Below are 114,891 nucleotides of genomic sequence, written 5' to 3' on the forward strand. Positions count from 1 at the left end.
ACGGCGCGTCTGCGCCGTGAGAAGATTCGGTTTGCGGTGTCGCGTTGAAAGGTTCTTTCGCGCTGCCGACGCGGCGCAGCTGGATCTCTGTGACAAGCACAGAGATGAGGAGCAGAGGGGAGGGCCATCGCCACCGGGTTGACCCCAGCCCCTTCATCGCCTCTCCCGCGTTCGGGAGAGGCAGTCTTGTCTCGTGGACCCGGTCTCGATCAGCCGATTGCCATCAGGCTGGCATTGCCGCCGGCAGCGGCCGTGTTGATCGAGGTGGAGACTTCTTCGAGCAGCCAGTTGAGGCAATAGGCGTCGGTGTTGCGACCGATCTCGTCGGTTGAGGCCGCCTGGACCAGGACCAGCGGACCCGGCAGGCCGGCAATCACCTTGCTGACCTGACGGACGCGCTCGCCGTCGCCTTCGACCAGTGCCCCGGCGAATGGACCATCGGCAGACCAGTCCTTCGACCAGGACAGCCGGGTGGAAACACTGGCCGGCAGGCCCTTCAGTGAAGACTGCAAGCCCGACGCCGCATCGATGACGACGGTGTTGCCGGTTGCAAGGGCTGCGCCGAGCTGGCGGTAGAGGCCGGTTTCGGTGGCCGGTACCAAAAGCACGCGACCGCGTGGATGAAGCGCATAGAGGTTGCGCTCGCCAACCGAGCCCGGAAGCTCGGAGATGAGGCCGAGCGCCGAGTTGCTGCCGGCGGTGCGGGCGGCTTCCGCTTCGTCCTTGGCACCCTTGCCGTCGAGCCACTTGGCAAAGTCGAGCAGCGCCGGATCGGTGTGCACGGAGCTGTGCTGCGGCGGCACCGGGGCGGTGGCGACGAGGCGGCCGAGATAGAGCGGGCCGCCGGCCTTCGGGCCGGTGCCGGAGAGGCCGCGGCCGCCGAAGGGCTGCACGCCGACGACAGCGCCGATGACGTTGCGGTTGACATAGAGATTGCCGGCCTTCACCCGCGACGTGACATGGGCAATCGTCTCGTCGAGGCGGGTATGCAGGCCGAAGGTCAGGCCGTAGCCCGTCGCGTTGATATCGTCGATCAACCGGTCGAGATCGTCGCGGCGGTAGCGGATGACGTGGAGAACCGGGCCGAAGACTTCGCGCTTGAGGTCGGAGAGCTTTTGAAGCTCGACGATCGTCGGCGGCACGAAGGTACCGAGTTCGGTACCGGACGCCAGGCCGATCTGCTCGACCTTGCGACCCATGCCGCGCATGGTCTCGATGTGTTTCTGGATGATCCCTTGCGCTTCCGCGGTGATGACAGGACCGACGTCGACGGAAAGCTTGTCCGTGCGGCCGATCTTCAGTTCGTGCAGCGCGCCCTTCAGCATCGCGAGAATACGGTCGGCGACATCTTCCTGCAGGCACAGCACCCGCAGGGCCGAGCAACGCTGGCCGGCACTGTCGAAGGCCGAGGCGATGACGTCGCCGACCACCTGTTCGGCGAGCGCCGAGCTGTCGACGATCATGGCGTTCTGGCCACCGGTTTCGGCGATCAGCGGGATCGGGCGGCCGGACGGCGACAGCCGGTCGGCAAGCTGCGCCTGGATCAGGCGTGCAACTTCGGTCGAGCCCGTGAACATGACGCCAGCGATTTCAGGGGCGGAAACCAGGGCTGCGCCGATGCGGCCGTCGCCGGGCAGGAGCTGGAGCGCATCGGCCGGAATGCCGGCTTCATGCAAGATGCGCACGCCTTCGGCGGCGATCAGCGGCGTTTCCTCGGCCGGCTTCGCCAGTACCGGGTTGCCGGCAACGAGGGCTGCCGCAACCTGGCCGGCAAAGATCGCCAGCGGGAAGTTCCAGGGGCTGATGCAGACGATCGGGCCGAGCGCCTTGTGGGCGGGGCCTAGCGTGCGGCGGGTCTGTTCGGCGTAGTAGCGCAGGAAGTCGATCGCTTCGCGCACTTCGGCAATAGCGTTCGGCAGCGACTTTCCGGCTTCGCGCACGATCAGGCCGAGCAGCGTCGGCATGCGGGCCTGCATGATGTCGGCAGCCCGCACGAGCATGGCCGCACGGTCTGCCGGCGAAACCGCCGACCAGCTGGAAGCGGCCTTCGCCGCAAGGCTTGCCGCCTGGCGGGCGTCGGCTTCCGACGTTTCGGTGACGGTGCCGACCACATCGCGGTGGTCGCCGGGGTTGAGGACCGGACGGCTCTCGCCTGCGGCAGGACCCGTCGCCAGCTGCGGCACGGCGCGCCATTCGATGGCGGCGCTTGCCTGCAGCGCCTCGGTCAGCGATGCGAGCGAGGTTTCGTTGGAAAGGTCGAGTCCGCTGGAGTTTGGACGGGCGTCGCCGAAGAGGCCGACGGGCAGGGCGATCTGCGCATGCGTCGCGCCGACGACCGGCATGGCGCGCACGATGTCGACGGGGTCAGTAACCAGCTCGTCGATGGAGACCTTGGGGTCGGCGATGCGGTTGACGAAGGAGGAGTTGGCGCCGTTTTCGAGCAGGCGGCGCACCAGATAGGCAAGCAGCGTCTCGTGCGTACCGACGGGCGCGTAGATGCGGCACGGCCGGTCGAGATTACCCTTGCCGACGACTTCGTCATAGAGCGGCTCGCCCATGCCGTGCAGGCACTGGAATTCATACTTGCCGACCTGGAAATCCTTGCCGGCCAGTTCGTAGATGGTGGCGAGCGACTGGGCGTTGTGGGTGGCGAACTGCGGGAAGATCACGTCGGTTGCCGCCAGCAGCTTGCGGGCGCAGGCGATGTAGGACACGTCGGTGTAGATCTTGCGGGTGTAGACTGGGAAGTCTTCCAGGCCGTCAAGCTGGGCGCGCTTGATCTCGGCGTCCCAATAGGCGCCCTTGACGAGGCGCACCATGACGCGGCGCTTGGCGCGGCGGGCGAGGTCGATGATGAACTCGAGCACGAAGGGGCAACGCTTGCCATAGGCCTGGACCACGAAGCCCATGCCGTCCCAGCCGCTAAGGTCCTTGTCGAGGCACAGCTCTTCCAAGAGGTCGAGCGAGAGCTCCAGCCGGTCTGCTTCCTCGGCGTCGATGTTGAGGCCGATGTCGTATTTCTTGGCGATGACGGCGAGCGCCTTCACCTTCGGCAACAGCTCGTCCATGACGCGGGCCGACTGCGCGCGCACGTAGCGCGGATGCAGCGCCGAAAGCTTGATCGAGATGCCGGGGCCTTCATAGATGCCGCGCCCGGCCGATGCCTTGCCTATGGCATGGATCGCCGTCTCGTAGTCCTTGTAGTAGCGCTCCGCGTCTTCGGCCGTGGTCGCGGCTTCGCCCAGCATGTCGTAGGAATAGCGGAAGCCCTTCTGCTCGAGCGCGCGCGAGCGGCGCAGCGCCTCGTCGATGGTTTCGCCGGTGACGAACTGCTCGCCCATCATGCGCATCGCCATGTCGACGCCGCGGCGGATCACCGGTTCGCCGCAACGGGCGATCAGGCGCGTCAGGGCTGCCGAAAGACTGCGGTCATTAACCGTCGACGTCAGCTTGCCGGTGACCACAAGACCCCAGGTCGCGGCGTTGACGAACAGCGAGCGGCCACCACCCAGGTGCGACTTCCAGTCGCCGTCGGCGATCTTGTCGCGGATCAGCGCGTCGCGCGTCGCCTTGTCGGGAATGCGCAGCAGCGCCTCGGCCAGGCACATCAGCGCCACGCCTTCCTGGCTCGACAGCGAGTATTCGTGCACCAGACCTTCGACGCCGGAACCCTTGTGCTTGGCGCGCAGCGCTTCGATCAGCTTGCGGGCCGTCCGTGCGGCCGCCTTCTGGGTCTCGACTGGCAGCGTCGCTGCCTCGACGAGCGCCGGCAGGGCTTCGGTTTCAGGACGGCGATAGGCGGCGGTGATCGCCTGGCGCAGCGTGCTCTGCGCGCGGATCGGCGGCGCGAAATCGGCAAAGGGTGCCGGGGCCTGATCGGCGGTTGGGCTGGATTTGTGAAGCTGGTTCTGGCTCATCGAACGCTGTCCTCTGGAAGGCGGTGACAAGGCGCAATGCGCCCTGGGTATCGTGGGCAGAAAATACGCGTCGTTTCGCCGAACATCCATCCGGCAAATTTCGTCATTCCCGGAATGTTTCACTATCGGCGCGTCCCCAAACCGATGGGAATACGGAATGTATGCTTGAGCGCCGGATGATCCGAAGTCTTATGCGGCCTTCCCGAAGTGCCGTTCACGCGCCATCAGACACTCGTCGTCACCGGGCATGCAGGTGCGACAGACGATCGGCCTGACAGCATAGACCTTGCAGGCGACATGCACGCCCAGCTTGCCGCCAAGAGCGGTGCACCGGTCGTCCTCGCAGCGCATGCCGCCGAGATCGGCCGCGACATACTCTTCCGGGATCAGGTCGAGTTCCTCGTCCGTCTCCATCGAAAACCGCGGCCAGTCGGAGGAGTAGGCGCAGCAGGCGCCGCAGCTCTGACAGTCGAGGATTTCGTCGGTGGCGTTGGTTTGGGTCATGGGCCAACCTAGCACGAAGGTCGGGCGGCCGGAATGCCTCTCACGCGAAGGCGGCGTCTCTGCGGGCGATTTCGTAGTCTTCCGTGTGAACGAGAACGCCATCCCTCGTCACCACGGCAATGCCGTAGGCGGCGGGTTCGTCGACCGAAAGCGAGGCATCGGGCGCATCGAACGGCATCGGTTGCTGATGCACAGGGCTCTTGAAAACGGAGAAGGGTATGCCGCGGCTTGAGCCACTGATCGTGCGATGCACGTGGCCGGCAAAGATATGGCGCACATTGCCGTGCTTCCTCGCCAGCGCATAGAATTCCACTTCGTTGACCAGGCGGATCATGTCCATGCCGGCAAAGCCGGTCGCATGTGGCGGATGATGCATGAAGATCAGCACCGGCCTGTCGCCGGCATTCGCCAATTGCCGGTCGAGCCAGGCAAGGCGCTTCTGGCATAGAAACCCAGCATGGCTTTTGGGGTAGTCGTAGGGCGGCGCAAACAGCGTGTCGAGCAAGATCGCCCGGCAGTCGCCAAAGTCGATCACCTGCTGCACGAAGCCATCGTCGTCCATCACAGCGTCGGTAAAGACATCCAGGAACACATCGCGCCGGTCGTGGTTGCCGACCATGATCGCCGCGGGCGGGCTCAATTGATCGACAAGGGTCTTCAATCGCTCGTAGGAAATGCGATCGGCGTGATGGGCGAGGTCGCCAGTGAAGATCACCCGATCGGCGTCGCCATGGTAGCGGTTCACATGTGCGATACCGTTGGCCAGTCGTTGATAGGGGTCGATACCGATGATGGTCGTGCCTTCTGGCACCATGTGCAGATCGGTAAAGATAATGAGCTTAGTCATCGCATTTCCAAGGGCGCGGGTGTCTTCCCGTCCAAGCTGTCGTGTGCCCGGTTGGCCGTCAAGCTGCATCTTTGGGCGGGATTTGCGGGTCGCTCGTCGGCGGCCGATGGCCGCGAGATGGAAAGCATGTGTTCGGCGTCTGGCCGAAGTATCGCGACGCGGACCCGCATTGTTCGCGCGTTTTCGTGGGCGAGGCAGGATTGCCGGGAGAGGCGCTCAAGAGCGCAGGGCCGATAGGTTTTGCAGGCCGACCCTTGCCGGTCGCCCCGCAAGGCATCACTTGATGCGGCTCGTCTTGTCGAGCATGGCCGTCTCGAAGTCGCTGGCGCCATCCAGTTCTGCGACCTTGCGCTCCGCATAGGCGTCCCCTTCGGCTGCGGCCTTGCGGAAGACGGCGCGGGCTGCGGGCAGATCCCTGGCAACACCTTCGCCGGTCTCCAGCATCAGGCCGAGGTTGACCATGGCGTCGACATTGCCGCGCTCGACGGCGAGACGATAGAAGCGCACGGCCTTGGCGTTGTCTTCCGGCACCAGCTTGCCTTCATCCAGAATGACGGCGAGGTTGAAGGCGGCGACGTCGTCACCGGCAAGTGTCGCCCGCTCGAACCATTCGATCGCAAGCCTGCCGTTTACCGCTGTGCCCATGCCGTCGCGATAGGCGACGCCGAGATTATAGGCGGCCAGGATGTTGCCGGCTGTAGCGGCTTTCTGGTTGAGGGCGAATTCGGTCCTGATGTCGCCCTGTTCGCCGACAAGCACCGCATAGTTGGTCATGGCCAGTGCATGGCCATGATCTGCCGCTTCGCCGAGAATATGTTGCGACTGGATCTTCTGCCCGGCCTTGTCGAGCACGCGCGCCAGCTGGAACTCGATGCGGGCACCGGCATGCTGGTTATAGGCCTCACGGCAGGCCGAAAGGGCGATGCCGATCTTCATATCTTCGGTGGCAACAGCCGGGTAGGCCTGATTGCGCTGCAGGTCGAAGATACTGCCCGCTTCACGGTCGCAGATGTCGGCGGCCGACAGATCGGCGGCACGCGCGGATGGCAGCGCGATCGCTGCCAATGCCACGAAGCTGACAATGGCGAGAAGCAATGCGTTGACGATGCGAATGCCTGTTTTGCGCTGGTTTTCCATGATGCTCTTCCGTCTCCTGATGCCAAGTTAGCGCGACGGGTTCCCACTGCCTGTTCCGGCGGGAACAGCCGGATTGTGGGGGCTCTGGCGAAATGACGGACACTGTCGAGCAGACCACAAGACGCCTGCGGCTTGTTTCCCCTGATATCGGGGATATCCTCTGGGAAAGTCTGACGTTCGAAGGCACGACCACGTCGAAAAGGAAGGTGGGCCATGAAGGACCGGGAGCCGATGCGGCAGGTGCTGGTGAAGAGACGCGTCGTGGTTGGCGGCCTGTTGCTGGCTGCCATGGGTGGCGGCGTCGCAACGACGATGGCGAGCCCCGTGATCGGCAAGGCGACGGAAATCCGCGGCGATGTTCGTCGCCGGCAGGCAGAGCAGGAAGACCCTCTGGCCGTCGGAGCGCAACTCTTCGACAACGACCATGTCCGCACCGAGGCCGAGAGTTTCGCCACTCTGGCGCTGGGCGCCGACACCCGCGTTCTGCTGGGCGCTGAGACCGATCTGCTGGTCGATCGTTTCATTGCCGGTCAAGGCGGGACACTGGAGCTTGGCACCGGGCGAATGGTGTTCGACCGCCCCGAGGGGCTGCCCAAGGTCGATGTTGCCGTCAGGACCGCCTTCGGCATGATCGGCGTGCGCGGCACCAAGTTCTTCTGCGGCCCGAGCAAGGTCGCCTTTGCCGTTTTCGTCGAGCATGGCAGCGTCGCGGTCGCGGCGGGTGGTGTCACGCAGATTGTCGCCGCCGGGCAGGGCGTCGAATTCAAACAGCGAGGAGACGCGCCGAGCGAGCCGGTCAATTGGGGACAGGCGCGCATCCGCGAAGCCTATGCCAGTGTCGGCCTCTAGGCGCGTCTCACATATCTCCGACGGAGCGCTTCACGGCGGCGCGCGGCGACACTGATCTCGCCCCGTCCTGAGACTGCTGCGGGGCTAAACCTGTTCAGGACCGGCCACCGTGAACAGCTCCATGGGGGCAAAGCCGCGGATCTCATGGCTGCCGAGTGAGCGAAGGTGCTGCTTGGTTTCGGCCGCGGCGGCGGGGCCGACGCAGATGGCCGTGCCCAGAAACTTGTTGGCCTCCTGCAGCCGCGCCGCCAGGTTGATTGCGTCGCCATGGGCGGTGTAGTCGAGCTTGCCGCCGGCGCCGACTTCGCCAACGACCGCCTGACCCGTCTCGATGCCGATGCGCGTGCGGCCGAAATCCCTCGTGGCAAACTGCGGTCGCCGGCGCATTTCCTCGGTCAGCGCATGGATCGCCTTGGCGCATTCGATCGCCTTGTCGACATGATCGTCGAGATCCTCCGGCGCGTTGAAGAAGGCGTGCACGGCATCGCCGACCACCTTGTCGACCATGCCGCCATACTGCGCCACCAGTCCGTTGACCTCGGTGAAATAGATGTCGAGCAAGGCGATGAGGTCGCGCGGCCCGAGCTTTTGCGACAGCGTCGAAAAGCTCTCGATGTCGGTGAAAAGCGCCGTCACCGCCCGTTCCTCGCCCGCAACGCGGGCAGCACCAGGATTGTCGATGTAGCGTGCGACGACGGATTGCGGCAGATATTGCGAGAATTTCTCCCGCGCTGTCGCCTCCGCCCGTCGGATATGGGCGAATTGCAGCGTGCTCGTCACCGCCAGCACCGCGGCAAGTGCTGCCGAAATGCTGACGGCATCCACCAGCCAACCGCTGGTTCGGTAGATGGCGGTCGTTGCCGCGACGACCACGGCAACCGCGATGATGCCGAGCGCTGCCGATGTCATCGGTCTGAGCCTTGCAGCGCCATAGGCGGCCGCAATTCCGGCGGCAAGCGAGAACAGGGCTTCGATCACGGGGAGCCGTGCGTCGCGCCGCGGAATGAAGCCGGTGGCGATGGCATTGGCGATATCGGCGTGGATCTGCACCGAGGGCTCAAGCGGCATCGAGGCGCTGGGCCTGAGGCCGCCGAGATTGGGCAGGCTGCTGCCGATGAAGACGAGTTTTCCCGAAAGCCGGTCTCTGCCTGCTTTCCTTGCCAGAATGTCGGCCGCGGAAATCGTCCGCGCGGCAATCCTCTCGGGATCGCTCGCCACGAAGCGCAGGCTACCGGTATCGTCCAGTGTCACCACTTGATGGTCGAGGCGTAGCCAGGCCGGGTCGCCGCCAAGGATCGGCGTTCCCACGCCGACCATCAGCCGGGTCGCTTCGATGCCGAGCGTTGGGTAGGCTTCCTCGCCAAGGACCGCGAACGCCTGCACTCTCCGGATGCGAGCGTCTTCGTCACCGACCAGAAACGATGCCGCGGCCGCCTTGGCATTGTCCATGAAGGCGGGACAAGAGGTCTCGGCGCCATCGAGGAACCAGAGTTCGGGTGCTGCGAAGGGACGGCTCAGCGCCAGTGGCGGAACGGGGCGAGGGCGCTCCTGCAGCGTGTCGGCGATGAGAAAACCGAGGACGACGGGGACCCTCGAAAGCGCTTGCGAAAGCGACGCGTTGCCCGGCAGGTCTGCCGCACAATCGGAACTGAAGACGAAGTCGACGGCGACGACACTGGCGCCGGCCTCGGTCAATGCGGACAGAAGCTCGGCCGTTGCCGCCCTGTCCCAATCCCCGCCCGGCCTGCTTTGATAGGCTGCGCGGTCGATGTCGACGACGACGATGTCAGGCGACTGCGGTGAGGGCACCCATTGGGTGAGGCTGTCGAAGAACAGTTCCCGCTGCGTTTCGAACACCGGTTCCGCGTAGAAATAGAGCGCCAGCGCGACGATCAGGCTCGTCAGGATCCCGCCGGCCAGCGGTGTGAAGCGAAAGTGCCGGCGAGATTGTATGGTCATGTCGCCTAATCCTCTTCTGGGTCGGCGATGCTCAAGAGCTTGCCGACCTTGCAGGCGATGATGCCATCCATCCGCTTGATCGCGCCGCTTTCCTCGAGCCACAGGATGGCGCGGTTGACCTTCGGGCGGCTGGCGCCGAGCACGCCGGCGATATCCGTCTGGCTCATGGTCAGCCTGAGGTTGGCGCTTTCGGGAAGTTCGTTGCCGTGGATCTGACGGAGCGTCGCCAGGAAGAACCGGGCAACACGGGCGTTCAGATCGTAGAGCGCGATGGTTTCCAGCCGCTCTGTGGTGTCGCGCAATTGCGCGCAGAGGAAGCGGATGACGGACTCGGCCGCCGCCGGCCGGGTGGTGACCATGTCGAGAAACGCCTTCTTGCCGATCACATAGCCTTCGGCAGCCGTCTGCGCCGTGGCATCGGCCGAGCGCGTCTGGCCGTCGAGCACCGCCATCTCGCCGAAGATCGCTCCGGCTTCGTGCTGGCGCAGCATCAGTTCGCGCCCCTGCGGCGTGATCAGCGAGAGCTTGATGCGGCCCGATACGACCACGATCATATAGTTGCCTTCGTCGCCGCGCTGGAAGATCACCGTGCCCGCCGGCCACTTGCGATAGGTGGCGATCTCGGCAAGATCCTCGATGGACTTCTTGTCGAACCCTTCGAAGATCGCGAATGAGCGCCAGAAGGCCGGGCTCCTGTTGATTTCGTTCATGAGATGCCCCCGAGCGGCGTCCCCTGCCGCGCCTGAAATTCTTCGCCCACACGACCCTTCCTTGCAACAGAAAAGAACGTTCCGGGCCTGACCAGTGTCCCTGGCGACGAAAAGGACTGCACAGATCGCCGTGCGACGCAAATGTCGGTTGACGATAATTCCCGGCTGTCTCTAGGTTGTGAACGATCTGTCGCCGGTCGCGCGGCTAGATGAATTTGAAAATGCTGATACTTCTGCTGCCAACACTCGTTTCTCACAGGAGCCTCGCATGTCTCAGAATGTCGTCGTCCTCATCGGGCGCATTCTTCTTTCGATCATGTTCATCACCGCCGGTTTCGGCAAACTGACAGATCCCGCCGGCACTGCCGGAATGATCGCGAATGCAGGCTGGCCTGCGCCGACAGTGCTCGCCTATCTCGCCGGTATCTTCGAATTGGTTGCGGGTCTCGCCGTTCTTGTCGGCTTCCAGACCAAAATCGCGGCTTACCTGCTGGCGGCGTTCACGCTTGTGACCGCATTCGTCTTCCACAGCGGCGCCATCAACATCCCGACCTTCTCGCCGGAAGCAAACGGCCTGCTGACCGTCTTCAATGGCCTGATGATGATGAAGAACATCTCGGTCGCCGGTGGCTTCCTGGTCCTTGCCGCCTTCGGCCCGGGCGCACTGTCGATCGACGCACGCCGCGCCTGAGACATTCAGGACTTCAAACGAAAAACCCGCCGGTTCCGCCGGCGGGTTTTTTCGTTCGTCTTGCGACGTCACGGATAGATCACGCCCTTGCGCAGGATGACATTGCCATAGAGCCGCGGCTCGCTGGTCTGCACCACCGTGTGGGCTGCCTGCACCCGCGGATAGAATTCAGGCCCCAGCAGGGGAACGACGGTTCGCCTGGGCTCATGCCTGCCGCAGCAATCGATGATCTCCTGGTGCACAGGGTCGAGCGCGTCCCGATCCTGTTTGACCGTAGCGCGGAAGATCGCTGCCGGTACGAAATCGTCGATCGGCATGACGCTCAAAATGGCGTCGAGCACCGGGATCAGCCCATGGCCGTCGAGCCGAACCAGCCGGCGGGCGTGTTCCTGGCCGGGATAGTTGCCGTCGACGAGCGCGATCTCGTCGCCGTGGCCCATGGCCCGGAGTGTCGCGAGCAATTCGGGGCTGAGGATCGGGTCTATGCCTTTCAGCATCAGCTGAGCTCCTTGAAGAGGACGTTGGTGTCGAGCAGGTAGCGGGAGAACAAGGGCAGGCTCGCGCCACCGATGGCGCGCGCGTGGCTGCCGACCACGCCTTCCACCAGTTCGGGAATTGTCACGCCCTGGAGATCGAGGTCGTAGAGTGCTTTGCGTGTCGCCGTCAGCAGCCGGGCGCGCACCCATGGGGGGAAACCGCCATCGATGACGACGGCGGAGAAGTCGATGATCGAGGCGGCGGAGACCACGGCCTGGGCAAGGGCGGCGGCACTGTCGTCGATCCAGATGTCGAGCGGCTCACCAAAGTCGATCCAGTCGTCGGCCGAATACCACAAGGGCTTGGGGTCGATGCCGCGCTCGCGCAAAAGGTTCTCGAGCACGAACACCGAGGCGATTTTCAGGAGCTGGATGGTCTTGCCGTCCTTGCCGGAGACCGGCAGCGGGCCGACCGCGCCGGCGGTGCCTGTCCGGCCGGAAAACAGCGCGGAATTGATGACGATACCGCCGCCGATGAACGAGCCGATGTAGAAATAGACGAAGTCGGGATAGCTGGCGCCGACGCCGAAGGCGAGTTCGGCGCCGCAGGCGCTGGTTCCGTCGTTCTGCAGAAACACCGGATGGCGGGTGCGCTGCGCCACGATCGCCTGCAGGTCGATATCGCGCCAACGGTTCATTTGTTCCCGCGGTGCGCCCACTTCCTCGGCCCAGTTCCAGAGCTCGAAAGGGGTGGCGATGCCGATGCCGGCGATACGCTTGCGCTCGGCAGGGCTCAGTTGCTGTTCGAGTTTTTCGATCCCGCTGATGATGAAGTCAACGAGATCGCCGGGCAGGGGATAGGCGTGGATCTGGTGTAGGTGCAGGCGGATGTTGCCGACGAAATCCATCAGCACCAGGTCCGCACTTCGCCGCCCGATCTTCACGCCGAAGGAAAACACCGCATCCGGGTTGAGCCGCATCGGCGTCGAAGGCTGGCCGACGCGCCCGCGCACCGGCTCGCCGCGCACGAGCAGGCCATCGCTTTCGAGCGCGCGCATGATGACGGAAACGGTCTGGGCCGAAAGGCCGGAGCGCCGGGCGATATCCGCCTTCGAGAGCCCGCCATGACGGCGCACCAGCGACATCACCAGCCGTTCGTTATAGGCGCGCACGCGTGTCTGGTTCGCCCCGCCGCTCGGGTCGATGACCTCAGGTTGCATCGCTCCCCTGTCGGGGCCGTCCGTCAATGACATGCCACCGTCTCCTCCCGTCGGCATCCGTGCCCGCTTGGTGCGGGTCTGTTGTTTCCCCTCCGGGCGACCCTGTCAATTTGCGAAATGCCCAGGATTGCGACGGAGTGCCGTTATCCAGAGAATGCCATATCGAAATAATAATTCAATTTGATTTATTTATTGACACCCCCGGAATTTAATGTTTGTTTTTGATCCGGAAGCGCGTGTTGCAGCGGAGGAGAATGCTGTGACGGCGAGGCCTGGGCCGGTACGCCGGCCGTGTTTTTCATCCTTGGGAGGATTGCATGAAGAAGACTGTTCTTTCCGCCGCGTTCGGCGTGCTGTCGCTCGGCGTCGTTTTCGCTGCCCCGGCACAGGCCGCCGATGTCAGTGCCTGCCTGATTACCAAGACCGACACCAATCCCTTCTTCGTCAAGATGAAGGAAGGCGCGACCGCCAAGGCCAAAGAACTCGGCGTGACGCTGAAGGCCTATGCCGGCAAGATCGACGGCGACCACGACAGCCAGGTGGCTGCGGTCGAATCCTGCATCGCCGATGGTGCCAAGGGCATCCTGATCGCCGCTTCCGACACCAAGGCGATCGTCGACCAGGTCAAGAAGGCCCAGGAAGCCGGTCTGCTCGTGATCGCACTCGACACGCCGCTTGATCCGGCAACCGCCGCCGACGCGACGTTTGCAACCGACAACCTGCTTGCCGGCAAGCTGATCGGCCAATGGGCCGCCGCTACGATGGGCGAGGGCGCAAAGACCGCAAAGATCGGCTTCCTCGACCTGACGCCGTCGCAGCCGACGGTCGACGTCCTGCGCGACCAGGGCTTCATGATCGGCTTCGGCATAGACCCGAAGGATCCGGCCAAGATCGGCGACGAGGATGACCCGCGCATCGTCGGCCACGACGTCACCAACGGCAATGAAGAAGGTGGCCGCAAGGCGATGGAAAACCTTCTGCAGAAGGATCCTGATATCAACGTGATCCACACCATCAACGAGCCGGCCGCTGTCGGCGCCTATCAGGCGCTGAAGGCCGTCGGCAAGGAGAAGGACGTGCTGATCGTCTCGGTCGACGGCGGTTGCCCCGGCGTCAAGTCGGTCGCCGAAGGCGTCATCGGCGCGACCTCGCAGCAGTATCCGCTGATGATGGCGGCCCTCGGCATCGAGGCAATCAAGAAGTTTGCCGACACTGGCGAAAAGCCGAAGCCGACCGAAGGCAAGGACTTCTTCGACACCGGCGTTTCGCTCGTTACCGACAAGCCGGCTGCCGGCGTCGAATCGATCGACACGAAGGTCGGCACGGACAAGTGCTGGGGCTGATTGCCTCCGCTCTTCGAGCGCATGACCGAACAATGGAAGGGCGGCCCCGGCCGCCCTTCGCGTAAGCGCCGATGTCTTTGACAAGGCGGAGAAAACCGCGCAGCTTCTAGAGTGCCGTGCGTTCCTGTGAATGCACAAAGGACGCTCTAGCACTTTAATTCTAGAGCACCTTTCTGCCCTCACGTGATTCCACTTGAAGACAGGGTGCTCTAGAGTGAGTGCTTATGCCCGCCACAGGTGGGCGGGCTGTGCACCAGATTGAATCGCAACCCCTTGGGAGTGGGGTTCACCGGAGGAAGGTCCATGGGCGAGCCCAACGCAGCCGCACAGCCATCCCAGGAATTCGAAAAGGTCCTGGTCAACAGTTCGACGCAGGTCGCGTCGTTCGATACGCATGACAAGACGCCGATCCAGAAGATCCAGCATTTCCTGCATTCGACGCCGGCGGCCGTGCCGTTCATCGTGCTCGTAGCCGCGATCCTGATCTTCGGCCTGACGATCGGCGGAAAGTTCTTCTCGTCCTATACGCTGACGCTGATCCTGCAGCAGATCGCCATCGTCGGCATTCTGGGGGCGGCACAGACCCTGGTCATCCTGACGGCCGGTATCGATCTTTCGATTGGCGTCATTATGGTGCTTTCCGCTGTCATCATGGGCAATAGCGCCGTGACCTACGGCCTTCCGGCGCCGATCGCGATCTTTCTCGGATTCCTCGTCGGCGGTGCCTGCGGCTTTCTCAACGGTTTCCTCGTTTCCCGGGTCAAGCTTCCGCCGTTCATCGTGACGCTCGGCACCTGGTACATCATCATGGCGACCAACTTCATCTACTCGGCCAACGCGACGATCCGCGAGGCTGACGTGACCGCCGTCACCCAGATGCTTCACGTCTTCGGCGTCAGCTTCAAGATCGGGTCGGCCGTCTTCACGCTCGGCGTGGTGATGATGGTCGTGCTGGTGCTCGGCCTCTGGTACGCGCTCAATCACACGGCCTGGGGTCGGCATCTCTATGCGGTCGGCGATGATCCGGAGGCTGCCAAGCTCTCCGGTATCCGCACCGGCCGGGTGCTGCTCAGCGCGTATACGCTCGCCGGCCTGATCGCGGCACTCGCCGCCTGGGTGTCGATCGGCCGCAACGGCTCGATCTCGCCCTCGGCAGCGGTCACCGACTACAATCTGCAGGCCATTACCGCAGCCGTGATCGGCGGCATCTCGCTCTTCGGCGGACGCGGGTCGATCCTTGGAACCCTGATCGGCGCGATGATCGTCGGCGTGGTCTCCATGGGCCTCAACATGCTGGGCGCCGATCCGCAGTGGAAAGTCTTCCTGACCGGCGTCTTGATCATCACCGCCGTCGCAATCGATCAGTGGATCAGAAAGGTAGCAGGCTGATGGCTCAGGAACCCATTCTCACCGCGCGCGGTCTGGTCAAGCGTTATGGTCGGGTCACCGCCCTCGACCATGCCGACTTCGATCTCTACCCGGGCGAAATCCTTGCCGTCATCGGCGACAACGGCGCCGGCAAGTCCTCGATGATCAAGGCGATTTCGGGCGCCATTACGCCTGATGAGGGCGAGATCCGGCTCGAAGGCCAAGTGATCAACTTCCGTTCGCCGATGGAGGCGCGCTCCGCCGGCATCGAGACCGTCTACCAGAACCTGGCGCTATCGCCGGCGCTTTCGATCGCCGACAACATGTTTCTCGGTCGCGAGATCCGCAAACCCGGCATCATGGGCAGCCTCTTCCGCAAGCTCGATCGCGCGGAGATGGAGAAGCGGGCGCGGGCAAAACTCTCCGAGCTCGGCCTGATGACCATCCAGAACATCAACCAGGCGGTGGAAACCCTTTCGGGCGGCCAGCGCCAGGGCGTGGCCGTGGCGCGGGCTGCGGCCTTCGGCTCCAAGGTGGTGATCATGGACGAGCCGACGGCAGCGCTCGGCGTCAAGGAAAGCCGGCGGGTGCTGGAGCTGATCCTGGACGTGCGTTCGCGCGGCCTGCCGATCGTGCTGATCTCGCACAACATGCCGCATGTGTTCGAGGTCGCCGACCGCATCCACATCCATAGGCTTGGCAAGCGCCTCTGCGTCATCAATCCGAAGGAGCATACGATGTCGGATGCCGTTGCCTTCATGACCGGGGCGAAGGAGCCGCCGCGCGAGGCGCTCGCCGCATGACAGTTGCGCCTTTGGTTGAAGAGATCCTGGAACGGGCGGCCGGAGCCGCCCGTTTCATCGTGGCGATCGCCGGCCCGCCCGGTGCCGGCAAATCGACCCTTTCCGACGCGCTTGCCGATGCGCTCGTCGCTGCGGGAGAAAAGGCAGCGGTGTTGCCGATGGACGGCTTTCACATGGACAACGCGGTGCTGGAAGAGAAGGGCCTGCTTGCGCGAAAGGGCGCGCCCGAAACCTTTGACGTCAGGTCGTTCCTGGCGACGATTGCCGCCGTCAGGGCCAATGACGGCGAGGTGCTGGTTCCTGTTTTCGACCGCTCGCGCGAACTGGCGATCGCCTCGGCGCGGGTGTTGGCGGCCGATACCCGTATCATCCTGGTCGAGGGCAACTACCTGCTGCTTGACGAGGCGCCATGGACGAAGCTCGATAGCGCCTTCGACGTCTCCATCTTCATCAATCCCGGCATCGAGGAGCTGGAGCGGCGCCTGCTGAAGCGCTGGCGTGATCATGGCTATGATGAGGAATCTGCCCGCCGGAAGGCGCTCGGCAACGATATTCCGAACGCGCATCGGGTCGTCGGTCATCAGCGGCCAGCCGATCTCGTGCTTGCGGATTTCTGAGCGATGGTCGGATTGCCGATTGTGTTCCCGGCTGCATTGGTGATATCGAGACGCGGTTTCACCACATGAGTAACCGCCCCCCACCCGCACCTGCCGGCTTGCAAAGCCGCGCGCGCGGATCGGGCGCGAGCACGGGGGCTTGATGAGGAAAAGCGCAAGCGGTTTCCGTCATCGGGCTCTGACCTAGGAGAACGCTGACCATGCAAGACCTCGTTATCCGCCGGCCGGATGATTGGCACCTTCACCTGCGCGACGGCGACATGCTGAGGGGCGTCATCGCCGATACCAGCCGCCATTTCGCCCGCGCGATCATCATGCCCAATCTCGTGCCGCCCGTCGTCACGTCAGCAGATGCGGCGGCCTATCGCGAGCGGATCGTCGCCGCCATTCCGGCCGGTGACCGCTTCGAGCCGCTGATGACGCTCTATCTCACGGCGGGTACCAGCCCCGACGACGTCGAGGCCGGCCACAAGAGCGGCCTCGTCAAGGCCGTCAAGCTTTACCCGGCTGGCGCGACGACCAATTCGCACAGCGGCGTGCGCAACATCGACGAGGCGATGCCGGTGCTGGAGCGCATGGCGAAGATCGGCCTGCCGCTCTGCGTTCACGGCGAGGTCACCAGCTCGGATGTCGACATCTTCGACCGCGAGGCGGTGTTCATCGAAACGGTACTCGATCCCCTGCGCAAGCGCCTGCCGGAACTGAAGCTGACGATGGAGCACGTTACCACCAAGGACGGCGTCGACTACATCAAGACGTCGAAGGCCAATCTCGCCGGTTCGATCACCACGCATCACCTGATCATCAACCGCAACGCCATCCTGGTCGGCGGTATCAAGCCGCATTACTACTGCCTGCCGGTCGCCAAGCGCGAGAACCACCGCCTGGCACTGCGCGCGGCGGCGACATCGGGCGATGCCCGCTTCTTCCTCGGTACCGACTCGGCGCCGCATGTCGATCCGCTGAAGGAATGCGCCTGCGGTTGCGCCGGCATCTACACCTCGATCAACACCATGAGCTGCCTTGCCCATGTGTTCGAAGAGGAAAATGCGCTCGACAAGCTCGAAGCCTTCGCGTCGCTGAACGGTCCGGCCTGGTACGGCGTGCCTGCGAACGACGAGACGATTACGCTGCGCAAGCAGGTGGATGCCGTCAGCTATCCCGCCAAGATCGATACGGGCGCCGGCCCTGTCACTGTTTTTGATCCGATGTTCCCGCTGCACTGGGCCGTCGTCTGATCGCTCGAAAAGATTGAAGAGATTAAGGAGAGTTTGATGTTCTCGAACGCGTTTACCGACAAGGCCGTGATGGCCGAGCTGGTCGCAAAGATGCTCTGGGAGATCAAGGCGGTGCACTTCAGCGCCGACAAGCCCTACAAGCTGTCGTCCGGCATGGCGAGCCCTGTCTATATCGACTGCCGCAAGCTGATTTCCTATCCGCGCATCCGCTCGGCGGTGATGGATTTTGCCGCAGCATCCATCCTGCGCGAGGCGGGCTTCGAGCAGTTCGACGTTGTGGCCGGCGGCGAGACGGCGGGCATTCCGTTTGCGGCCATGCTCGCCGAGCGCCTGGGCCTGCCGATGATCTACGTGCGCAAGGCGCCGAAGGGCCACGGCCGCAATGCCCAGATCGAAGGTCACATGCCGGAGGGCGCTCGTGTCCTCGTCATCGAGGACCTGACCACGGCCGGCGGCTCGATGTTCAAGTTCATCGACGCTATTCGCGCTGCCGGCGGCATCGTCGACCACGGCATTGCGCTCTTCTACTACGACATCTTCCCGGAAGCAGTCGGCGAGATGAAGGGCAAGGGTGTCGACCTGCACTGGATCGCCACCTGGCGCAACGTTCTGGCCGTTGCCCGCGAGCAGGCGCTGTTCGACGACAAGACGCTGGGCGAAGTCGAGGCCTTCCTCAATGACCCGCTGGCCTGGTCGGGCCGCAATGGCGGCGTCAGCGCTCTGGCATAAAGTCTGCTGAGGCCCTGGTCATGCCGGGGCCTCACAATTCCAGATCTTCATTTTTTAAATCGATTGAAATTCTACCGAGGAGGAAGAGCCGATGATCGTATGTTGTGGTGAAGCGCTGATCGACATGCTGCCGCGGGATACGACCGCGGGCGAGAGTGCTTTCGCACCCTATGCCGGCGGGGCGATCTTCAACACGGCGATCGCGCTCGGCCGGCTCGGCATTCCCACGGGCTTCTTCACCGGCCTTTCCGACGACATGTTCGGCGATATCCTGCGCGAAACGCTGAAGGCCGCGAATGTAGACTTCGCCCCCTCGGCCACCCTGTCGCTGCACACGACGCTCGCCTTCGTCAAGCTCGTCAACGGCCATGCCACCTACGCCTTCTTCGACGAGAACACGGCCGGGCGGATGATTGCGAAAGATCATTTGCCGGCACTCGGCGATTTCTGCGAGGCGCTGCATTTCGGTGCGATCAGCCTGATCCCGGAGCCCTGCGGCTCGACCTACGAGGCGCTGATGACCCGCGAACACGAAAAACGGGTCATTTCCTTCGATCCGAACATCCGGCCGGGCTTCATCAAGGACCGCGAAGCGCATCTCGCTCGCATGAACCGCATGGCGGCAATGTCGGATATCATCAAGTTCTCTGACGAGGATCTCGACTGGTTCGGCATGTCGGGCAGTCACGACGATCTTGCCGCCGAATGGCTGACGCGCGGGCCGAAGCTGGTGCTGATCACCAAAGGCGCCGACGGGGCCGTCGGTTATACCGCCCGCCACAAGGTGGAAGTCGCCGGCGAGCGTGTCACGGTCGTCGATACGGTCGGCGCCGGGGATACCTTCGATGCCGGCGTGCTGGCGTCGCTGAAACTGAGTGGTCTCCTGACGAAGGATGCCGTCGCGAACCTTTCTGAAAGTGCCGTCCGCGATGCCCTTGCGCTTGGCGCCAAGGCGGCCGCCGTCACCGTTTCGCGAGCCGGCGCCAATCCGCCATGGAAACACGAAATCGGGCTCTGAGAAGAGCCCGCGCTCGGTTCAATCCTTTTCCTCCGGACGGTATTCGAGAATGTCACCCGGCTGGCAATCGAGAACGGCGCAGATCTTTTCCAGCGTGTCGAAGCGCACGCCTTTGACCTTGCCGGATTTCAAGAGAGATATGTTCTGCTCGGTGATGCCGACCTGCTCGGCAAGGTCGCGTGAGCGTACCTTGCGTTTTGCCAGCATGACATCGAGGTTCACGACAATCGGCATCCGCTAGACGAAGCTCCTGTTCTCCGCTTCGATCCCCGATGCGATGACCATGACGTGGCCAAGCACAAGAAGCAGCCCGGCCATCAGCATGATGATCAGCGTTCCGCCATTGATGTCGATGAAGACGGAGTGCCCGGTCGCGGCCGGATTGTCGTAGGTGACGGCCATTATGCCGATCGCATTGCTGATGATCATGCATACGGATCCAATGATCGAGAGGATGCCGATCCGTTTCAAGAGCACGCCATTGCGGCTGGAGAGAATTTCTCCGCGCTCGAAGCCGTCGAACAGCTGCCAGGCAAAGGCGAGCCCGGCGATCACAAGCGCATTGTTCAAGGCGGTGAGAAAGACGACGGTTGCGATCGCGCGATAGGAGAGCGTGATGGCCGAGACCCTCGGGAAAACCACATCGCGGATGCCTTGTTCGAAGCCGGCCCTGTCGAAGAAGATCTGCCAGTGGCCATAGACGACGGCCGAGCAGAACAACGCGCCGCACAGGACGACCATCAGCTTCATGATGCGGCTCAGCTTTCGCAGCCGCTCCGGGGATCCAGTCATTAAAAAATTCCTTATCGGCTCACTTGTTTTTTTAATGTAAAACGATAATTAATTCGCGTCAATTGTGATTTTGGTGCTTTTCATGCCGTTCCGTATTTTGATGAATCCCTGCCTTTTCCTGTCGCTCAATGTGCTCGCTGCCTGCGCGGCGCTCAATGTCGGCTCGCTTGAAAAACTGTCTGGTATCGATCCGCTCAGGTCCGATCCGGCGGAGTTGCGCGTCGCGCTGTTGGTGCCGGAAGCGCTCTCGCTCAGGCGGGGCGATGCGACGCTCGGGATCTCCTGGAAGGCGGATGGTTCGCCCCTCGACACGCGCCGTTTCGCGCTTCAGGTCCAGTCCGGCAATGCCGGAGCGCCTGATCTGACAGAACGGATGCGGGATGGTCAGACGCTCTATGTCCTGACATTGACGCCTGCCGATGCAGAGCGCCTGCGCGATATGCAGGAGAAGATTGCGGCGACCAGGGGCATCGAAGCGAAAGGGCGCGGCAGTCTTTCGGTCGGTTTTTCAGGGGGCTGCTGGACGGGCGCGTTCCCTGCCAACCGGAAGATCACCGTCGATGCGTGGATCCGCACCCGCTCCGATGAAAGCTACTTCCAGATCCTGTCGGGACTGGATGTGATGGATCTGCTCCACCAGTCCGGCGTCAGGGCACTGCCGGCCTGCGCCGCGTGAGAGGGCAGGGCGCGCTGACCGCGCCCTGTCTCGGCATTTCTTAGCGGGCAGCCTTGAGCAGCACGGCCACAAGGCCTGCGGTCGACGAATCGTGACCGGCAGCACTTTCCTTGCCTTCGACAACCGGGAGAAGACCCGTTGCCAGCTCCTTGCCGAGCTCGACGCCCCATTGGTCGAAGGAGTTGATGTTGAACAGCGCGCCTTCGACGAAGACGCGATGCTCGTAGAGTGCGATCAGGCGGCCGAGCGCGAAAGGATCGAGCTGGTCGTAGACCAGCGTCAGCGACGGACGGTTGCCGGCAAAGACCCGGTGCGGCGCTATTCTGTCGGCCTTTTCGTCCGCCATGCCCTTGGAGGTCAGCTGCGCCTTCGCCTCGGCAAGCGTGCGGCCCTTCATCAGGGCTTCCGACTGGGCAAGGCAATTGGCAATCAGCAGCTCGTGCTGATGGCGAAGGTTCTTTTCATGGCCGTTGGCAGCGATCATGAACTCGGCCGGGATGACATCCGTGCCCTGGTGGATCAGCTGATAGAAGGCGTGCTGGCCGTTGGTGCCGGGCTCGCCCCAGACGACCGGGCCGGTCGAAAACTCGACAGGCTTGCTGTCGAGCGTGACGGCCTTGCCGTTCGATTCCATGTCGAGCTGCTGCAGGTAGGCCGGAAAGCGCGACAGGCGCTGATCGTAGGGAAGGATCGCCCGCGAAGGGTAACCGAGAACGTTGCGGTTGTAGAAGCCGAGGAGACCCAGCAGCATAGGCAGGTTCTGGCGGATCGGCGCGGTGCGGAAATGTTCGTCGATGGCGTGGCCGCCATCGAGGAAGCGGCCGAAATTTTCCTTGCCGATGGCGATCATCAACGGCAGGCCGATCGCCGACCAGATCGAGTAGCGGCCGCCGACCCAATCCCAGAAACCGAACACGCGCGCCTGGTCGATGCCGAAGGCGGCGACCTTGTCGAGCGCGGTCGAGACGGCGGCGAAGTGATGCCCGACGGCGGCCTCGCCCAGCTTTCCGGCGATGAAGGCGCGGGCCGTTGCCGCATTGGTCATCGTCTCGATGGTCGTAAACGTCTTGGAGGCGATGATGAACAGCGTCGTTTCCGGTTCGACGAGCTTCAGCGTATCGGCGATATGGGCGCCGTCGATGTTGGAAACGAAATGCAGGCGCGGGCCGTCATGGAAAGGTGCGAGCGCCAGCGTTGCCATCACGGGGCCGAGATCCGAGCCGCCGATGCCGATGTTGACGACGTCGGTGATCTTCTTGCCGGTTGCGCCCTTGAGCGCGCCGGAGCGGATGCCATCGGCAAAGTCGCCCATGGTTTCGAGCACGCCGTTGACGTCGGGCATCACGTCCCTGCCGTCGACCATGGCTGGACGATTGCCGCGGTTGCGCAGCGCCGTGTGCAGCACGGCGCGCTCTTCGGTGATGTTGATGATGTCGCCGCGGAACATCGCGTCGCGCTTTTCTTCGACCTTGGCGGCTTTCGCCAGCGCTTCGAGGCCGTCGAGCACCTGTTCGTTCACCGCGCATTTCGAATAGTCGAGCAGCAGATCGTCGAGTGAGGTGCTGAAGCGCGAGAAGCGTTCGGCATCGCTCGCGAAGGCGGCGCGGATATCGGTCGCATTGGTCTGCGCGGCGGTTGCTTTGAGTTGATCGACAAGCGCTTTCATCGCGGGGCTCCTTGTGTCGGACAGTCGCCTGCGTAGCTATTCGCTTTGCATTGTCCGAATCAAGCCCGCAAAACCGCCGGAGTGGCGGTTTTCAGGATTTTTTAAATCGTTTTAAGTCGAGGTGGCTTTTAGCCCCGGAGGTCCTTGCGCAGGATTTTGCCGACATTGGTTTTCGGCAACTCGGTGCGGAACTCGACGAAGCGCGGCCGCTTGTAGTTGGTGAGATTGGCCGCGCAGTGCTTCTTGACGTCCTCTTCCGTCAGAGCCGGGTCCTTGCGGACGACAAAGAGCTTGACCGCTTCGCCCGAATGCTCGTCGGGAATGCCGATCGCGGCGCATTCGAGAATGCCGGGGTGCGTCATCGCCACTTCCTCGATCTCGTTCGGGAAGACGTTGAAGCCCGAGACCAGGATCATGTCCTTCTTCCGGTCGACGATCTTGACGAGGCCGACGGCATTGATGAAGCCGATATCGCCGGATCGGAAGAAGCCGTCAGCGGAAATCGCCTTGGCGGTCTCGTCCGGGCGCTGCCAGTAACCGGCCATGACCTGCGGTCCGCGAATGCAGATTTCGCCGACCTCTCCGTTCGGCAAGGTGTTGCCCTGGTCGTCGCGGATCTCGATCTCGGTCGAGGGGATCGGATAGCCGATCGTGCCGGTGAATTCGGTCGAGTCGAGAAGGTTGGCGGTGGCGACCGGCGATGTCTCGGAAAGGCCGTAACCTTCGGCGATCGGGCATCCCGTCATCTTCTGCCAACGTTCGGCAACAGGTCTCTGGATCGCCATGCCGCCACCGAAGGTGAGCATCAGCGACGAGAAATCGAGCTTCTGGAATTCGGCGTTGTTCATCAGCGCGTTGAACAGCGTGTTGAGCCCCGGGAAGATGTTGGTCTTGTACTTGCCGAGTTCCGCGACGAAGCCTGGAATATCGCGCGGGTTGGGGATCAGGATGTTGTTGCCGCCGGTGGCAAGGCCCATCAGCGAATTCACTGTCAGCGCGAAGATATGATAGAGCGGCAGCGCGCACATGAAGACGAGATTGTCGGGACGCGGGCGCGAACGGAACGCCGTGTCGAACCAGATTTCCATCTGCGCCATGTTGGACAAGAGGTTGGAATGGGTGAGCGTCGCGCCCTTGGAAACGCCCGTGGTGCCGCCGGTGTATTGCAGGAAAGCGACGTCACCGGGGGCGACATTGGGCTTGGTCAGCTTCCGGCGACCACCTTCGGCGAGCACGGACTTGAAGGAGTGGTGGCCGGGGATCGACCAGGCGGGCACCAGCTTCTTCACCCGGCGCACGACCAGATTGACGATCACGCCCTTGAAACCGAGCATGTCGCCCATCGTGGCGACCACAACATGCTTGATGCTGGTCTTGGCCGCAACCTGCTGGACGGTATGGGCGAAGTTTTCGAGAACGAAGATCGCCTTGGCGCCGGAATCGACGAGCTGATGCTCCAGTTCGCGCGGCGTATAGAGCGGGTTGACGTTCACCACCGTGAAGCCTGCCCTGAGGATACCGTATACGATGACGGGGTTCTGCAGGATGTTGGGCATCATCACCGCGACGCGATCGCCCTTCGACAGCCCGCGGGCCTGCAGCCAGGCACCGATCTTGGCGGATTCGGCATTGAGTTCGGAGAAAGTCAGCGACTTGCCCATGCAGGTAAAGGCGAAGCGGCGGGAATAGCGTGCGACGGCATGGTCGAAGAAATCGCCGATCGACCTGTAGGGCAGCGGGCCGATCTCGGCGGCAATGCCCGGCGGATAGGACTTCAGCCAGATCTTCTCTGGGCTGGTGCCTGCTGGTTGCGTGTTGAGTTCCGCCATGACCTCTCTCCCTCTGGTCGCCACAGGCTGGCCTTGCTTGCGGCCAGAGAACGACCCCTCCCGGTCTTCTCTTGCCGATGAAGATGATGCTTTTGCGACACCTCTTCAAGCCGAGATTCGGAATTATATAACTTTGACGTAAACGTCAACTCAGCTAACGGTTAACCGGTCTGATTCACGCGCGCATGAAAAAGTATGATGAGTGCCGCAAAGCCTTTGCCAGCCGGGCTCAAAGCCTGTATTGCATTGCAGCATACCCCCATCGGATGCCATCCGATATCTGCTGCCAGCACCCACAGATTTGTTCCGCTCCTTGAGGGTGGACGACACAGGTATTGCTCATGTGTGACGAAGCCTATTCCTCCGCCGTCGATCCGCGCCGGAGCCGTATTTCCGTTGCCGAGGTTGCGCTCGCAGTCGGTGGGTTCGGGATCGGCACGGGAGAATTTGCCATCATGGGCCTGCTGCCGCAGGTTGCCGATGACGTCGGCGTTTCGGTGCCGAAGGCCGGCGCCGTGATCAGTGCCTATGCGCTCGGTGTTGTCGTCGGCGCGCCGCTGATTGCCGTGCTTGCGGCGCGGTTTTCGCGCTTCCGGGTGCTTCTCGTCCTGATGCTTCTGTTTGCAATCGGCAATTTCGCCAGCGCCATCGCGCCGGATTTCTACACGCTGGTTGGCGCGCGCTTCTTCGCCGGTCTTCCGCACGGCGCCTATTTCGGTGTGGCGGCGCTGGTCGCAGCCGGGCTTGCCGCACCCAACCAGCGGGCGAGGGCCGTCGGGCGGGTGATGATGGGCCTGACGATCGCGACCCTGTTTGGAACGCCGCTGGTCGCCTGGTTCGGTCAGGCGCTCGGCTGGCGTTCGGCCTTTGCCATCGTCGGCGCCATCAGCCTTCTGACCATTGCGCTCACCTGGTCCTACGTTCCGCGCGACAAGGGCAATCCGCAGGCGACGCCGCTGCGCGAGCTTGGTGCGCTGGGCAAGCTGCAGGTGTGGCTGATGCTGGGCATCTGCGCCATCGGCTGCGGCGGCATGTTCGCCGTCTTCAGCTACATCGCGCCGGCACTGACGGAGGTCGCTGGCGTTTCTGTCGCCAATGTGCCGATCATGCTGTCGGTGTTCGGCGCCGGCATGATCCTCGGCAACATTGTCGGTTCCAGGCTCGCCGACTGGGCGCTGTTGCCGGCGATCGGCATCGCGCTCGCCTTCAACATCTTCGCCTATGTGCTGTTCTATTTCACCATGGGCAATCCTTGGATCGCCATCGTCAACGTGCTCTTCATCGGCGGCGGCTTTGCCGTCGTGCCGGGTGTGCAGACCCGGCTGATGGACGTGTCGGGCGAAGCGCAGACGCTTGCCGCAGCGCTCAGCCATTCCGCCTTCAACCTTGCCAATGCGCTCGGCGCGTGGCTTGGCGGCTGGTCGATTGCCGCAGGTTACGGCTGGACCTCGACCGGCCTCGTCGGCGCCGTCATGGGTGTTGCCGGTTTCGGCATCTTCCTCGCCTCGGTTTTCGTCGACCGCGCCGAGACGACCAAGCGCGCCACGATGCGTGCGGCAGAATGACCTCTGCCATCAAATAAGGCCCTGGAGCTTGCGCGCCGCTAAATTTTTCTGTCATGTCCCGCCGCTAGCCTCGGGTGCGGCCCTGAAACTACCGTAAACCGGGGTCATTGGGGCGCCGAAGGCTGGCAAGGCCTCGGGTTTGTTGTAAAGTCGTCTGAAGACGGAGGAATGTTGGTGCAACTGGGCAATCGCGAACGAGAAAACCTTCCCGCAGAGCCGCGGCTCTTCGGGTATCCGGCGACGTCGCGCTCTGCTCTGGTCGGCCCTATCACCGCTGCGCGCTGGATGCTCGTCTTCGTGCTTCTTGCCGGCGTCTATTTCTTCAACGGTTTCGTCGTTCCGGTGCTGGCCGCCGTCGTCATCGGCTTTGCCAGCTGGCCTATCTATCGCCGCCTGCTGACGGCAGTCGGCGGCAACCGGACCCTTGCGGCGACCATCGCCATCATCTGTGTCGTCGCCTTCATCGTCGTGCCGATCTCGGTGGCTGCCGTCTATGCGGTCGACGAAGTGCGCGACTGGCTGGTCTGGGCTGTTGAAACCAATGCCAATGGCGCGGGCGTGCCCGTCTGGCTGACGACGATCCCGGTTGCCGGCGTCTGGCTCGGCGAGCAATGGGTGAAGTATGTCGGCCATCCCGGTGCGCTCGGCGAACTGGTCCAGCTCGTCAGCGGTTCCAACATCGGCAATATCTATCGTGGCGTTCTGGTCATCGGCGCGTCGGCGTTTCACGCCTTCCTGACGCTGCTCTTCATGCTGATCACGTTGTTTTTCGTCTATCGCGACGGACATTCCTTCTCCAAGCAGCTCGATCATCTGGGCGAGCGCATCTTCCCGATGCGCTGGGAGCGTCTGTCGCGCGTGGTGCCGCTGACGATCAGCTCGACGGTGACCGGTATGGGCATCATCGCCATCGGCGAGGGCATCGTGCTCGGTGTCGCCTATTGGCTGGCGGGCGTTCCCTCACCGGTTACGCTCGGCATCATCACCGGCCTGATGGCGCTGATCCCCGGCGGTGCGCCGCTCTGCTTCACGCTGGTTTCCGTCTATCTCGTTGCCAGCGGCTCGCCGGTTCACGGCATCGCGCTGTTTGCCTGGGGCACGACGGAACTCTTCATCGTCGACAAGACCTTGCGTCCGCGCCTCGTCGGCGGCCCGATCAAGCTGCCCTTCCTGCCGACCTTCTTCGGCCTTGTCGGCGGCGTGAAGACCATGGGCTTTCTCGGCCTGTTCGTCGGCCCGGTGCTGATGGCGCTGCTCGTTGCCATCTGGCGCGAGTGGATGCGCGAAGTGACAAGCGAAGCCGCAACGACGGTAAGCCCGATCATCAAGGGCTGATGGTGCCGATCTGCCGGCCGCCTTCGGGCGGCGGCAGTGTCCTTATCTTTTCCTTATGCGCACGCAAAGCCATCCCAATCGATAATTGACCCGCTAAGGGTGCATCATCCGGCCATAACCAGTCCCGGAGAATGCACATGCCCGATCTACTTTTTCTTGCCGCCGGCATCGGCGGCCTTGTCGTGTTTGCGCTCTATGCGCGCACGCTCAGCCGGCTCTAGGAGGCATCGATGTTCGAAGCCTTCGTCGGCATCTCCGTCGCCGCCGCACTGACGGTCTATCTCATCGTGACCCTCGTTCGACCGGAACGGTTCTGACCCAGGTCGAAACTCGTACCCGGGTCGACACCTCGTAGCCCGGTCGAGTTCTCGTGCCGTCTGGTCGTCTTTCGTGGAGAATTCCTCATGTCTATTATCGGGTGGCTGCAGATCGGCCTCCTCTTTCTCGCCGTCTTCCTCGCGATCAAGCCGCTTGGCCTCTACATGGCCCGGGTTTTCGCCGGCGAGCGCAACTTCCTCTCTCCGGTGCTCGGGCCCGTCGAGCGCGGCCTCTATCTGGCGGCCGGCGTTGATGCGAAGAAAGAGCAGGGCTGGCTCGCCTATACGCTGTCGATGCTTGCCTTCAGCGCGGCCGGCTTCGCGCTGTTCTACGCCATCCTGCGGTTCCAGGGTTCCCTGCCGGTGAACCCTCAAGGCTTTGCCGACGTGCCGGCGGATCTCGCCTTCAACACGGCGGTCAGCTTCCTTACCAACACCAACTGGCAGTCCTATGGCGGCGAGACCACCATGAGCCATTTCAGCCAGATGGCCGGCCTGACGGTGCAGAACTTCGTTTCGGCAGCGACCGGCATCGCCATCGCGCTTGCCGTTACCCGCGCGTTTGCCCGTTCCGGTGCCGCGACGCTCGGCAATTTCTGGGTCGATCTGACACGCGCGACCCTCTACGTGCTGCTGCCGCTGGCCGTCGTCGTTGCACTCGCCTTCGTGGCGATGGGCATGCCGCAAACCTTCAATGGTTCCGTCAGCGCCACCACGCTCGAAGGCGTACAGCAGACGATCGCGCTTGGCCCGGTCGCGAGCCAGGAGGCGATCAAGCAACTCGGCACCAATGGCGGCGGCTTCTTCAACGCCAACGCGGCGCACCCGTTCGAAAACCCGAGCGCGCTCAGCAACTACCTGTCGATCTTCGCGATGCTGTCGATCACCTCGGCACTGGTCTACACCTTCGGCCAGATGGTCGGTGACCGCCGCCAGGGCTGGGCCTTCATCGCTGCCATGGCGACCCTTCTGATCGCCGGCATCGGCGTCATCTATTGGGCGGAAAGCTACGGCAACCCGATCCTGCACGGCCTCGGCCTCGAAGCCTCGCTGGGCAACATGGAGGGCAAGGAAGTCCGCTTCGGCCAGGCGATGTCGGCGGCCTATGCCGGCGTAACCACAGGCATTTCCACCGGTGCGGTCAACGGCATGCACGGCTCCTTCACCGGTATCGGCGGTCTCGTTCCGATGCTTCTGATCCAGCTCGGTGAAGTGCTGCCCGGCGGTGTCGGCTCCGGTCTTTACGGCATGGTCGTCTTTGCGATCCTCGCCGTCTTCGTCGCCGGCCTGATGGTCGGGCGCACGCCCGAACTGCTCGGCAAGAAGATCGAGGGCCGCGAGATGAAATACGCCATGCTGGCGATCCTCATCCTGCCGGCCTCGATCCTCGGCTTCACCGCGATCTCGGCCGTAATGCCCTCGGCCGTCGCCAGCATCGGCACCGCGGGTCCGCATGGCCTGTCGGAGATCCTCTACGCCTACACCTCGGCGACCGGCAACAACGGCTCCGCCTTCGGCGGCCTCTCGGCCAACACACCCTGGTACAACACCACGCTCGGTTTCGCGATGCTGCTTGGCCGCTTCGCCTATGCGATCCCGGTTCTGGCGATTGCCGGCTCGATCGCCGCCAAGACCCGGGTTCCGGCTTCCACGGGAACCTTCCCGACGCATACGCCGCTCTTCGTCGGCCTGCTCATCGGCATCATCCTCATCCTCGGGGGCTTGCAATATTTCCCGGCCCTCGCGCTTGGTCCCATCGTCGAGCAATTCGCCATGCTCTCGGGCCAGACCTTCTGAAGGAACAGACCATGTCTTCGAAACCTGTCGCCCCTGGTCTTCTCGACCCGGCGATTCTCCTGCCGGCTTTCAAGGCCGCATTCATCAAGCTCGATCCGCGCCAGCTCATCCGCAACCCGGTGATCTTCGTCACCGAGGTGGTGGCAGCCATGGTCACGGTCTTTTTCATCCGCGATCTGGCCACCGGGACCGGTAGTCCGCTGTTTACGGGACAGATTGCCGCCTGGCTGTGGTTCACGGTTCTGTTTGCCACCTTCGCCGAAGCCGTCGCCGAAGGGCGCGGCAAGGCGCAGGCCGACAGCCTGCGCCGCACCAAGTCCGAACTGATGGCCCGCAAGCTGGTCTCGGCCGAAGGTCGCGAAACCCAGACGATCGCCGCCACGTCGCTGAAGGTCGGTGACCTTGTGCTGGTCGAGGCTGGCGAACTGATCCCCGGCGACGGCGACGTCGTCGAGGGTGTCGCCTCGGTCAATGAAAGTGCGATCACCGGGGAATCCGCACCTGTGATCCGCGAATCCGGCGGCGACCGTTCCGCCGTCACCGGCGGCACGCAGGTGCTGTCTGACTGGATCAAGGTGCGCATAGGTACGGCGCCTGGCGATACCTTCGTCGACCGCATGATCGCGCTCATCGAAGGCGCGCAGCGCCAGAAGACCCCGAACGAGATCGCGCTGTCGATCCTGCTGTCCGGCCTTACGCTGGTGTTCCTGGTTGCCGTCGTGACGCTCTGGGGTCTGGCCGGTTACTCCGGCACGGTGCTGTCGGTCACGGTTCTTTCAGCCCTGCTCGTCACCCTGATCCCGACCACCATCGGTGGTCTCCTGTCGGCCATCGGCATCGCGGGCATGGACCGGCTGGTACGCTTCAACGTCATTGCCACATCTGGCCGCGCCGTCGAGGCGGCAGGTGACGTCGATACGCTGCTGCTCGATAAGACCGGCACGATCACCTTCGGCAACCGCATGGCTGCCAACTTCATGCCGGTTCCCGGCGTGACAGATGCCGAACTGGCCGATGCCGCGCTGCTGGCAAGCCTTGCCGACGAGACGCCGGAAGGCCGCTCGATTGCCGCGTTGGCAACCGGCGAATTCGGTCGCCAGACGCCGGCCGTGTCCTTGCCCGTTTCCGGCAAGCAGTCGGGCCGTGAGGTCGTGGCCCTGACCGTCGGTGGCGGCGCGGTTCAGTCAGGCGCTTTGGCAATCGACGCCGTTGTGCCCTTTGCCGCCGAAACGCGCCTATCGGGCGTCGATTTCGCCGGTCGCCGGCTGCGCAAGGGTGCTGTCGATTCGATCCTGAAATTTACAGGCGTTCGCGACGAGAACGTGCCGGCCGAGTTCCGCCGTGCTGTCGACCAGGTCGCGCGCACCGGCGGCACACCGCTTGCCGTTGCCGATGGCAATCGCCTGCTCGGCGTCATCCATCTCAAGGACGTGGTCAAGCCCGGCATCAAGGAGCGCTTCGCAGCCCTTCGCGCCATGGGCATCCGCACCGTCATGGTGACCGGCGACAACCCGGTCACTGCAGCGGCGATCGCATCCGAAGCCGGCGTCGACGACTTTCTCGCCGAAGCGACGCCCGAAGACAAGCTCGGCTATATCCGCAAGGAGCAGCAGGGCGGCCGCCTGATCGCCATGTGCGGCGACGGCACCAACGACGCTCCGGCGCTTGCCCAGGCCGACGTCGGCGTGGCGATGCAGACCGGCACCCAGGCGGCGCGCGAGGCGGCCAACATGGTCGACCTCGATTCCAGCCCGACGAAGCTGATCGAGATCGTCGAGATCGGCAAGCAGCTTCTGATGACGCGCGGCTCGCTGACCACCTTCTCGATCGCCAACGACGTGGCGAAATACTTCGCCATCATCCCGGCGCTGTTCATCACCACCTATCCGGCGCTCGCCGCCCTCAACATCATGGGCCTGACATCGCCGCAATCGGCGATCCTGTCGGCGGTCATCTTCAACGCCTTGATCATCGTCGCGCTCATCCCGTTGGCGCTGAAGGGTGTCAAGTATCGCCCGGTCGGCGCCGCAGCACTTCTGCGCCGCAACCTGCTGGTCTACGGCCTCGGCGGCCTGATCCTGCCCTTTGCCGGGATCAAGCTCGTTGACGTCGTCGTCTCCGCTCTCAATCTGGTGTAATCATGTTGAACCAACTTCGTCCCGCAATCGTCATGGCCCTGCTTTTGACCGCGATCACCGGCCTCGCCTATCCCTTCGCCATTACCGGCGTTGCCCAGGCCCTGATGCCCGCGCAGGCCAACGGCAGCCTGATCCGGATCGACGACACCGTCGTCGGTTCCGATCTGATCGGGCAGAATTTCACCGCCGACAAATACTTCTGGCCGCGGCCGTCCGCGACCGGACCTGAGGCTTATAATGCCGGTGGTTCGACCGGCTCCAACCTCGGCCCGACCTCGGTCAAGCTGAAGGATCGGGTCGCCGCCGATGTGGAGAAGCTGCGCGCCAGCGGCATCACCGGCGAAATCGCCGCCGATGGCGGCACGGCGTCCGGCTCCGGCCTTGACCCGCACATCTCGCCGGCTTTCGCCCGCGAGCAGGTTTCCCGCGTGGCCAAGGCCCGCGGGATTGCCGAAGCCGACGTGGCATCGCTGGTCGAGCAAACAACGGAAGGTCGTCTGCTCGGGATCATAGGCGAGCCGCGCGTCAATGTGCTAGAACTCAACCTTGCTCTGGATGCCCGGAGAAGCTGAGTGCGAAGCCTGAGAATGCCACCAGAGATCTTGAATGCCTGAAACCGATCGCGAATCGAAAAGCCGTCCCGACCCGGATGCCCTGCTGGCGCTGGCCGGGCAGGGGCGAAGGGGAAAGCTGACGGTTTTTCTCGGCGCAGCTCCCGGCGTCGGCAAGACCTATACGATGCTGACGCGCGCGCGTCGGCTGAAGTCCGACGGCGTCGACATCGTCATCGGTCTGGTGGAGACCCACGGGCGCGGCGAGACCGCCGCGCTCGTCGAAGGGCTGGAGATACTGCCGCGCCGCGATGTGAACCATCGCGGCCGTGTGCTTTCCGAATTCGATCTCGACGCAGCACTCGCACGCCGCCCAAAGATCATCGTCGTCGACGAACTGGCGCATAGCAATCCGGAAGGCAGCCGCCATCCGAAGCGCTATCAGGACGTGGAAGAGCTGATTGCCGCCGGCATCGACGTCTGGACGGCGCTCAACATCCAGCATCTGGAAAGCCTGTCGGATGTCGTCGCCCAGATCACCGGTGTTGCGGTGCGCGAGCGCGTGCCCGACACGGTTCTCAGCCGCGCCGACGACGTGCTTTTGGTCGACCTGCCGCCGGCCGAACTGATCGAGCGGTTGAACCAGGGCAAGGTCTATCTGCCCGACAGCGCCAAGCGCGCCACCGAGCGCTTCTTCCGTCTCGGCAATCTGACGGCGCTGCGCGAGCTGGCGCTCAGGCGCACCGCCGACCGGGTCGATGACCAGATGGTCGACTATCTCAAGCAGAACGCCATCGAAGGACCCTGGGCCAGCGGCGAGCGCCTCCTGGTCTGCATCGGCCCCGATCCGCTGTCGGAAAAGGTGGTACGCACCGCCAGCCGCCTGGCGTCCGGGCTGAACGCACCCTGGATCGTCGTGTTCATCGAACGGGCCGACCGCGAAAGCGGCGATGGCGAGGCGGCGAAAAGGCTCGACGAGACCTTCCGTCTTGCCGAACAGCTCGGTGCAGAGACCCGCCGCATCGTCGGCAACGATTTCGTCGAGGAAATCCTCAAGCTTGCGCGCCGCGAGCATGCGACGCAGATCGTCATCGGCACCAGGCGCCAGCCTTTTCCGATGCGGCTCTTCCGGCAATCGCTTCCCGATGCGCTGGCCGAGCGCATCACCGGTGTCGGCATTCATCTCGTGACCGACAAGGAACAGCCGCGCCCCAAGCGAAACGTTACCGTCAAACGGAAGATGCCCGAGGGTTTCGGCCGGGCACTTGCCATTGCCGCCGCCACGGTGGCGGCAGCAACCGCGCTCGGCGTGTTCATCGAGCGCTTCATCATCCTGCCGAATATCTCGCTGCTGTTCCTCCTGGCGGTGCTGGCATCGGCAACCTATGCCGGTCACGTCTCGGCAATCGCGGCTGCCCTTCTTTCGGTGCTTGCCTACAATTTCTTCTTCATCAATCCCGTCGGAACCTTCACCGTCGCCGAGCCGCACGAAGTCTTCGCGCTGTTCATTTTTCTGGTCGCAGCGGCCCTTGCAGGCAGCCTTGCCTCCCGGGTGCGCGAACAGGCGAAATCAGCCCGGCGCCGCGCGGCGGCAACGCAGGCGCTCTATGATTTCTCCCGCAAGCTTTCTGGCACCGCCAATGTCGACGATGTGCTCTGGGCAGCCGTCACCCAGATGCAGACGACGCTGAAGCGCAATATCGCGCTGCTGTTGCCGGAGGAGGGCGACCTGCGCCTGAAGGCGGCCTGGCCGCCGGATACCGAACTCGATGTCACCGACACCATGGCCGCCCGCTGGGCGATGGACAAGAAGGAGACTGCGGGCAACGGCACCGGCACGCTGCCCAACAGCCCCTTCCATTTCCGGCCACTGACGAGCCCGCACGGGGTGGTCGGCGTCTGCGGTTTTACGCAGGCCGGCAAGCCGCTGGAGATCAACGAGGAGCGGGCGCTTTCCGCCATCCTCGACCAGACGGCGATCGCCATCGACCGGGCGCGCCTGTCGCGCGAGAGCCTGGATCACGCCGCCAAGCTGGAAGGCGAGCGGTTTCGCGCGGCCCTGCTGTCGTCGATCTCGCATGATCTGCGCACGCCGCTTGCCACCATCACCGGTGCCGTCACCAGCCTGCGCCAGCTCGGCGATCGCATGCCGCCGGAAAGCCGCGACGACCTCTTGCAATCGATCGAGGAAGAGGGGGGGCGGCTCACCCGTTTCGTCGCCAATCTCCTCGACATGACCCGCATCGAGGCGGGCACGGTCAATGCCAAGCGTGATTGGGTGGATGTCGCCGATGCCGTGCGCGCTGCCGTCGATCGGGCGCGCAAGTATTTTCCGGACCGTGAGATCGAAACCAGCATCGCGCCCGAACTGCCGCTGATGCGGGGCGACAGCGTGCTTTTGGGCCAGGTGCTCTTCAACCTGCTCGACAATGCCAACAAATACGGCGGCGACGAGCCGATCAGCATCTATGCCCGGCGCGACGGCAACGACATCGTTTTGTCGGTCACCGATCTCGGTAAAGGGATCGCGCAAGGTGATCTCGAACAGGTCTTCGAAAAATTCTTCCGCCGGGGCAAGGTGGACGGCCGCACGCCGGGCACCGGCCTCGGGCTTTCGATCGCCAAGGGCTTCGTCGAGGCCATGGGTGGCCGCATCAAGGCCGAAAGTCCGGCATTGAGACGTCGCGGTACCCGCATCTCCATGCGGTTCCCGGCCGCCGAAGCTGAAATATCCGAAAAGGACCGTGCATGAGCGTGGAGCGCATCCTCGTTGTCGACGACGAACCCCAGATCCAGCGCTTCCTGCGACCGGCGCTCAGCGCCGCCGGCTATGACGTGCTGGAGGCTTTGACCGGTGCGGAGGCATTGAAGGCGGCTGCGACGACCGCGCCCGACGTGGTCATCCTCGATCTCGGCCTGCCCGACATGGACGGCAAGGACGTCATCGCCAATATCCGCGCCTGGTCACAGGTGCCGATCATCATCCTGTCGGCGCGCGACCGGGAGAGCGAAAAGATCGCCGCCCTCGACCTTGGTGCCGACGATTACATCGAAAAGCCCTTCGGGATCGGCGAACTGACCGCGCGCATCCGCGCCGCCCTTCGCCACCGCATCCAGATGGAGGGTGGGCATACCCAGCTTTCGGCCGATGGCTTGGCGATCGATACCATCAAGCGGCTGGTGACGCGCGACGGCGAGCCCGTGCGTCTGACGCCGAAGGAATATGATCTGCTGGTCATGCTGGCGCACCATGCCGGACGCGTCGTCACCCACAAGACGCTGCTGACCTCGGTCTGGGGCGCGGCGCACGGCGAAGATCTGCATTATCTGCGCGTCTTTATCGGCCAGTTGCGCGGCAAGATCGAGCGCGACCCGGCCGATCCCAAGATCATCCGAACGGAACCGGGTGTCGGCTACCGCTTCGTCGGCGACGGCGACTGATACCATCCGAGACTTTGTAGGAGGGCGCCTGGTCCGTTCAGCGGTCAGGCGCCATGGCGATCAATTGACGGAAACCGGCTTCGGTTGCTCGCCGGCGAGCGTTTCGCCGACGACGATCTTTTTCTTCGTTGTCGGGCGCGGATTCTCGATGATGTTGACCGGTGCGGACAACGTCGTCGCCGCGACATTGCCGACGCCTCTCGCCGTACCTGCGACAACGGCGGCGATGCCTGTTCCCACCGAAATGTTCGAGTCGGTCAGTGTCTGGCCCTTGATCAGGCGTTGGCCGATCAACTGCACGATCTCCGGGCTCTCGGCAAACTTGCCATGGTGCAGCCCGTCGTCGGTCTCGACCTTGGTCAGATCGATGGCTGTGATGCCGGATTTTTCGAGGTCCGTACGATAGGGTTCCTTCGACGGGTCGATGGCGCCAAGCCGCGAAACGTCGCCGGAAATGAAGCTCGAAAGCGCCAACGCCCGATCGTCCTGAGAGACGAAGATCGTGAATTTCGGCTTCTTCTTGCCCATCTCCACCCATTGCTTGGCAAAGACGTCAAGGTCGATATCCGGCGAGGCCAGGATCACGTTCTGGATCTTTGACGGCACGTTGCCGTCGCGAATGCCCATCTGCCTGAGCGATTCCATCGTCAGCCAGGTGCCCATGGAGTGAGCAAGGATGGTGATGTCCTTGACGTTGGGCGCTTGCGAAAGGATGCGCAGCGTATCTTCGAGCGCGGTGCGCGAGTAGTTGGTGCTTTCCTTGTCGTAATTGTACTCGAACACATTGGCGCGCGACGGCCACGTAAACAGGATCGGCGTCGTCTGGGCGCCGGAATCATGGATGATCTGCGCCAACCGGAAGACGGAATCCTCGTAGCGGTTGTTGAAGCCATGGACGAAAACGAAGGCGTGGCCGCCGACATTGTGCTGCTTGAACCATTCCTTGCCGTCGGCGAGCGTGTCCAGTTCCCGCACGCGCGTCACGGCGAAATCGGTCGCCGGATCGGGCGGCAGCTTGCGCGGCCATTGCACCGTGCCGGGCTTGCGCACTGTCTCCGGCGGGATCGATACCGAAACATCGGTCATGAAGGTGTTGGCGTCCCGCTCGCCCGAAAACAGTGTCGCGGGGTCGCCGGAGGGTTGCCTTGTGGTCGCGACCAGCATGTCCACCTGCGCCGTTTTCGGTGTCTGTGCGGTCAGGGCAACCGGGGTCATGACGCCCTTGGGTTTTCCGGCGCAAGAGGAAAGCCCCAGCGACAGGGCAACAGGCACCGCTATTGCCATCATTCTCCGTGTCCGCGCCGACGAGATCGTAACACGCGCATTGTCAATCATCGGCGCCCCACGCAGAAACAAGAACGAGCCGCATCAGACTGTGTGTTCGCGACAGCGCGATGACATCACTCCATGCCGGTGGATGCAAGCGGGTATTTCGCCATGTCTCGCGCTATGGTTTTGCTGTGGGATTGCGCCGGCTCGGCCAGGTCTGCCTGCGTGACGGCTCGACCTGCCGAGCCAAGGCGTTTCTCGCTGGGACCGATCCGTGCGAACAGGGGTATCAATGGGATAGTCGAGGCACTGCCCCGAAACCCGGTGTGCGACCTGTCGCCATCGGCGGCAGGAGCAGTTTGGACGACGCCTTTCTTGCCGATCAGGACGCGGTGCCAGGCAGAGGCAGGTTGATCGCCGGGCCGGGGCCGACGCCGTGCTGTCGGCGGACCTGTCGCGACGCGCTGCCGTCGAACAGTGACATCGGCAACGTCCCGGTCAGGATCCAGCGATAGGGCGAGCGCGCATCCGGCTCGCGCGCCTGATACGGCATGGAATTGAGCGGCAACACGTATTCCGGCCGGCGCAGGCCAGCCTCCCTGTTGCCGAGCCATGTCAGCACGACCAGCACTTCGCCGCCGATCTCAAGCGCCGACAAGGAACAGGTCCGGCCGGCGACATTGGCCTGAACGGCATCCTCGTGAACTTGAAAACGGCTAACTTTCAGCGACATCGTTCGGCTTCCTTGAAATGGACCTCTTGCCAGCCGCTCGTTCGCAGCAAGGCGCGCTGGCGTTCGGCCAGCTTCAGACTTTCATCCCGCTACAGTGATCATTTCTTTGAAGGAAAATGGTGCCGCTTACGGGCATTGAAGTGTTCTATATCGCGAAATCACCGCATCTCGTCAAGCATGCGAGGCGTTGAAAGAAAAGGCACTTCTTGTCTTACGGGCTCTCACGCTCTATCGTCCGAACTTAGGCCATACCAAATCTAGGGGTGGATTAAAAGGTGGATGGGAAGTGATGCGCTCGCTCAACAAACTAACCGCTGTTGCCGTTAAGAACGCGCCGACGGGTAAGTATTCGGACGGCGGTGGACTTTGGTTGCACAAGCGTGAGGACGGCGGGGCGCAATGGATATTGCGCGTGAACGTCCATGGGCGACGACGCGAAATGGGGCTCGGCTCTGCCTTGGATGTCTCGTTGAAGGAGGCACGCGAAGCCGCTGAGCGTTGGCGGGCGCTGGTGAGAAGCGGTCTGGATCCGATCAAAGAGCGCCAACGCCAGCGACGAGAGGCGGCGCGTAATCTTCATTGTCTTGATGACATCGCGCGCGATGCTTTCGAGAGCCGAAAGGCCGAGCTGAAAGGCGATGGAATTCCTGGCCGCTGGTTCAGCCCACTGGAAATCCACGTTCTTCCTAGCCTCGGAAAAGTACCGGTTGTCGACATAGATCAGACTGACATCCGCGACGTGCTCGCGCCGATCTGGCATAGCAAAGCGGAGACCGCACGAAAGGCTCTAAATCGACTGGCCATCTGCTTGAAGCACGCTGCGGCTCTGGGGCTGAATGTTGACTTGCAGGCAACAGACAAGGCGCGCGCGCTCCTCGGCAAGCAAAGGCACAAAGCCGAGAACATCCCGGCGATGCCCTGGCGGGACGTCCCGGGCTACTATGCTTCCCTCTCGGATGGCACAGTTACCCACCTTGCACTGCGTCTACTCATTCTGACCGGCGTTCGGTCCGGCCCTCTTCGCTTCTTGCACGAAGAGCAGATCAACGGTGACGTTTGGACCATACCCGGTGAGGCCATGAAGGGCCGGAAGGGGGCAACAGCCGATTTCCGTGTTCCTCTGTCGGATGCTGCCCTTGCGGTGATAGAGCAGGCCCGTAGGCACGCGCGGGATGGATTCCTCTTCCCCAGTCTCCGGAAAGGCGTGATTTCGGACGCCACCATGTCGCGGCTAATGGAGCGTGCTGGCATGGAAGCTCGTCCTCATGGATTTCGATCGAGCCTACGCGATTGGATCGCCGAGGCCACGGAGACCCCCCATGACATAGCCGAGACCACGCTCGGCCATGTAGTCGGCGGCGCAGTGGAACGAGCCTATCGGCGCACAGACTTCCTTGAGCAGCGTCGCAAGCTGATGGAGCGATGGTCGCGGTATGTCACAGGCGAGAGCGGGACTGTCGTCAAGCTCGCGAGGGGGTGAGTTGTGGGCGATAGCAAGGGCGGGAGCAGGCGACCTTTAAATGATCGATTTCCCAGGACCGAAATTATCGGGCGTGATTTCTGGGAGATACCTCCAGACGACGCTCGCGAAATGTTCTCGCACCTGCGGCACTCATCGTCACAGGGCCAGACGGCGGTTCTGCTTCAGCGCCCATCATGGGAGTGCGACGATATGTTGGAGTTTCCTGAGCAGCCGGAGTTGGAAACGGTTTCATCCTATTTGCGTTCGGGAGTCGCCCTACACGAACTCGCCGACGTGGCACCAGGCGTTGAACCGGATCAAAAATCTAACGGAATATCGGCCCGACAGCTCAAAATTTTCGCATCCGACGAATTTCTCTCCGAGTGTATGCGGGTGCTCGAAGCGCACGGCTGGATGAAACCTGACTTTCGTTTGACTGATACACTGCTCGATCAACTTATCGAAGCGCTAGGCTCCGAAACTTTATCGGACGCGCATGCTCGGTATGGGGAAAACTGGGATGCATATCTTCTTGAGATTGCTGCAGTTCGCTTCGCAAGGCCATTTAGCCGACGGTGGTACGCGGCCAATATGTATTCGCTGTACTATGCCCATCAAGACGACTTTCGGCTGGGTTATCTCTGGAGCGAGTATCAAGCAAAAATGCGCCACGAGAGTTCTGCGTTGAAACACGAACAGTTTGTGCAGAAGAACAGGGAGAGCGGAAAAAAGGGAGGACAAGGTTGGAAAAAAGCGGAGCGGTATGCGGTACTGGATCGGCTTGCGGACGCTGAGTTTACGAAATTGCGCTACCCCGGCGACAAAGAACTGCGCAAGTGCGCACAGCGATTGGCGCGGCAACATGATGCCAAGGTCGAGGATAAGTTGTTCGTTCAGAATGGGATCGACCTGAGCCTCAAATGGTTCGACGAGTGGTTGGCCGATTATAGAACGAGAAAAAGGCTGGAAACACAGACGGTTAAGTGAGATCAAGCCAGGGCTTTGAGTTAAAAACGGGCAAGAACCGGCGGTTCCATTGCCTATGCCGCAATATCATTCATCTCGTCGCAACAAACATCGAGATGAAGCAATGGAAATCAAAGATCCACTTCTTACCGTGCGCGAAAGCGCGGAGGTCTTGCAAATCAGCGTCCCAACGTTTTGGCGCCGGGTCGCGGATGGGACAGTACCTCGACCCTTGAAAATTGGCTCTCTCTCTCGCTGGCCTCGCTCGGAAATCATGACCGTCATCGAGCACGCCAAAGCCTCGCGTTCCAATATGGCGTAGGGGGAAGCCATGTCATTACAAAAGAAAAACCCGGCTGCGCGGGCAGGCGCAGTCCGGGTCAACGTTCTCGCTAGTGTCAAAACCAGCTCCTCCAATCTTACCGAACAGCGTTCTTTCAGTCTATCCGTGTGTAACTGTTCGTTCGGAAGCGCGCCGCGCAACCGGACATGTGCGCGAGTTGCCCTCCTTTGGTTCAGGGGAGGCATATGAGCAAGATTTTCATAACAATACGGCTGCTTCCTGACGGGGCGTCTCACACACTGTTTGGTCGGGTCGCCTGGGCACTGGAGCAGTTAATAGACGCAGGAAGTGTGGGGTGCACTCCAGTTACGCATCCTGGGCCGCGCTGGAGCTCCTACGTGCATCTTCTCCGCATACGAGGCCTAGAAGTCGACACACTGAGGGAGAGCCACGGAGGGCAGTTCCCGGGCACACACGCACGTTATGTACTGTGCTCGCCGGTCGAGGTTCTCCAGAGCTGGAGGGATCGAAGGTGACCGATCCAAAGCGCATTGCCGAGAAGAAGGCGGTTGCAGTTTGGTTCTGGGATTGGCGGCCCGCTTCCATCGCCCCCTCGAACCGTTCCAGAGCGATGCAGGAACAAGGTGCTCCACAAAGTTGTGGGTCATCGCCATCGCATGTCGTGAACTTCCTCAAGGCGAAATACGACCTGAAGCCTTGGAGGCCTGCGAAGCCTGTAAACCAGCGCAAGAGTATAGCGGCGAGCGGGATGGCCGCTAACTGATGGGAGCGTTTGCAGAGTGGCAACCTCGATACGCTGAACATGGCATTGCTACGTTCCCCGTCGACATTCTTGATGACGGTCGGAAAAAGCCAGCCGTTGGCGGCTATCTCAAGCTGGGGGCTCAGTACAGCTCCCAGCTCACATTGAAATTCGGCGGACATAATGCTCTCGGGCTGGCATGCCGCAGAAACAAAATCACCGTGCTCGATGTGGATACCCCCGACGAACGCGTCTTGGCTGACGCAATCAGCAGGCACGGGGTCACGCCCTTCATCGTCCGCAGCGGGTCAGGCAACTGGCAGGCTTGGTACAAAAACAGCGGAGAGCGTCGCCGCATTCGCCCAGACGCGCACGTTCCAATTGATATCCTCGGCGACGGATATGTGGTGGCCCCGCCATCGCTTGCGCGCAAGGGTAGATACCAGCTCGTGCAAGGCAGCATGGACGACCTCGACCGCCTGCCGCCGATGAAACTTGTTATCGACACCATCGAAACGCCGAAACCGAAAGCGCTAGCCAGCACTCTCCGCGAAGGGGACGGCCGGAACAATTCGCTCTTTCATCGCGCGCTTCGATCCGCCCGCCATGCCAAATCCGAAGAGGAGCTTATTCAGATGATAGCTCATGCTAACCAGCAGTTCGCGGAGCCTCTGCTAATGGACGAGGTGCTAGGCGTTTCACACTCGGCGTGGGGATACAAGGAAAAGGGCCGCCTTATGGTTTCTGGCGGCGAGGCTACGGCCGTCATCTTCAAGAGTGACATGGATCACCTTTGGGACACGCCGAACGCAATGGCGCTCCTGATCCGGTTGCGTCTCGCGCACGGATACCGAAATGGCGGGACATTCGCACTTGCACAGGCCATAGCTGCATCCATGGGGCTGAGCGTCCCAACATATCGCGCGGCGCGTGATGTTCTTGTCGACCGCTGCTTTCTCGAAATCATCCACCCCGGCGGCAGAGGCAAGAATGATCCGCCTATCGCTCGACTTTTGTGAGGAGGTCTGGAAGGTGCAAAATTCTTGCAACTATATAACTAGACACCCCCCTCCTGTTCTCTCCCCATCTTGGGTCAGGAGCCCAGGCTCCCCTTTAAGTGCACGCCTCCGCACACGAGGCCAGAGAGAAGCGCATGGCTGGAAATGGTCTCACCATGAGACATTTTGCGCGGTGCAGGATAGCAAACTCTCGGGCGAGCAGCAGTTCTTGGCTCACATCATCATATGCAAATACAGCCGCGAGCATTCTTTCGCTAGCAGTGCAACTGGCCAGATCAGAGCGAGGGACACCGCCCAAGCTATGTATCGCCCAAGCCTGTTTCCGATTTTCTCCACTAGTTCGCGGCCTTGCCTGTGATTAAAATCGAGGTGACTTTCGTCTGGCCGCGGAACGAATTGCCAAGTTATCAAATCGTCGTTGTGTTTAATCCACCAATCACAAATGCGCGGTGGCAAGAAAACTAAACTCAAAATCAACACTGGGATGTAGAGAAGGAGATAAAACCCCTCGAACATGTCGTGCACAAAAGTTTCCCCATAGTGGTTGCGCTATCGCCAGCGGCTCAGAGACGCCCTCCGAACCTGGCGACTTATCTGCGGTGCCGGTTCTCTGCCGAAAATGTCTCGTCGTGAGACAGTTTTTCTCGGCGGCAGATTGGCACGTTCTACCGCGCAGGCATCAGCCTTGGTCCTCGGCCTTTCGCTCCTGTAGAGCGTCGTACGCCCTCTGTGTCGCGGCCTCAATCTCGTCCTCGCGCATAAGATACTTCCGCCCAAGAGCATTGCCTGCCTTGCTGATTTCCATTTCCAATTCCGCCTTAATACGGTGGAACTCCTTCGCCCTTTCGTGGATGTTCCTGATCCCTCGAACCCGCCACTTCGCTATGGCCTCCGGACTATCCCAGTCAGGGTCGTATTCAGGCTCCGTAGACATCTCAGCCTCCGATTTGCGTGGCGCACTCATTGGCGCGCTTTGTCGCCAAGGTCATCAACTCTGGAACGTCCTGAATTTTGTCAGTCAACGGCTTGAATGCTAGAAACGTTGTGCTGGTAGACCACACAAGCGCTGCATCCAAACTATCGGACATGCACCTGCAATACAGGGTTCGTTTTTCGGCCGTTAGCTGAGCAGTGTAGGTATTTTTTGTAAGGCATGATGTCTCCACACTGACATGCGCCTCGGTGATTTCGGAAGTAACCAATCCTGCAATCGCAAACAAAAAACCCATCAGGAATATCGAATAGCGCACCAGTAGACCCGACACGCTTCTTCCGCCTTTCACGACGAAGTAACCAATAGCAGTCGGAGGCAGGATGGCCCCCAAACCCTCGCCCCAGCTTTGCTGTACGCCAGCGCAGACCACTAAGCCGAAGATGCACGCCAAAGCAAAAACAAGCCAATGACGACCAACGCTCGCCCGTTGGCTTACTAACACGGCAGGCGCCAGCTTCTCGTTCATACCGCTCACAACTCCATCTGCCTTAGTGTCGTTGGCCCACGCTGTGGAGCATCGATTGGTTGTAAAGTACTGCCAAACTCCTAATCAGAGATCAACAGTCCGTCGATTACCGCGCCGTCAATAGTGCTTCGTCTTGCTATGGATGCACGGCAAATTATGGGCTGGAACCTTCGGTTGCTCAGGGTCGAGCGAGGCCTGTCTCAAGAGCGGCTTGCGTTTGAAGCTAGGATCGACCGCGCCTATGTGGGCCGCGTCGAGCGAGGGATGGAAAACGTCACGATTGCGACTATAGAAGCCTTGGCTCGCGCGCTTGACGTGCCCGTCGCGATGCTCTTTTCACAGCCCGACAGTAATGCTTCCCAACCGAAACCATTGAGGGCAGGCAGGAAACCAAAAGGGAGTGAACAGTAAGCGCCAGGGGACAACCTCGGAGAGGTCTAACCTTCTCGATTACTGCACTGCACATCGGCCCCAAGGGGGTGGTCGCCTAGTAAGAAATGTCTCGTCGCGAGACATTTTTCAGGGCTGCGTGGGCATCACAGCCGTATCCAGGCTTTCGCGGACATCGTTTTGTCCCTCAACAACCTATGCGCCGCCAACATCCCATTAATAGCTGGCTTGAGGCAGCGTTGCTGCCGCCGAGTTGCGTTGTTCCATCGGCCTTCGAGTATCACCTATTCGCCGCGGAGTTTATTCCCGGTTATCAGGGACAATGTGTTCGATGACCATGGTTTCAGAAATCTGCAACTCCAGTTTGCCTGCCCTTGGGACGTGTGGCATGGTCCGCTCGTGGGCGGTAAGAAGCATTGGGCGGGGCATTGTCGGTAAATTTCGACCATCTGAAATCGCTGAGTCCCGAACTCCAGCGTCTGGGCACGCTTGCTGAACGCTTCTTTGCAGATGACGCCAATACCTCGCTGATCAAAAGCCGTCAGTTCGGCGAATACATGGTCAAGGAGATCGCCGCGCTCTCCGGTGTCTATGATCCCGCAGCCCGTGAGACAACGCACGATCTGCTTCGGCGGCTCGCGACCCAGCAGATTCTGCCGCGCGAGGTGGCCGACATCTTCCACGCCGTGCGCAAGAGCGGCAACGAGGCGACCCACAATCTGGCAGGGTCACCGACCGAGGCGCTGGCCGCCCTCAAGTTCTGCCGGGCGCTGGGCGTCTGGTATCGCCGCACCTACGGACGCGATCCGAACTTTAGAGCCGGCCCCTTCGTCCCTCCCAAGGCTTCCGCCGATATCGATCAGGCAACTCAGGCAGAACTGGTCACGCTCCGTCGGCAGGTGAGGGAAGCCGAGGCGCAACTCGCGGCCGCCCATGCCTCGGCGGAAGAACTCGCAAAGGCCCGTGCCGCAGCCGATGAACTCGCCCGACAGGCTGCCGCTGACAACGCGGTCTGGGAACAAACGGCCGTCGAGATGGAGGCCGATCAGGCCGAGCTTTCCCGCAAGCTCGCGGAGCTGCAGAAGGCGGCGCAGGCCCAGCCGCAACAATTGCAGATGGAGTTCAAGCAGGCAGGCCTTCAGGCCGCGAGCCGGTTGGAACTCGACGAGCGGCAGACCCGCCGCCTGATCGACGTCCAACTGGTAGATGCAGGCTGGGAGGCCGACAGCGATCGTCTCAGGTATCAACTGGGCGCGAGCCCGGAAGAAGGCCGGAACCTTGCTATCGCCGAGTGGCCGGCAGCCGGTGGACGTGCTGACTATGCGATGTTCATTGGCTTGACGTGCGTCGGTATCATCGAGGCAAAGCGCGAGAGCGTTGACGTGCCTTCCACGCTCCAGCAGGCCGAGCGCTACGCACGCACCATTGCGCTGCCGCCGGAGAATAGCCATCCGGACGGCCCATGGAAACATGGTCTCGCCGACCCGCTCCTCGTCCCCTTCGTCTTCGCCACGAATGGCCGCCCTTTCGTCCGCCAGTGGCAGACCAAATCAGGCATCTGGTTCTGCGACCTGCGGCGCGACACGAACCATCCCCGACCACTGACCGCTTGGTTCTCCCCGAAGGATCTTCTCGACATCCTCGCGACCGATCTCGATGCGGCAGCCCAGGGCCTTGCCGAGGAGAGCTTTGGCAAGGGCAGGATGCGTCCCTACCAGGAGGACGCAATCGCTGCGATTGAGAACGCGGTCGTCGCTGGCCAACGCGATATCCTCGTGTCCATGGCAACAGGGACAGGCAAAACGCGCACCAGCATTGCCCTGATGTACCGCCTGCTGAAGCACAAGCGCTTCCGCCGCATCCTCTTCCTGGTTGATCGAAAGGCACTCGGTAAACAGACAAGCGACGCCTTGGAAACGACCGAGATCGAAGGCATGCTGAACTTCGCCCAGATCTACAAGGTTGCCGGGTTGGAGAAAAAGGTCCCGGAAGACGAGGATCAGGTGCAGGTTGCCACCGTCCAGTCCCTGATTGCCCGCATCCTCAACGAACCGGACCCGAGCAAGCGACCGACGCCTGGGACATTTGATTGCATTATCGTCGACGAAGCGCATCGCGGTTACACACTGGATGCAGAGCTGCGCGAAAGCGATATCGGCTTCCGCAATCTGGACGACTATCAGTCAGCCTATCGCCAAATCCTCGACTACTTCGATGCCGTGAAGATAGCGTTGACGGCAACACCTGCGCTTCATACCCGCGAAATCTTCGGTCATCCGGTCTTCCACTACGGATACCGTCAGGCTGTCGTGGAAGGCTACCTCAACGATCACCTCCCACCGAAGCGCATCACCACAGCGCTTTCGGAAGCCGGCATTCATTTTGAGGGTGGCGAAGAAGTCGAGATCATTGACCGCACGACCGGGCAGATCGACCTTTTCGAGCTCCCGGATGAAGTCTCGCTCGACTATGACGTCGCCGATTTCAACAAACGGGTTTACTCGGAGGCGTTCAATCGCATCGTCTGCCGGGCGATCGCCACAGAGATACTGCCGGGGAAACCGGGCAAGACGCTGATCTTCGCTGCCCGCGATGCCCATGCGGATGACATCGTCCGTCTCTTGGTCGGGGAGTTGCGAGAAGAATATGGCAACGACGCAGTGCCGCACGGCATGGTGATGAAGATCACCGGCAATGTCGACAAGGCCGACGACCTGATACTGAAATTCAAAAACGATCCCTACCCGAAGTACGTCGTCACCGTCGATTTGTTGACTACAGGCATCGACGTGCCGACCATCTGCAATCTAGTTTTCGTGCGCAGGGTCAAGAGCCGCATCCTCTACGACCAGATGATCGGCCGTGCCACGCGGTTGTGCCCTGAAATCGGCAAGGAACATTTCCGCATCTTCGATGCCGTGGACCTCTATGCCGAGTTGCAGGAGATGACGGACATGCGTCCCGTTGTCGTCAAGCCGGACGCCTCGCTCGGCCAGCTTGTCACTGACCTCGACAAGGCGGAAACAGACGAAGATAAAAGTTGGGTCGCGGGTCAGGTGATCGTCCGCATGCGCGCCATGGCAAAGCGCATGGATAACGAGACTCGTGATAGCTTTGAGCGGCACACGGGCGAGACGCCGGAAATGGCCGTGCAGCGCCTCGCCACCCATTCCGGCGCCGAGTTGAAGGATTGGCTGAAATCTCATCCACGCGTGGTCGAACTTCTGGAGCGCCGCCCGGTGCGGAACGGCAGCGACAATGATGGCGTGGTCATCTCCACCCATGAGGACGAGTTGCTCCGCATCGAGGAAATCTTCGGCAAGAACACCACGCCGGAGGATTACATCACCGGCTTCGAGCGCTTCGTGCGCGAAAACATGAACCAAGTCCCGGCTCTGATCGCCGTCACCCAAAGACCGCGCGACCTCACCCGCAAGGAGCTCTCAGAACTGGCAGGCCTGCTCGACGAGAAGAATTACTCCGAAGCCATGTTGCGCGCCGCTTACGGGAAGGCCCGCAATACCGATATCGCCGCCCATATCATAGGCTTCGTCCGCCAGGCGGCGATCGGCGATCCGCTCATTCCCTATGCCACGCGCGTCGAAAACGCGATTCTGAGGATTGAAGCTTCGCGTCCTTGGAGCCAGAAGCAGAAAGAATGGCTGCGCCGCATCGGTCGTGCGCTGAAGGACAAGCCGGTGGCCGATCCGACCCTACTCGATCAAGGCGTCTTTGCCGACAAGGGCGGCTTCAAGCGCATATCACAGGAATTCGATGGCGAATTGGAGGATGTCCTGCACTCCTTCAACGAAGCGATCTGGGCACCGTCCGCCGCCTGAGTTGACCCATTCCTCCCGCCCGCTAGAAACACTCTACCGATCCCGCGTCAGAAGAGAATGCTGCCATGAATGCCAATGCCATCGTCCAGAAACTCTGGCGGCTCTGCACCGTCCTCCGCAAGGACGGTATCACCTACCAGCAATATGTCACCGAGCTGACTTACCTGCTGTTCCTGAAGATGATGGCCGAGCGCAGCCGCGAGACGGGCAGCCTGCCGAAGTCCATGCGCTGGGAGGATCTCGTGCAGGCAAACGGCCTCGCCAAACTGGAGCTCTATCGGAAGACGCTGGTAACGCTCGGCACCGTCAGCACGCGTCTCGGCAAGGACGACGCCCTCGTTCTGCTGCCGGGCGACAATGCAACGCCCGAAGAGCGCAAGCGTTATGCCGATGCTCGCCCGCTGCCGGAGATGGTCCAGGAGATATTCGACAACGCCTCGACCTTCATTCGCGAACCGCAGAACCTGACAACGCTCGTCACGGCCATCGACGAACTCGACTGGTTCTCCGAGGAGCGCGATCAGTTCGGTGACCTCTATGAAGGCCTACTGCAGAAGAATGCGGAGGAAACCAAGCGCGGCGCCGGACAATATTTCACGCCCCGCGTGCTGATCGAGCTTCTGGTTCGCCTCATGCAGCCGCAACCCGGCGAGGTGATCCAGGATCCTGCATCCGGCACGGGTGGATTTCTCATCGCTGCCGATCGTTACATGCGCGCGCGCACCGACAACTACTTCGATCTCGGCGAGAAGGAGCAGGAGTTCCAGAAGCGCTATGCTTTTCACGGTATGGAGAACGTACCGGGCACGCTGCGCCTGCTCTTGATGAACCTATACCTGCATGACATCGACAGCGACCATATCGATCTGGGCGACACGCTCTCCGACAAGGGCAAGGGGCTTGGCCGCGCAAACCTCATTCTCACCAATCCGCCCTTCGGCCCGGCGGGCGGCGCGCCGACGCGTGACGACCTTTCCGTCACCGCCACCGTCTCTTCCTACCAGCTCCCCTTTGTCGAACACTGCATCCGCGCGCTGCAGCCAGGCGGCCGCGCTGCCATCGTTGTGCCCGATAACGTACTGTTCGAGGATGGACGCGGCAGGCAGCTTCGGCAGATGATGATGGATTGGTGCGACCTGCACACCATCTTGCGCCTGCCGACCGGCATCTTCTATGCGCAGGGGGTGAAGACCAATGTCATTTTCCTCACGCGCGGCAAGACAGAGACAGGGAATACCAAGGCCGTGTGGATCTACGATCTGCGCGCACAGATGCCGAAATTCGGCAAGACCACCCCGCTGACGGAAGCCCATTTCGAGGATTTCGAAAAGGCTTTCGGCAAAGACCCCTATTGTGCCGAGCGTGGGAAGGACGAAGGTGTTGAGGGCCGCTGGCGCAGGTTCACCCGCGAAGACATCGCCGCGCGCGGCGAGAGCCTCGATATCGGTTGGCTGCGCGAGACGGAGGACGAGGCGGAAGAGGGCCTGACCGAACCGGACGACATCGCTGCGGCGATTCTCGGCCATCTGCAGGCCGCCATGCTGGAGATCGAGGTTCTGACAGCTGAGTTGGATAGCGATGTTTCGGAGGCGGCGGAATGAGCGATGATCAACTTTCTGGGGCGTGGCCGTCACAGCAGCTACCAAGCTCCTGGGTTTGGATTCCTTTCGATCAGTTTTGGTCGGATTTCACAGATAGCCAAAAGAAGTTGCCACAAAAGAGCTATCGACAGGCAGGGCGGTTCGCGGTTGTTGATCAAGGTGAGGCATTGATTGGCGGATATACGGACGACGAAAGCTTACTCTCGCCAGCACCGCTACCCGCTATCGTGTTCGGAGATCATACGCGAGCAGTAAAGTTCATCGATGTGCCCTTCGTGCAGGGCGCTGATGGTGTACGCGTACTTGGCAGTCCTGAAGGGATTGATCCAATATTCGCATTCAAAGCACTTTGTGCGGTCAATCTGCCGAACAAAGGGTACAGTAGGCACTTCAAGTTTTTGAAGTCAACCAGCTTTCCCCTCGCTCCCTTGGAGGAGCAAAAGCGCATCGTAGCCAAGCTGGATGCGCTGAACGCGAAATCCGCCCGCGCCCGAACCGAACTCGCCCGCATTGCAACCCTCGTCTCCCGCTACAAGCAGGCCATGCTCGGCAAGGCGTTCAGCGGGGAGTTAACGGCAGGCCAAATCTCCCAACTTAACACCTTGAGCACTCCTTCTTTCACCGTGACACGCCATCCGTCGCATTGGAGGCTTATGCAACTGGGCGATATCGCCGACATCAAATCAGGTATCACGCTGGGAAAGAAGCGAAAGCCAGAGGACCAGTTGTTGGAACTGCCGTACCTGCGCGTTGCAAATGTGCAGAGAGGCTGGCTTGACCTGGCGGAGATCAAGACTATCCAGGTCACAGCGAAAGAAGCAGAGGCGCTTTTCCTACGAGATGGCGACGTTCTCATGAACGAGGGAGGCGATCGCGACAAGCTTGGACGCGGTTGGGTATGGGATAGTCAGATTGCTGACTGCATCCATCAAAACCACGTGTTCCGGGTCCGCTTGGCACCTAAAACTGTGCCTCCTCGCTTCCTGTCTTACTACACGAATGAGTTTGGACAGAAACACTTCTTTGACGAGGGGAAGCAGACAACGAATCTCGCCTCTATCAGCAAATCGAAGCTATCTGCGATGGAGGTTCCAATCCCTCCCTTCGAAGAGGCGGTGGAAATCGTCCGCCGCATCGAGTCCGCCTTCGCCAGGATCGACCGTCTGGCGTCAGAGGCAAAGCGCGCGCTGGAACTGGTGGGCAAGCTGGACGATGCGATCCTCGCCAAGGCCTTCCGCGGCGAACTGGAGCCCCAGGACGAGAACGACGAGCCGGCCGAAAAACTGCTGGAGCGCATCCATGCTGAGCGCGCGGCGATACCCAAAACTAAGCGTGGGCGGGGAACGCTAAGGGCTAAGTGATGAGTTTTTTGAGAGAAGGGCCAGTCAGACTAATCGCACGATTGGTTCGGTCAGAGGCTCTGATCAACGAGGAGTTGGTCGTGCCGAAAGCCAATCGGGTGGCTTTCGAGTTCGATTCTATTGATGCGAGGATGAGTGCCGAGGACGCGCTCGCTACCATAGCGGATAGAGCCGACCGGTCTCGGCTCGCTGTATTGAAGCTTCTGACGACGTCGGAGCATTTTCAATATCTTGCAGGTGTCGGTGTAGCCCGCGATGGCCAATGGTACCAGATCACCTTGTTGCCACGAGGAAAGAAGCCAGGCCCTTTCGCTTGGGCGTCCTCGCTAGGCGACGCTGGTTATGAAGAAATTGTGCCCTTGGTTCTGGACGAAATCCGTTATCTCTTCTCGGAGGGCGATAGCCCACTGAGCCCGGTCGGAGCAGCAGTCGGAAATGAACGGGTTCTAGCACAGGCGATTGCGGCGGCCTGCAAGTTTCCGGAAAGTGCAATCGGGAAAAGCTGCGTTGCGCGCAATCTCCTCAGCGGCGCGAACGCGCCCCACAAAATCGTCGTGCGAGATGTTGGGCAGGCGAGTTTCTGTAGCGCTGTCGATCAGCACGGAAATGAACTGTTTCACTTGGATGCTGGTTGGCCGATCTCGTACAACAAGAAGACGGCATCCAGTAAGCCCACGTTGAAAAAAAGCAATGTCCCAGTGGTCCTATCTCACTGGGATTGGGATCATCTGCATGGATACCACGCCATCCCGGGGCTTGTCGGTAGCACATGGATTGTACCGGTGCAGCGGCTTGGACCAGGTGCCAGGTTGGTCGCTGAGAAGCTTGCCACCAATAATCGCCTTCTGGGCGTGAGCTCAAACGTGTCAGCTGGGCCCCTGCGGCTCGGGCGCTGTAAGGGTACGGCCGGCAATCTCAATCAGACTGGCCTATGCGTTCAAACTACCTTGCAATCGGGCAAGACGGTTCTTTTCATGGGCGATGCCGACTACGAGCTAGTCCGGCCGAGATTGTCGGCTCTGCCGGACTTTATCGTTGCCACCCACCACGGCGCCAAATTTGCCGGAAGTGTCGTCTTGCCACGTGGGGGCAGTGGCCGGTGCGTGATTTCGGTTGGCAAAGGAAACGGTTACGGCCATCCATCGGATGTGGCTGTTCTGAGCCACTCGGGCGCTGGCTGGTCAATGAGCTTCACGTGCGAGCGCAACGGTATTCCGCGAGGCACCCGACACTTGGGACCCTAACTGGGCTTAAAGTCTTTCACGAAGCAGCGGCGAAAATGTCTCGCCGCGAGACTCTTTTACGTGGCCGCAAGTCGCCGCCCTTGACTGCGAGCGCTCCAGCTTTTGCCCTTGGCGTAGCATCTCTGTGAATACCGGATGCTGTCGAAAACGAATGCTCGGCGGTACCATCTATTAGGGAAGTTGGTGTAAGAAGCAACCAGTGCATGGGGAGCTGAGGCGGAATGGCTTACTGGTGGGTATCAAAAAACCAGACACACCGTCAGGAGCGGGACATGTTCAACGGTTTTATCCTTGGCCCCGCATATGACGCGGCATTCGATGCAGGCCTTATCAGTTTCGCAGATGATGGGTCAATCCTGATTTCTCCGATGATATCCGCCAGTCAACTAGCAGCCGTAGGGGGCACGTATTCCGCAAAGGTCCGAACTCTAGCGGACGCTCACCGTTCCAATCTAGCCCACCACCGTCAGAGCGTGTTCGTTACTAACTAGCTGTGGATAGAACTACTTAGCAGGGAGGTTCAGTGCTGTGAGCCATCAAGGCCGTAAATCGAAGCGGGCGGTCGTCCTGTGACACCCGAAGAGATTTTCGAAGATGCGTTGGTCCCTGACACAAGGAGCGTGCTCGTACTTGGGAGCTTCGAACGCAGGGTCACGGTTTACTCCCAGCAGATACGTGCGCTCAATCTCGTAGATGCTTTGCTCTCACAGAATGCAGTTCGTGACGACGGCAAAATCGCTATAGTCGGCGGAGGTGCTGCAGGTGTAACTGCGGCCGTAGCCTTGTCCAAGGCCGCCCCTAACCTGAAGGCGCTCGACCTATTCGAGGCGCGAGCGGACATTCTGCAGCTTCAGAAAAACGGCACGCGCTATCTTCACCCTCACTTTTACGACTGGCCAAGCATCGGTTCGGACGAAGAAGATGCGGGCTTGCCGATTATGAATTGGACGGCCGGCCCGGCGGGCGACGTTGTAAGAGCCCTTTGGAACCAATTTGACGAGGCATGCCGAACAACGAGACTGACCTTCCATCCGAACTCGACCGTCACTTCGCTGAGGCCAAGCACAACTAGCACTGTTCGCGTGGTAACGACTGGGACCGCTATTTCGAGAATATACGATGTCGTTATCCTAGCTATTGGCTTCGGCCTTGAAGCGTTCTTGGACGGCGACACCGACTCATATTGGAAGCCCAGCGCGCTAGCAGGCGCCATGCTCGTGCAGATGCAAGAGCCCAGCATCTTCATTTCCGGCAACGGCGATGGCGGTCTCGTCGATTTTCAGATGGCGGCCTTCGATGCGCTTGAACACCGCGCGATCTGCCAGCTCATCACAAATCTTGATCTCGGCGACGCATTGACGGAGCTCCGCACAATTGAGGTTGAGGCTTGGGCGCCGGGCGCGAACGTCAATCTCCTGGATGCATACCGGATGAGGGTAAAGCCCCTGATCCCAGGCCCAGCCTGGGCAACAATTGTCGAGGCGCTGAGAAACAATGTACGCATTCGTTTACACACAAATGAGGCACAGCTCCTCCGCAAGACAACAGCCCTGCACAATCGTCTCGCAACTTTCCTCATAATCGAGGCCGACCGGGACATCGAACGCAATGCTATCACAGTCACGACCGGTGTTGGCTTCACGGATGGCGTGGTGCCGGCGACGGGTCCCATATCTCTCGATGGGGAAGCCCCCTTTACGCCATATCGGCGCTTCCTACGGCTTGGCCCCGACAGTGCCCCGAACCTTGCGCCATTCGACGCCCTGCTTGCCACGTATCCTGGACGGCTTTTGCCAAAGGCTTCTGCCACTAGACCTGAATCACCGTCTCTAACGGCCTCTGCAAGAGCACGTTTCGCGCCTTTTGCGCCAGCTGCTGCGCCAGCGCCGCTTCCCGAACAGGAGGCGGTTGGGCCTCCGACCTTACGAATTGTCTTGCAGCGGCAGGGGAACAACATAACTTGGTCAGGCGACCTGGCTCCGACCGACATTGACATGCTATGGCGCGGAAACCATGGCCTGTCCGTTTATACAGATGTAGCGGCTGCAGATTCCGATGGTCTGATCTCGGCCCTAGCTCGCTTGGGCTGTCACGCGGCCAGCTTTCATCTGCATGCCCGGGACGCACAGGGATGGCGAACGTCAATGACATCGCTCTGTGCTAGCCGTTCGCTTCCCGGGCCTGATATCGGCACCCGTTGCATCGTCAATGACTGGGACGACCCGCCTGTAGTGGTCCAACGGGTGACGTCACCGATAGCCGATCTTGCTAGCATTGTTTCTGAGAGGTTGGACTTAGAAACCCTCCGTCAACTTCATGGCGCACTGTATGATGTACTGGGTCCGCCGAATGTGGAAATTGGGTGGCCGATCGAGGCACGCCTTAAAGAGCAGTTGTGGTCCCGGTGGTTGAATTGGCACCCCGTCCTGCAAGCTGAACCTGCAACGCGCCGGCGTTTCATGCTGCTGTTAGTCACGGAACAAGACCGTGACAACATTACTCCGGAGTTGCTCGTCAGAGTCGGGCCACGCAGCCTACGGCCGTTTCTGACAAAACCAACGATTTTCGGACTTACTTTTGCTGTGTGCTCAGAGCACGCAGTGAGCCCGATTGCCGTTGCTCCTGGCAATATGGCCGGAGGCGGATTGACCGGTCATGCTTGTGGCGTTGGTTGGATTCAGGGCCGCGATCTGTCCGCAGGATTTGCGGCAGCGCAAGCCTGGACAACCGGTGTAGTGTTGCTCGCGCAACTGAGGGAGGCATTTCGCCTTGCCGAAAGAGATGTCAGGTTTGACCATGCACCTGGCGATCCAGCGAAAGTGGGTGACGTGCTATCAGATCAAGAGCCGTTAGTTATCCCAGCGGACGAGCTTTTTGTTATCGCGCTAGAGGCGGGCGAGCAGAGTATGCAGCAGCATCTTCGATCGGTGATCCAATGGCGCGCCACCAACAATCGAGCTAGCTTGGAGTAGCGTGATGGCCCAACTCGCAGAAGTGCTTACTTTGTTGGTCTCAGCGGCTGCCCGTATGGGAGCCAAGGCCGGGCCTCTTTCGGAGGAATTTCTTGGTGCCCGCTTCAATTCGGAAGTGTTGAGCGAGGCGGTAGGGCGAGCATCAGTTTCTCGGAAGGAGAACGATTTGCCGACAACCATTACCGGCGTGCGCATCGATGATGTTCCTTTGCTGATAGGCGAGCTTTCAGGTCCTGCCACACGGCCGGCAATCGAGGCGCAGTTGCGACGATACCGAAATCAAGCAACGATCGCCCGTTCGTGGCTGGGGTCAGAAGCCCCTAATCTTCAGTTGTTTCTTGTAGCGCCTACCGGTAGCGTTCACGACGGCCGTTGGAAGCAATTGGCAGCCGAAATTGAGGCCGACGATAGAACGTGTCGAAAGCTGGTCTGGCTCTTCGATCATGAACCCAGCGAAGACGACGCTGAAGCATTTCTGTCCCGCACATTTGTAGCCCGTCCCTGGCCAGGTGCCCAACAGCTGGTTCAACTCGATGCGGTCGCTACCTATGCCCTTCCGAATGGGTGGGAGGAGGCAGCGGATAATCCCCAGCTCGACTTTGACGGTCTAGTCGCCCAACTTATTGAGCTGGAGCGTTTAGCATGAGCGAAATTTTCCTGCGCAGCGTCGAATTGTCGAACTTCCGGGTTTACGGGGACAGTTACGTCTTTGAGTTGCCGGCGGAACCAGGAGTAACCCTGATTACGGGTGCGAACGGACTAGGAAAAACTAGCTTCTTTGATGGCGTTGAGTGGGCCCTTACGGGCCAGGTTGGTCGTTTCTCTGACATAAGGACCGACAGCCGACGCCGCGAGGCTGATCCGCTCACGCGGCTAGGCGCCCCTGAGAATAGTCATAGAGTAGCCCTCGCATTCACCGCTGGGGAGCCCATCGACCGCGGGTGTGGCTTTCTTCCAACTGAGGATGAAGTCGCGGCGCTGCTCAAGAAGGAACGTTGGCCAGCGATCAGCAACTTGCATGGCTATCTCTCGATTACGCATTTTCTCGGCCAGGCCTCAACTCGCCGCTTCTCGCTGCGCGAACCCAAGGCGCAGTGGGAGGCGCTCAAAGGCCCGGCGGGTGTTGATCGCATCAACAGTTTGCGGGAGCGCGTCAGCGGACAAGGAGCGCGTCAGGCCTTTACGCGGGCGATTCGTGACCGAACGCAGCGGCTAGAAAAAGCTTCAGATGCGTTTCAATCATGGCTGTCCTTGATCGAGGAACGGGACCGCCTCGCAAGGCTTTCCAGTTCGGAACGGTCGTTCTCTCCACAACATATACTGGAGGAATGCGAGCAAATCCTCGCTCAACTGGCCCCACTACTACCGGCCACCCAGCAGGAAATAGCTGGCCTCGCCGAGGAGCCCGAAGCTGCCTTGCAGCGACTAGGAAGTCTCATCGGTGAAGCAGACGAGTACAATCGAGCCGAAGAGGCAAAGTTGAAGGCCCTTGAGGCTATCGTTGCAGCATATGAGCGATCGATTGCGGAGACGGCTGCTAAGTCCGCTTTGGTTAAAGAGATAGGCGCGAGGCGAACCCAACTCGTCAATGATCTTGCAAGGGCCGAGGCAGCGCTCAATCATGCGACCACCGCGCTTGGACGGTCGAGGCAGTTGTCGGCGCAGCTAATGGCACGATCAACCACATTGGCACGCGTTGAAGCTGCCGCAGCTCAACTCCAAAGTGCCTCATCAGCGATTGCAGAAATCGAGCGGCAGTTGGACATCTCGAAAGCGGAAGAGAGTAGAGCGCAACGCCGGCGGGAAGCTGTTCAGTCAGAGATGGATAATGCAAAGGCGTTGCGGGCGGAACGAAGCAGGGCCTCAACGCAGGTTTCCCAAGCTCAAAAGCGCGCCCAGATTTCGACTGCTCTGTCGCAAACTCGCTCCGAGATTGCTCGTCTGACCTCACTGACTAGCGCTCGTGATAGCGAACAGCTCACGGCACGCAGATCAGAAATCGTCAATGCGCAGTCTTTGGTTAGGGCCGAGATTGACCGACTCAATACAGAGCTTCGCCGGCATGATGAGCGTGGACGGCTACTTGCAGAAGCGATCGCCTCGATCGCACACCAGCTAAGCCACGAAGATGAGACCTGCCCAATCTGTGACAGCCACTTTCCCCCGGGTAGGCTAAAGGAACTGGCTGACGCGCAAGCGCGTGCTGGTACGGCACCGGCATCGGCGCTTGCGGCCAACTTGTCACATGCGCGATCGGAGCAGGAAGTGCTGATGCGTCGGCAGGCCGAGGTGGATCGCGCGCTAACAGAGCTCGGTCAGCTAAGCGCGAGTCTAGTTGTTCTGCAGGAACAAGAGGCGCACCTTTTGCAGGCTCTCGTCGAAGCCGGTGGTGCAGTTGACGTTCATTATGATGGGAGCGGTATCGATGCCGCTAGAATGGCCCTAGCTTCACTCGACGAGCGCATCGAGAATTGTCCTTCAGAAGTCGCGTTGGACAGTCTTCTCGCGGAGGTGCAGGCCGCGATGGACGCTGAGCGTGCCCGACAGGGCAACCTTGATCGCCAGCGCATAAATGCAATTTCAGACGCCGAGGCTGCGCGTTCCATATTGAGCCAACATCCCGACCTTTGGGCACCGGATCATGGATTGCTAATATCACTCGCCGAGCAGCTCACGGCGATTCGGGCGGAGTCAGCGCTGATTGGCGAAAAAGTGCAGGATGATCAAACAAAAGTTGAAGCTGCTCGATTGAGTCGCGACTCGACCGTGGAGGCGATCGCACACGAGGACGCTAGTTTGTCTACCTCAAATCGCGAGCTCGATAGGGAGGCTGAGCTGCGACAGGACCTGCTACGACAATGGAACGATGCGGGACAAACAGGTGATCCTGATTCAGCAAGGGTTGCGCAGGTTTCATCGCGGGTTTCAGAGCGATCAGTTCGTATAGGGCCGATCGCTTTCGCCCATGCCGAGTTAATCGATAGTCTGAGGGTCTGGAGGAATGACCAGCAGCTTCAGGAGCGTGAGCGCTCTATTGCAGCCACGTTGGTGAACTTTGGTCTGTCTACTATCCCACAAGTCACAGAACGTTTCACTAGAGACATTGCCATCATCCAAGATGAACTCGATCTCGCCCAAAAGGCTCGCGCGCGAATGGAAGATGTGGGCCAAAAGATGCAGCAGCGCGCTGAAGAATTTGCCGATGAGGTCCTCAAGCCTTTGAATGATACGATACAGCGCTTCGCGCTACCCCTGATGACCTGGACGGATGCATCGATAATCTATCGAGCGGAGCATCATGCTACCCGTTCCGAACTTAAGCCCGCGATTGTCCGCACCGACTCAGATGGTAAAGTTACCCAATTGGAGATGAACCCAAATCTGTTTTTTAGCGAAGGGCAACTGTCGGCGCTTAGCGTCAGCGCGCTCCTCGCCGCCAGCACCACGTTTTCTTGGTCAAAATGGCGCGGATTGCTTCTTGATGATCCGCTTCAACATAACGACGTCATCCACGCCAGTGCGTTTATGGACCTCATCCGGCAAATGGTCCGCGAGCTTGGCTACCAGGTAGTCCTCTCCACCCACGATAGTACAGAAGCAGAGTTTCTTGTCCGAAAATGCAAGAGCGCGGGAATCCCCTTCGCTATTCACGAACTGGTACCACGTGGAGAGGAGGGCCTCATCTCGGAAGTCGCGTGATCCCAAGCGACCACTTCCTAGTCTTGTGCACTCAGCCGTTCTGACAAGCGTTTTCGTTTTCCTTCAGCCGGAGTGGAGTTTTGCCGCTCGAAAGTGTCTCATGATGAGATTTTTTGAAGAAACTTACGAAGTTTTGGTCGGTCCCAAAATTGCTCTGCGGCGCAGGTGGTGACGCGCAGCGATAAATTTTAGGGGGGTAGAAAGGTGGATTCAATTCGGGCGATAAACGCCATCGATTTGATTCGGTTCACTTTTCTCAAGAGGAATGGTGCCGCTTACGTGACTCGAACACGTGACCCCATCATTACGAATGATGTGCTCTACCGACTGAGCTAAAGCGGCCCTGAGGCGGTTCCGCGAAAAGACCGCGGAACGAAGTGTGAGGCGCTGATAAACGCAAAGCGCCAAGATTTCAAGCCATCAGTTTCGAGAAGTTGAAAATTCCTTGTTGGTAGCGATCTGGGGCGCGGAAGTGAGCCCGAGACGGGCGCGCGCGGCATCGTATTCGCGCTCCCAGCGATCGACCATATGTGCGACCGAGGTGATCTCGCGCACGGCGCCGATGCCCTGGCCGCAGCCCCAGATGTCCTTCCAGGCCTTGGCGCCCTCGGTCGCCTGGGCAAAATCCATCTTCGACGGATCGGCTTCCGGCAGGCTTTCCGGATCCATGCCGGCTGCCACGATCGACGGCTTCAGGTAGTTGCCGTGGATGCCGGTGAAGTAGTTGGAATAAACGATATCGGCGGCATTGCTGTCGACGATCATCTGCTTGTAGGCGTCGCTGGCGCGCGCCTCTTCCGTGGCGATGAAAGGCGAGCCGATATAGGCCATGTCGGCGCCCATGGCCTGGGCAGCGAGGATGGCTCCGCCACTGGCGATCGCGCCTGAGAGAAGCAGAGGGCCGTCGAACCAGGAGCGGATTTCCTGGACGAGGGCAAAGGGGGAAAGCGTGCCGGCATGGCCGCCTGCACCTGCGGCAACCGCGATAAGACCGTCAGCACCCTTGCGGATGGCCGAATTGGCGTGGCGGTTGTTGATGACGTCATGCAGCACGATGCCGCCATAGGAATGAATGGCGGCGTTGACCTCGGGCACGGCGCCGAGCGAAGATATGACCACCGGCACCTTGTATTTGATGCAGAGCATCAGGTCCTGCTCGAGGCGGGTGTTGGACTTGTGGACGATCTGGTTGACGGCAAAGGGCGCAGTCTTGCGGCCGGGGTTCTTCGCGTCGTGGTCGGCGAGCGTTTCGGTGATTTCGGCAAGCCACTCGTCGAGTTGCGATTGTGGGCGGGCGTTCAATGCCGGGAAGGAGCCGACCACGCCGGCCTTGCACTGCGCGATCGTCAGCTTGGGATGCGAGATGATGAACAAAGGCGCGCCGACAACCGGCAGTCTCGTCGTTCCGGAAAGAATTGGCGGCAGCGACATCGAGTTCTCCATCCCGTGAAGTTTTTTGACGTTTGCGTAAACGTCAAAATAGATAGCAGCAAGTTGCGCGCTTGCAAAGATGCGGATTTTCGTGGCGGCGCGATGTTTTCCCCGACGTTGCCGGGGTCGCCCGCGCGTCGGACTTGCGGATTTTGAAAGCAACGGTTACGCAATTGTTAACAAAACCAACGGCGTGCATCCGGAATTAACCGATAAGAGCTTGCGGATGACAAAAAGGCGCCGATCGAAATGACGAGCGCCGGCGGGGCTACGGCATAATCCTTTAAATCGGATCCGATTTAAGGCTAGGATTATGCAGCAGATTTAAAGCGTTACAGCGTCCTTTGCGCGCCAGATTTGACGCGCGGAGTTGTAAGGCCCGGTATGCACAGAAGGATTTGACGTGAGCGGACTCGAGACTGCAATCCGAAATGCGCTGGAGCGCTCCGACAGGACCAACGCCGAGACGCGGGCGCGCATCTATCAATCCGCGCGCCAGGCGCTCGAAGCCGGGCTGCAGAAGCAGGGGATCGAGGATCAGAACGTCGTCGCCCAGCAGCGCCATCGGCTGGAAGCGGTCATCCACGCGATCGAGACCGAGGAACGCGCGGCCCTGAAGGCGCGCCCGGCGCCGGCCCCGTCTGTCAGCCTCGACGATGCCGTCGCACCGCGCGCTGCGGCAGCGGCAAAGTCCGAGCCGCAGCCGTCTGCGCCCTCGGGCGGCCGCCGTGAGCCGGCTTTTTCCGGCCAGGCGCCGCGCGACGGACAGAATGACAGTGGACTTGGTGGCCTTCGTGCCGACCGCGACGGGCCTGTTGTTTCGACGGCTGCGGCGGGCGAGGTTGCGGCCAGGCAGTCGAATGAAGGCAGGGGCGCGGTCGCGCCGGAACTGCGAGTAACGGACGGACGCAAGCGCCGACGCAAACGCGGGCGCCTGTTGTCTCTTGCCATGGTCGTCGCGACGCTGCTGGCTGCGGTCGTCGCCGCCGTCTGGTGGGTCGAGACCAACAATCTGCTGCAGTCGCCGGCTGCGCGCGACACCAATGTCGCCAATCCGCCGGCAACCGTGGCGTCACAGGATTTCGACGGGGCTGCCGGTCTGCCGACGCTCGGTGCCCAGGAAGGCTTCAGCGGCGATTGGGTCGAGGTGTACACGCCCGGCAAGACAGGGGTGATCACGCCCGGCCCGCAGGCGACTGTCGAGCCTGTCAACGACGACGGCGGCCAGCGCATCTTGCTGACCTCAGGCGATGCCGATGCGGACGGCGACGTGACCATCGAGATTCCGGCGGCGATCCTGGCCGAACTTTCGGGCAAGACGTCGACGCTGGCGCTGACGGTACAGGCCACGCCCGGCAAGTCGACGGAATTCGCGGTGGAGTGCAACTTCTCCTCGCTCGGCGAGTGCGGCCGACACCGTTTCACCCTGCATGATGAGCGGGTCGACATGCTGTTCAAGGTGACGTTCGACCGTAGCCTTGCGCCAAGCGCTGCCGGGCAGATCGTCATCAACAGCGACATCAGCGGCGGTGGCAAGGGCTTGAACCTTTACGCCATCCGCGTCCTGCCGGGCCAATAAGCCTGCGCGATAAGCCGGATGGCCGGCTGCGGCTATTTCAGGAAGCCGGGGCCTGAGCCGACGATCTTGTCGTCGATCTCGCCGATCGCGTCCTTGTTCTTGCCCTCGTAGTCGAGCTTGGACAGGATGTGGCGAATGAGATTGATCCGTTCGCGTCGTTTGTCGTTGCCCCGAACGATTGTCCACGGCGCGTGGTCCGTGTGGGTCGCCTTCAGCATCTGGTCGCGCTTCTCGGTGTAGTCGTCCCATTTGTTGAGTGCAGCGATATCCATCGACGACAGCTTCCAGATCTTCAACGGATCATGGCGACGGTCGTGAAAGCGCTTGAGCTGCATTTCGCGGCCGATATCGATCCAGAATTTGAAGAATTGAATGCCCTCGTGCACGATCATTTTTTCGAAGCGCGGAACCTGCTTGAGAAATTGTTCGTGCTGCTCGGGCGTGCAGAAGCCCATGACCGGCTCCACGCCGGCGCGGTTGTACCAGGAGCGGTCGTAGAGCACGAGTTCGCCCGCTGTCGGCATGGTCGCGATGTAGCGCTGGAAGTACCATTGCCCACGCTCTGTCTCGGTGGGCTTCGTCAAGGCGACCACGCGGGCCCAGCGGGGGTTCAAGTTGCTGCTGGTGGCATGAATGGCGCCGCCCTTGCCGGCCGCGTCACGGCCCTCGAACAGCGCGATGATGCGCTTGCCGGTTGTCTGCTGCCAGAGCTGCAGCTTGACCAGCTCGATCTGCAGCCTTTCCAGCGTCTTCTGGTATTCGTCGTCGTCGGCGAGCTTTTTCTTGTAGGGGTAGCCGTCGGAGGTAAGTGCGGCCTCATCGACCCACTTCGGCAATTCCGGGTTGTCGACGTCGAACAGCCGCTTCTTGCCGCCGATATCGAGTTCCACCGCCCGGCTTTCAGTCTTCGTTGCCGCCTGCGTTGACGCCATGTGGTCTTCCTCCAGCCCGAGCGATTTCCTGTGAGGAGGCCACAATTGCATTGCGGATTCAAGCGCGTCGTGAAAATCATGTCATGAAGCGTCGCTATCTCTCGACCATTTGAGGCCGGGAGGAAAACAAAGTGATTCATGAGGATATGGTGCTGGACGGTTCCAAGGCGTTCTGGCGGACGCTCGTGCCGCGATTGAAGGCTGAGCGCTGGCTGCTCGGCCTGACGGCACTGCTGGCAGTCCTTGCAACAGTGGCCGGCATCCATTTCCTCGCTGTCCTGCCGTTCTGGATCGTGCTTGCCGCAGCCCTGCTCAACCGCAGCGCGCCATCGGCGCTGCCGAAGGCCGCGAAAGCGGCCAAGGTCGTTGCGGCTACGGGCCGGGCCAGCGACGCCCTGATCCCGGCCCTGAACGCGCTGGATATGCCGGTCCTTGTGGTGGCTGCCGATGAAACCGTCGTCTTCCAGAACATCGCGGCCGAAAAGGCATTCGGCACCATTCCGCCCGATAGCTATCTCGCAGCCCGCGTCCGTTCGCCCGGCATTCTCGATATGGTTCGCGAGACGATCGCGACCGGCAAGATCAACCAGATCGAACACACCGAGCGCCTGCCGTCCGATGCGGTCTACGTGGTCCGCGTGGCGCCCGCCGAAATCGGCGGCGGCGGTCCGTGGAGCCGGGTCTTCCTGCTCACCTATCGCGACATCTCGCAGGCCCGCCGCATCGATCGCATGCGCTCGGACTTCGTTGCCAATGCCAGCCACGAACTGCGCACGCCGCTGGCATCGCTGCGTGGCTTCATCGAAACGATGCAAGGCCCGGCGCGCAACGACATGAAGGCTCAGGAAAAGTTCTTCGGCATCATGCACGAGCAGGCGACACGCATGAGCCGGCTTGTCGACGACCTCCTGTCCTTGTCGCGGCTGGAGCTGAAATCCCACATCGCACCTGACGATACGATCGACCTGCGCCCGCTGCTCGGCCATGTCCGCGACAGTCTTGCGCCCCTTGCGAGCGATCTCGACGTGACGATCACGCTGACGATGCCGGATAACCCCGTTGTCGTTCAGGGGGACCGCGACGAGCTGACCGAGGTGTTCGAGAACCTGATCGAGAACGCCTGCAAATATGGCCAGGAAGGCAAGAAGGTCGATGTCGAGCTTTCCGGAGGCGAGGGCGGGCAGGCCGAGGTCGTCGTCAGAGACTACGGCCCCGGGATTCCCGCCGAACATGTGCCGCGCATCACCGAGCGGTTCTACCGCGTCAATGTCGAGGCGAGCCGCTCGAAAAAGGGCACCGGTCTCGGCCTTGCGATCGTCAAGCACATCCTGACCCGCCACCGCGCGCGGCTCCTGATCCACTCGGAGCTGGGCAAGGGCACGGTGTTTACCGTGCGTTTTTGACATATTGGCGCTGGATAAAGTCGCACTGTCCATTTTTCATTATGATTTTCAATGACATGATCTGTCATAAATGTTTCGCGAAACTGACATAAAAGGTGTGGCTATCGGCGGCTAGTTAGGGGCAGCCGATCAGACGGCGAAGAGCGCTGCAACGCTTGGCGCACTCAACACAAGCCCATTCCGGGAGAACTTTTATGAAAGCTCTTAAACTCACTGTCGCGGCGCTCGTCGCATCCGCCGCGTTCGCTGGCGTGGCTGTCGCGCGCGATCAGGTTCAGGTCGCCGGCTCCTCGACGGTTCTTCCCTACGCAAAGATCGTCGCCGAGACGTTTGGCGAAACCTTCCCGGACTTCAAGACCCCGGTTGTTGAATCCGGCGGCTCCTCGGCCGGCCTGAAGGAATTCTGCAAGGGCGTCGGCCCTGACACCATCGACATCGCCAACTCCTCGCGCAAGATCAAGGACAGCGAAGTCGAGGCCTGCAAGGCCGCCGGCGTCACCGAAATCCAGGAAATCCAGATCGGCTACGACGGCATCGTTTTTGCAACCGACGCCGGCAACTCCGACCTCGCCCTGAAGCCTGTCGATCTCTACAAGGGTCTGGCTGCTGAAGTCGTCGTCGACGGCAAGCTCGTCGCCAACCCCTACAAGAAGTGGTCTGAAGTCAACGCCGCTCTGCCGAACGCCGATATCGCTGCCTTCATCCCGGGCGAAAAGCATGGCACGCGCGAAGTCTTCGAAGAGAAGATCCTCGCTGCAGGCTGCAAGGAAGCCGGCGCCCTCGACGTCATCAAGGCTGCCGTTGCCGATGAAAAGCAGCAGCACAGCAAGTGCGTCGCAGTCCGCAAGGACGGCATGGCCGTCGACATCGACGGCGACTACACCGAGACGCTGGCCCGTATCGCTGCCAACAAGAACGGCATCGGCGTCTTCGGCCTGTCCTTCTACGAAAACAACGCCGACAAGCTGAAGGTCGCCACCGTCAACGGCATCGTTCCGTCGACCGAAACGATCGCTTCCGGCGAATACCCGGTTTCGCGCCCGCTCTACTTCTACGTCAAGAAGGCACACCTCGGCGTTATCCCGGGCCTCAAGGAATATGTTGAGTTCTTCCTCGACGATCAGATGATCGGCCCGGAAAGCCCGCTTGCCGAATACGGCCTCGTCGCTGCTCCGGATGCCGAGCGCGAAGAAATCCGCAAGGCTTTCGCCGCCGGCAACATGCTCTGATATTGACAAGCCCCGGCGCGACATTGCTCGCGCCGGGGCATGCCTCCATCCGAACTGCCGGCAGCGCCTTGAGCGCCACGCCGCGGAGACGTGCCGATGAGTACTTCATTTCTTCTTTTGCTCATTGTTTTAATTGGCTTTATTTCTTATTTCGCAGGCCGTGCGCGCTCCTTCGCGCAGGCTGGCGGCAAACTCTCCAATCTGCATTCCTTGCCCGGCTATCATGGCAGTTACGTTGCGATCTGGGCGATCCTCCCGGCAGCCTTGGTGCTTGGCGCCTGGCTCGTCGCTGCGCCTGTCTATATCGACTCCAGCACCCGGGCGGTGTTGCCTGAAGCGGTGCAGGCGCAGGGTGGTGCGACGGTCGAGCTGGCACTTGGTCAGGTCAAGTCGGTTGCCGGCGGCCTGAACCGGCTGACGGCCGAAGAAGTTCAGGCGCTTGAAAGCGGCTCGGCCAATCTTCGCTCCACGCTTGCTGCCAAGGGCGTGGCCCTGGCGGGTGAGGGCGAGCCCTACATGATCACTGCTGCCCAGCATTTCAACGCGATGACCGTCACCAATCGCTGGCTGATGAGCGCGGTCGTGCTCCTGATCGCCATTGCCGGCGGCGTTTATGCCATCCGCAACATCGCCACCCGTTTCCGCGCCCGCAATCAGGTCGAGCGCGTCATGCTCGGCGCACTGATCGTCGCCTCTTCGATCGCCATCCTGACGACGGTCGGCATCATCGCTTCGATGCTGTCAGAAGCCGGCCGCTTCTTCACCATGGTCTCGCCCTTCGAGTTTTTCTTCGGCACTGTCTGGGACCCGCGGTTTGCGGCTGCAGGCAGCGGCGGCGCCTCCGGCCAGTTCGGCCTGATCCCGCTGCTCGCCGGCACGCTCTACATCGCCTTCGTCGCCATGCTTTTCGCGGTGCCGATCGGTCTTTTCGCAGCCATCTACATGGCGGAATATGCAAGCCCGCGCCTGCGTTCGACGGCAAAGCCGCTCTTGGAAGTGCTGGCGGGCATCCCGACCATCGTCTACGGTTTCTTCGCACTCGTGACAGTCGGCCCGTTCCTGCGCGATATTTCCGCCCAACTGAACGGTCTGGTCACCGGCAACTACCAGAACTTCATCCAGGCACAGAGCGTGCTCACCGCCGGCATCGTCATGGGCATCATGCTGATCCCGTTCGTTTCCTCGCTGTCGGACGACATCATCACCCAGGTGCCGCGGGCGCTGCGTGACGGATCGCTCGGTCTCGGTGCCACCCGTTCCGAAACGGTCAAGAAGGTCATCCTTCCCGCAGCACTTCCGGGCATCGTCGGTGCGCTGCTTTTGACCGCCTCGCGTGCCGTCGGCGAAACGATGATCGTGGTGCTTGCCGCAGGTGTGGCTGCCCGCATGCAGATCAATCCCTTCGAGCCGATGACGACGGTGACGGTCAAGATCGTCAACCAGCTGACGGGCGACCTGGAGTTCACCTCGCCGCAGACGCTGGTCGCGTTTGCGCTCGGCATCACGCTCTTCGTCATCACGCTCGGCCTCAACATTTATGCGCTCTACATCGTGCGCAAATATCGGGAACAGTACGAATGACCGACATCGCTTCCCCGGCCGTCCGGATCTCCACCCGTCCCGCATCCGCAAAGCGCGATATCGGCATCAAGCGCCGCTACGCCGCCGAGCGCCGGTTCCGTGCCTACGGCATCGGCGCCATCAGCCTCGGCCTGTTCTTCCTCGCCCTGTTGCTGTGGACCGTGTTCTCCAACGGCTACACCGCGTTCCAGCAGACGACGATCACGCTGCCGATCGAATTCACCGAAAAGGTCATCGACCCCAAGGGTGAGCGTACGACCGACGGTAAGGTGCTGATGACCGCCAACTATCCGCTCTTGGTGCGCGATGCGCTGATCAAGCAGCTCGGTATCGATGCAAGCAAGCGTCCGCTGGTCAAGCAGGCGACCGACATGGTGTCGGCGAGTTCCCGCACGCTGTTGCGCGACATCGTCGTCGCCGACCCCTCGGTCATCGGCAAGACCATACCGGTGACGTTGCTCGCCGAAGCCAACGTCGATAGCGCCTTCAAGGGGCAGATCGACCTGAAGGTCGAAGAGAGCAAGCGCAAGGTCAAGGACCAGCAGGTCACCTGGATGAACGAGCTGGCAAGCGCCGGCGTCCTGAAGAAGAGCTTCAACACCGGCATCTTTACCTTCGGTGCCTCGAGCCGTCCTGAAGCGGCAGGCGTTGGCGTTGCAGCCCTTGGCTCGCTGTTCATGATGCTGATCGTGCTGGTGCTGTCGCTGCCGATCGGTGTTGCCGCTTCGATCTATCTCGAAGAGTTCGCGCCGAAGAACCGGTTGACCGACCTGATCGAGGTCAACATCAACAATCTCGCCGCCGTCCCGTCGATCGTCTATGGTCTCTTGGGGTTGGCAGTCTTCATCAACTTTGCCGGCATGCCGCGTTCGGCGGCGGTCGTCGGCGGCCTGGTGCTGACGCTGATGACGCTGCCGACCATCATCATCGCCACCCGCGCGGCGTTGAAGGCAGTGCCGCCGTCGATCCGCTCGGCAGCCCTCGGTCTCGGTGCTTCGAAGATGCAGACCATCTTCCACCACGTCCTGCCGCTGGCGATGCCGGGTATTCTGACCGGCACGATCATCGGCCTTGCCCACGCGCTCGGCGAAACCGCGCCGCTGCTGTTGATCGGCATGGTCGCATTCGTCGTCGACTATCCCGGCTCGCCGATGGAACCGTCGACCGCGCTGCCGGTACAGATCTACATGTGGGCCAACGAGGCGGAACGCGCCTTCGTCGAGCGCACCTCCGGCGCGATCATCATTCTACTCATCTTCCTCGTCGTCATGAACCTTGGCGCCATTCTGTTGCGACGTCGCTTTGAGCGCCGTTGGTAGTGAGGTAATTACTATGAACATCATGTCAGAAGCAGCAGTCGAAAAAGCCTTGGATCAGAAAATGAACACCGTGCCCTACAAGATGATCGGCAAGGATGTGTCGGTCTATTACGGCGAGAAGCGTGCGCTTTTCGACGTTAACCTCAACATCCGCGAGAACACGGTGACCGCGCTGATCGGCCCATCGGGCTGCGGCAAGTCGACGTTCCTGCGCACGCTGAACCGCATGAACGACACCATCGAGAACTGCCGGGTCACCGGCAAGATTACGCTCGATGAGGACGATATCTACGATCCGACGATCGACGTCGTGGAACTGCGTGCCCGTGTCGGCATGGTGTTCCAGAAGCCGAACCCGTTCCCGAAGTCGATCTATGACAACGTCGCCTACGGCCCGCGCATTCACGGGCTTGCCCGCACCAAGGCCGAATTCGACGACGTCGTCGAGACCAGCCTGCAGAAGGCCGGTTTGTGGAACGAGGTAAAGGACCGCCTGCAGGAGCCCGGCACCGGGCTTTCCGGTGGCCAGCAGCAGCGTCTGTGCATCGCGCGCGCCGTTGCCGTCAGCCCGGAGGTGATCCTGATGGATGAGCCGTGCTCGGCGCTCGACCCGATCGCGACGGCCAAGGTCGAGGAGCTGATCCACGAGCTGCGCAGCAACTTCACCATCGTCATCGTTACCCACTCGATGCAGCAGGCAGCGCGCGTTTCACAGCGCACCGCCATGTTCCACCTCGGCAATCTCGTCGAGGAGAACGATACCGACAAGATGTTCACCAATCCGGATGACCAGCGCACCCAGGACTACATCATGGGCCGCTTCGGCTGATCGCCGAAGCTCGCCATCACCCCGTTTCCTGAACGCGCCCGCAAGGATCACAGATTATGTCCATGCACATAATGTCCGCCTATGACGAAGAACTGAAATACCTGACACGCCGCATCTCCGAGATGGGTGGCATTGCCGAGCAGATGGTGGGCGAATCCGTCCGCGCGCTGGTCAATTCCGACCTCGCACTGGCGCAGAAGGTGATCTCCGACGACGCCATCCTCGACGAAGCCGAGCGCCAGATCGGCGAAAAGGCGATCATCACCATTGCCAAGCGCCAGCCGGTGGCTGCCGACCTGCGCGAGATCATGGGATCGATCCGCATCGCGTCCGATCTGGAGCGCGTCGGCGATCTCGGCAAGAACAACGCCAAGCGCGTGATTGCCGTAGCCGGCTCCGGCATCCCGCGCAAGCTGGCGCGTGGCCTCGAGCACCTGGCCGAGCTTGCGCTCGTGCAGTTGAAGGAAGTCCTCGACGTCTACGCCTCCCGCTCGCCGGAGAAGGCCAACAGCATTCGCGAGCGCGACGAGGAGATCGATGCGATCTACACCTCGCTGTTCCGCGAGCTGCTCACCTACATGATGGAAGATCCGCGCAACATCACGCCCTGCACGCATCTTCTGTTCTGCGCCAAGAACATCGAGCGCATCGGCGACCACGCCACCAACATCGCCGAAACGATCTATTACATGGCAACGGGCGCGCAGCCGGAAGGCGAACGTCCGAAGGACGACAATACGTCGACGCTGGGCGCCGTAAAGGACTAAGCCCAAATACGTTCGAGTGCCTGCTTATGAACCTCATCCGGTCGCAGCTTCGGTTGCGGCCCTGCTTTGCTGCGTCTGTTGCACTCCGTTATCGCGTCTACCTTTGAAAGCGCCCGGAATGCTCCAGATGCTATATGTTCGAGTATCACGTTGCGTTCGATCGAACACGGGATGCTCTGGGTAAGGAGACGTTACCTGATGTTGCCGAAAATCGCCGTTGTCGAAGACGAGGAGGCGCTAAGCGTCCTGCTGCGATATAACCTCGAAGCCGAAGGTTTCGATGTCGATACGATCCTGCGCGGGGACGAAGCCGAGATCCGTCTGCAGGAGCGCCTGCCGGATCTCTTGATCCTCGACTGGATGCTGCCGGGCGTTTCCGGCATCGAGCTTTGCCGCCGCCTTCGCCAGCGCCCGGAGACCGAGCGCCTGCCAATCATCATGTTGACGGCGCGCGGCGAGGAGAGCGAGCGGGTTCGCGGCCTTGCCACCGGTGCTGACGACTATGTGGTCAAGCCGTTCTCGACGCCTGAGTTGATGGCACGCGTCAAGGCGATGCTGCGACGTGCCAAGCCCGAGGTGCTTTCGACGCTGCTGCGCTGCGGCGATATCGAGCTCGACCGCGAAACCCACCGCGTGCACCGCCGCACCCGCGAGGTCCGCCTCGGCCCGACCGAGTTTCGCCTGCTCGAGTTCCTGATGTCGTCGCCGGGCCGGGTGTTCTCCCGCTCGCAGCTTCTCGACGGCGTCTGGGGCCACGATATCTATGTCGACGAGCGCACCGTCGACGTGCATGTCGGCCGCCTGCGCAAGGCGCTGAATTTCTCCAGCATGCCTGATGTCATCCGCACCGTTCGTGGCGCCGGCTATTCGCTGGAAAGCTGAGCCATTCATCCAATAAAAAAGGGGCCGCGCGGCCCCCTTTTTATGTTGTCTTCGAAGCCTTAGCGAGCGCGACGACGCTCTGCGGAAGGCTGGTAGGCAAGCCGTGCATGGAATGTGCAATAGGGCGAGGCTTCCGGGGAGTCGTTGCCGCAGAAGTGGAACTCTTCCTTCAGCGGGTCGCCGATCGGCCACTTGCAGGTGCGTTCGGTCAGCTGCGTCAGCTCCAGGCGGCGCGACATCGGCACGACCACATCCGTCCGAATGCTGAAATCCTGTTCGGCAACGAGATCGACTTCGATCTCTTCCTTGAGCACGGTGGCGCCGGCCGGACGGGTGACCGTGCGGGTCGTGACGCGCGCGGCGTAGTTCGGAGCGCGCGGCGCCGAGGTCGCCGGGCGCTGCTTCGGTCGGGTCGCCGCGGTGGTGCCGCCAGCCTTGGCCCTGCCGGGCAGGCTCAGCCGGTGAACCTTGCCGATGACCGCATTGCGGCTGACGCCGCCGAGCTGTGCCGCGATCTGGCTCGCGCTCAGGCCCTCGGACCATAGCTTCTTCAGTTTTTCCACCCGCTCGTCAGTCCAGTTCATTTCTGCACTCTCCGTTCTCAGCGTTGGCGATGACAGAATCCCTCACCACGCTCCGGACAGACTCCGGAGCTGCAACGCGATAACACTTTTGGTGACTAGGTCCGCCGCATGCGTCTAGTAATTGAACGTTAACCTACTGACCGCCGGACTCCGTGGCAAGAGTCCGCGGAATCAGGCCGAATCGATTTCCTAGTTTTCCCCAACTTGCTCGGTGGGCGTTGCATTTTTGCAAGCCCCGCCGCGCGATTTTTTCGTCGCATGGATTGCGGCCGTGCGACCGCACTGCAAGGCTTGGTTTTGTTGACATTGCGCTGCGAAATAGGAATAGTGCCTGCGCCGCCGCAAGGCGGCATTTTTAATTTTTGCCGCGCTCAACAGGGCGCGGATCGATGCCGATAGCAATGAAGGAGAGGCTCGCCATGACTGCAACCACGCCGCTTTACGACACCTACATGCGTGCGCCGTTGCGTTTCGAGCGAGGAGAGGGCGTCTGGCTGATCGCCGAAGACGGCTCGCGCTATCTCGACTTTGCGGCCGGCGTCGCCGTCAACTCGCTTGGCCATGCGCATCCGCATCTGGTCGAGGCACTCAAGGCCCAGGCCGAGAAGGTCTGGCATCTGTCGAACCTCTATGAAGTTCCCGGTCAGGAAAGCCTGGGACGCCGACTGACGGCCGTCACCTTCGCCGACCGCGTGTTCTTCACCAATTCGGGCGCCGAGGCGCTCGAGTGCGCAATCAAGACCGCCCGCCGCTACCACTACGCCAAGGGCAATCCGGAGAAGTTCCACGTCATCACGTTCGAGGGCGCCTTCCACGGACGCACGATTGCGACAATCGCCGCCGGCGGTCAGCAGAAGTATATCGAGGGTTTTGGCCCGAAGGCTCCGGGTTTCTATCAGGTGCCCTTCGGCGATATCGCGGCGGTCAAGGACGCGATCACCGACGAGACGGCGGCGATCCTGATCGAGCCGATCCAGGGCGAGGGCGGCATCCGCCCCGTCACCAAGGAGTTCATGCAGGAACTGCGCGCGCTTTGCGACGAGTTTGGCCTGTTGCTGATCCTCGACGAGGTCCAGTCCGGCGTCGGCCGCACCGGCAAGCTTTTCGCCTATGAATGGGCGGGCATCCGTCCGGATATCATGGCGGTCGCCAAGGGGATCGGCGGCGGCTTCCCGCTGGGCGCCTGCCTGGCGACGGAAGAGGCGGCGGCCGGCATGGTTGCCGGGACCCATGGTTCGACCTATGGCGGTAACCCGCTCGCCATGGCGGTCGGCAATGCCGTGCTCGACGTCATCCTGGCCGACGGCTTCCTCGAGCATGTCCGCGACGTTTCCTTGGTCTTCCGCCAGGGGCTCGCCTCGCTGAAGGATCGTTTCCCCGATGTGATCGAGGATATCCGCGGCGACGGACTGATGCTCGGCATCAAGGTGAAAGGCCCTTCGACCGATCTCCTGAAGGCGATCCGTGCCGAGAAGCTGCTGGCCGTTCCGGCCGGTGAAAACGTGCTGCGCCTGCTGCCGCCGCTGACCGTGACGGCTGAAGAGGCGCGCGAAGGCCTGGCCCGGATCGAACGCGCCGCCGAAGCCGTGAGAAGCGCGAGCGGCACTGCCGCAGCCTAACTTTTGAACCCGGAAATCGGCAGCGATTTTCCCAAAGGCCCACGCGCGAACCCGAGGTGTCGAAGTGCTTTTTGCCCTTCGACACCGGTCGCGCTTCAGGGGCCATTCTGAGGACAGGAATTGAGTACGATGGCAGGCACAAGACATTTCATCGATCTTTCGGCCATGACCGCAGCCGATCTCAGGACGATCATCGACGACGCGCGCGTGCGAAAGACGGCGACCAAAGCCGGAACCGCCGAAAAGCCGCTCGCCGGCAAGATGCTGGCGATGATCTTCGAGAAGCCGTCCACCCGTACCCGCGTTTCCTTCGATGTCGGCATGCGTCAGCTGGGTGGCGAAACCCTGTTTCTCTCCGGCACGGAGATGCAGCTCGGCCGCGCCGAGACTATCGGCGACACCGCCAAGGTGCTGTCGCGCTACGTCGACGCGATCATGATCCGCACCACCGATCACCGCCGGCTTCTCGAACTTGCCGAACACGCGACAGTGCCTGTCATCAATGGCCTGACCGACGACACGCATCCCTGCCAGATCATGGCCGACATCATGACCTTCGAGGAGCATCGTGGCCCGGTGAAGGGCAAGACCATCGCCTGGACCGGTGACGGCAACAACGTGCTGCATTCGCTGATTGAGGGCTCGGCCCGCTTCGGCTACCGCATGAACATGGCGGTGCCGCTCGGCTCCGAGCCGCACGACAAAATCCTCAACTGGGCACGCAACAATGGCGGCGAAATCCTGCTGTGCCACGACGCGGAGCAGGCCGTGGCCGGCGCCCACTGCGTCGTCACCGATACCTGGATCTCCATGAACCAGGAGCATCGCGCCCGCGGCCACAACGTCTTCCAGCCCTTCCAGGTCAACGAGGCATTGATGAAGCACGCCTCCGACGACGCGCTCTTCATGCACTGCCTGCCGGCACACCGCGGCGAGGAGGTGACCGACGAGGTCATCGACGGTCCCCAGTCGGTGGTGTTCGACGAGGCTGAGAACCGGCTGCATGCGCAGAAGTCGATCATTGCGTGGTGCATGGGGCTCGTCTAGCCGGCGTATCCGCCTCTTGAAAAATCCCGCAGGCGACCCGATTTAGGCCGCATGCGGGACGTTCCGGGGTCGAAACCACGGACGCACCTCGACGACAGGCAGCGCATGACGGGCCGGAAAATGGCACATGCCTGCTGGACAAATCCGTTTATGGCGGGATCAAATAGGATGACGGGCAGGCTGCGCCGGGGGGATGTTCATGTCCTCAGCGCGGCCTTCTCCGGTTACGTAAGGAGCTGCAGATGACTGAGATGGCGCCCGGACTTGGCGAATTCGATTTTGCCGGTGACGATCACGTCGTGCCCTTCCAGGTGGAAGGCCTCGATGTGCGCGGCCGCGCGGTTCAGCTCGGCCCGATGCTCGATGCGATCCTGGAACGCCACAACTATCCGCTTCCGGTCGCCCGGCTCGTTGCCGAGACTGTGGTTCTGACCGTATTGCTCGGCACGTCTCTGAAGTTCGACGGCAAGCTTATCGTTCAGACGAAGAGCGACGGTCCGGTCGATCTCGTCGTTGCCGATTTTGCCACGCCCGATAAGGTGCGCGCCTATGCCCGCTTCAACGAGGAAGCGCTTGCGGAAGCCTTGAAGGATGGACGCACCCAGTCGCACGAGTTGCTCGGCAAGGGCATTCTCGCCTTCACCATCGATCAAGGCGCCCATACCCAGCGCTACCAGGGCATCGTCGCGCTCGATGGCGCTACGCTCGAGGAAATCGCCGGCGTCTATTTCCGCCAGTCGGAGCAGATCCCGACCAAGGTGCGCCTCGGCGTCGCAGAGTTGCTCGACCGCGACGAGAACGGCAAGCCGCGCCATCGCTGGCGTGCCGGCGGCATGGTCGCGCAGTTCCTGCCGGATGCGCCGGAGCGCATGCGCCAGCCGGATCTTTCGGGCGGCGACGGTGACGACAACGAGGATCTCTTCGACGAGGACGATCTGTGGGCGGAAGCCAAGGTCATGGTCGAGACGATCGATGCCGACGAGCTGACCGATCCGATGGTCGGCACGGAGCGTCTGCTCTATCGTCTGTTCCACGAACGCGGCGTTCGCGTCTATCAGCCGCAGGCGGTCTATGATCGCTGCAGCTGCTCGCGGGAAAAGATCCGGTCGGTGCTGACCGGGCTGCATGCCGACGATATCGAAAGAACGATCGAGGACGGCCTGATCAAGGTGACGTGCGAGTTCTGCTCGACCACCTATCGCTTCGAGGCAAGCGAAGTGCGTCAGCAGTAGAACCCCTCAATTCAGGGTTCGCACCAGCCCTGGTGAATCGAGCGAGAAGGCGGGGATGGCCACGTTGAAGTGTTCTCCGCCTTCCGACTCCATGCTGTAGTGGCCGAACATGACGCCCGAGGGCGTATCGAGCGGGCATCCGGAAGAGTATTCGTAGGTGTCGCCCGGGTTCAGCAACGGCTGTTCGCCGATGACGCCGGGTCCGCTGACTTCGTCCACCTGCCCGTTTTCATCGGTGATGTGCCAATAGCGCGTCATCAGCCGGACCGTCTCATTCGAATGGTTGGCGATGACGATGCGGTAGCCCCAGACATAGCGGCTGTCATCCGGATCAGATTGCTCTTCCAGATAGTACGGCTCCACCGTAACTTCTATGTCGCGAGTGAGCGCGCGATACATGGGCAACACCTTGTTTCAAGTCTTTCAGGGTATTCTACAGCAAGATGGTTTCGTCAAGAATAACGGCAGGATTGCATGCGTTGCCTGCAACACGGCGGGAAGGTCGTGCCGATGCTTGATGGTGCGGTGAGAAAACATCTTGATCCCGTGCTGGATCGCGTGGGCGCCAAACTCGCCCGCGGAGGTGTCAGCGCCAATGCCGTCACGATCGCCGGCCTGACGCTCGGCCTCGTTGCCGCTGCGCTGATTGCCGTGCAATTCTATCTTCCAGGCGCCATGCTTATCGTCGTCAGCCGGCTTTGCGATGGGCTCGACGGCGCGGTAGCGCGGGCGACGCACAAGACCGATTTCGGTGGTTTCCTGGACATCGTGCTCGACTTCGTCTTCTACGGTGCCATCCCGCTCGGCTTCATCTTCGCCGACCCGCAGGCCAATGGGCTCGCGGGCGGGCTGCTGCTCTTCTCGTTCTACGTCAATGGGTCGAGTTTTCTTGCCTATGCCATCATGGCCGAGAAGCAGTCGATGACGACGGATGCGCGGGGGGAAAAGTCGCTCTATTTCACCACCGGGCTCGCCGAGGCGACGGAGACGATTGCCGTTTTCCTGGCCTTCTGCCTGTTGCCGGCGTGGTTTTCTGTGCTGGCGATGCTGTTTGCAGTCGTCTGCCTCTACACCGCGCTGTCGCGCATCATGCTCGCGCGCACGGGTTTTCGCGATCGGCAGTAGCGGCCGCCCGCTGTCCGGGCGGCCCATCTTGTTCGTCGATGTCAGGCCTTTACGCTCTTCAGTGCGCGGGCGAAGTCCTCGACGATGTCATCGCTGTCTTCGATGCCGGCCGAGAAACGCACTGTGCCGGCGGAAATGCCGAGTTCTTCGCGGGCCTCGTCCGTCAGGTTCTTGTGCGTCGTCGTTGCCGGATGCGTGATCAGGCTCTTGCTGTCGCCGAGATTGTTGGAAATGCGGGCGATCTTCAGCGCGTTCTGCAGCGCGAAGGCCGCATCCTTGCCGCCCTTGAGTTCGAAGGCGACGAGGGTCGAGCCGCCGGTCATCTGCTTGGCGATGATGTCGGCCTGCGGATGGTCCTTGCGGCCGGGGTAGATCACCTTGGCGACCTCAGGCTGCTCGGCGAGGAAGTCGGCGACGCGGCGCGCGGTTTCCGTCTGCTGCCTGACCCGCAGCGGCAGGGTCTCGATGCCCTTCAGCAGCGTCCAGGCGTTGAACGGTGACATCGCCGGCCCGGTGTGGCGGAAGTAGTCGTGCAGGTGCTCGTTGATCCAGTCCTTGTCGGACAGAACCACGCCGCCGAGGCAGCGGCCCTGGCCGTCGATATGCTTCGTGGCGGAGTAGACCACGATATGGGCGCCCAGTTCGAGCGGCTTCTGGAACAGCGGCGTGGCGAAGACGTTGTCGACCACGACCTTGGCGCCGATCTGGTTGGCGAGCTTGGCTACGCCGGCAATGTCGATGACTTCCAGCGTCGGGTTGGTCGGGCTTTCCAGGAAGAAGACCTTGGTGTTCTTCTGGATTGCCTTTTCCCAGTTGGCGAGATCGCGTCCATCGACCAGCGTGCACTCGATGCCGTATTTCGGCGCCAGCGTCTCGACCACCCAACGGCAGGAGCCGAAAAGGGCGCGGGCGGCGACGATGTGATCGCCGGCCTTCAGCTGGCAAAGGATGGCAGCAGTGACGGCGGCCATGCCCGATGCCGTGGCACGCGCGTCTTCGGCACCTTCCAGCATGCACATGCGCTTTTCGAACATGTCGTTGGTGGGGCTGCCGTACCGGGCATAGATAAAGCCTTCGGTCTCGCCCTTGAAGCGCGCTTCCGCCGCCTCGGATGTGTCATAGACGAAGCCCTGGGTAAGGAAGATCGCCTCGGATGTCTCGCCGTGCTGGGAGCGGGTCGTTCCGCCGTGGACGAGTTGGGTTGCCGGGCGCCAGTTTTTGCTCATGTGACGATCACCTTCAAAAACAAAAAAACCGGCCGCGTGAAGGGCCGGTTTGATACCCGGCCTTTTTAGCTACTTGTTTAACGTGGCTGCAAGCCGACCGGCCAAATCACCACGGGATAAAGCTCCAATACTGCCTGGGTGCGCTTGCGTCAATTCCTGGAGTTTGGTTTTGTCTCGCAACTGAAAAGAGGATCGAAATGGGCCGCGAGACTGGGATTTTGGCCGACCGCGCGATCGCCGCGCTGTTTGAAGCCGGACGCTTGAAGAGCGAGAAGGCGCTGGATGCCGATCAGATTCAGCCGGCAAGCCTCGATCTGCGCCTCGGCGCCAAGGCATTTCGCGTGCGCGCAAGCTTCATGCCGGGCCCGTCGCATCTCGTTGCCGACAAGCTCGACCGTCTGAAGCTGCATGTCGTCGACCTTTCCGAAGGCGCGGTGCTTGAGACCGGATGCGTCTACATCGTGCCGCTGATGGAAAGCCTCGATCTGCCCGAAACCATGTCGGCCTCGGCGAACCCGAAGAGCTCGACCGGTCGTCTCGACATTTTTACGCGCGTCATCACCGACCGCGCCCAGGAATTCGACAAGATCCCGGCTGGATATCGCGGTCCGCTCTATCTCGAAATCAGCCCGCGCACCTTCCCGATCGTCGTCAGGCGTGGTTCGCGGCTGTCGCAGATCCGCTTCCGCACCGGCCAGTCGCTGCTCTCCGAGCAGGAACTGCTGGCGCTGCATGAAAGCGATATGCTCGTTGCCAGTGACAAGCCCAATGTCAGCGGCGGCGGCATCGCGCTCTCGATCGATCTCAAGGGCACCGGCCCGGACGGACTGATCGGCTATCGCGGCAAGCACCACACCGCCGTCGTCGATGTCGACAAGAAGGCGCAGCACGCGGTCTTCGACTTCTGGGAGCCGCTCTATAGCCGCGGCCGTGACGAGCTGATCCTCGATCCCGACGAGTTTTACATTCTGGTGTCGCGCGAAGCCGTGCACGTTCCCCCGCTTTATGCTGCCGAGATGACCCCGTTCGATCCGCTGGTCGGCGAGTTCCGCGTGCACTATGCCGGCTTCTTTGACCCGGGCTTCGGCCATGCTTCTGCCGGCGGCAGCGGCAGCCGCGCCGTGCTCGAAGTGCGCAGCCACGAGGTGCCCTTCATCCTCGAGCACGGCCAGATCGTCGGTCGGCTGGTCTATGAGCACATGCTCGAGCGTCCGGACGGGCTTTACGGCATAGGCCTCGGCTCCAACTATCAGGCGCAGGGTTTGAAACTCTCCAAGCATTTCCACGCGGAGTAACAGAAAAAGTGCCGTTGCGCGTCGGCGCGGCGCAACGGTGCTTGACAGATGCATGCGGTTGAGGAAGTTTCCGAAACGCTGCGGGTGTAGTTCAGTGGTAGAACGCCAGCTTCCCAAGCTTGATGTCGTCGGTTCGATCCCGATCACCCGCTCCACTTTTTCTTCGGTCTTGGCCCGCCGGGCTTTGAGCCAGGCGCGCCTGAGTTCAGCGACCCAAACGTGATGGTGCCGAAGCCAGTAGCCAGCCCGGCTGCATCCGGCTAATCTTGTCATCACTCATCAATCATCCGCGGCTTTTCAGGCCGCATGGCATCCCGAAGAGACGCGCTTGCCCTTGCCCATGAAAATTCACCGACTGCTGGCTCTCTGCGTCTATCTGATCGCGGCGCCGCTTGCCGCCCAGCCCATTGTCGCCCAGCCTAAGGACCTGCCCAACCTGTTCGACGCGCGCGAACGCATCGCCAAGCCGGACCTGACCGGCCTTGCCCGCCTCAGGTTCCTGACCACGGTGGATTTCCCGCCGTTCAACTTCATCGACCAGTCGGGCAAGCTTTCGGGCTTCCATGTCGACCTGGTGCGCGAGATCTGCCGCGAACTCGATATCGAAGCCAAATGCCAGATCCAGGCGGTCACCTATACAGAGTTGCTGCCGGCGCTGGAAGAAGGTCAGGGCGAGGCGGTCGCAGCCGGCATCGCCGTCAGCCCGGAACTGCGCCAGCGCTTCGGCTTCTCGCGCCCCTTCATGCGGCTCCCCGCGCGCTTTGCCGTCAACACAAAGGCGGCCGGCGCCGTCTCCGAGCCATCGGGCCTGAAGGGTAAAGTGGTCGGCGTCGTTTCCGGCACCACCCACGAGGTGATGTTCAGGGCTTTCTTCCCGAAGCTGGAAGCCAAGGTCTTTCCAGATCGCGATGCCATGCTCGCCGCCCTGCAAAAGGGCGAGGTGGCGGCTGTCTTTTCCGACGGCATGCAGCTTTCCTTCTGGGTGTCCGGCAGTGCCGCCGGGGGATGCTGCGGGCTGGTGGACGGCGCCTATTTCTCGCAGCGCTTTCTTGGCGAGGGTCTGACGATCATGAACCGCAAGGCCGAGCCGGCGCTGACCCAGGCGATTGATCATGCCTTGCTGGCGCTGTCACGCAGCGGACGGCTCGACGAAATCTACCTGCGCTACTTCCCGAACGGCATTTATTGATCAGCTGCGCCGGAACGGCAGGAGCAGCGACCACAACAGCTTGGTCGGCGCGCTGCGGCCATAGGCGGTGAGCCCCGTTTCGATCGCGTCGTCGCCGCGCCCTGGCCGGTCGGTATAGGTCGAGAACAGCCGGTCCCAGATCGCCAGGTTGAAGCCGTAGTTCGAATCTGACTCTAAGCGCTCGGTCGAGTGGTGGATGCGGTGCATGTCGGGCGTGACGATCAGCGGTCGCAGCGCTCGGTCGAGGCGCGGCGGCAGTCGCAGATTGGCGTGGTTGAACATGGCAGCGGCGTTGAGCACGATCTCGAACAAGAGAACGGCGACGGCGGGCGCCCCGAGCGCGACGATGATCGCGATCTTCCAGGCCATCGAGACGACGATCTCCAGCGGATGAAACCGCAAGGCCGTGGTCAGATCGACGCCGGGGTCTGCGTGATGGACCCGGTGCATCCGCCAGAAGAGGGGAACCTTGTGAAAGGCGACGTGTTCAAGCCAGATGGCGAAGTCGAGCGTGACGAAGGCGATCACGCCGGAGAGCACCGGCGGAATGTCCAGCAGAGGCAGCAGGCCGTATCCCCGCGCTTCAGCCCAGAGTGCGGCACCGGTGGCGGCAGCGGGGAAGATCAGCCGCAGCGAGAGCGACGACAGCACCAGAATGGAGAGGTTGGTAAACCAGCGCTGCGCCTTCAGCGCCTTTTGCAGCTCCGGCCGCTCCAGTCGCGGGTGAAGCAGTTCGAGCACTGCCATGGCGACAAAGACCGACAGAAAGGCGCCAAGGCGCCATAGTGGCTCGGTCAGGCCGAAAAGCTGCATCCGTTACGCCTCGCTGTCATTTTCCGGCCAAGCGATAGCACGGGTCGCCAGCGTGGCGCCAAGACACGTTGACGTGAACCGTCGGTCTCGGCTTGCCGCTACTTGCGAAAGCGGGCGAGCGCACCGCGCTCGATGGCGGCACAGGTGAGCTTGTCGAGGCCCAAGCGATCGCGCAGCAGCTGCAGCAAGCGGATTTCCTCGTTGCGGATGCGCTGGTCTGCGGCGGCAATCTCTACGGCAAGTGCATAGGCTGTCTCGTGAAGCCGCTCGGGCAGCGCCTCGCGGACAATCTCGAGCACGATGTCGAGACCCTCGGGCGCGGCCAGCTGGGCCGCGCATTCATGGCCGACCAGCACGAGATGGTCCTCGTCGAAGCCTTCGAAGGCGGGAAGAAACTGCACAAGCCTGCCGATGCGCGTGAATTCGTCGTCGCTCATCTCCCGGTCGACCGCCGACATCATCACCATGACATAGACAAGGGCTTCGTGCTGGCTGAGGCTGGGGGGGCATGACGGCTTTCCGGCAGATGTTTGCAAAGAACTGGTGTGCTCCGCGGTTCCTTACAAGTCCGGTGCCGGTTCGTCCATCGTCGCAGCCGCGCTCGGGTCGTCGAACGGCATTGGCGTCTGGCGAAAATCGCGCGGGTCATCTCCGTAGAAGCCAAGCTTTGCCTTGCGCGCCGCTTCGGCTTGCTCTTCGAGCGCCGAGCCTGATAACGGCGTCGCCCAGCCGTTGGCGACGAGCCAGGCTGCCGGGTCCTGGCCGCCGACTGTGCAGTGCGCGGTGACGGTGTCACCGGTTCCATCGTCGGGAATGTCGCAGCTGACGGCGCGAGCGCGCAGGAAATTGCGAAACGCCGTTCGGGCAACCATGCCACAGGGCCAGGTCTTGCCGCCGCTTTCGCAGGTCCGCTCCGCCGCTTCCGCCTCTATGCCGTCGAGCTGGAGCGTCAGCTTGTCGAAGCGGATAAGACCGGCGGCGAGCGCTACAGGTTGCTGCAGGATGGTCGGTGCCTTCGGCTTGTCCTTGCTCGTGTTCGACAGCGGCTGTCGCGGCTCGATGCGTTCGAGCGGCTTGGTCGTGACTTTGTCGGGCAACCCGAATTGCTGCGGTTCAATGGCGCGGGCTGCGGTCTCGGCAGAGCGGGAGCCGCTTTCGCCTTGGCCGCCTGCATCGGGCGTCGTGTCGCTTGCCTGAGGGTCGGTCATATCGAACGGCACGTCTTCGGCTTCCGCCGTCGGCTCCGCCTCACCCATCTCGGGCGTTTCCAGCACGAAGTCGGGCGTCGCAGAACTTTCCCGGTCGCGAATGGTCGCGGCACCCGCATAGAGGATGCCGGTATAGAGCGCCAGGGCGGCAATCCCGCCCGCAAGACTGACCAGTTGTTGCCGCATCAGGAAAGATGTCCTATTGGCTGGCCCAGATGATCCGGGCGATCCATTCGATTTCACTGATCTCGAAACTCCGGTTGGGATGTTCCGGGTTGAGCGATAGCAGTTCGATGTTGCGCGGAGTATGCCGGATGAGGATTTTCGCCATGACCTCGCCTTCGCGGGTCTTGACCACGACGCGGTCGCCGCGCCGAACCTGTGCACCCGGATCGACGATCAGGACGTCACCATCGCGGTAGAGCGGCAGCATACTGTCGCCCTGGATCTCCAGCGCATAGATGCCGGCGCGCCGTTCGGCTCCCGCCGGGAAATCGACGACGTCCCAGCCCTGGCCGGCCGGAAAGCCACCATCGTCGAAGAAGCCGCCGGCGCCGGCCTGGGCAAAGCCGATCAGCGGAATGGCACCTTTGTAAGGCTCGCTGCGGGTTGTTTCGGGCCGCATCAGCGCCATGAACTGGTCGATGGTGGCGCCGGTGGCATCCAGCACCTTGGCGATCGATTCCGTCGACGGCCAGCGCTCGCGACCATCGGCCGACTGGCGCTTGGATTTGTTGAAGGATGTCGGGTCGAGCCCGGCACGGCGCGCAAGCCCTGATGGCGAGAGCTGATGGCACTCGGCCAACGCGTCGATGGCGTGCCAGATAGTGTTGTGCGACAGCATGAAGGTCTGGTCCGGGCAGGTGAGCCGTTATGCCTCTGTTCGCGAGTAGATTAACCAAGCGCAGGAGGATGGTAAAGAACAGGGAGGAAAATAATCCTTGTCCACTCCGATTGAAATAGAATTTCCTGCTTCTATAGTCCTTACATCAAGCCTCGATGATAGAAATCCGTAGGCCCTGCCGTCGAGGCTTGATTTAGGGTTGCTTGAGTTAAGCCGGTGAGGGGCGCATTTGTTGGCGGTGCTGAAATCCGAACATCTGCTGCTCGCCGCTTTCCTCGCCGCGGTCGCCGGTTTTGTGCTGGAACACCGCGTGCTGGAGATGGGGCAGGCCGCTTCCCTTGTCGGGGCGGCAGCTCTGGTGGCCGCAATCGTGCTGGCGTCGATGCGGGTTGCGCACCATGCCGAAGTTCTGGCGGCAAAGGTCGGCGATCCCTATGGCACGATGATCCTGACGCTTTCCGCCGTGCTGGTGGAAGTGATCATCCTGGCGATCATGATGACCGGCGAGAGTTCGCCGACGCTGGTGCGCGATACGATCTATTCCGCCGTGATGCTCGATATCAACGGCATCCTCGGTCTTGCAGCACTGCTTGGCGGGCTGAAACATGGCGAACAGCCCTACAACGACAATTCCGCGCGCACCTATAGCGTCATGATCCTGACGGCGATGGGGATTTCGATGGTCGTGCCCGAATTCGTTCCGGCCTCGAAATGGCATTTCTATTCCGCCTTCACCATCGGCGCGATGATCATGCTCTACACTCTGTTCCTGCGCATGCAGGTGGGGGTGCACAGCTACTTCTTCAGCTACAGTTATCCCCGGGTGAAGAGCGATGGTGTCGACACAGCAGAAGAACCCGGTGAACCTGTGCTGCCGTCGATCGTGATCCTGCTCGCCGGCGTGGTGGTGATTGGCGCGCTCGCCGAAATCATGTCGGGGCTGTTGGCATCTGGTCTCAAGGGGAGCGGCGCGCCACCGGCGGTCGCCGCCATCGTCGTTGCGGCGATCTCGGCCTCGCCCGAGATCATGACGGCGATGCGCGCGGCACTCGCCAATCGCATGCAGGCGGTCGTCAATATCGCGCTGGGCGCCTCGCTTTCCACCGTGATCCTAACCGTACCGGTCATGGAGGCGATCGCGCTTTACACCGGCCAGCCGTTCATCATGGCGATGTCGCCGGTGCAGACGGTGATGGTGGCGATCACGCTGATCGTTGCGGCGATCAACCTCAATGACGGCCAGACCAATGCCATCGAGGGCATGACGCATTTCGTGCTGTTTGCCACGTTCGTCATGCTCTCCGTCATCGGTTTGTAGCCGTCAGGCGACAACGCTTTCCCGGGCCTTCCTTGCAACGACATCCTCATAGGCTGCCTGCAGGGTGGCGCGCACACGCGGCGGGCCGTCGAGCGTCAGGCCGAGATGCTCGTGACGAAGTTCGTCCATGAAGCGGCTCCAGAGATCAGGACCTCCGGTTTCCATCAGTTCCGCCCGGATGCTCAGCTCTTCGCTGACAGGCAGGTAGAGCCGTCCCCAGGCGCCCAGATGCGCCATGATCGGCACCAGCGCGATGGTCATTTCTGTGAGGCTGTAGATCGCCTTCTGCTTGTGCGTCGGGTCATCCGTCTTGGTCAGCATGCCCTCATCGACCAGCATCTTCAGCCGATCCGCGAGAATGTTCGAGGAGATGCCTTCCTGCGATCGCAGCAGTTCGCGAAAATGTCTCTTACCGCCGAAGATCATGTCGCGGATGATCAGCAGGCTCCATTTGTCGCCGAAAACCTCGAGCGAGAGATTGATCGGGCAGCCGGAGCGATGATCGTCTTTCATGGGGACCTCTTCGAAACTGCTTGCATTATTGCAGCAGTGGAATTATCTTGCAACTGCTTTTGAAATGAAAGCAGTTTTCGATGGGCGGATTCGGGCGACGGAACGCGTGCGCCGCCCCTTCAGGACGGAGCGAGGAGAAGATCATGAGCACCAATTCCGTAGAACATGCGAGCTTCACCATCGAGCGGGTTTTCAAGGCGACGCCCGAACAGGTCTTTCGCGCGTTTGCCGATCCGGCAGCGCACGACCGCTGGTTCGTCAAGGCCGACGGCTGGCCGGTCACGGAGTACAGCCACGACTTCCGCGTCGGCGGGCGCGAGAGCGGCCGCTTCAGCAAGGACGGGAAGACCTTCTACACCAACGACACGATCTATCTCGACATCGTCGAGAACCGGCGCATCGTCTCCGCCTATACCATGGCTGAGAACGAGCGGCGGATCTCCGCTTCGGTGGCAACGGTCGATATTCAGCCGCACGGCGCCGGCGCGCGCATCATCTACACCGAGCAGGCCGCCTTTCTCGACGGGCTCGACAAGGTGGAATACCGCCGGCAAGGTTGGGACGAGCTGATCGCGGCGCTTTGCATCGAACTGGGCGAGGCTGCGGTTGCCGCCTGACCTCGATCGGCGACCGGTGTCAGGCGAGCGAGGCCAGTGCGCTGCCGGCAATGCCGAAGGAAAACACGGCCAAGCAGACGGCGGCAATGCGGCGCGGCAGACGCGAGGTCCGCGCGCCACGCGAGAATTGCACGAGCATGGCTCCGGCGCCGATCCAGAGTGAACCGCCCACAACGACGAGCAGCGAAAATCCGGCGATCCACGGCAGCGTTGCCGCAAGTCCTGTCTGCGGCAGAAGCACCAGTGCCACGATCAGAGCCTTGGGATTGAGCAGCGTCGTCACGAACACATGTCGGATGGTGATGTCGCTCGACGCCCGGCTGTCATCGCCGGCGGTCCAGAGTGCGTAGGCAAGGAAGAGCACCCAGCAGGCCGCAATGATCCTGAGCGACAACCCGATCTGCGGATGCGCCGCCAGAAACGGCGCCAGCAGCGCCACGGCAGGGATGATCACCGAGAGATAGCCGCCGAGCTCGCCCAGAAGCAGCGGCGTTGAGCGCTTGAAACCGGCGGATGCGCCTGAAAGCCACAGCAACGTGTTGGTCGGGCCGGGTGTGGCCAACAGCACGAGGGCAGCAAGGGTGAAGGCGAGCGGCTGCATCATCAAAGATCCGGTTTCGCGGCAATAGAGCCGTCATCTACACCATTGCGCATCAATCTGCCTATCGTCCCGTGGCTGCGGGACTGAGACAATATGCGTAACGTCAGGGGCCGATCCGACCCCGTTGACGCTTCTCTAGCGCGCAGGACGATGCCAGGTCTTGATCTCCATCAAGCCTTGGTCGTGGTGCCACACAAGATTTCGCCACAAGCCGACCCGTCGGCACCTCTTCCACGCACAACGGCGGCACGTTATCAGACGGGCGCTGCCGCCTTCTCTCCCGGCTGCCTTCGGGGCTTTCCATGAACAAGACAGTGCTTTCCGGCATCGTGATGACGACTTTCTCTTATTTCCTGTTCTCGCTGCAGGATGCGTCGGTCAAATGGCTGGTGGTCGGCTACTCCGTCTGGCAGATCCTGTTCACCCGCAGCATCACCATTCTCCTGCTTTGCCTGGTGATCGGCCGGGGCAAGCTGGTGCGCCGTGCGATCTCGTCGCCCGTGATCAAGCCGCTGTTCATGCGCAACCTGTTGCTGCTCGCCGCCTGGCTTTCCTATTTCAATGCCGCGCGCGACCTCGGCCTCGCCGAAATGACGACTCTCTATTACGCCGCGCCGATCGTGGTGACGCTCTTGGCTGTCCCGATCCTGAAGGAAGACGTGCCGCCGATCCGCTGGTTCGCTGTGCTGCTCGGGTTCGTCGGCGTGCTCATCGCCTGCGACCCGCTCGGAACCGGCATGAAGCTGTCGCTGCCGGTCTTCCTGGCACTGATGGCCGCCGTCTTCTGGGCGATCGGCACGGTGATGCTGCGCAAGACAGCCCTGCAGGAAACGACGCTGACGCAGATGACGATCTCTAACGTCTTCTTCATAGCGATGACCGGTCTTGCCGTCGGCTTCTACTGGACGCCGCCGGCGCTGTTCGACCTTGCCCTGATGGCCGGCACCGGCGTCATTGCCGGTATCGGGCAATATGCGATGTTCGAGGGCATGCGCCGGGCGCCGATCTCGGTGATCGCACCGTTCGAATACACGTCGCTCGTCTGGGCCTTCGGCCTCGGCTTCCTGATCTGGGGCGATATTCCAGCCCCCAACGTCTTTGCCGGCGCCGGCCTGATCTTTGTCGCAGGCGTGACGATCATCGTCGGCGAGCGTCTTGCGCATCGGCGGACGAACGTCGCCGCATAGGCTGCATGGAGCAGCCTTTTACGGAATGGCGCCCAAGCGCTAGAGGCGCAAAAGCGCCAGTGCCGCCTTGATCCGCGGCCGAATATCCGTCGCCGGCAGCGGTTCGACAAGGCCGAGTGCGATGCGCCGCAACGGTTCGGCGATCACCATCGACAGGATCAGGTCGCTTGCCATCGTGGGATCGGCAACGTCGATGAGACCGCGGACCTTGTGGCGGGCGAGCCAGTCGGCGAGCAGGGCGCGGGAGCGCTCGACCCCATTGCGGTCATAGATCGAAAGAATGTCCTCTCGCGCCGGGATGTCATCAACGAGCAGCCGGAACAGGCCGATCGCATCCTCGCAAAGCACCCGTTCCGCAATGGTCGACAGGATCGCCTCCAGGATCGCCGGCACCTCCTCGGCACTTGCCGCCTCGGTGGTGAAGGCGGGCAGGAACGTATCCGTCCAGTTCTTCACGATCAGGCCGAACAGCGCCTCCCGGTCCGGCGCGAAGCGATAGACCGTCTTCTTGGCGACGCCGGCCTGCCTTGCGACTGCCTCCATGGTCATCGCGGCATAGCCGCGCTGGAGCATCAGTTGCGTTGCGGCAGCAATCACGGTCGCGGCGAGCGCCTCTTCCGGCTTCGCCGGCCGGCCCCGTTGTTTTTGCGTCTCCGGCTCTGATGTCCGCAAGGCATGTCTCCGTTTGACAGATCTCGCCGACAGGCATAGTGGATATTTAGGAAACGTTCAACGTTTCCTAAATATGATTTTCTCACCAAAGAGGATGAAGCATGTCTGTCAGCACCGATCATGCCCGCGCCGGTATCGGCTTTATCACTGACCTTCTGGATCCTGCGCCGATGCGGCTTGAAACCGGCGTCAGCCGGCTCGATACGGGCGCCCTGGTGGTTGCCGTCAGGACCGAGCTTCCCGGCTGCAAGGGACGAATGCTTGATTGGTGGTTCAAGCATTTCGACACCACGGAACACCTGTCCTGGTGGCACCCGCTCGATCACGTCGCTCACAATGGCTGGGACGCCCATCGCATCAGGGGCGAGCGCTATGTCGGTGCGACCATTCGTGCGGTCGAAAGTCTCGGCGACATCCCGCCGGTGCCGGCCGTCATCAAGTTTCACGAGCCTGGCGAGGTCTTTGGACAAGTGGCGTTCGAGCAGGCATTAGCTGCCGGCCGCGCGTCCGCCGCCGTCTACGCACGCATCGGCTTCGGCGAGACGGCGCGGATCGATGAGAACGGCGATCCGCTCGACGGCCAAATGGTTCATGTCGTGCGCGATACCGATCAGGGCGCGGTGCTGCGCAGCCGCTTCATCCTCGGCCTCGATACCGGCGCCAGCCATCTGGTGCCTGATGCCATAGGCCTTGGTCTCCTGCAGCATTGCTACACCGAGTTCGGCTATCTCGCCAAAGTCCTGCCGTCGCTCTATTGGGCCGACCCGGCCAATCGCGCTGACGTGCCGGTCTTGTGGTAGCGAAGGGTAAGCTGGGCGCACCCCTCAGTCGTCCCCGGGGCTTGAACTGAGGACCCATCCGTCAGCGTCTGAGAGTGGTCTGGACCCTCGGGGTCAAGCCCGAGGATGACGGGTGGCGGGCGATGCATGGGGCCATGCATCTTGGCGCATGGGATACCGCGAAACGAAAACAGGCTCCGCGAGGAGCCTGTCTGTCTGTCCGGTCGGAGGCTGTTTAAGCCGCCTGCTTCTTCTCGCCATAGGGGTCGAAGCGGCCGTAGAAGGTCTCGCCGCGATCGGCCATTTCCTTCAAGAGCGCCGTCGGCTTGAAGTGGTCGCCGTAGTCCTTGGCAAGCTTCTCGCACATCTTGACGAAGGCCTTTACGCCCATGCCGTCGATGTAGGAGAGCGTACCGCCGGTGTAGGGCGCAAAGCCGAAACCGAGGATCGAACCGACGTCGGCTTCGCGCGGGTCGGTGACGATGCCTTCTTCCATGGTGCGGGCCGCTTCGAGCGCGATCGTTGCGAGCAACCGCTGCTTCAGCACCTCGACGTCGATCTTGTCGGCGCTCTTCTGCGGATAGAGCGTCTTCAGCTCCGGCCACAGATACTTCTTCGCCGGCTTGGCCGGATACTCGTAGAAGCCCTTGCCGTTCTTTCGGCCGCGACGGTCGAGGTCGTCGACCATCTTGTTGATCAGCGCCATGTGCTTGGGTTCGACGGCCTTTTCGCCGAGATCGGCGATGGTGGCCTTCAGGATCTTCTGGCTGAGGTCGATCGCCACTTCGTCGTTGAGCGACAGCGGCCCGACCGGCATGCCGGCCATCTTGGCGGCATTCTCGATCATCGCCGGCGGCACGCCTTCGATCAGCATGTCATAGGCTTCGTGGATGTAGCGGAAGACGCAGCGGTTGACGTAGAAGCCGCGCGTGTCGTTGACGACGATCGGCGTCTTCTTGATCGCGGCGACATAATCGAGTGCGACGGCAAGCGCCTTGTCGCCCGTTTCCTTGCCGAGGATCACTTCCGTCAGCATCATCTTTTCGACCGGCGAGAAGAAGTGGATGCCGATGAACTGGCCCGGGCGCTTGGAGTTCTTGGCAAGGCCGGTGATCGGCAGCGTCGAGGTGTTGGAGGCAAAGATCGTGCCTTCGCCGATCACGGCCTCGACCTTCTCGATCACGTCCTTCTTGACCTGACGGTCTTCGAACACGGCTTCGACGACGAGGTCGACAGTCTTCAGGTCGTTGTAATCGGCCGAAGGCGTGATGCGGGAAAGCAGCGCTTCGCCTTCTTCCTTGGTCAGGCGGCCCTTGCCGACGGAATCCTTGACCAGGCCTTCCGAATGGGCCTTGCCCTTGGTCGCCGCTTCCATGTCACGGTCGATCAGTGTCACGGCGATACCGGCAGCGGCCGTCACATAGGCGATCGACGCGCCCATGAAGCCGGCGCCGACGACGCCCACATGCTTGAACTCGGACTTCGGCACGCCGGCAGGCCGACGGGCGCCCTTGCCGAGCTCCTGCATCGAGACGAACAGCGAGCGGATCATCGAGAAGGCTTCAGTCGTCTGCAGAATCTCGGTGAAATAGCGCTGTTCGATCTTCAAGGCCGTGTCGAACGGGACCTGCAGGCCTTCGTAGACGCATTTCAGGATCGCGATGGCGCCGGGATAGTTGCCGTAGGTCTCGCGGCGCAGGATGCCGGAGGCAGCCGGCCAGAGCTGTGCCGAAGCCGGGGTCCAGATGCCGCCGCCTGGAACCTTGTAGCCCTTTTCGTCCCAGGGTTGGACCGGCTTCAGGCCGTTCTTGATCATCGCCTTGGCGGCATCGACCAACTTGTCGGCGTCGACGACTTCATGCACCAGACCCATCGCCTTGGCGCGGGCTGCCGTCAGCGACGAGCCTGTCGTCATCATCTGCAGCGCGTCTTGCGCATTGGTCAGGCGCGGCACGCGCTGGGTGCCACCGGCGCCCGGGAAAATGCCGACCTTGACTTCCGGCAGCGCGATCTTGACCGACTTGGAATTCGACGCGACACGGCCGTGGCAGGCGAGCGAAAGCTCGAACGCGCCGCCCATGCAGGTGCCGTTGATCGCCGATACCCACGGCTTGCCGCAGGTTTCGAGCTTGCGGAAGAGGCCGGTCATCCGGCCGACGAGGTCGAAAAGCTTCTGGGCGGCATTGGCCGGGTCCTTCTTCTTTTCCTCCTGTTGGAAGGTGAACATCGACTTGATCATCGACAGGTCGGCGCCGCCGGAGAAGGAAGACTTGCCCGACGTAAACACGACGCCCTTGACGGTGGCATCGGCGGTGGTCTCGTCGACGATGGCGTTCAGCTCTTCCATCACCTCCTGGGTGAAGACGTTCATCGACTTCTCGGGCATGTCCCAGGTGACAAGGGCTATGCCGTCGGCATCGGTCTCGATCTTGAAGTTGGTATATTTCGTCATGGTTCTCCCCCTCAGTAGAGAATGGGTTCGATACGCAGCGCGATATTCGATCCGCCGCTGTAACGTTGTTTGGTGGTGTTGGTGGCGATCAGCCTGCCGTCGCGCTCGACGCGGATGGTGAAGCCCGCATCGACGGCCTTGTCGAATTCGGGTTTCGGCAGCTGCAGCACGAAGGGCACGCGGTTGGCCTTGCCGTCGCTCGAAACGGACGTTTCGGCGATCAGCTTGGCGGCCACATCCATCACGCCCTGCTCCTCGAGCCGGATGGTGACGGTGCCGGCCGGAACCGGGCCATTGGCAACATTGGTGATCGCACCGGTCAGCGTGAAGCTGTCGCCGCCTTCCTCATCGGAGACGCAAGCCGAGACTGCAAGCAGCCCCAGTCCCATCAGTCCGAGAAGGGTGCGGCGGGTCGCTGTCATCGTCAGACCCTTTCGATGATCGTGGCGGTGCCCATGCCGGCGCCGATGCACAGCGTCACCAGCGCAGTGTTGAGATCGCGCCGCTCCAACTCGTCGAGCACCGTGCCGAGGATCATCGCGCCGGTCGCGCCGAGCGGATGGCCCATGGCGATCGCGCCGCCGTTGACGTTGATCTTATCGTGCGGAATGTCGAAGGCCTGCATGTAGCGCAGCACGACCGCGGCAAAGGCTTCGTTGAGCTCGAAGAGATCGATGTCCGACAGCTTCATGTCTGCGCGCTTCAAGAGCTTCTCGGTGACGTCGACCGGGCCGGTCAGCATCAGCGCCGGGTCGGAGCCGATGTTGGCAAACGCGCGGATGCGGGCGCGGGGCTTCAGCCCCATGCTTTCGCCGCCGGCCTTGGAGCCGAGCAGCACGGCTGCCGCACCATCGACGATGCCCGAGGAATTGCCGGCATGGTGCACGTAGTTGATCTTCTCGATCTCCGGATGCGCCTGGATGCCGACGGCTTCGAAGCCGCCCATTTCGCCCGGCATCTGGAACGACGGGTTGAGCGAGGCAAGCGCCTGCATGTCGGTGCCGGGACGCATGTGCTCGTCGCGATCGAGGATGGTCAGGCCATTCTGGTCCTTGAAGGGCACGACCGACTTCTTGAAGTAGCCCTTTTCCCAGGAATGGGCGGCGCGCTTCTGGCTTTCGACAGCATAGGCGTCGACGTCGTCACGGCTGAAACCGTATTTGGTGGCGATCAGATCGGCCGATACACCCTGCGGCATGAAATAGCCCGGCAGGTTGACGGACGGGTCCATGAACCAGGCGCCGCCGGACATGCCGAGGCCGACGCGCGACATCGATTCGACGCCGCCGGCAATGACGATGTCGTCCGCTCCTTGAGCGATCTTCGCTGCGCCGAAGTTGACGGCATCGAGACCCGATGCGCAGAAGCGCGAGATCTGCATGCCGGGTGCCCGGGTGGAATAGCCTGCTTCGAAGGCAGCCGCCTTCGGGATCACAGCGCCTGCATCCATGACCGGATCGACGCAACCCATGATGATGTCGTCGACGGTCGCCGTATCGAGCCCGTTGCGGTCGCGCACGGCCTCCAGCATCTTGGCTGCAAGGCGAACGGACGGCACTTCGTGCAGCGATCCGTCTTTCTTGCCACGGCCGCGCGGCGTGCGCACGTGGTCGTAAACGAAGACTTTCGTCATGTCTCATCTCCCTTTCGGCAGCACCATCCCGTGCTGCCCGTCAAACAGTTTGAAATCAGAACGCGGCCGCGTCGAGTGCCATCACCGTATCGGCGCCGGTCTCGATGCGGGCCTTGCGCAGCGCCGTTTCCGGCAGGATCCTTTCCATGAAGAAGGTCGCGGTGATCAGCTTGTTCTTCAGATAGTCTGCGCGTGCCGCTTCGCCAGAGGCCAGTTTTTCCTCGGCCGTCTTTGCGATCTTCGCCCACATGTAGCCGAGCACGACGAGACCGAAGAGGTGCATGTAGTCGGTGGACCCCGCACCGGCATTGTCCGGCTTGGCCATGGCGTTCTGCATGAACCACATGGTGGAGGCCTGCAGGTCGTTGAGGCCCTTCTTCAGCGCCTTGGTATAGGTGGCGAGCTTCTCGTTGCCGCGGTTCTCCTCGCAGAAATCTCCGATTTCCTTGAACAGCGCCATGACGGCACGGCCGCCGTTCAAGCCCAGCTTGCGGCCGACGAGATCGAGCGCCTGGATGCCGTTGGCACCCTCGTAGATCATCGCGATGCGGGCATCGCGGACATACTGGCTCATGCCGTGCTCTTCGATATAGCCGTGGCCGCCGAACATCTGCTGCGCCATCACCGCGTGGTCGAAGCCCTTGTCGGTGAGAACGCCCTTGAGGATCGGCGTCATCAGGCCGAGGACGTCGTCGGCCGTCTGGCGGTCCGCCTCATTGTCGGAGCGGTGGGCGATATCGGACTTGAGCGCGGTCCAGAGCGTAAACGCGCGGCCGGCCTCGTTGAAAGCGCGGATCGTCATCAGCGTGCGGCGCACGTCGGGATGGACGATGATCGGATCGGCCTTCTTGTCCGGAGCCTTCGGGCCGGAAAGCGAGCGGCCCTGGATGCGGTCGCGGGCATAGTTGGCGGCGTTCTGGTAGGCGATTTCGGCAATCGACAGGCCCTGAAGACCGACGCCGAGGCGGGCTTCGTTCATCATCACGAACATGGCATTGAGGCCCTTGTTCTCCGTGCCGATGAGATAGCCTTCTGCCTCGTCATAGTTCATGACGCAGGTCGAGTTGCCGTGGATGCCCATCTTGTGCTCGATGGCGCCGCAGGAAACGCCATTGCGCTCGCCGGGTTCGCCGGCGCCATTCAGCTTGAACTTCGGCACGATGAACAGCGAGATGCCCTTCACGCCCTCAGGCGCGCCCTCGATGCGGGCGAGCACCAGATGGATGATGTTCTCCGACATGTCGTGTTCGCCGGCCGAGATGAAGATCTTCTGGCCGGAAATCTTGTAGGCGCCGTTGCCATCAGGCACGGCCTTGCTGCGCAGGAGCCCGAGGTCGGTGCCGCAATGCGGCTCCGTCAGGTTCATCGTGCCGGTCCAGGTGCCGTCCACCATCTTCGGCAGATAGGCCTGCTTCTGCTCGTCCGAACCGTGCACCAGGATCGCGGCGATCGCGCCCTGGGTGAGGCCGGGATACATGGTCAGCGCCATGTTGGCCGAAGACATATATTCGCCGACGGCGGTATGCAGCGTGTAGGGCAGGCCCTGGCCGCCGAATTCCTCCGGCACCGAAAGCCCGAGCCAGCCGCCTTCGCGGTAGAGATCGAAAGCTTGCTTGAAGCCTTTGGGCACGCCGACCGAGCCGTCGTCGCGGCGCTTGCAGCCTTCCTGGTCGCCGGAAAGGTTGACCGGGAACAGCACTTCTTCCGCAAGCTTGGCGGCTTCGCCGACGATCGCCTCGATCATGTCGGGTGTCGCATCGGCAAAGCCGGGCAGGTTGTTGTATCGCTCGATGCCGAGCACGTCGTTCAGAATGAAGAGGGTATCGTCGACCGGTGCCTTATAGGTGGGCATTCTTTCCTCGCCTTTTTCGCTTTCGGATCGCCGCCTCCACGTGGCCGACGTCCGGTTGCAACATGCCGGATGCAGCGCCATCGAAGGGCGGCCTCGCATCGTTGACAGGATGCTACAAAATTTTGACGTTTGCGTAAACGTCAAAAATAACGCTCGATCGAAGTTTCGTTCGTCGCCGGCGGGGCGCTGAAATCGCTGCCGCGCCGCACTCTCCATCGCCTACCCCTGTCAAAGCGTTAAAAAATCCGCGGCGGTTAACCGGTTGTTTACCACGTTTAATGAAAGGTGCGTGTTGAGATGGTCAAAGCTGCAACCGGTCCGGTCCTCGCATTGTTGTAGCTTTGCCCACGTCGGAAGTGCCGCAGGGGTGAAGGAAGCCGTTTCCTTCCGTGGCGACTTTCGAGATGGCCGACGGACAGGGGCGAAGAGTACAATGAACGGATCGCGATCAAATCCTCAGCGCGCTGGCACCCAGAGCTATGGCGAGCGACCCTCGCTGGACGCCCTGAACCGCACGATCGAGGGTCTGGAGGCCCGGATCGAAGGGTTGATGAACAGTGCGAGCCGCGAACAGCCGGCTCGTCCGGTCGAGCGCGAACGTGTTGCCCCCCGCGATATCGCATCCCCCCGTGATGCCGTTTCCGAAATCATGCAGCGCCAGCGGGCGCTGAGCACGTCGCGCGAGCGACCGCCTCTGAGAGACCGTGTGCCGCAGCGCGAGCCGGAACGCCCCGCTCTGCGCGAGCCCGAGCGTTACGTCGACGATATCAGGTCGCAGCCGATGCGTGCGCCGGTCGCCCGGCCACAAGCTGCCGTCAACGATATTGCCGAGGCGCTTGTCGGCTTGCGCCAGGACCTCAAACGCGACATCACCGATGGCCTCACCCGCGAGATGAACTCCCTGCGCGCCGAAATTCGCGGCATCAAGGCGCAGGCCGAGGATCACAGCTTTGCCGAGGACGTGCGCGGCGACATGCAGCGTCTGGCCGACAGCATCCAGCAGCTCGGTCGCCAGGCTTCGCCCGCCCAGGCCGACGCTCTGCGCGGCGATTTCGACGACCTGCGCAGCATGATCGACGGATTGGCGCGCGAAGACAGCGTTCGCCGGATGGAGAGCCGGTGGAACGGCGTCGAGGATCGACTGATCGCTTTCGACCAGAACCGTGACGACGAGCTGGTGGCGCTCGCCTATCGGCTCGACGAGATCAAGTCGCAGATCGGCGCACTTGGCAACAGCTCTGCCGTCGACGTTCTTGAAGACAAGATGATTGCGGTCGCGCAGGCGATCGAGATGCTCGGCCGCCAGATACAGCCCGACGACCGCCGCCTCGTCTCGCAGTTTGCCGATCTGGATGCACGCCTGGACGAGATCAGCCGGGCGATCGCCGCCAACAGCCGCAGTGCCGGCAGCCTTGAAAGCGGGTTCACCAATCGGCTGGAGTCCAGGCTCGGCGACCTCTCGCGCCAGATCGACGGTCTCTCCCGTCCTGTTGATTCCGGTCTTGGTGCCCGCCTTGAGGCGCTGGCTGCCCGGGTCGAGGATCTCGCCAGCGAGAAAGCGGCCGCCGGCCTCGAAGAGCGCCTGGATCAACTTTCCCTGATGATGGAGCGCAGCCACCGCAATGCGCAGCCGGACCTGACGGGCTACCTCAACGACATTTCCCGCAAGATCGAGGCCCTCGACCAGGGCAGCGTCAACGATGCGCTGGCCGAACGGCTGGATTACCTCGCGCGCCGCATCGACGAACTCGACACAATGAACGCCCATCCGGTCTCCGATCCGCGTTTCGACCGGCTCGAAGATCGTCTCGCCGGCATCGCGCAGCGGCTGGAAGAGACTTATGCGGCGCCCTTCGACGACCGCGCCGCCCTGCACAATCTCGAAGCGCAGATTGCCAATCTGTCGACGCTCGTCAGCCAGCCTCGCGTCGAGGCTACTGCTGTCATGCCTGTGGAATTCGAGAGCCGCATGAATGCGCTCGAGGATTATTTCGCCACCAGCGACGAGTATATCGTCGAGGCTGCCCGTCAGGCGGCCGAAGCGGTGATGGAGGCCTACTCCAAGCGCGGCATGCCGCAGGCGTCAGGCGGCGGCGATCTCGCGGCGATCTCGGCTCTGGCCGACGACCTGCGCACGCTCGAAGATCTGAGCCGCTCCAGCGAGGAGCGCACGGCGCGCACCTTCGAGGCACTGCATGAAACCCTCGTTCATATCGCCGACAAGCTCGAGCGTATCGAGGGACGCGAGCCTGCCGTGGCTGTGGTGCATTACGAGGCGCCGGTGGCGCGCGAAATGCCTGCCATGCCCAAGGCGGCGCAGCCGGAATTCAACGACCCCTTCACCGGCGCCGACCTCGATGACCGCTATCAGGACCTGCAGCGCAATGTCCGTGCCCTGCAGGCGGAAGACGACGGCGTCATTGCGGCCGCCACCGCGTCTGCCCATGCGATTGCCTTTGCCGGAGACGACGGTCAGGTTTCGACCATCGAGCCCGATGGCGGCCGCGAACAGACGGCTGCCCCGCGTACCGGCCTGCTTGCCGGCCTGACCCGGCGCTTCTCGGCAAAGCGTGTCGAGCCTGCACCGGAGCAGACAAGACAGTTGGTCGAGCCCGCCCCGTCCATCGACCCGTCCGAAATGCTGGCCCCGGAAGAGGCCAATCAGTTGCTGGAGCCCGGCTCTGGCGTTCCCGACGTCAAGAAGATCCTCGAGCGCGTGCGCGCCGGCCAGATGAACCGTGGCGGCAAACAGCCTGCTGACGGCGACAAGGCCGACTTCATTGCCGCCGCTCGCCGGGCCGCACAGCTGGCGGTCGAGGAAGCCGATGCGCTCAACAAGACCAAGGACGGTGGGGCTGCCAGCGGCATCGGTGGTGCCTTTGCCCGCCATCGCCGGCCGATCCTGATGGCCGTCGGCGCCGTACTGCTGGCGATCATGTCCTATCCGCTCGTCGGCACCATGTTGAAGGGCAGCGATGCGACCGTTGCCGAACCGGTGGCGATCATCAAGCAGAACGCAAGCCCGGTCGTCGAACAGCCTGCTATCGCCAAGCCGACTGAGATCGCTGGCGGCCAGACACCGGCGGCAGCCGTCGTTGCGACCGATGTCGAAGCGCTGCAGCCCTTGCCGGAAACGCCGCTCGATTCCGTCGAGCAACCGTCAACCGCCGTTCAGACGCCCGACGCCTCGACGCCGGCCGTTGACATCTCCGCGTCGACGACGGCGGCAAACGAAACACAGGCTCCGCTGCTTCAGCCGGTACCCGAAACAAAGGCGGCTGCAGCCGCCTCCACTTTCCAGTCCGCCCCGGCCGACGCCGCGCAGGCAGGAACCTTCGCGCCGGTCACCAAGGCGGCCGACGTCGTTCTGCCTGAGGGTTTCGGCCCGGTTGCACTGGTGACGGCTGCCAAGGGCGGCGACCCGCTTGCCTTCTACGAGATCGGCGCGCGCTTCACCGAGGGGCGCGGCGTCAAGGAAGATCTGGCGGAAGCTGCCAAATGGTACCAGCGCGCCGCCGACGGCGGCGTGGTGCCGGCCGATTACCGGCTTGCCAGCATGTACGAAAAGGGTTCGGGCCTCACGCGCGACGCTGCCAAGGCCAAGGTTCTCTATCTGAAGGCCGCAGGCCAAGGCAACGCCAGCGCCATGCACAATCTTGCGGTCATGCTGGCCAGCGGTCGCGATGGTGCGCCGGATTTCACCGAGGCGACAAAGTGGTTCGCCAAGGCGGCCGAACTCGGCGTTCGCGACAGCCAGTTCAACCTCGCCGTCCTCTATGCCCGCGGCAATGGCGTGCCGCAGGATCTTGAATCCTCCTACAAGTGGTTTGCCGCTGCCGCCCGCGAGGGCGATCTCGACGCAGCCGCCAAGCGCGACGAAGTCGCCAAGGCGATGAAACCCGAGCAGCTTTCGAGCGCCAAGGCCAAGGCTGACGCCTGGAAGCCGCAGGCGGTCGACGCCAAGGCGAACACGGTTGACGTGCCGGATGCCTGGGTCGGCCCGGCCAACAAGACTGCCTCGATCGACATGGGCAAGGCCATTCGCAATATTCAGGCGATCCTCAACAACAACGGCTTCGACGCCGGCAAGCCGGATGGCCAGCTGGGCAAGAAGACGGTTGCCGCGATCAAGGCTTTCCAGACATCCGTCGGCCAGGAGCCGACTGGTGAGATCACCGACCAGCTGGTGAAGGAATTGCTCAAGCGCAATTCCTGATCCGGTAGGGTCCGACGCCGCAATAAAGCCGCAGAACCGGGCCACAGGCTCTGCGGAGCCGAAGCTGTCCGCCATGTTGCTGAAAAGGTTGACAGCTCCGGCTGAGGAGCGCATGACGGAAGCCTATGCCACCTCGCCTTCGGGAGAGGTGTCGGCTTTCTTAAGATAATCCCCCTTCCGTGGTGAATTGCTTGCCACTGTGACGTTTTTCGCCCGCATTGCGGGCCGTTGGCATATCGAGGTCCGGCGTGTCGATTTACCTGCCCATCGCAGAGTTGTCGGTGAACATACTCATCATCCTCGGCATGGGTGCGGCCGTCGGCTTTCTCTCAGGCATGTTCGGCGTCGGCGGCGGCTTCCTGATCACGCCTCTCCTGATCTTCTACAACATCCCGCCCGTTGTCGCCGTTGCCACCGGCGCCAACCAGGTCGTCGCCTCCTCGATCTCCGGCGCCATCACCCACTTCCGCCGCGGCACGATCGACATCAAGCTCGGCACGGTGCTCTTATGCGGCGGTTTGGCGGGTGCTACGGTCGGCGTCTGGCTGTTCTCGCTGCTTCGCCGCGTCGGCCAGCTCGATCTCGTCATCTCGCTGCTCTATGTCGTTCTGCTCGGTTCGGTTGGTAGCCTGATGCTGTGGGAGAGCGTGCGCGCCATGCGCAAGGCGGCCAACAATCAGGCGACGCCGCTTCGCCGTCCCGGTCAGCACAATTGGGTGCACCGGTTGCCGCTGAAGATGCGGTTCAAGAAATCGAAGATCTATCTGAGCGTCATTCCCGTCGCGACGCTGGGCTTCTGCATCGGCATCCTGACATCGGTGATGGGTGTCGGCGGCGGCTTCATCATGGTGCCGGCGATGATCTACCTGCTGCGCATCCCGACCAATGTCGTCGTCGGCACCTCGCTGTTCCAGATCATCTTCGTCTCCGCCTACACGGTCATCGTCCAGGCCTCGACCAACTACACCGTCGATATCGTGCTCGCCTTCGTGCTGATGATCGCCGGCGTCATCGGCGCGCAATATGGGGTCAGGGTCGGCCAGAAGCTGCGCGGCGAGCAGTTGCGCGCGCTGCTGGCGCTGCTCGTGCTTGCAGTCGGCATCCGCCTGGCGATTGAGCTCGTCATTCCGCCGAAGGACGTCTACTCCGTCGTATCTGCGGGGTTCGGCTTCTGATGCTCCGTCTCGCTCGCATCGTCCTTGCTGTCACAACGTTCGCCTTCACCGCTCCGGCCTTCGCCCAGCTGCAGGACGAGAATGCCAACGATTTTACCGAAAAGCTGGAGATCGGCATCTCGACCGACGAGATCGCCATCACCTCGGATTTCCGCGGCGCCGACCTGACGATCTTCGGCGCGGTCGATGGCTTCGATCCGAACCTCCTGGCCCAGGGCAAGTACAACATCATCGTCTCGCTCGAGGGCCCGAAGGACAACGCGACGGTGCGCAAGAAGGAGCGAGTCTTCGGCATCTGGGTGAACACCAGCTCCATGACCTTCGAGCTGGTGCCGGAATCCTATTCGCTGTCGTCGACGCGTGACATCGAGACGATCGCGCCCCCGGGCGAGATGGGCAATATGGGCATCGGCGTCGACCATATGCGGCTTGTGCCGCTCGGCTTCGTCGGCGACGGCAGCAATCTCGGCGAATTCCGCAATGCCTTCCGCCGCATCCGCGAGACCAGCGGCGTCTATGAGCGCGATCCGGGCGGCGTGCAGTTCATCAGCTCCAGCCTGTTCAAGGCGTCCGTGCGCCTGCCGGCCAACGTGCCGAACGGCGTGCATGTCGTGCGCGCCTATCTCTTCCGCGACGGCACGTTCGTCGCCGCCAAGGCGCTGCCGCTGCGCGTGGTCAAGACGGGGGTGGAGCAGGTGATCACGCAGACGGCGCATGAGCAACCGTTCTTCTACGGCCTGTTCGCGGTGCTGCTCGCCGTCATTACCGGTTGGGGCGCAAGCCTGCTTTTCCGCAAGGATTAAAGTATGTCGCGCAAGAGTGTGTCGCGGTTTTGCGATAACGACATGCGTCTGAGCAAGAACGTAAAGCGCGCCATGCGTATCTGAAAGATCGCGACGCGCTTGATGTCGCCGGCCGCCGTTCCCTTTTGTGCGATGGACGGCTAAAGAAGGCCTGCTGCATCTTTCCTTAAGTCGGGAACGATTTAAGGAGAAAGTCATGCCGCAGGTCTAAAGCGCCACAGCGGCCTTGGCGCGTCATATTGGACGCGCGGCGCTGTAAGGCAGAAACAGAGGAAACTCCATGAAGCCGATTTTCGTCCAGTTGCAGTGCGCTCCCGGCAAGACCTACGAGGTTGCCGACGAGATCTACCGCAAGGAGATCGTTTCGGAAATGTATTCGACGAGCGGCGACTACGACCTCTTGCTCAAGATCTACATCGAAGAAGGCCAGGATATCGGCAAGTTCATCAACGACAACATCGCCACCGTTCCCGGCATCTCCCGCTCTCTGACGACGCTGACCTTCAACGCATTCTGACGGATGCTCAAGCGATCAGGTTTGTAAAGCGGACCGAATAGATTCGGTCGCGGCCGAGCATGTGCGCGACCAGCCTGGCGCGGTCGAACAATCCGGTCATTGCCCGGTGGCGCAGATCGAGACCGCCGGTGGTGACGCCGAAGGCCGGCATCAGCATCCGCTTTCCATCGGTGGCAAAACAGGCGCGTCGGACCGACTTTTCCCGCCTGATGACGGTTGCCGCCGGATGCAGATGGCCGGCGATTTCTCCCGCGGCATCGCCTCGCGACGGTTCATGGCGAAAGATAAGACCGGCGTGCTGGAATTCGTCCAGCGATATTCCGGGCAGGCCGCAGGCCCCATCGGGGTCGTGATTGCCGTTGATCCAGATCCATTCTCGCCCCATGGCCATTGCGGCGATCATGTGCCGGAACGTCTCGGGCAGGGCAACGGATCCGACCCGGTCATGAAAATTGTCGCCGAGGCTGATGACCAGTTTGGGATCATGGCGCGTTATCGCCGCTTCGAGCACGCGCAAGGTGGCAAGCGTATCGTAGGGCGGCAGCATCATTCCGCGCCGCGCGAAGGCCGCCCCTTTTTCCAGATGCAGGTCGGACACGACAAGCGTCCGTGTCTCCGGCAGATAGAGGCTGCCGAGCGGATCGCAGATTGCTTCGACCCCGTGGACGATGGCGCGCGCGGAAACCACGGTGCTGTCTGCGGGAGCCGATAATGCCTGGGCAAGCCTGTACATGCGTTTCTTCACGGTCCTTGGCGCGTTCGCGCGAACGCGCGCTATTCTATAGCGGCTCGGTGCCCATCGCCTCGTTTATCAGGTCGTCGGCGGCCTCCGATAGCAGGAAGTCCTGCGCCTCGCCCTGAACCGCTTCCTTGCCGATCTCCAGCATCACGGGCACGGCGAGCGGCGAAATCCGGTCGAGCCGGCGATGGGTGATGTGGCCCTTGATTCGCTTCAGCATATCCCCGAGCCGGCCGATGTCCAAAAGCCCTGTTGCCGCATCGTTGCGCGTTGCCTCCAAGAGCAGATGGTCGGGCTCGTGCGCGCGCAATACGTCGTAAATGAGGTCGGCCGAGACGGTCACCTGACGGCCGGTCTTTTCCTTACCGGGGTGCCGCTGGTCGATCAGCCCGGCAATGACGGCGCAGTTGCGAAACGTCCGCTTCAGGAGAAAGGATTCGTTCAGCCAGGCCTCGAGATCGTCACCGAGCATGTCCTCGTCGAAGAGGTCAGCAAGCGCTTTCCGGCGCAGCTGGAACGTTGTGCCGAGGTCGTCGAGTGCCCAGACGGCCAGCGAGTAGTCGGTGGCAACGAAGCCGAGCGGCTTCAGGCCGGCGCGGTCGAGCCGGCGGGTGAGCAGCATGCCGAGCGTCTGGTGCGCCAGCCGCCCCTCGAAGGCGTAGATCACCATGTAGTGCCGGCTGCCGCGGGGAAAGGTCTCGATCAAAAGCTCGTCTTCTCGCGGCAGCATAGAGACGTCGTTTTGCAGCGACAGCCAGTCGCGTACCTGTTCAGGCAGGCTCGCGCGCCGCGCCGGGTCGGCGAGCATTTTGCGCACCTGTTCGGCCAGATAGGTCGACAGCGGAAACTTTCCGCCCTGATAGCTCGGCACTTTCGGGTCGAAAGAAAACGCCTGGCTGACGAGACATTCGCTTTCGCGGATGCCTTCGAACCGCAGCACCTTGCCGGAAAACAGGAACGTGTCGCCTTGCGACAGCATCTCGAGGAAATACTCCTCGACCTTGCCAAGCGACATGCCGCCGCGGCCGAGCGAGCCGCGCTGGTTGCGCTTCACCATACGCACGTTCAGCATCGGTGATTCGACGATGGTGCCGACATTGAGCCGGTATTGTTGCGCGACCAGCGGATTGGAAACGCGAAAGAGCCCGTCCTTGGTCCTGCGGATACGGGCGTAACGCTCGTAGGTCTTGAGCGCATACCCCCCGGTCGCGACGAAATCGATGACGCGCTCGAAAGTTTCCCAAGGAAGAGAGGAATAGGGCGAGGCGCTGGTGATCTCCTCGTAGAGCGACAGCGGATCGAAGGGCGCTGCGCAGGCCATGCCGAGCACGTGCTGGGCAAGCACGTCGAGGGCGCCCTTGCCGACCGGTGGCGTATCCTGCGCGCCGATATAGTTGGCGTCGAGGGCTGCCTGGCACTCCATCACCTCGAAGCGGTTGGCCGGAACCAGGATCGCCTTCGACGGCTCGTCCATGCGGTGATTGGCGCGGCCGATACGCTGGGCGAGCCGGCTTGCCCCCTTCGGCGCGCCGACATGCACGACGAGATCGACATCGCCCCAGTCGATGCCGAGGTCGAGCGTCGAGGTGGCAACGACCGCGCGCAGCCGGTTCTCCGACATCGCTGCCTCGACCTTGCGCCGTTGCGCGACATCGAGCGAACCATGATGAAGGGCGATCGGCAGGTTGTCGTCGTTGATGGTCCAGAGTTCCTGGAACAGAAGCTCCGCCTGGCTGCGGGTGTTGACGAAGAGCAGGGTGGTCGCGTGCTCCTTGATCGCTTCGTAGACGTCGGCGATGGCGTAGCGCGCCGAATGTCCGGCCCAGGGCACGTGTTCGTCGGTGCGCAGGATGGAGATCTGAGGCCTGGCACCGCCCTTGACGGTCACAAGGCCGGCGTGCGCGACCGTGTCGGGCGACTGTGGCGCCAGCCAGCGCTGCAGGTCCATGGGATCGGCGACCGTGGCAGACAGGCCGATCGTCTGCAGCGAGGGCGCCAGACGGCGCAGCCGGGCAAGGCCGAGCGACAGCAGGTGTCCGCGCTTCGAGGTGACCAGCGAATGCAGCTCGTCGAAGACGACGTAGCGCAGATCCCGAAAGAAGCGCTCGGCTTCGCCGTTAGCGAGCAGCAGCGCCAATTGCTCCGGCGTCGTCAGGAGAATGTCGGGCGGATTGAGCTTCTGCCGCTGGCGCTTGGCCTGCGGCGTGTCGCCGGTGCGGTTTTCGACGCGCACCGGCAGGCCCATCTCGCCGACCGGCTTCATCAGATTGCGCTCGATATCGACGGCAAGCGCCTTCAGCGGCGAGAGATAGAGCGTGTGAATGCCTCTAAAGGCCGAACCCGGAGGAATTTTCCCGCGCCGGGTGAGATCGACCAGGGAGGGGAGAAAGCCGGCAAGCGTCTTGCCGGCCCCGGTTGGCGCGATCAGCAGCGTGCTTTCGCCAGCCTCCGCCCGTGCCAACAATTCCAGCTGATGGGCGCGGGGCTGCCAGCCCCTTTCGCCGAACCAGCGAAGGAAAGGGGCGGGCAAGGTCAGTGCGTCGCCTTGCGGGCGTGGGGAATCGATCCTGTTCACGGAGAACAAAGGTAGATCAAATCCGGCAAAAGAGAAGGCCGAGACACCCACGATCGCATGGCGATTGACTCTTCATCGAATCGTGGATAAAAAATATCCATGAATAGGGAGAGGGCAAATGAAACTCGGGGACGGTGTCGAGCAGGCGATCCACAGCGTGACGATGCTGAGCTGTCTTCAGCCCGGCAGCACGCTGTCGGCGGCAGCGCTGGCCGAATTTCACGGGGTGTCCGCGAGCTATCTCCTGAAGCATTTGCAGGCGATGTCAGGAGCAGGGCTGCTTGAAGCCGTCCCAGGCCCCAAGGGCGGTTATCGTCTCGCCCGCCTGCCGGCAAAGATCAGTCTGCTCGATATCGTGCTTGCGGTCGAAGGCCCGGAGCCGGCGTTCCGCTGCAACGAGATCCGCCTGCGTGGCCCCAATCCCTATGCCTGTAAGCCGAAGACGCTGTGCACCATCAACGTCGCGATGCTGAAGGCCGAACAGGCCTATCGCGCCGAGCTTCGGCGCGTGACCATCGCCGACATCATGGAAGACCTCAGAACCAAGGATGACGGCAGCATTTCCGCGAGGACCAACGCGTTCCTCGCGGTCAACGAGCGCAAGTCGGCCGCCGGCGCCTGAAATCTTGATCCCCATCCACCTGCCGATCCCCATCCACCTGAAGGAGAAGACCATGCAACCGCGTTTGAACTTCGTCAAAGCCGCCCCCGATGCTTATAAGGCCGCGGCAGCCTTCGACAGCTACATCATCAAGGAATCGGGCCTCGATCCGCGCCTGATCCACCTGATCAAGCTGCGCGCCTCGCAGATAAACGGCTGTGCCTATTGCATCGACATGCATGTGAAGGAGGCGCGCCACACCGGCCTGAGCGAGCAGTGGATCCACCTGATCTGCGCTTGGCGCGAATCGCCGATCTATGACGCCCGCGAACGCGCGGTGCTGGCCTGGACCGAGGCGCTCACCAACCTAGCCCAGACCGGCGCGCCGGATGCGGATTTCGAGCCGCTGAAGGAGCATTTCGACGAGGCGGAGATCACCAAGATCACGATGGCCATCGGCGTCATCAATGTCTGGAACCGCGTTGCCGTCGGGCTGCGCTCGCAGCATCCGGTCGATGCACCGGCAAAGGCTGCCTGATACCGCCCACCATCGAACAACGAAAAAGCCCCGGTTCTGGATGCCGGGGCTTTTTCGATTCAGCGCTTCAGAGTGCGATGTAGCGGTCGGCGCGGTGGTTGATGGCCACGAACAGGTTGAGGACCACAGCGCCGAGCACCGACCAGGCGACGACCGAGGGGCTGGTGACGCCGAAGGCGGCAACCAGCACGACCATGTCGATCGCCAGCTGCACCAGGCCGGCGCGAACGCCGAAACGTTCCTGCAGGTAGATGCCGAGAATGCCGACGCCGCCGAGGCTGGCGCGGTGGCGGTAAAGTGCCAAGAGGCCGTAGCCGAGAAGCAGGCCGCCGATGAGGGCCGCCCAGGCCGGATGGATGTCGCCGATCTGGAACAGGCGCGACTGGATATCGGTCAGAAACGAGGTTACGCCGATGGCGATGAAGGTCTTGACCGTGAAGGCCGGCCCGAGCCTCTTCCAGGAGAGATAGAAGAACGGCAGGTTGAGCAGGAAGAAGGCAAGGCCGAAGTTCACGCCGGTCGCATAGTGCAAGAGGAAGGCGACGCCGGCGGTGCTGCCGGTGAGCAGGCCGGCGCTGGCAAGGAAATAAAGGCCGAGTGCTGCAATCAGGCTGCCGGAGAAAATGCCCTGCAGGTCCTCGACCGGTGTGTGCCGGGTCGGGCTGGTGTTCCAAAGACCGAAAACGCTGCTGCTCAGAGTCATGGCAAAAACCTCGATTGTGATGGCCAAGCAATGCTGCAACGCACAAAAACAATCAAGAAAAATATGTCAGTAATGCTGACGTATTTTTGCGAACCAGCCCTGCGTTTTTAGGCAGGCTTGCGGGCGAGAAACAGGATGCCCGTGATAGGCTGGCCTGCATCCATGCGGATGACGGTCCGCTCCACGGCCACCATTTCCAGGCGGTGTGAAGCGAGAAGGTCGCGGATATAGGCCTCGCTGTGGGCATAGCGCAGCGACGGACGCAGGACAAAACCATCCAACGTGCCGGCATCCTCCACCGAAAAGGCAAACAGGCCCCTGCTGGAAAGCAGCTCGCAGACAATCTCGGCGACGCCATCGAGACTGCCAAGATACATCAGGACGTCGGCGGCGCTGACAAGATCGGCGCGCGCCGCCGCAAAGTTGCCGAAGACACCGGATTGTTCGGGAGGTAACGACAGGTCGGCCCGGGCCAGCCGGTCATAGACGGCTTTCGTCTCGGCCTTCGCCAGCATGTTGGCAGAAATGTCGAAGCCCTCTAGAAATGCCGTCCGTTCGCGGATGCGCTCGCCGAACAGTCCGGTGCCGCAACCAAGGTCGACCACATGCTCGAATTGCGCGCCCGCAGTTGCGCTTTCGATGAGCGCGGCGAGCTTTTCCGGCACGGTGTAATCGAGCTTCTCGACCAGCGCATGATCGAAGCGGTCGGCGTAGTCGTCGAACAGCCGCTCGACATAGAGGCTGGGCGGTTGTTCCGGCATCTCGGTGGCGCCGAGCAGCGCCAGCTTCAGTCCGGCACCGAAGATGTCTTTCGGGTTGAGGACCAAGGTTTTGCGCAGCGCGTCGATCGCCGCCTCTTTCCGGCCCGATTTTTCCTCATAGTCCGCCAACCGGAACCAGCCGGCAGCCCACTCGGGTACGCGCTCGAGCGCTTGGCCCATGAGATCGGCCGCACTCTCGGGCTCGCCGGCCTCGGCAAGCATTTTTGCGTAGTCGGCGCGGCGGTCGGCGATCAGGTCGCCGGAGGAGAGCTGGTTGAGCGTCATCAATGTGAGATGTTGGTTGCGATCAGCGCTTCTGACGCCGGGCCGGGCAAAACACAAGCGGAATCTGAAAGCCGGGCGGATACCCGCCTTTTCCGGTGACTTGCGAGGGTGCGAATGGCAGCTTATGTGAAGGGAAACAGGAGTATTTCGCCGATGTCGGACGGAGTGAACAGATTTTTGGGGGATTCGCCGCTGCGCGTTCTCGTCAAGCTCGTCGTGGTGTCGATCCTCGTCGGCTTCGTCATGACCGTTTTCGGCTGGTACCCTGCCGACATCTATTTCGGCATCCGCAACTTCCTGCTCGACCTCTGGCATACGGGCTTCTCGGCGCTCGGTCGGGTCGGCGACTATCTGCTTCTGGGTGCTGCGATCGTCATCCCGGCCTTCATCATCCTGCGTGTCATGAGCTACCGGCGTTGAGCATGAAGGATCAACTCTTCCTCATCGAGCGGCGCGCTCTTCTGCGCGCCGGCGCTGTGCTGTCGCTCGGTATGCTTGCCGGCTGCACCACCTCCAACGTGCTGACGCCGGCAACGGGCACCGGCAGCGACCAGACCGCGGCGAGCCTCGGTTATGTCAACGCGCTGCGCAAGAGCAAGGGTCTGCCGTCGCTGGTGGCCGACCGAGCGGCCTCCGCTGCGGCCATGAGCCAGGCCGCCAGGATGGCCAAGGTCGGCAAGATGCAGCATCTGATCGGCTGGAACGACAGTTTCTACGACAGGATGAAGGGCCAGGGCGTGACGTTGCCGGCCGCCGAAAACATCGCCGTCGGCCAGGACGACGCCAAGCGCGCCTATGACGCCTGGTACCGGTCGCCGAAGCACCTCGAAAACATGCTCGGCAATTTTCGCGGCCTCGGCGTTGCGGTGGTGCAAAACGCCGCGTCGGGCAACCGTCCCTATTGGGCGATGGTGCTGTCGGGCTGATAGCCCCGAGAATGACTTCGGCCGCTCATCCCCCTGCCGGGACCTTCTCCCCGCAAGCGGGGAGAAGCAAATCCCGCCTCACTCGTTCGAACCTACAATTGCCGTTCTTGACGTCGTGCTGTTTGGTGGCGGCGCATGCCAACTGATAGTTCGGCGGTCGCGCGCGTCACCTCTCGCCGCAGGCGGGGAGAGGGAGGGTGAGGGGCTTTTGCGCCGTCGCAGTGTTGTTGATTGCGACGACCGTCCGCAGTACCTTGCGCCCGCCTGTGATCTTTCCCTAAAACGGTCGTCACGCACTCGTTCGATCAGGACTGCCCGATGACCGCCGTTTCTCCCGCTTCGCCGAGCGATCCCGCCGGTCCCTTCGAAGTCACCCACCGGCTGATCCTGGCGATCGCGCTGCCGATGACGCTCGGCTTTCTCACTACGCCGCTGCTCGGCCTGGTCGACACCGCCGTCGTCGGCCGCATGGGGCAGGCGACGCTGCTGGCCGGGCTTGCCGTCGGCGCGATCATGTTCGACCTGATCTTCACGACGTTCAATTTCCTGCGGGCCGCCACGACCGGCCTCGTCGCCCAGGCCTATGGCCGGGGGGATCGGCGTGAACAGCAGGCCGTGTTCTGGCGTTCTCTGGTCATTGCGCTCACGGCCGGAGTTGCGGTTGTTGCCCTGTCGCCGCTGCTGCTTGCCGGTGGTCTATGGCTGATGGGTCCACCGCCAGAAGTGGAGGCTGTGACACGCACCTATTTCCTCTGCCGCATCCTCTCGTCGCCGGCGGCCCTTGCCAACTATGCCATCCTCGGCTTCGTGCTCGGACGGGGCCAGGGCACGACCGGACTTCTGCTGCAGGCGCTCATCAACGGGGTTAACATCGTCCTTTCCATCCTGCTCGGGCTGGTGCTGGGCTGGGGTGTTGCCGGCGTCGCGATCGCGACCGTGACCGGCGAGATCGTCGGTGCCCTGGTCGGCTTTGCCATCGTCTACGGTCGATTCGACCGGAACGATGCGCCAAGCTGGGCGATGATCTTCGACCGCGAGCGGCTGAGGCCGCTGTTCGGGCTCAACCGCGATATCATGATCCGCTCGTTCGTGCTGGTTGCGGCCTTTGCGCTGATCACGCGCATCGGTACGGCTTTCGGGCCGGTAACGCTCGCGGCAAACGCGGTGCTGATGACCATTTTCCTCGTCGCCGGCTACTATCTCGATGGCCTTGCCAATGCGGCCGAGCAATTGATCGGTCGTTCGATCGGTGCCCGTTACCGCCCGGCCTTCGATCGAGCCCTGAAGCTGACGATGGCCTGGTCGCTCGGTCTTGCCGCCCTGACGACGGCGGCGCTCCTGTTTTTCGGGCACGGGCTTGTCGATCTCTTGACGACGGCACCCGACGTTCGCGCGGTCGCCTACGAATATCTGCCCTGGGCGGCGCTGACGGCGACAACCGGCGCGCTCGCCTTCCTGATGGATGGGGTCTTCATCGGCGCCACCTGGTCGCGCGAAATGCGCAACATGATGCTGGCGGCCCTTGGCGGATACATCGCCGCACTGGCGGTCCTCGTGCCCGCCCTTGGCAACCACGGCCTATGGGCGGGGCTCAACCTGTTCCTGTTGATGCGTGGCCTGTTTCTTCTTGCCAGAATTCCGGCGAAGGCCGGTCAGACCTTTCGCTCGGCCCAGTAATCGAGGCGGCTGTCGCGCAGATCGCGGATCGATGTCAGGCCTTCGCGATCGCAGAGATCGGAAAGCCCGCGCACGATCCGCCCGGGAAGCGCCGGTCCTTCATAGACCATGCAGGAATAGAGCTGCACCAGATCGGCACCGGCACGGATCTTTTCCGCAGCCGTTTCGGCCGAGCTGACGCCACCGACGCCGATGATCGGCAGGTCCGGCCCGACGCGTTTGCGCATGCGGGCGAGCACGGCCGTCGATTTTTCAAACAGCGGCTTGCCGGAAAGGCCGCCGGCTTCCTTCGCCTGGGCCTGATCCTTGAGACCATCGCGCGAAAGCGTAGTGTTCGAAACAATCAGGCCGTCGAGATCTTGGGCAAGCGCTTCGGCGGCGATGTCGTCCATGCCTTCTTCGGTCAGATCGGGTGCGATCTTGAGGAACACCGGCACGCGCCTGTTACTGCGCGAGGCTTCCTCGTCGCGTGCGGCAAGCACCGCCGAAAGCAGCGTCGCCAGGCTCTCGCGGGCCTGCAGGTCGCGAAGGCCGGGCGTGTTCGGCGAGGAGATGTTGGCGGTGAAGTACTTGGCGACCGCGTAGAAGGTGTGGATGCCGCTGACATAGTCGCCGATACGGTCGGCGCTGTCCTTGTTGGCGCCGATATTGACGCCGATCAGCGCATCCCGCGAGCAGGCCTTCAGCCGCGCCAAGGCTGCGCCATGACCCTCATTGTTGAAGCCGAGGCGATTGATCACCGCTTCGTCTTCGACCAGACGGAAGATGCGCGGCTTGTCGTTGCCCGACTGCGGGCGCGGGGTCACCGTGCCGATCTCGGTGAAGCCGAAACCGATCTTCAGCAGCGCTTCCGGTACTTCGGCGTTCTTGTCGTAGCCGGCGGCCATGCCGATCGGGTTGGGGAAGACAAGGCCGGCAACGGTCTGGGCGAGCCGCATGTCCTGCCCCCTTGGACAGCTCGGCACGAGGCCGGTCTTCAGAGCCTTGATCGACAGGCCGTGGGCGGCTTCCGGATCGAAGAGAAAGAGGCCGCGGCGGGCGAGATTGGCAAAGGGATTGTTCATGCGTCGAGTTCCGGGAAGATGTGACGGCCGTCGGCGCCGAGTGGCAGCGGCTTTTCCCAGAGCACGGCCGAAAGGAACAGCGGTGCATGGAGATGCGGAAAAAGGGCACCGCCGCGCGACGGTTCATACACCAGCTCTTCACCCAGCGCATCGCCATCGATCGCAACCAGCAGCAGGCCTTCCTGCCCTTCGAAGTGGCGGGCGGCGGTTTCGATTGCCTGCTCACCGGTCGAAAAGTGGATGAAGCCGTCTGTAAGGTCGATAGGCGCGCCATTGAAACGGCCGGTGCGCCTGGCTTCCTGCCATAGTGCGGCCGGAACGATCTTGTATATGATTGAGCTCATGATGCCCGCTTGTCCGTCGTGATATCTTGTCGTGGCCTTGCCGCAAATATCGGCAATTGTCCATTGCTGAAGGTCGTTCACCGGCGGATTTCCGCCCTGATGTCCGCAATGGAGAGGAAGTGATGAAGAAAGCAATCGCAGTTCTGCTGGTCGCCGCTGGCTTTGGCCTTGCCGCAGGCGCGCGCGCCCAGGAGCCGACACCCGGTCGCTACGCCATGCAGAAGTCGGAGACCGGCATTGCCCGGCTCGACACCCAGACCGGCGAGGTCTCGCTCTGCCTGGAGAAGGATGGCCAACTCGTCTGCCGCATGGCCGCCGATGAGCGCACGGCCTTCGAGTTGGAGATCGATCTATTGACCAAGCGGGTGGAAGCGTTGGAAAAGGCCGTCGAATCCGGTGGAGGCGTCGCAAAACCGGACCTTCCGACCGACGAAGAGATTGACCGGACAATGGGCATCATGGAAAGAATGATGCGCAAGTTCATGGATATCGTGAAGGATCTTGACGGCAGCAGCGACCCCGCGTCGCCGCAGAAGACCTGACGGGTCGGACGGACCGTGCGGCGACAACCGGCGTGGGGACGTGGGTTGTAGCCGAAGCTCTTGGGAGGGAGCGACATGACGCCGGACATGACCATCATCATCGCAGACGATCACCCGCTGTTTCGTGGCGCGATGCGGCAGGCATTGAGCGGCATGGCCGGTGCGCCTGCCATCGTCGAAGCCGGCGACTTTGCCGCCGCCCGCAAGGCCGCCGCCGATTGTCCCGATGCCGACCTGATGCTGCTCGACCTGACCATGCCGGGTGTCAGCGGCCTGTCGGGCCTGATTGCGCTGCGCGCCGAATTTCCAAGCCTGCCGGTCATGGTGGTGTCTGCCCATGACGATCCCGCGACGATCCACCGTGCGCTCGATCTCGGCGCCTCCGGCTTCCTGTCGAAATCGGCGGGCATCGAGGAAATCCGCGGTGGTATCGAGAAAGTCATGGCCGGCGAAGTCTTCGTGCCGGCCGGCTATACGCAGGGGCAGGAATATGAGCCCGAGGTGGCCGATCTCCTGCAGCGGCTGCAGACATTGACGCCGCAGCAATCGCGGGTGCTCAGCATGCTCGGCGAGGGCCTGCTCAACAAGCAGATCGCCTATGAACTCGGGGTTTCCGAGGCGACCATCAAGGCGCATGTCTCGGCGATCCTGTTGAAACTCAACGTCGACAGCCGCACGCAGGCGGTCATCCAGCTTTCGAAGATAGGCACGGTCGCGGCGGCCTGAAGTCGCCGGATCAGGCTTACTCCGCCGCCGCTTTCGCAGCTGTTGAAAGCTGGGTCAGCCACGCGCGCATTGCGGCGGGGCGAACCGGCTTGTTCTGCAGGCCGACGCCGTCGCGTTCCGCAGCACCACGGACTTCCGGCGATCGGTCGGCAGTGACCAGCAGGGCCGGGATGTTTTCGCCAAACAGCGCCCGGATCCGAGCGATCGCCTCGATCCCTGTGCCGTCGTCGAGGTGGTAGTCGGCAATGATGGCATGCGGGCGCTCCTGCGCGGACGCCGACACCTCAGTGCAGGCGGTAAGCGATTCCGCCGTCGTGACGACGCAGCCCCAGCCCGATAGCAGCACCCGCATGCCTTCGATGATGCGCGGTTCATTGTCGATGCAGAGCACGCGCAGCCCGTTGAGCGCCTCGCTGGCCTTCGTCGTCGGGGCAGGCCCGACGGTGACCCGTTCTCCAGCGGTCGGATCGAGCGGCACGGTGACCTTGAAGCCGGTGCCCTTGCCGGGTTTCGACTGCAGGCTGACAGGATGGTTGAGCACGCGCGAGATACGGTCGACGATCGAAAGCCCCAGGCCAAGGCCGGACGCGGTGCGCGCGCCTTCGTCAAGCCGGGCGAACTCCTTGAAGACCGTGCGGAACTTGGAAGCGGGTATGCCGATGCCGGAATCCAGCACCTCGATCGTCGCCATCTTGCCGCGCCGGCGCACGCCGACGAGCACCTTGCCCCGAAGCGTATATTTGACCGCGTTCGAGACAAGGTTCTGGACGACGCGCCTGAGCAGGTTCGGGTCGGTGCGCACCACCAGCGACGTCGGCATCACCACCAGTTCTAGGTCTTTTGCCCGCGCCATCGGTGCGAAATCCGTTTCGACGCGGCGCAGGAGATCGTTGAGCGGCACGGACTGCAGCCGTGCCTTCATCGCCCCGGTGTCGAGGCGGGAGATATCGAGCACGGCGCCGAGAATGGCCTCGACCGATTCGAGCGAGGAATCGATGTTTTCCACCAGCGTGCTGTTGTCGGATTCCCCCAGTCGCTCGACAAGCGAGGACGAGTAGAGCCGGGCGGCGTTGAGCGGCTGCAGGATGTCGTGGCCGGCGGCGGCAAAGAACCGCGTCTTGCCGATATTGGCTTCTTCGGCCGCCGCCCGCGCTTCGGCCAGCTCGTGGTTCACGCGGGTCAATTCACCGGTGCGCTCGGCGACGCGCAGCTCAAGCGTTTCGTTGGCCTGTTTCAGCGCCATGTCGGCGGCGACGCGCTGGGTGATGTCGGTATAGGTCGTGACGATGCCCTTGTCGGGCATGGCATTGGTGCGCACTTCGATGATCTGCTGATCGTTGCCTAGCTCAAGCAGGAACGGCTTGTCGAGCGTCAGGAAGTTGGCGATCAGTCGCTTCTCGTCCTCCTTGCGGATGTCACCGCGCTTGGTGAGAATCGCGACGATGTCGGCCAGCGGAAAGCCCACCTGGCCGGCCGCCTCCGGCAGGTCGAGCAGCTGGCGGAAGCGCCTGTTCCATATGATCAGATTGTTGGCATTGTCGAAGACGGCGATGCCCTGGTCCATCTGCGAAAGCGCGGTCTGCAGCATATCCTGATTGTATTGCAGCGCTTCGCTTGCCTGGTCGAGCAGCCAGGCCGTATCCGATGAAGTGTCGTCCACCCGCTGCAGCACCAGCGAAAAGACGAGGCGCGCGGAGGACGAACCGATGGCGCTGCCGAGCAGCTGCTCGGAAAAATGCACGAGCGCCATGTCGGCCGGAGCATTGTCGTCGAGCCAGCGGCCGGACTGGCGTTCATAGGTGTGGAACGAGCGCTGCATCCGCTCGTCGCCCATGTAGCGGGCGATCGTCGCCTTGAGGTCGCGAACGGTAACCTTGGTCTTGCGGCCACGAAACGCTCTTTCGCTGCGCGAGCGCCTGGTGATGAAGACGCCGGCCTGGAACCGTTCGAGCGGCTTGGGCGCACGCGTCAGGGAGGCGAGCACATACATGGTCAGGTTGACCAGCAGGCTGAGGGCCGTGGCGTTGACCAACGGATCGGCGTCGGCTCCGGAAAAGACGTCGGTGAAGGGAAGCAGGAAGCTGAGCACCGTCGTTGCGACATGCGAGTTGTCAGGCCCGCCAAGGCTCGGCAGGAACAGGAGATAGGCCCAGACGAAGAAACCCGAGACCATGCCACAGATCGCGCCACGGGCATTGGCCTGCCGCCAGACGAGACCGCCGAGCAGCGACGGGGCCATCTGTGAGATCGCGACAAAAGACAGCAGGCCGAGCGAGGCGAGACCGGCGCTGATGTCGGCCGAACGGTAATAGGCATAGCCGAGCAAAAGCACGACGAAGATCGCCGT

The 114,891-nt window shown here is 62.0% G+C and carries 99 protein-coding genes, 2 tRNA genes, 1 pseudogene and 1 riboswitch (1 of these 103 cut by a window edge); of the genes and pseudogenes, 61 read left to right on the forward strand and 41 right to left on the reverse strand.

The features are described from left to right. Window positions 1-209: 209 nt before the first annotated feature. The 5 genes and pseudogenes from putA to HT585_RS32165 all read right to left on the reverse strand — a co-directional run. Window positions 210-3,917 carry a trifunctional transcriptional regulator/proline dehydrogenase/L-glutamate gamma-semialdehyde dehydrogenase gene (gene putA / locus HT585_RS01980; RefSeq protein ID WP_176351387.1) on the reverse strand — a complete coding sequence of 1,236 codons (3,708 nt, stop codon included), beginning with the start codon at window positions 3,915-3,917 and terminating at the stop codon, window positions 210-212. 189 nt (window positions 3,918-4,106) lie between these two features. Continuing rightward, a complete protein-coding gene (locus HT585_RS01985) occupies window positions 4,107-4,421 on the reverse strand; it encodes a YkgJ family cysteine cluster protein (RefSeq protein ID WP_176351388.1) in 315 nt (104 codons plus the stop codon). A 40-nt stretch (window positions 4,422-4,461) separates the two neighbouring features. Then, window positions 4,462-5,268, reverse strand: coding sequence for a 2', 3'cyclic nucleotide phosphodiesterase SpdA (gene spdA, locus HT585_RS01990; protein ID WP_176351389.1), 807 nt, complete (start codon window positions 5,266-5,268; stop codon window positions 4,462-4,464). Window positions 5,269-5,544: 276 nt separating this feature from the next. Then, on the reverse strand, window positions 5,545-5,883 hold the full coding sequence (locus tag HT585_RS32160) for a tetratricopeptide repeat protein (RefSeq protein WP_343213942.1): 339 nt from the start codon (window positions 5,881-5,883) through the stop codon (window positions 5,545-5,547). Next, window positions 5,860-6,405 (reverse strand): annotated as a pseudogene (locus HT585_RS32165) (sel1 repeat family protein); the annotation flags it as partial. The pseudogene HT585_RS32165 and the gene HT585_RS32160, both read right to left, overlap by 24 nt. Before the next feature lie 231 nt (window positions 6,406-6,636). On the opposite strand from HT585_RS32165, the gene HT585_RS02000 reads away from it, so the two are divergent. Then, window positions 6,637-7,254: a FecR domain-containing protein gene (locus HT585_RS02000; RefSeq protein WP_176352155.1), complete on the forward strand. Its 618-nt coding sequence runs from the start codon at window positions 6,637-6,639 to the stop codon at window positions 7,252-7,254. Window positions 7,255-7,338: 84 nt separating this feature from the next. Here HT585_RS02000 and HT585_RS02005 read toward each other — a convergent pair whose 3' ends face one another. Together HT585_RS02005 and HT585_RS02010 are read right to left on the reverse strand one after the other, a co-directional pair. After that, entirely contained in the window at window positions 7,339-9,213 is a 1,875-nt protein-coding gene (locus tag HT585_RS02005) for a CHASE2 domain-containing protein (protein WP_176351391.1), read from the reverse strand. Between the two features lie 5 nt (window positions 9,214-9,218). Next, entirely contained in the window at window positions 9,219-9,923 is a 705-nt protein-coding gene (locus tag HT585_RS02010) for a Crp/Fnr family transcriptional regulator (RefSeq protein ID WP_176351392.1), read from the reverse strand. A gap of 187 nt (window positions 9,924-10,110) precedes the next feature. Between HT585_RS02010 and HT585_RS02015 the strand changes: the two genes are divergently transcribed. Next, entirely contained in the window at window positions 10,111-10,614 is a 504-nt protein-coding gene (locus tag HT585_RS02015; RefSeq protein ID WP_281410664.1) for a DoxX family protein, read from the forward strand. A 68-nt stretch (window positions 10,615-10,682) separates the two neighbouring features. Here HT585_RS02015 and HT585_RS02020 read toward each other — a convergent pair whose 3' ends face one another. Next, entirely contained in the window at window positions 10,683-11,111 is a 429-nt protein-coding gene (locus HT585_RS02020; protein ID WP_176351394.1) for an RbsD/FucU family protein, read from the reverse strand. Continuing rightward, window positions 11,111-12,343: an ROK family transcriptional regulator gene (locus tag HT585_RS02025; RefSeq protein WP_176351395.1), complete on the reverse strand. Its 1,233-nt coding sequence runs from the start codon at window positions 12,341-12,343 to the stop codon at window positions 11,111-11,113. Before HT585_RS02025 ends, HT585_RS02020 begins: the two co-directional genes overlap by 1 nt. 284 nt (window positions 12,344-12,627) lie before the next feature. Between HT585_RS02025 and HT585_RS02030 the strand changes: the two genes are divergently transcribed. From HT585_RS02030 to HT585_RS02060, 7 genes are all read left to right on the forward strand, one after another. Further along, window positions 12,628-13,653, forward strand: coding sequence for a sugar ABC transporter substrate-binding protein (locus HT585_RS02030; protein ID WP_176351396.1), 1,026 nt, complete (start codon window positions 12,628-12,630; stop codon window positions 13,651-13,653). A 303-nt stretch (window positions 13,654-13,956) separates the two neighbouring features. Continuing rightward, entirely contained in the window at window positions 13,957-15,042 is a 1,086-nt protein-coding gene (locus HT585_RS02035) for an ABC transporter permease (RefSeq protein WP_176351397.1), read from the forward strand. After that, on the forward strand, window positions 15,042-15,824 hold the full coding sequence (locus HT585_RS02040; protein WP_176351398.1) for an ATP-binding cassette domain-containing protein: 783 nt from the start codon (window positions 15,042-15,044) through the stop codon (window positions 15,822-15,824). Before HT585_RS02035 ends, HT585_RS02040 begins: the two co-directional genes overlap by 1 nt. Further along, window positions 15,821-16,441, forward strand: a complete 621-nt coding sequence (locus tag HT585_RS02045) for a nucleoside triphosphate hydrolase (protein ID WP_176351399.1) — start codon at window positions 15,821-15,823, stop codon at window positions 16,439-16,441. Before HT585_RS02040 ends, HT585_RS02045 begins: the two co-directional genes overlap by 4 nt. Window positions 16,442-16,641: 200 nt before the next feature. Continuing rightward, window positions 16,642-17,679 carry a dihydroorotase gene (gene pyrC, locus HT585_RS02050; RefSeq protein ID WP_176351400.1) on the forward strand — a complete coding sequence of 346 codons (1,038 nt, stop codon included), beginning with the start codon at window positions 16,642-16,644 and terminating at the stop codon, window positions 17,677-17,679. 36 nt (window positions 17,680-17,715) lie between these two features. Further along, complete coding sequence (locus HT585_RS02055; protein WP_077502915.1) at window positions 17,716-18,408, forward strand: orotate phosphoribosyltransferase; 693 nt, start codon at window positions 17,716-17,718, stop codon at window positions 18,406-18,408. Between the two features lie 91 nt (window positions 18,409-18,499). Next, entirely contained in the window at window positions 18,500-19,426 is a 927-nt protein-coding gene (locus HT585_RS02060) for a carbohydrate kinase family protein (RefSeq protein WP_176351401.1), read from the forward strand. 18 nt (window positions 19,427-19,444) lie between these two features. Here the strand turns inward: HT585_RS02060 and HT585_RS02065 are convergent, their stop codons facing one another. Continuing rightward, window positions 19,445-19,660, reverse strand: a complete 216-nt coding sequence (locus HT585_RS02065) for a helix-turn-helix domain-containing protein (protein WP_025425777.1) — start codon at window positions 19,658-19,660, stop codon at window positions 19,445-19,447. A gap of 3 nt (window positions 19,661-19,663) precedes the next feature. Further along, window positions 19,664-20,218: a DUF2975 domain-containing protein gene (locus tag HT585_RS02070; RefSeq protein ID WP_176351402.1), complete on the reverse strand. Its 555-nt coding sequence runs from the start codon at window positions 20,216-20,218 to the stop codon at window positions 19,664-19,666. Between the two features lie 82 nt (window positions 20,219-20,300). Here HT585_RS02070 and HT585_RS02075 point away from each other — a divergent pair, with 82 nt between their 5' ends. After that, a complete protein-coding gene (locus HT585_RS02075) occupies window positions 20,301-20,894 on the forward strand; it encodes a hypothetical protein (protein WP_176351403.1) in 594 nt (197 codons plus the stop codon). 40 nt (window positions 20,895-20,934) lie between these two features. Here HT585_RS02075 and pgi read toward each other — a convergent pair whose 3' ends face one another. Beyond that, window positions 20,935-22,560: a glucose-6-phosphate isomerase gene (pgi, locus tag HT585_RS02080; protein WP_176351404.1), complete on the reverse strand. Its 1,626-nt coding sequence runs from the start codon at window positions 22,558-22,560 to the stop codon at window positions 20,935-20,937. Between the two features lie 128 nt (window positions 22,561-22,688). Next, window positions 22,689-24,389 (reverse strand): long-chain fatty acid--CoA ligase, encoded by a 1,701-nt coding sequence (locus HT585_RS02085; protein WP_176351405.1) that lies wholly within the window; start codon window positions 24,387-24,389, stop codon window positions 22,689-22,691. Window positions 24,390-24,730: 341 nt separating this feature from the next. Between HT585_RS02085 and HT585_RS02090 the strand changes: the two genes are divergently transcribed. The 8 genes from HT585_RS02090 (at window position 24,731) to HT585_RS02130 (ending at window position 35,533) form a co-directional block, all read left to right on the forward strand. After that, window positions 24,731-25,954: an MFS transporter gene (locus tag HT585_RS02090; protein WP_176351406.1), complete on the forward strand. Its 1,224-nt coding sequence runs from the start codon at window positions 24,731-24,733 to the stop codon at window positions 25,952-25,954. Window positions 25,955-26,122: 168 nt separating this feature from the next. Continuing rightward, window positions 26,123-27,289 (forward strand): AI-2E family transporter, encoded by a 1,167-nt coding sequence (locus tag HT585_RS02095; RefSeq protein ID WP_210270298.1) that lies wholly within the window; start codon window positions 26,123-26,125, stop codon window positions 27,287-27,289. Between the two features lie 230 nt (window positions 27,290-27,519). After that, window positions 27,520-27,606: a potassium-transporting ATPase subunit F gene (locus HT585_RS32220; protein ID WP_077502908.1), complete on the forward strand. Its 87-nt coding sequence runs from the start codon at window positions 27,520-27,522 to the stop codon at window positions 27,604-27,606. A gap of 87 nt (window positions 27,607-27,693) precedes the next feature. Beyond that, window positions 27,694-29,403, forward strand: a complete 1,710-nt coding sequence (gene kdpA, locus HT585_RS02110; RefSeq protein WP_176351407.1) for a potassium-transporting ATPase subunit KdpA — start codon at window positions 27,694-27,696, stop codon at window positions 29,401-29,403. 11 nt (window positions 29,404-29,414) lie between these two features. After that, complete coding sequence (gene kdpB / locus HT585_RS02115) at window positions 29,415-31,541, forward strand: potassium-transporting ATPase subunit KdpB (RefSeq protein ID WP_176351408.1); 2,127 nt, start codon at window positions 29,415-29,417, stop codon at window positions 31,539-31,541. Window positions 31,542-31,543: 2 nt separating this feature from the next. Next, window positions 31,544-32,113, forward strand: a complete 570-nt coding sequence (kdpC, locus tag HT585_RS02120; RefSeq protein ID WP_176351409.1) for a potassium-transporting ATPase subunit KdpC — start codon at window positions 31,544-31,546, stop codon at window positions 32,111-32,113. 34 nt (window positions 32,114-32,147) lie between these two features. After that, the gene (locus HT585_RS02125) at window positions 32,148-34,844 is read left to right on the forward strand and encodes a sensor histidine kinase (RefSeq protein WP_176351410.1); all 2,697 of its coding nucleotides are present in this window, start codon (window positions 32,148-32,150) and stop codon (window positions 34,842-34,844) included. After that, complete coding sequence (locus HT585_RS02130) at window positions 34,841-35,533, forward strand: response regulator (protein WP_176351411.1); 693 nt, start codon at window positions 34,841-34,843, stop codon at window positions 35,531-35,533. Before HT585_RS02125 ends, HT585_RS02130 begins: the two co-directional genes overlap by 4 nt. A 60-nt stretch (window positions 35,534-35,593) precedes the next feature. Here the strand turns inward: HT585_RS02130 and HT585_RS02135 are convergent, their stop codons facing one another. Together HT585_RS02135 and HT585_RS02140 are read right to left on the reverse strand one after the other, a co-directional pair. Next, entirely contained in the window at window positions 35,594-36,820 is a 1,227-nt protein-coding gene (locus HT585_RS02135) for an alpha/beta hydrolase (RefSeq protein WP_246707551.1), read from the reverse strand. A gap of 364 nt (window positions 36,821-37,184) precedes the next feature. After that, window positions 37,185-37,535 (reverse strand): hypothetical protein, encoded by a 351-nt coding sequence (locus HT585_RS02140; protein WP_176351413.1) that lies wholly within the window; start codon window positions 37,533-37,535, stop codon window positions 37,185-37,187. A 289-nt stretch (window positions 37,536-37,824) separates the two neighbouring features. Here HT585_RS02140 and HT585_RS02145 point away from each other — a divergent pair, with 289 nt between their 5' ends. The 5 genes from HT585_RS02145 (at window position 37,825) to HT585_RS02155 (ending at window position 42,028) form a co-directional block, all read left to right on the forward strand. Then, on the forward strand, window positions 37,825-39,015 hold the full coding sequence (locus HT585_RS02145; RefSeq protein ID WP_176351414.1) for a tyrosine-type recombinase/integrase: 1,191 nt from the start codon (window positions 37,825-37,827) through the stop codon (window positions 39,013-39,015). 192 nt (window positions 39,016-39,207) lie between these two features. Continuing rightward, window positions 39,208-39,984, forward strand: a complete 777-nt coding sequence (locus HT585_RS02150) for a hypothetical protein (protein ID WP_176351415.1) — start codon at window positions 39,208-39,210, stop codon at window positions 39,982-39,984. A gap of 103 nt (window positions 39,985-40,087) precedes the next feature. Then, window positions 40,088-40,285 carry a helix-turn-helix transcriptional regulator gene (locus tag HT585_RS31645; protein ID WP_246707552.1) on the forward strand — a complete coding sequence of 66 codons (198 nt, stop codon included), beginning with the start codon at window positions 40,088-40,090 and terminating at the stop codon, window positions 40,283-40,285. A gap of 206 nt (window positions 40,286-40,491) precedes the next feature. Then, window positions 40,492-40,782 (forward strand): winged helix domain-containing protein, encoded by a 291-nt coding sequence (locus HT585_RS31650; RefSeq protein WP_246707553.1) that lies wholly within the window; start codon window positions 40,492-40,494, stop codon window positions 40,780-40,782. 247 nt (window positions 40,783-41,029) lie between these two features. Next, entirely contained in the window at window positions 41,030-42,028 is a 999-nt protein-coding gene (locus HT585_RS02155) for a bifunctional DNA primase/polymerase (RefSeq protein WP_176351416.1), read from the forward strand. A gap of 679 nt (window positions 42,029-42,707) precedes the next feature. Here HT585_RS02155 and HT585_RS02160 read toward each other — a convergent pair. Both HT585_RS02160 and HT585_RS02165 read right to left on the reverse strand, forming a co-directional pair. Then, entirely contained in the window at window positions 42,708-42,962 is a 255-nt protein-coding gene (locus tag HT585_RS02160; RefSeq protein ID WP_176351417.1) for a hypothetical protein, read from the reverse strand. Window position 42,963: 1 nt separating this feature from the next. Then, complete coding sequence (locus HT585_RS02165) at window positions 42,964-43,488, reverse strand: hypothetical protein (RefSeq protein WP_176351418.1); 525 nt, start codon at window positions 43,486-43,488, stop codon at window positions 42,964-42,966. Window positions 43,489-43,626: 138 nt separating this feature from the next. Between HT585_RS02165 and HT585_RS02170 the strand changes: the two genes are divergently transcribed. The 8 genes from HT585_RS02170 to HT585_RS02205 all read left to right on the forward strand — a co-directional run bounded on the left by HT585_RS02170 (window position 43,627) and on the right by HT585_RS02205 (window position 58,594). After that, window positions 43,627-43,899, forward strand: a complete 273-nt coding sequence (locus tag HT585_RS02170) for a helix-turn-helix domain-containing protein (protein ID WP_176351419.1) — start codon at window positions 43,627-43,629, stop codon at window positions 43,897-43,899. 407 nt (window positions 43,900-44,306) lie between these two features. Then, window positions 44,307-47,717 (forward strand): type I restriction-modification system endonuclease, encoded by a 3,411-nt coding sequence (gene hsdR, locus HT585_RS02175; RefSeq protein WP_176351420.1) that lies wholly within the window; start codon window positions 44,307-44,309, stop codon window positions 47,715-47,717. Between the two features lie 65 nt (window positions 47,718-47,782). Then, window positions 47,783-49,318 carry a class I SAM-dependent DNA methyltransferase gene (locus HT585_RS02180; RefSeq protein ID WP_176351421.1) on the forward strand — a complete coding sequence of 512 codons (1,536 nt, stop codon included), beginning with the start codon at window positions 47,783-47,785 and terminating at the stop codon, window positions 49,316-49,318. Continuing rightward, the gene (locus tag HT585_RS02185; protein WP_176351422.1) at window positions 49,315-50,679 is read left to right on the forward strand and encodes a restriction endonuclease subunit S; all 1,365 of its coding nucleotides are present in this window, start codon (window positions 49,315-49,317) and stop codon (window positions 50,677-50,679) included. The genes HT585_RS02180 and HT585_RS02185 overlap by 4 nt, the downstream gene beginning before the upstream one ends. Before the next feature lie 80 nt (window positions 50,680-50,759). Next, on the forward strand, window positions 50,760-51,923 hold the full coding sequence (locus tag HT585_RS02190; protein ID WP_176351423.1) for a ComEC/Rec2 family competence protein: 1,164 nt from the start codon (window positions 50,760-50,762) through the stop codon (window positions 51,921-51,923). 569 nt (window positions 51,924-52,492) lie between these two features. Continuing rightward, window positions 52,493-54,895 carry an ABC-three component system protein gene (locus HT585_RS02195; protein WP_176351424.1) on the forward strand — a complete coding sequence of 801 codons (2,403 nt, stop codon included), beginning with the start codon at window positions 52,493-52,495 and terminating at the stop codon, window positions 54,893-54,895. A gap of 4 nt (window positions 54,896-54,899) precedes the next feature. After that, window positions 54,900-55,541, forward strand: a complete 642-nt coding sequence (locus HT585_RS02200; protein ID WP_176351425.1) for an ABC-three component system middle component 1 — start codon at window positions 54,900-54,902, stop codon at window positions 55,539-55,541. After that, the gene (locus tag HT585_RS02205; RefSeq protein WP_176351426.1) at window positions 55,538-58,594 is read left to right on the forward strand and encodes an AAA family ATPase; all 3,057 of its coding nucleotides are present in this window, start codon (window positions 55,538-55,540) and stop codon (window positions 58,592-58,594) included. The genes HT585_RS02200 and HT585_RS02205 overlap by 4 nt, the downstream gene beginning before the upstream one ends. Window positions 58,595-58,860: 266 nt before the next feature. On the opposite strand, the gene HT585_RS02210 is transcribed toward HT585_RS02205, so the two are convergent. Both HT585_RS02210 and HT585_RS02215 read right to left on the reverse strand, forming a co-directional pair. After that, window positions 58,861-58,936, reverse strand: a tRNA-Thr gene (locus tag HT585_RS02210). A gap of 78 nt (window positions 58,937-59,014) precedes the next feature. After that, window positions 59,015-60,025: an NAD(P)H-dependent flavin oxidoreductase gene (locus HT585_RS02215; protein WP_176351427.1), complete on the reverse strand. Its 1,011-nt coding sequence runs from the start codon at window positions 60,023-60,025 to the stop codon at window positions 59,015-59,017. Between the two features lie 403 nt (window positions 60,026-60,428). On the opposite strand from HT585_RS02215, the gene HT585_RS02220 reads away from it, so the two are divergent. After that, entirely contained in the window at window positions 60,429-61,604 is a 1,176-nt protein-coding gene (locus HT585_RS02220) for a biotin transporter BioY (protein WP_176351428.1), read from the forward strand. Window positions 61,605-61,636: 32 nt separating this feature from the next. Here the strand turns inward: HT585_RS02220 and ppk2 are convergent, their stop codons facing one another. Then, window positions 61,637-62,536 carry a polyphosphate kinase 2 gene (ppk2, locus tag HT585_RS02225; protein WP_176351429.1) on the reverse strand — a complete coding sequence of 300 codons (900 nt, stop codon included), beginning with the start codon at window positions 62,534-62,536 and terminating at the stop codon, window positions 61,637-61,639. A 146-nt stretch (window positions 62,537-62,682) separates the two neighbouring features. Here ppk2 and phoR point away from each other — a divergent pair, with 146 nt between their 5' ends. From phoR to phoB, 7 genes are all read left to right on the forward strand, one after another. Next, complete coding sequence (gene phoR / locus HT585_RS02230) at window positions 62,683-63,939, forward strand: phosphate regulon sensor histidine kinase PhoR (protein WP_210270329.1); 1,257 nt, start codon at window positions 62,683-62,685, stop codon at window positions 63,937-63,939. Window positions 63,940-64,133: 194 nt separating this feature from the next. After that, window positions 64,134-65,168 (forward strand): substrate-binding domain-containing protein, encoded by a 1,035-nt coding sequence (locus HT585_RS02235; RefSeq protein ID WP_176351431.1) that lies wholly within the window; start codon window positions 64,134-64,136, stop codon window positions 65,166-65,168. Window positions 65,169-65,264: 96 nt separating this feature from the next. After that, window positions 65,265-66,749: a phosphate ABC transporter permease subunit PstC gene (gene pstC / locus HT585_RS02240; protein WP_176351432.1), complete on the forward strand. Its 1,485-nt coding sequence runs from the start codon at window positions 65,265-65,267 to the stop codon at window positions 66,747-66,749. Beyond that, the gene (gene pstA / locus HT585_RS02245) at window positions 66,746-68,068 is read left to right on the forward strand and encodes a phosphate ABC transporter permease PstA (RefSeq protein ID WP_176351433.1); all 1,323 of its coding nucleotides are present in this window, start codon (window positions 66,746-66,748) and stop codon (window positions 68,066-68,068) included. Before pstC ends, pstA begins: the two co-directional genes overlap by 4 nt. 13 nt (window positions 68,069-68,081) lie before the next feature. Continuing rightward, entirely contained in the window at window positions 68,082-68,897 is an 816-nt protein-coding gene (gene pstB / locus HT585_RS02250) for a phosphate ABC transporter ATP-binding protein PstB (RefSeq protein WP_176351434.1), read from the forward strand. 53 nt (window positions 68,898-68,950) lie between these two features. Further along, complete coding sequence (gene phoU, locus HT585_RS02255) at window positions 68,951-69,664, forward strand: phosphate signaling complex protein PhoU (RefSeq protein WP_176352157.1); 714 nt, start codon at window positions 68,951-68,953, stop codon at window positions 69,662-69,664. A gap of 198 nt (window positions 69,665-69,862) precedes the next feature. Continuing rightward, the gene (gene phoB, locus HT585_RS02260) at window positions 69,863-70,546 is read left to right on the forward strand and encodes a phosphate regulon transcriptional regulator PhoB (RefSeq protein ID WP_025425800.1); all 684 of its coding nucleotides are present in this window, start codon (window positions 69,863-69,865) and stop codon (window positions 70,544-70,546) included. 59 nt (window positions 70,547-70,605) lie between these two features. Here phoB and HT585_RS02265 read toward each other — a convergent pair whose 3' ends face one another. Further along, the gene (locus tag HT585_RS02265; RefSeq protein ID WP_176351435.1) at window positions 70,606-71,130 is read right to left on the reverse strand and encodes a GcrA family cell cycle regulator; all 525 of its coding nucleotides are present in this window, start codon (window positions 71,128-71,130) and stop codon (window positions 70,606-70,608) included. Window positions 71,131-71,549: 419 nt separating this feature from the next. Here HT585_RS02265 and HT585_RS02270 point away from each other — a divergent pair, with 419 nt between their 5' ends. The 3 genes from HT585_RS02270 to HT585_RS02280 all read left to right on the forward strand — a co-directional run bounded on the left by HT585_RS02270 (window position 71,550) and on the right by HT585_RS02280 (window position 75,028). After that, window positions 71,550-72,749, forward strand: a complete 1,200-nt coding sequence (locus HT585_RS02270) for an aspartate aminotransferase family protein (RefSeq protein ID WP_176351436.1) — start codon at window positions 71,550-71,552, stop codon at window positions 72,747-72,749. Between the two features lie 129 nt (window positions 72,750-72,878). Next, the gene (argF, locus tag HT585_RS02275; protein WP_176351437.1) at window positions 72,879-73,796 is read left to right on the forward strand and encodes an ornithine carbamoyltransferase; all 918 of its coding nucleotides are present in this window, start codon (window positions 72,879-72,881) and stop codon (window positions 73,794-73,796) included. A gap of 242 nt (window positions 73,797-74,038) precedes the next feature. After that, a complete protein-coding gene (locus HT585_RS02280; RefSeq protein ID WP_176351438.1) occupies window positions 74,039-75,028 on the forward strand; it encodes an Hsp33 family molecular chaperone in 990 nt (329 codons plus the stop codon). A 6-nt stretch (window positions 75,029-75,034) separates the two neighbouring features. Here HT585_RS02280 and apaG read toward each other — a convergent pair whose 3' ends face one another. Beyond that, a complete protein-coding gene (gene apaG / locus HT585_RS02285) occupies window positions 75,035-75,427 on the reverse strand; it encodes a Co2+/Mg2+ efflux protein ApaG (RefSeq protein WP_176351439.1) in 393 nt (130 codons plus the stop codon). 111 nt (window positions 75,428-75,538) lie between these two features. Here apaG and HT585_RS02290 point away from each other — a divergent pair, with 111 nt between their 5' ends. Further along, window positions 75,539-76,153, forward strand: coding sequence for a CDP-alcohol phosphatidyltransferase family protein (locus HT585_RS02290; RefSeq protein ID WP_176352158.1), 615 nt, complete (start codon window positions 75,539-75,541; stop codon window positions 76,151-76,153). A 41-nt stretch (window positions 76,154-76,194) separates the two neighbouring features. Here HT585_RS02290 and HT585_RS02295 read toward each other — a convergent pair whose 3' ends face one another. Next, the gene (locus tag HT585_RS02295; protein WP_176351440.1) at window positions 76,195-77,379 is read right to left on the reverse strand and encodes an O-succinylhomoserine sulfhydrylase; all 1,185 of its coding nucleotides are present in this window, start codon (window positions 77,377-77,379) and stop codon (window positions 76,195-76,197) included. A 44-nt stretch (window positions 77,380-77,423) separates the two neighbouring features. Next, a riboswitch (SAM riboswitch) is annotated at window positions 77,424-77,502 on the reverse strand. Between the two features lie 74 nt (window positions 77,503-77,576). Here HT585_RS02295 and HT585_RS02300 point away from each other — a divergent pair. From HT585_RS02300 to HT585_RS02310, 3 genes are all read left to right on the forward strand, one after another. Next, window positions 77,577-78,674, forward strand: a complete 1,098-nt coding sequence (locus HT585_RS02300) for a 2'-deoxycytidine 5'-triphosphate deaminase (RefSeq protein WP_176351441.1) — start codon at window positions 77,577-77,579, stop codon at window positions 78,672-78,674. Window positions 78,675-78,754: 80 nt separating this feature from the next. Then, window positions 78,755-78,829, forward strand: a tRNA-Gly gene (locus HT585_RS02305). Window positions 78,830-79,014: 185 nt separating this feature from the next. Beyond that, window positions 79,015-79,863, forward strand: coding sequence for a transporter substrate-binding domain-containing protein (locus tag HT585_RS02310; RefSeq protein ID WP_176352159.1), 849 nt, complete (start codon window positions 79,015-79,017; stop codon window positions 79,861-79,863). On the opposite strand, the gene HT585_RS02315 is transcribed toward HT585_RS02310, so the two are convergent. The 4 genes from HT585_RS02315 to HT585_RS02330 form a co-directional block, all read right to left on the reverse strand. Continuing rightward, window positions 79,864-80,676: a sterol desaturase family protein gene (locus tag HT585_RS02315; RefSeq protein WP_176351442.1), complete on the reverse strand. Its 813-nt coding sequence runs from the start codon at window positions 80,674-80,676 to the stop codon at window positions 79,864-79,866. A 98-nt stretch (window positions 80,677-80,774) separates the two neighbouring features. Beyond that, window positions 80,775-81,212, reverse strand: coding sequence for a tellurite resistance TerB family protein (locus tag HT585_RS02320; protein ID WP_281410659.1), 438 nt, complete (start codon window positions 81,210-81,212; stop codon window positions 80,775-80,777). A gap of 24 nt (window positions 81,213-81,236) precedes the next feature. Further along, window positions 81,237-82,070 (reverse strand): thermonuclease family protein, encoded by an 834-nt coding sequence (locus HT585_RS02325; protein ID WP_176351443.1) that lies wholly within the window; start codon window positions 82,068-82,070, stop codon window positions 81,237-81,239. Window positions 82,071-82,083: 13 nt separating this feature from the next. Next, on the reverse strand, window positions 82,084-82,728 hold the full coding sequence (locus tag HT585_RS02330) for a S24 family peptidase (protein WP_176351444.1): 645 nt from the start codon (window positions 82,726-82,728) through the stop codon (window positions 82,084-82,086). 229 nt (window positions 82,729-82,957) lie between these two features. On the opposite strand from HT585_RS02330, the gene HT585_RS02335 reads away from it, so the two are divergent. Beyond that, on the forward strand, window positions 82,958-84,046 hold the full coding sequence (locus HT585_RS02335; protein ID WP_176351445.1) for a calcium:cation antiporter: 1,089 nt from the start codon (window positions 82,958-82,960) through the stop codon (window positions 84,044-84,046). Between the two features lie 3 nt (window positions 84,047-84,049). On the opposite strand, the gene HT585_RS02340 is transcribed toward HT585_RS02335, so the two are convergent. Further along, on the reverse strand, window positions 84,050-84,559 hold the full coding sequence (locus HT585_RS02340) for a winged helix-turn-helix transcriptional regulator (protein WP_176351446.1): 510 nt from the start codon (window positions 84,557-84,559) through the stop codon (window positions 84,050-84,052). Between the two features lie 143 nt (window positions 84,560-84,702). Between HT585_RS02340 and HT585_RS02345 the strand changes: the two genes are divergently transcribed. Continuing rightward, complete coding sequence (locus tag HT585_RS02345) at window positions 84,703-85,176, forward strand: SRPBCC family protein (RefSeq protein ID WP_176351447.1); 474 nt, start codon at window positions 84,703-84,705, stop codon at window positions 85,174-85,176. Window positions 85,177-85,195: 19 nt separating this feature from the next. Here HT585_RS02345 and HT585_RS02350 read toward each other — a convergent pair whose 3' ends face one another. Beyond that, window positions 85,196-85,780, reverse strand: coding sequence for a LysE family translocator (locus HT585_RS02350; protein ID WP_246707554.1), 585 nt, complete (start codon window positions 85,778-85,780; stop codon window positions 85,196-85,198). Between the two features lie 299 nt (window positions 85,781-86,079). On the opposite strand from HT585_RS02350, the gene HT585_RS02355 reads away from it, so the two are divergent. Then, window positions 86,080-86,964, forward strand: a complete 885-nt coding sequence (locus tag HT585_RS02355) for a DMT family transporter (protein WP_176351448.1) — start codon at window positions 86,080-86,082, stop codon at window positions 86,962-86,964. A gap of 39 nt (window positions 86,965-87,003) precedes the next feature. Here the strand turns inward: HT585_RS02355 and HT585_RS02360 are convergent, their stop codons facing one another. After that, window positions 87,004-87,636 (reverse strand): TetR/AcrR family transcriptional regulator, encoded by a 633-nt coding sequence (locus HT585_RS02360; protein ID WP_210270300.1) that lies wholly within the window; start codon window positions 87,634-87,636, stop codon window positions 87,004-87,006. A 101-nt stretch (window positions 87,637-87,737) separates the two neighbouring features. Here HT585_RS02360 and HT585_RS02365 point away from each other — a divergent pair, with 101 nt between their 5' ends. After that, window positions 87,738-88,436 (forward strand): DAPG hydrolase family protein, encoded by a 699-nt coding sequence (locus HT585_RS02365; protein ID WP_176351449.1) that lies wholly within the window; start codon window positions 87,738-87,740, stop codon window positions 88,434-88,436. Between the two features lie 214 nt (window positions 88,437-88,650). Here HT585_RS02365 and HT585_RS02370 read toward each other — a convergent pair whose 3' ends face one another. Genes HT585_RS02370 through HT585_RS02385 form a run of 4 tightly spaced genes read right to left on the reverse strand, consistent with a single transcriptional unit; the run spans window position 88,651 to window position 94,352 of the window. Then, a complete protein-coding gene (locus tag HT585_RS02370; protein ID WP_176351450.1) occupies window positions 88,651-90,867 on the reverse strand; it encodes an FAD-dependent oxidoreductase in 2,217 nt (738 codons plus the stop codon). An 11-nt stretch (window positions 90,868-90,878) separates the two neighbouring features. After that, complete coding sequence (locus tag HT585_RS02375) at window positions 90,879-91,289, reverse strand: YbaY family lipoprotein (RefSeq protein WP_176351451.1); 411 nt, start codon at window positions 91,287-91,289, stop codon at window positions 90,879-90,881. 2 nt (window positions 91,290-91,291) lie between these two features. Beyond that, entirely contained in the window at window positions 91,292-92,500 is a 1,209-nt protein-coding gene (locus tag HT585_RS02380) for an acetyl-CoA C-acetyltransferase (protein ID WP_077502872.1), read from the reverse strand. A gap of 55 nt (window positions 92,501-92,555) precedes the next feature. Further along, on the reverse strand, window positions 92,556-94,352 hold the full coding sequence (locus tag HT585_RS02385; RefSeq protein ID WP_176351452.1) for an acyl-CoA dehydrogenase C-terminal domain-containing protein: 1,797 nt from the start codon (window positions 94,350-94,352) through the stop codon (window positions 92,556-92,558). A 433-nt stretch (window positions 94,353-94,785) separates the two neighbouring features. Here HT585_RS02385 and HT585_RS02390 point away from each other — a divergent pair, with 433 nt between their 5' ends. The 4 genes from HT585_RS02390 (at window position 94,786) to HT585_RS02405 (ending at window position 101,063) form a co-directional block, all read left to right on the forward strand. Next, window positions 94,786-98,568: a peptidoglycan-binding protein gene (locus HT585_RS02390; RefSeq protein ID WP_176351453.1), complete on the forward strand. Its 3,783-nt coding sequence runs from the start codon at window positions 94,786-94,788 to the stop codon at window positions 98,566-98,568. Window positions 98,569-98,816: 248 nt separating this feature from the next. Next, the gene (locus HT585_RS02395) at window positions 98,817-99,743 is read left to right on the forward strand and encodes a sulfite exporter TauE/SafE family protein (protein ID WP_173418927.1); all 927 of its coding nucleotides are present in this window, start codon (window positions 98,817-98,819) and stop codon (window positions 99,741-99,743) included. Then, window positions 99,743-100,546 (forward strand): TIGR02186 family protein, encoded by an 804-nt coding sequence (locus tag HT585_RS02400; RefSeq protein WP_176351454.1) that lies wholly within the window; start codon window positions 99,743-99,745, stop codon window positions 100,544-100,546. Before HT585_RS02395 ends, HT585_RS02400 begins: the two co-directional genes overlap by 1 nt. A 280-nt stretch (window positions 100,547-100,826) precedes the next feature. After that, the gene (locus HT585_RS02405) at window positions 100,827-101,063 is read left to right on the forward strand and encodes an Lrp/AsnC ligand binding domain-containing protein (RefSeq protein WP_053248765.1); all 237 of its coding nucleotides are present in this window, start codon (window positions 100,827-100,829) and stop codon (window positions 101,061-101,063) included. 7 nt (window positions 101,064-101,070) lie between these two features. Here HT585_RS02405 and pdeM read toward each other — a convergent pair whose 3' ends face one another. Both pdeM and HT585_RS02415 read right to left on the reverse strand, forming a co-directional pair. Beyond that, window positions 101,071-101,796, reverse strand: coding sequence for a ligase-associated DNA damage response endonuclease PdeM (gene pdeM / locus HT585_RS02410; RefSeq protein ID WP_176351455.1), 726 nt, complete (start codon window positions 101,794-101,796; stop codon window positions 101,071-101,073). 46 nt (window positions 101,797-101,842) lie between these two features. Next, window positions 101,843-104,386: a ligase-associated DNA damage response DEXH box helicase gene (locus HT585_RS02415; RefSeq protein WP_176351456.1), complete on the reverse strand. Its 2,544-nt coding sequence runs from the start codon at window positions 104,384-104,386 to the stop codon at window positions 101,843-101,845. A gap of 109 nt (window positions 104,387-104,495) precedes the next feature. On the opposite strand from HT585_RS02415, the gene HT585_RS02420 reads away from it, so the two are divergent. Both HT585_RS02420 and HT585_RS02425 read left to right on the forward strand, forming a co-directional pair. Then, window positions 104,496-104,999: an Rrf2 family transcriptional regulator gene (locus HT585_RS02420; RefSeq protein WP_176351457.1), complete on the forward strand. Its 504-nt coding sequence runs from the start codon at window positions 104,496-104,498 to the stop codon at window positions 104,997-104,999. 52 nt (window positions 105,000-105,051) lie between these two features. Then, window positions 105,052-105,516, forward strand: coding sequence for a carboxymuconolactone decarboxylase family protein (locus HT585_RS02425; protein WP_176351458.1), 465 nt, complete (start codon window positions 105,052-105,054; stop codon window positions 105,514-105,516). 67 nt (window positions 105,517-105,583) lie between these two features. Here the strand turns inward: HT585_RS02425 and HT585_RS02430 are convergent, their stop codons facing one another. Continuing rightward, complete coding sequence (locus HT585_RS02430; protein ID WP_176351459.1) at window positions 105,584-106,219, reverse strand: YitT family protein; 636 nt, start codon at window positions 106,217-106,219, stop codon at window positions 105,584-105,586. Between the two features lie 107 nt (window positions 106,220-106,326). After that, complete coding sequence (locus HT585_RS02435; RefSeq protein ID WP_176351460.1) at window positions 106,327-107,265, reverse strand: class I SAM-dependent methyltransferase; 939 nt, start codon at window positions 107,263-107,265, stop codon at window positions 106,327-106,329. A gap of 153 nt (window positions 107,266-107,418) precedes the next feature. Here HT585_RS02435 and HT585_RS02440 point away from each other — a divergent pair, with 153 nt between their 5' ends. From HT585_RS02440 to HT585_RS02450, 3 genes are all read left to right on the forward strand, one after another. Then, the gene (locus HT585_RS02440; protein ID WP_077502863.1) at window positions 107,419-107,685 is read left to right on the forward strand and encodes a DUF6460 domain-containing protein; all 267 of its coding nucleotides are present in this window, start codon (window positions 107,419-107,421) and stop codon (window positions 107,683-107,685) included. Window positions 107,686-107,687: 2 nt separating this feature from the next. Beyond that, window positions 107,688-108,191 (forward strand): CAP domain-containing protein, encoded by a 504-nt coding sequence (locus HT585_RS02445; protein ID WP_176351461.1) that lies wholly within the window; start codon window positions 107,688-107,690, stop codon window positions 108,189-108,191. 318 nt (window positions 108,192-108,509) lie between these two features. Beyond that, window positions 108,510-109,868 carry an MATE family efflux transporter gene (locus HT585_RS02450; RefSeq protein WP_176351462.1) on the forward strand — a complete coding sequence of 453 codons (1,359 nt, stop codon included), beginning with the start codon at window positions 108,510-108,512 and terminating at the stop codon, window positions 109,866-109,868. Here the strand turns inward: HT585_RS02450 and HT585_RS02455 are convergent. Next, window positions 109,844-110,932, reverse strand: a complete 1,089-nt coding sequence (locus tag HT585_RS02455; protein WP_176351463.1) for a quinone-dependent dihydroorotate dehydrogenase — start codon at window positions 110,930-110,932, stop codon at window positions 109,844-109,846. The genes HT585_RS02450 and HT585_RS02455 overlap by 25 nt on opposite strands. Continuing rightward, entirely contained in the window at window positions 110,929-111,276 is a 348-nt protein-coding gene (locus HT585_RS02460) for a DUF952 domain-containing protein (protein ID WP_176351464.1), read from the reverse strand. Before HT585_RS02460 ends, HT585_RS02455 begins: the two co-directional genes overlap by 4 nt. 122 nt (window positions 111,277-111,398) lie before the next feature. Between HT585_RS02460 and HT585_RS02465 the strand changes: the two genes are divergently transcribed. Together HT585_RS02465 and HT585_RS02470 are read left to right on the forward strand one after the other, a co-directional pair. Beyond that, window positions 111,399-111,818 (forward strand): hypothetical protein, encoded by a 420-nt coding sequence (locus tag HT585_RS02465; RefSeq protein ID WP_176351465.1) that lies wholly within the window; start codon window positions 111,399-111,401, stop codon window positions 111,816-111,818. Between the two features lie 75 nt (window positions 111,819-111,893). Further along, a complete protein-coding gene (locus tag HT585_RS02470; RefSeq protein ID WP_173418940.1) occupies window positions 111,894-112,544 on the forward strand; it encodes a response regulator in 651 nt (216 codons plus the stop codon). Window positions 112,545-112,560: 16 nt separating this feature from the next. Here HT585_RS02470 and HT585_RS02475 read toward each other — a convergent pair whose 3' ends face one another. Next, window positions 112,561-114,891: the 3' portion of a PAS domain-containing hybrid sensor histidine kinase/response regulator gene (locus HT585_RS02475; protein WP_176351466.1), read on the reverse strand. The gene runs 1,173 nt beyond the window's last position; only the last 2,331 of its 3,504 coding nucleotides appear in the window; its start codon lies beyond the right edge, outside the window — the gene reads right to left on this strand; it ends in the stop codon at window positions 112,561-112,563.

This window comes from Ensifer oleiphilus (assembly GCF_013371465.1).
Classification (GTDB): Bacteria; Pseudomonadota; Alphaproteobacteria; order Rhizobiales; family Rhizobiaceae; genus Ensifer; species Ensifer oleiphilus.

Bases quoted from the DNA above. Each gene is read 5' to 3' on its own strand.
- HT585_RS02145 (WP_176351414.1), top strand. From the start codon at position 37,825: ATGCGCTCGCTCAACAAACTAACCGCTGTTGCCGTTAAGAACGCGCCG.
- HT585_RS02045 (WP_176351399.1), top strand. From the start codon at position 15,821: ATGACAGTTGCGCCTTTGGTTGAAGAGATCCTGGAACGGGCGGCCGGA.
- HT585_RS02280 (WP_176351438.1), top strand. From the start codon at position 74,039: ATGACTGAGATGGCGCCCGGACTTGGCGAATTCGATTTTGCCGGTGAC.
- HT585_RS02470 (WP_173418940.1), top strand. From the start codon at position 111,894: ATGACGCCGGACATGACCATCATCATCGCAGACGATCACCCGCTGTTT.
- HT585_RS02065 (WP_025425777.1), bottom strand. From the start codon at position 19,660: ATGCCGATTGTCGTGAACCTCGATGTCATGCTGGCAAAACGCAAGGTA.
- HT585_RS02330 (WP_176351444.1), bottom strand. From the start codon at position 82,728: ATGCTGTCGCACAACACTATCTGGCACGCCATCGACGCGTTGGCCGAG.
- HT585_RS02365 (WP_176351449.1), top strand. From the start codon at position 87,738: ATGTCTGTCAGCACCGATCATGCCCGCGCCGGTATCGGCTTTATCACT.
- HT585_RS02130 (WP_176351411.1), top strand. From the start codon at position 34,841: ATGAGCGTGGAGCGCATCCTCGTTGTCGACGACGAACCCCAGATCCAG.
- HT585_RS02060 (WP_176351401.1), top strand. From the start codon at position 18,500: ATGATCGTATGTTGTGGTGAAGCGCTGATCGACATGCTGCCGCGGGAT.
- pstC (WP_176351432.1), top strand. From the start codon at position 65,265: ATGAGTACTTCATTTCTTCTTTTGCTCATTGTTTTAATTGGCTTTATT.
- HT585_RS02020 (WP_176351394.1), bottom strand. From the start codon at position 11,111: ATGCTGAAAGGCATAGACCCGATCCTCAGCCCCGAATTGCTCGCGACA.
- HT585_RS02435 (WP_176351460.1), bottom strand. From the start codon at position 107,265: ATGACGCTCAACCAGCTCTCCTCCGGCGACCTGATCGCCGACCGCCGC.
- HT585_RS02035 (WP_176351397.1), top strand. From the start codon at position 13,957: ATGGGCGAGCCCAACGCAGCCGCACAGCCATCCCAGGAATTCGAAAAG.
- HT585_RS02165 (WP_176351418.1), bottom strand. From the start codon at position 43,488: ATGAACGAGAAGCTGGCGCCTGCCGTGTTAGTAAGCCAACGGGCGAGC.
- HT585_RS02040 (WP_176351398.1), top strand. From the start codon at position 15,042: ATGGCTCAGGAACCCATTCTCACCGCGCGCGGTCTGGTCAAGCGTTAT.
- HT585_RS02450 (WP_176351462.1), top strand. From the start codon at position 108,510: ATGACCGCCGTTTCTCCCGCTTCGCCGAGCGATCCCGCCGGTCCCTTC.
- phoB (WP_025425800.1), top strand. From the start codon at position 69,863: ATGTTGCCGAAAATCGCCGTTGTCGAAGACGAGGAGGCGCTAAGCGTC.
- HT585_RS02310 (WP_176352159.1), top strand. From the start codon at position 79,015: ATGAAAATTCACCGACTGCTGGCTCTCTGCGTCTATCTGATCGCGGCG.
- HT585_RS02075 (WP_176351403.1), top strand. From the start codon at position 20,301: ATGCCGTTCCGTATTTTGATGAATCCCTGCCTTTTCCTGTCGCTCAAT.
- HT585_RS02295 (WP_176351440.1), bottom strand. From the start codon at position 77,379: ATGAGCAAAAACTGGCGCCCGGCAACCCAACTCGTCCACGGCGGAACG.
- HT585_RS02425 (WP_176351458.1), top strand. From the start codon at position 105,052: ATGCAACCGCGTTTGAACTTCGTCAAAGCCGCCCCCGATGCTTATAAG.
- HT585_RS02350 (WP_246707554.1), bottom strand. From the start codon at position 85,780: ATGATGCAGCCGCTCGCCTTCACCCTTGCTGCCCTCGTGCTGTTGGCC.
- HT585_RS02200 (WP_176351425.1), top strand. From the start codon at position 54,900: ATGGCCCAACTCGCAGAAGTGCTTACTTTGTTGGTCTCAGCGGCTGCC.
- HT585_RS02315 (WP_176351442.1), bottom strand. From the start codon at position 80,676: ATGCAGCTTTTCGGCCTGACCGAGCCACTATGGCGCCTTGGCGCCTTT.
- putA (WP_176351387.1), bottom strand. From the start codon at position 3,917: ATGAGCCAGAACCAGCTTCACAAATCCAGCCCAACCGCCGATCAGGCC.
- HT585_RS02420 (WP_176351457.1), top strand. From the start codon at position 104,496: ATGAAACTCGGGGACGGTGTCGAGCAGGCGATCCACAGCGTGACGATG.
- pstB (WP_176351434.1), top strand. From the start codon at position 68,082: ATGAACATCATGTCAGAAGCAGCAGTCGAAAAAGCCTTGGATCAGAAA.
- kdpB (WP_176351408.1), top strand. From the start codon at position 29,415: ATGTCTTCGAAACCTGTCGCCCCTGGTCTTCTCGACCCGGCGATTCTC.
- HT585_RS02085 (WP_176351405.1), bottom strand. From the start codon at position 24,389: ATGGCGGAACTCAACACGCAACCAGCAGGCACCAGCCCAGAGAAGATC.
- HT585_RS02150 (WP_176351415.1), top strand. From the start codon at position 39,208: ATGTTGGAGTTTCCTGAGCAGCCGGAGTTGGAAACGGTTTCATCCTAT.
- HT585_RS02270 (WP_176351436.1), top strand. From the start codon at position 71,550: ATGACTGCAACCACGCCGCTTTACGACACCTACATGCGTGCGCCGTTG.
- HT585_RS02185 (WP_176351422.1), top strand. From the start codon at position 49,315: ATGAGCGATGATCAACTTTCTGGGGCGTGGCCGTCACAGCAGCTACCA.
- HT585_RS02090 (WP_176351406.1), top strand. From the start codon at position 24,731: ATGTGTGACGAAGCCTATTCCTCCGCCGTCGATCCGCGCCGGAGCCGT.
- HT585_RS01985 (WP_176351388.1), bottom strand. From the start codon at position 4,421: ATGACCCAAACCAACGCCACCGACGAAATCCTCGACTGTCAGAGCTGC.
- HT585_RS02160 (WP_176351417.1), bottom strand. From the start codon at position 42,962: ATGTCTACGGAGCCTGAATACGACCCTGACTGGGATAGTCCGGAGGCC.
- HT585_RS02375 (WP_176351451.1), bottom strand. From the start codon at position 91,289: ATGACAGCGACCCGCCGCACCCTTCTCGGACTGATGGGACTGGGGCTG.
- HT585_RS02390 (WP_176351453.1), top strand. From the start codon at position 94,786: ATGAACGGATCGCGATCAAATCCTCAGCGCGCTGGCACCCAGAGCTAT.
- HT585_RS02140 (WP_176351413.1), bottom strand. From the start codon at position 37,535: ATGTCGCTGAAAGTTAGCCGTTTTCAAGTTCACGAGGATGCCGTTCAG.
- HT585_RS02205 (WP_176351426.1), top strand. From the start codon at position 55,538: ATGAGCGAAATTTTCCTGCGCAGCGTCGAATTGTCGAACTTCCGGGTT.
- HT585_RS02300 (WP_176351441.1), top strand. From the start codon at position 77,577: ATGGGCCGCGAGACTGGGATTTTGGCCGACCGCGCGATCGCCGCGCTG.
- HT585_RS02465 (WP_176351465.1), top strand. From the start codon at position 111,399: ATGAAGAAAGCAATCGCAGTTCTGCTGGTCGCCGCTGGCTTTGGCCTT.
- HT585_RS02030 (WP_176351396.1), top strand. From the start codon at position 12,628: ATGAAGAAGACTGTTCTTTCCGCCGCGTTCGGCGTGCTGTCGCTCGGC.
- HT585_RS02385 (WP_176351452.1), bottom strand. From the start codon at position 94,352: ATGCCCACCTATAAGGCACCGGTCGACGATACCCTCTTCATTCTGAAC.
- HT585_RS02440 (WP_077502863.1), top strand. From the start codon at position 107,419: ATGTCGGACGGAGTGAACAGATTTTTGGGGGATTCGCCGCTGCGCGTT.
- HT585_RS02265 (WP_176351435.1), bottom strand. From the start codon at position 71,130: ATGAACTGGACTGACGAGCGGGTGGAAAAACTGAAGAAGCTATGGTCC.
- ppk2 (WP_176351429.1), bottom strand. From the start codon at position 62,536: ATGGCGTCAACGCAGGCGGCAACGAAGACTGAAAGCCGGGCGGTGGAA.
- HT585_RS02345 (WP_176351447.1), top strand. From the start codon at position 84,703: ATGAGCACCAATTCCGTAGAACATGCGAGCTTCACCATCGAGCGGGTT.
- spdA (WP_176351389.1), bottom strand. From the start codon at position 5,268: ATGACTAAGCTCATTATCTTTACCGATCTGCACATGGTGCCAGAAGGC.
- HT585_RS02325 (WP_176351443.1), bottom strand. From the start codon at position 82,070: ATGCGGCAACAACTGGTCAGTCTTGCGGGCGGGATTGCCGCCCTGGCG.
- HT585_RS02025 (WP_176351395.1), bottom strand. From the start codon at position 12,343: ATGTCATTGACGGACGGCCCCGACAGGGGAGCGATGCAACCTGAGGTC.
- HT585_RS02125 (WP_176351410.1), top strand. From the start codon at position 32,148: ATGCCTGAAACCGATCGCGAATCGAAAAGCCGTCCCGACCCGGATGCC.
- HT585_RS02290 (WP_176352158.1), top strand. From the start codon at position 75,539: ATGCTTGATGGTGCGGTGAGAAAACATCTTGATCCCGTGCTGGATCGC.
- HT585_RS31650 (WP_246707553.1), top strand. From the start codon at position 40,492: ATGAGCAAGATTTTCATAACAATACGGCTGCTTCCTGACGGGGCGTCT.
- HT585_RS02095 (WP_210270298.1), top strand. From the start codon at position 26,123: ATGTTGGTGCAACTGGGCAATCGCGAACGAGAAAACCTTCCCGCAGAG.
- HT585_RS02370 (WP_176351450.1), bottom strand. From the start codon at position 90,867: ATGACGAAATATACCAACTTCAAGATCGAGACCGATGCCGACGGCATA.
- HT585_RS02445 (WP_176351461.1), top strand. From the start codon at position 107,688: ATGAAGGATCAACTCTTCCTCATCGAGCGGCGCGCTCTTCTGCGCGCC.
- argF (WP_176351437.1), top strand. From the start codon at position 72,879: ATGGCAGGCACAAGACATTTCATCGATCTTTCGGCCATGACCGCAGCC.
- HT585_RS02215 (WP_176351427.1), bottom strand. From the start codon at position 60,025: ATGTCGCTGCCGCCAATTCTTTCCGGAACGACGAGACTGCCGGTTGTC.
- phoR (WP_210270329.1), top strand. From the start codon at position 62,683: ATGGTGCTGGACGGTTCCAAGGCGTTCTGGCGGACGCTCGTGCCGCGA.
- pdeM (WP_176351455.1), bottom strand. From the start codon at position 101,796: ATGTACAGGCTTGCCCAGGCATTATCGGCTCCCGCAGACAGCACCGTG.
- HT585_RS02170 (WP_176351419.1), top strand. From the start codon at position 43,627: ATGGATGCACGGCAAATTATGGGCTGGAACCTTCGGTTGCTCAGGGTC.
- HT585_RS02400 (WP_176351454.1), top strand. From the start codon at position 99,743: ATGCTCCGTCTCGCTCGCATCGTCCTTGCTGTCACAACGTTCGCCTTC.
- HT585_RS02355 (WP_176351448.1), top strand. From the start codon at position 86,080: ATGAACAAGACAGTGCTTTCCGGCATCGTGATGACGACTTTCTCTTAT.
- HT585_RS02055 (WP_077502915.1), top strand. From the start codon at position 17,716: ATGTTCTCGAACGCGTTTACCGACAAGGCCGTGATGGCCGAGCTGGTC.
- kdpC (WP_176351409.1), top strand. From the start codon at position 31,544: ATGTTGAACCAACTTCGTCCCGCAATCGTCATGGCCCTGCTTTTGACC.
- HT585_RS02180 (WP_176351421.1), top strand. From the start codon at position 47,783: ATGAATGCCAATGCCATCGTCCAGAAACTCTGGCGGCTCTGCACCGTC.
- pgi (WP_176351404.1), bottom strand. From the start codon at position 22,560: ATGAAAGCGCTTGTCGATCAACTCAAAGCAACCGCCGCGCAGACCAAT.
- pstA (WP_176351433.1), top strand. From the start codon at position 66,746: ATGACCGACATCGCTTCCCCGGCCGTCCGGATCTCCACCCGTCCCGCA.
- HT585_RS31645 (WP_246707552.1), top strand. From the start codon at position 40,088: ATGGAAATCAAAGATCCACTTCTTACCGTGCGCGAAAGCGCGGAGGTC.
- HT585_RS02000 (WP_176352155.1), top strand. From the start codon at position 6,637: ATGCGGCAGGTGCTGGTGAAGAGACGCGTCGTGGTTGGCGGCCTGTTG.
- HT585_RS02380 (WP_077502872.1), bottom strand. From the start codon at position 92,500: ATGACGAAAGTCTTCGTTTACGACCACGTGCGCACGCCGCGCGGCCGT.
- HT585_RS02340 (WP_176351446.1), bottom strand. From the start codon at position 84,559: ATGAAAGACGATCATCGCTCCGGCTGCCCGATCAATCTCTCGCTCGAG.
- HT585_RS02010 (WP_176351392.1), bottom strand. From the start codon at position 9,923: ATGAACGAAATCAACAGGAGCCCGGCCTTCTGGCGCTCATTCGCGATC.
- apaG (WP_176351439.1), bottom strand. From the start codon at position 75,427: ATGTATCGCGCGCTCACTCGCGACATAGAAGTTACGGTGGAGCCGTAC.
- HT585_RS02460 (WP_176351464.1), bottom strand. From the start codon at position 111,276: ATGAGCTCAATCATATACAAGATCGTTCCGGCCGCACTATGGCAGGAA.
- HT585_RS02455 (WP_176351463.1), bottom strand. From the start codon at position 110,932: ATGAACAATCCCTTTGCCAATCTCGCCCGCCGCGGCCTCTTTCTCTTC.
- pyrC (WP_176351400.1), top strand. From the start codon at position 16,642: ATGCAAGACCTCGTTATCCGCCGGCCGGATGATTGGCACCTTCACCTG.
- HT585_RS02070 (WP_176351402.1), bottom strand. From the start codon at position 20,218: ATGACTGGATCCCCGGAGCGGCTGCGAAAGCTGAGCCGCATCATGAAG.
- HT585_RS02155 (WP_176351416.1), top strand. From the start codon at position 41,030: ATGGGAGCGTTTGCAGAGTGGCAACCTCGATACGCTGAACATGGCATT.
- kdpA (WP_176351407.1), top strand. From the start codon at position 27,694: ATGTCTATTATCGGGTGGCTGCAGATCGGCCTCCTCTTTCTCGCCGTC.
- HT585_RS02405 (WP_053248765.1), top strand. From the start codon at position 100,827: ATGAAGCCGATTTTCGTCCAGTTGCAGTGCGCTCCCGGCAAGACCTAC.
- HT585_RS32220 (WP_077502908.1), top strand. From the start codon at position 27,520: ATGTTCGAAGCCTTCGTCGGCATCTCCGTCGCCGCCGCACTGACGGTC.
- HT585_RS02135 (WP_246707551.1), bottom strand. From the start codon at position 36,820: ATGATGGCAATAGCGGTGCCTGTTGCCCTGTCGCTGGGGCTTTCCTCT.
- HT585_RS02005 (WP_176351391.1), bottom strand. From the start codon at position 9,213: ATGACCATACAATCTCGCCGGCACTTTCGCTTCACACCGCTGGCCGGC.
- HT585_RS02235 (WP_176351431.1), top strand. From the start codon at position 64,134: ATGAAAGCTCTTAAACTCACTGTCGCGGCGCTCGTCGCATCCGCCGCG.
- HT585_RS02430 (WP_176351459.1), bottom strand. From the start codon at position 106,219: ATGACTCTGAGCAGCAGCGTTTTCGGTCTTTGGAACACCAGCCCGACC.